Source organism: Janthinobacterium sp. SUN206 (genome assembly GCF_030587305.1).
Lineage (GTDB): Bacteria > Pseudomonadota > Gammaproteobacteria > Burkholderiales > Burkholderiaceae_D > Janthinobacterium > Janthinobacterium kumbetense.
Genome location: NZ_JAPWIB010000001.1, coordinates 56152 through 171494, shown reverse-complemented (window position 1 = coordinate 171494; position 115343 = coordinate 56152). Strand labels below are relative to the sequence as shown.

The following is a 115343-nucleotide window of genomic DNA, read 5'->3' as shown; positions in this document are numbered from 1 at the left end:
TTGGTGGAATCATTTTAGCTGATCTGGCGCAATGCCATCGAATACAGGCGTGCGCCGCATGGCAGGCATAAAAAAACCCGCTGCCGGGTGAGCGGCAGCGGGTTTTCAGAGGGCGGACAAGACGCTTACGCTTTCAGCGCAGCGAGCTTTTGCCAGGTATCGATCACCGAGTCCGGGTTCAGCGACATCGATTCGATGCCCTGTTCCATCAGCCAGACGGCGAAGTCCGGATGGTCGGAAGGCCCCTGGCCGCAAATGCCGATGTACTTGCCGCGTGCCAGGCAAGCCTTGATGGCCAGGGCCAGCAGGGCTTTCACGGCAGGATCGCGCTCGTCGAAGTCGGCGGCCAGCAATTCCATGCCGGAATCGCGGTCCAGGCCCAGGGTCAGCTGGGTCAGATCGTTCGAACCGATCGAGAAGCCGTCGAAATGGTCGAGGAACTGGTCGGCCAGGATGGCGTTCGACGGCACTTCGCACATCATGATGACGCGCAAGTCGTTCTCGCCGCGCTTCAAGCCATTCTTCGCCAGCAGGTCGATGACTTTCTCGGCCTGGCCCAGGGTGCGCACGAATGGCACCATGATTTCCACGTTCGTCAGGCCCATGTCGTTGCGCACGCGCTTCATCGCTTCGCATTCCATGTTGAACGCTTCGGAGAAGTCGGCCGACAGGTAGCGCGCCGCGCCGCGGAAGCCCAGCATCGGGTTTTCCTCGTCCGGCTCGTAGCGCGAACCGCCGATCAGCTTCTTGTACTCGTTCGACTTGAAGTCGGACAGGCGCACGATGACTTTTTTCGGCCAGAACGCGGCGGCGATGGTGGCGATGCCTTCGGCCAGCTTGTCGATGTAGAACGCTTTTGGCGAAGCGTGGCCGCGCGCCACCGATTCCACGGCCTTTTTCAGGTCGGCATCGATGTTCGGGTATTCCAGGATCGCGCGCGGGTGCACACCAATATTGTTATTGATGATGAATTCCAGGCGCGCCAGGCCCACGCCCGCATTCGGCACGGACTGGAAGTCGAACGCCAGCTGCGGATTGCCCACGTTGAGCATGATCTTGGTGTCGAGCTTCGGCAATTCGCCGCGCGACACTTCCGACACTTCCGTTTCCAGCAAGCCATCGTAGATCTTGCCTTCGTCGCCTTCGGAGCACACCACGGTGACGAAGGTGCCGTCTTTCAGCACGTCGGTGGCGTTACCGCAGCCGACGACGGCAGGCACGCCCAGCTCACGCGCAATAATTGCCGCGTGGCAAGTGCGACCGCCACGGTTGGTGACGATGGCCGAAGCGCGCTTCATGACCGGTTCCCAGTTCGGGTCCGTCATGTCGGCAACGAGCACGTCGCCTGGCTGCACGCGTTCCATGTCGGCCGGGTCGTGGATCACGCGCACGGGGCCGGCGCCGATCTTCTGGCCGATGGCGCGGCCGGAGGTCAGCACGGTGCCGGTGCTTTTCAGCTTGAAGCGCTCCTGCACGTCGGTCGCCTTTTGCTGCGACTTGACGGTTTCAGGACGCGCCTGCAGGATGTACAGCTTGCCGTCGCGGCCATCCTTGCCCCACTCGATGTCCATCGGACGGCCGTAGTGGTTTTCGATGATGACGGCGTATTTGGCCAGTTCCACCACTTCGCTGTCGTTCAGCGAGTAGCGGTTGCGCATTTCGACGGGCACATCGACGGTTTTCACGGAACGGCCGGCTTTCGCTTCATTCGTGAATTCCATCTTCAGCAGTTTCGAGCCGATATTGCGGCGGATCACAGGCGACTTGCCTTTTTCCAGCATCGGCTTGTGCACATAGAATTCGTCGGGATTGACGGCGCCCTGCACCACGGTTTCGCCCAGGCCATAGCTGGAAGTGACGAAGACCACGTCCTTGAAGCCCGATTCAGTGTCGATGGTAAACATCACGCCGGCCGCGCCCAGGTCGGAGCGTACCATGCGCTGCACGCCGGCCGACAGGGCCACTTCAGCGTGCGTAAAGCCCTTGTGCACGCGGTACGAGATGGCGCGATCGTTGTACAGCGACGCGAACACCTGCTTCATGGCCTCAAGCACGTTGTCGATGCCGACCACGTTCAGGAAGGTTTCTTGCTGACCAGCAAAAGACGCGTCCGGCAAGTCTTCCGCCGTGGCCGAGGAACGCACGGCAAACGACATTTCGGTATCGGAATCGGCCACCAGCTTGGCGTAGAACTGGTCGATTTCGGCGGCCAGGCGGGGCTGGAATGGCGTTTCCACGATCCATTGACGGATCTCGGCGCCGGCTTGCGCCAGCGAGCGCACGTCATCGATGTTCAGCCCTTCGAGGCGCTGAGCGATGCGTTCGGCCAGCGGCAAGCCGCCGTTGGCGCTATATGACAGGAAATCGCGGAATGCCTGCGCCGTGGTGGCAAAGCCACCGGGCACGCGCACGCCGGCTTCCGCCAGTTGGCTGATCATTTCGCCCAGGGAGGCGTTCTTGCCGCCGACGGATTCGACATCCGTCATGCGCAAATGCTCGAACGAGGCAACATACACCGCGTCCTTGTCTTCCTGCTGTTGCGATACTGCGTTGGTCATAATGACACCCTTACTGATGATAGAAATCTTTACGCGCGGCGCACAGACAGTCTTCTTGTTATTCTTGGCGTCGTGCAGCACAATCATACCGTTGCAGCCATTTTACCTTGTGCGGCGCAAATTGACGACGCACAATCTTGATCCGAAAACCCATGACACAAGAACCACGCCCTCCTCTGCCCTCCGCGGCCCGTACCGTCTTCTTCGTTTCCGACGGCACCGGCATCACCGCCGAGACGTTCGGCCACTCGGTGCTGACGCAGTTCGATCTGCGCTTCCGGCAGATCCGCCTGCCCTTCATCGATACCATGGACAAGGCCTACGAGGCGGCGCGCAAGATCAACGAAGCCTTCGCCACCGATGGGCAGCGCCCGATCATTTTCTCGACCCTGGTGAAGAACGACCTGTCGGCCGTGATCCGCAAGTCCAGCGGCATGCACATGGACCTGATCCAGACCTTTGTCGCCCCGCTGGAGCAGGAACTTGGCGTGATGTCGACCCATACCATCGGGCGTTCGCACAACATCGTCGACAGCGAGGAATACAAGAACCGCATCGAGGCGATCAACTATTCGCTGGCGCACGACGATGGCCAGTCGCACAAGAACCTGTCCTCGGCCGATGTCATTCTGGTGGGTGTTTCGCGCTCTGGCAAGACCCCGACCAGCCTGTACCTGGCCATGCAGTACGGCATCAAGGCGGCCAATTATCCGCTCATTCCCGACGATTTCGAGCGCGACAAGCTGCCATCGGCCTTACTGGAATTTAAGAATAAAATTTTCGGATTGAGCATTACGCCCGAACGTTTGTCGGAAATACGCAACGAAAGACGCGCTGGAAGCAAGTATGCGGCCATCGAAAACTGCCGTTACGAGGTCAACGAGGCGGAAAAAATGATGAAACGCGAGGGTATCCGCTGGCTGTCGTCGACCACCAAGTCGATCGAAGAGATCTCCACGACGATCCTGCAAGAGATTAAGCCGAACCGCCGCGAATACTGAGAACACCTGAGCAAACCTGCTGCGCGTCGGTTTTGTCAGGTGTCCGTTTCTCTGGATAGTGCCGTCAGCGCCGCCACCAGCCGGTCCAGTTCACCGGTGGTGGTGGTGATAGCCACCGTGGCGCGCACGACGTCGGTATCCCCGATATTGCGTTCCACCGTGAAGATGCCAAAGCGCTGTAGCAAGGCTTGCTGCAACTGGCGCGCGCTCATGCCGTCGACGGCAAACGCCACCAGTGCCGTGCCCCGTTTCGCATCGAGCGGCGACAACATGCGCACGCCGGGCAGCTGCGCGGCACGGCTGACCCAGTAATTGCGCAGCCAGGCCAGGCGCTCCATCTTGACCGGCGTGCCGCCCAGGCGCGCATGGAAATCCAATGCGGCAGGCGCGGCCAGGATGGCGCCGATCGGCGGCATGCCCATGTGCAGGCGGCTGCGGATATCATCCAACGGATAATCCTCGTCGCCAAAATGCGGCTCGATCTTGTGCAGCTGCGATGCGCGGATATACACGACACCCAGTCCCGCCGGCGCTCCCAGCCATTTGTGCAGATTGAAACCGGCGAAATCGATGCCCAGGGCCTGCACGTCCACGTCGACCTGCCCCAGCGCATGGGCGCTGTCGAGCAGCACGTCGATGCCGTGTTCGCGCGCCAGCGCCATGATCTCCCGCACCGGCAGTTGCTGGCCGTTGGCCGGTGTCACCTGCGACAGCAGCAGCAATTTGGGCTTGACGGCCTGGCGCATGGCTTGCGCGTAACTGGCGACGATCTCGTCATCGCTGATGGGCAAGCGCAATGTGACTTGCGTGCTGGTGACGCCACGGCGCTGCGCCAGCCAGCGCATGGCCGTGCGCATGGCCGGATAGTCGAGATTACTCCACAGCACTGTATCGCCGGGCGCCAGGCCTTGGTATTGCGTGATCAGCACCTGCATGGACTCGGTGCCGCTGCGGGTCAGCAGGATTTCGTGCGGTTCCGCATGGATCAGTTCAGCGACACGCCGGCGCAGGATATCCACATGCGTGCGCGTGAACTCGCCGCGCACGAAAGGACTCAGTTGCTCGTTGGTGTAGCGCACGGCCTGCTCGAAGGCCGCTTGCACGGGCGCGGCCATGGCGCCGAAATAGCCGTGTTCGAGATTGACGATGGCGTCCGGCGGCGCAGGATAAAACGCGGCCACCTGGCGCCACCAGGCTTCCTCCCGGGCCGCATCGTCGGCAAGCAGGGGGAAGGACATGGCTACCCTGTTCAGGCCTGGCCCTGGCGCAGCTGCTCGAAGAAGCAGACGGCGGCGCAGGCGGCCACATTCAGCGATTCGATCTGGCCCAGGTGGGGAATGACCACCTGGTGCGTGGCCATCGACAATAAATCGTCGGCGACGCCCTGCCCTTCATGGCCGAAGAGCCAGGCGACGGGCTGGCGCAGGTCGACGTCGTACAATCGCTGCGTGGCATAGCCGCTGGTGGCGAGCGTCGCCACCTTGGCACCGGAAACGAGCGCTGCCAGGTCGACGTTTTCAAAGATGTCGAGCACGAAGTGTGCGCCCATCGCCGCGCGCAGCACCTTCGGCGACCAGCAGAAGGCCGTGCCGGCGCTGCAATACACCTGCGTGATGCCGGCGGCCGCCGCGCTGCGCAGGATGGAACCCACGTTGCCCGGATCTTGCAGGTTATCGAGCAGCACGGCCGACACGCTCAGCGGCTGCGTGACGGCCCGTTCCGGCGTCTCGATGAGGAACATCACGCCCACGCCGTGCTCGACCTGGCTCACGGCGTGATACAGCGCGTCGGGCAAGCCCAGCACGTGCGCGCGCTGGCTTTCCAGCTGGCCGACGATGTCCGCCACTTCCGGGTTCTGCAAGGCGCTTTCGCTGACGATGCACTGCTCCGGCATGCCGCGCAGCTGCAGGTAGGACTGGCACAGGTGCACGCCGTCGAGCAGGGTGCGGCCCGACTTGCGGCGCGCCTGCGAACTGCCCGCCAGTTTCAGCAAATCCTTGTATTGCGCATTGTCGCGCGAAGTAATCGTCTTCATGCCACCACCTCCTGTCCGCCAAACAGGGCGATCACGTTGCGCACGGGCGCGAACGAACGGCGGTGCACGGGCGAGGCGCCGTGCAGGTGCAGGCGCTCCAGGTGCAATTTCGTGCCATAGCCCTTGTGCTGGTCGAAGCAGTATTCGGGATAGGCCGCATGCAGGTGCACCAGCGCCGCGTCGCGCGCCGTCTTGGCCAGGATCGAGGCGGCGGAAATCGAATCGACCTTGTCATCGCCGCCGATGATGGCCATGCCGCGTATCGGCATCACGGGGCAGCGGTTGCCGTCGATCAGGGCCAGGGTCGGCACGGTAGTCAACGCCTCGACGGCGCGGCGCATGGCCAGCATCGACGCCTGCAAAATGTTCAGGCGGTCGATTTCCTCTTCCGACGCTTCAGCGATGGCCCAGGCGAGGGCCTTGGCCTTGATCTGCGGCGCCAGCAGGTCGCGCCTGGCTTCGGTGAGCTTTTTCGAATCGCGCAAGCCGTCGATGGGCTGGTTCGGGTCGAGGATCACGGCGGCGGCGAACACGGGGCCGGCCAGCGGACCGCGCCCTGCCTCGTCGACGCCGCAGATGATTTCATCGAGCGAGAATGGCAAGTCGTCAAACAGGCCGGGATAGATATTTTTCACGTTGAATCTTTGGTTGGTACTGCGGTTGAAGCGATGATCGGGAGCTACTTGCGGTTGGCGGCGATGACTTGCATGACGGCGTTGGCGCTTTCGCGCGCGCTGTCGCGCAGCAGGCTGTGGTGCATGTCCGTGAAGCGCTGCACCAGGCGCAGGCGGCCTGGAACGTCGCTCAGCTGCTGCCACATGGCCTCGGCCAGCGCTTCCGGGCTGGCCGCGTTTTGCAGCAGCTCGGGCACCAGGTAGTCGCGCGCCAGGATGTTGGGCAAACCAATCCACGGCTGATAACCCATGTGGCGCATGATTTCCCACGAGGCGCGCATCATCTTGTAGGCGATGACCATGGGTTTCTTGTACAACGCCACTTCCAGCGAGGCCGTGCCCGACGCCACCAGCACCGCATCGGCGGCGCAGATGGCCGTGTGCGAGCCGCCATCCGTCAGCAGTATCTCGACGTCCTGCAGGCCCGCTTCGCGGATCAGCTGCAAAAAGTACTGGCGCTGTTTTTCGCCGGCCATGGGCGCGACGAAACGCAAGGAGCGGTCGCGCGCCAGCAGCAGCTTGCAGGCGGCCACGAACGCCACCGTATTGTATTTGAGCTCGCCCATGCGGCTGCCCGGCATCAGGGTCACGACGTTCGCGTCTTCCGGCAAGCCCAGGGTGCGGCGCGCGGCCGCTTCGTCGGGCTGCAACGGGATCATTTCGGCCAGCGGATGGCCGACATAGGTGACGGGCACGCCTGCCTTGCGGTAGATCTCTTCCTCGAACGGGAAGATCACCAGCATGTGCGAGACGGCCTTGATGATTTTCTTGATGCGGCCACCGCGCCAGGCCCAGATCTGCGGCCCGATGTAGTGCACGGTGGGGATGCCGCCTTCCTTGAGCTGCTGTTCCAGCCCCAGGTTGAAGCCGGGATAGTCGGCGCCGATGAAGACGGCGGGACGCTCGGCCAGCAACTGGTCGCGCAGCGCGTTCTGGATGCCCTTGATCTCGCGGTAGCGGGGAATGATTTCGAACAGGCCCCGTACCGTCAGCTTGTCGAGCGGCCAGTCGGAAATAAAGCCCTGTTTGGCCATGTGCTCGCCGCCGATGCCGTGGAAGCGGGTGCCGGGCAGCTGCGGCACGAGGCCGGACAGCAGCCGGCTGGCCAGCAGGTCGCCCGACACCTCGCCGGCGACGATGGCGACGTTGGCGACACCGAGGCCGCTGGCCTGGTCAGCGGACGATGCCACGCGAGGCCACGCCAAGGAATTCGCGCATGGCGCGAATGTGTTGCGCCACCTCTGGCGACGACGCCGCTTCTTCTTCGAACAGGGCTGCCTTCGATTCTTCCAGGGTCAGTCCCGAGCGGTAGATGAGTTTGTACGCGGTGCGGATGCCGTTGATCTGCTCGCGCGTAAAGCCGCGGCGTTTCAAGCCCTCGATATTGACGCCATGCGCCTGCGCCGGATTGCCGTTCAACAACACAAAAGGCGGCACGTCCTGCGTCAGGCTGGTGCTCATGCCGACAAAGGCGTGCGCGCCGATCTTGCAAAACTGGTGCACGTTGGCGAAGCCGCTCATGATGACCCAGTCGCCGATCTCCACGTGGCCCGCCAGCTGGGCGTTGTTCGAAAAAATCGTGTTATTACCCACCAGGCAATCGTGCGCCAGGTGCACGTATGCCGAAATCCAGTTGTCGTTGCCCAGGCGCGTCACGCTGCCGCCCTGCACGGTACCCGTGTTGAAGGTGCAGAATTCGCGGATGGTGTTGCGGTCGCCGATTTCCAGGCGCGTCGCCTCTCCTGCCCATTTTTTATCCTGCGGCTGCGCGCCGATGGAAGAAAACTGGAACAGGTGGTTGTCGCTGCCGATCGTCGTGTGGCCGTCGATGACCACGTGCGGGCCGACCTTGGTGCCGGCGCCGATGCGCACGTGCGGACCGATGATGGTGTACGGGCCCACCTCGACCGAGCTGTCGAGCTCGGCCTTCGGATCGATGACTGCCGTGGAGTGGATGGCCGCCATCTTACTGCCCCGCTGGCTGGCTCGCAGACTGGCTCGCATCCTGCGCGCTGCGGATGGTGCACATCAGTTCCGCTTCCAACGCCACTTTGCCGTCGACGGAACCGACTGCCTTGTATTTCCAGATGCCGCGCGAGACGCGCAGGATTTCCACATCCATCTTCAGCTGGTCGCCCGGTTCGACAGGACGCTTGAAGCGCGCATTGTCGATGCCGACAAAGTACACCACCGAATTTTCGTCCGGTTTCACGCCCATCGACAGGAACGACAGCAAGGCCGCCGTTTGCGCCAGCGCTTCGATCATCAGCACGCCCGGCATGACCGGCTTGTGCGGGAAATGGCCCTGGAAGAACTCTTCGTTGACCGTCACGTTCTTGATGGCGGTGATGGTTTTGTTCGCTTCCCAGTCCAGCACGCGGTCAACCAGCAGCAGCGGATAGCGGTGCGGCAGCAGCGATTTGATGGCCAGGATGTCGAGGGTCTTTTTTTCAGTAGTCATTTTTCGTCTTGCGTGGTCAGTGTTTTAATTGTTTTTTCAAGCGCGCGGATCTTCTCGCGCATGCTTGACAGGTTGCGCACGATGGCGGCGCTCTTTTCCCAGTCGGCGTTCTTGGCCAGCGGATAAAAACCCGTGTACTGCCCCGGCTCCGCGATCGAACGCGAGACCATGCTGCCCGAGCCCACGTGGACGCGGTCGGCAATGGTCAGGTGGCCCAGCACCATGGCGGCGCCGCCAAAGGTGCAGTACTTGCCGATGATGGCGCTGCCGGCCACGCCGACGCAGCCGGCCATGGCCGTGTGCGCGCCGATGCGGCAGTTGTGGCCGATCTGGATCTGGTTATCGAGCTTGACGCCATCTTCGATGATGGTGTCGGCCAGTGCGCCGCGGTCGATGGTGGTGTTGGCGCCGATATCGACATCGTCACCGATCACCACCCTGCCCGTCTGCGGAATCTTGATATACACGCCGCCTTCGTTGGCGAAGCCGAATCCGTCGGTGCCGATCACGGCACCCGAATGGATGATGCCGCGCTGGCCGATCACGCAGCGCGCATGGAAGGTCACGTTGGCCAGCAGCTGCGTGCCCGCGCCGATAACGGCGTCGCGCCCCACCACGCAGCCAGGCCCGATGACGCAGCCGGCACCGATCACGGCACCCGCTTCGATCACCGCATGCGCGCCGACGGAGGCGCTGGCGTCAACCTGCGCGCTGGCGTCGACAAAGGCGCCCGGGTGGATGCCGACCGGGGCCTTGATCTCGTGCAAGGCGGCGAAATACTGCGCCGCACGCGCGAAATACACATAGGGATTCGGTGTGACGATGCGCGCGCCCGCGTACTCGTCGCCGATCAGCGCGTCGTCGGCCGGCGTGAGGATCAGCGCCGCAGCGCCGCTCTGGGCCGCCTGTGCGCGGAATTTGGTATTGCTGAGAAAGCTGATGTGCGAAGCGCCGGCGTCGGCCAGCGGTGCGATGCCTGAGACTTCCAGGTTCGGATCGCCCGCCAATTGCCCGCCGAAGCGTTCGACCAATTCTCCTAGTCGAGTGCCCATCTGATTACCTTTATAAATACGCCTGCCAGTGCACGCAGAGCATGCACTGGCAGGCTTGAAACCGTTTCGATTACTTGTCCAGCGCCTTCAAGACCTTGTCGGTGATGTCGATGCGCGGGCTGGCCCACAGGGCTTCCTGCAGCACGATGTCATATCCTTCGATATGCGCCATCTGCTGGATGATGGTGTTGGCTTTTTCCGCGATGGCGCTGCGCTCTTCGTTCGTGCGCTGGCTCAGGTCTTCGCGGAACTCGCGCTGGCGGCGCTGCAGCTCCTTGTCCAGCTCGAAAAACTCGCGCTGGCGCTTGGCGCGCTCCGCCTCGCTCAGGGTCGGCATGTCCTTTTCCAGGGCTTCGTTGGCGACCTTGAAGCGGGCCGCCAGTTCCTGCACGGCTTTTTCACGCGAGCGGAACTCTTCGGCCAGCTTGGCGCTGGCCAGCTTGGCCAGCCTCGATTCGTTATAAATACGTTCGCTGCTGATCCAGGCGATCTTCGACTCCTGAGCCTGCGCCTGCACCGGCAACAGCGAACTCCAGCACAATGCAATCATGGCAAGGGACTTGGGCAGGGTGGCGGATGCGGTGTTCATGATACTCCATGGTCAAAAAGTAAAAGCTGTCGCCCCGTTTCAGATGGCCGGTTAGAAACCGGTGCCCATCTGGAACTGGAAGCGCTCCAGGCGGTCCGTCGGCTTGGCGTTCAGCGGCTTGGCATAGCTCAGCTTGAGCGGGCCCACCGGTGAAATCCAGCTGATGCCCAAGCCAGCAGAATAGCGCAATTGCGAAATCCGCATTTTTTCGCCTTCCTGGTAGACCTGGCCGCCGTCAAGGAAACCGAACCAGCGCAGGCTGCGGTCATTGCCCGAACCGGGGAATGGCATTTGCAGTTCCGCGTTACCGATCAAGCGCGAAGCGCCACCCAGGGCATCGTTGGTGCTCGGTTCAACCGCGCCCAGCGAGGAACTCAGATAGCCGCGCACCGAACCGATGCCGCCGCCGTAGAAGTTCTTGAAGACCGGATACACGTGCTTGCCGATACCGTGGCCGTAATCGATCTCGCCCTTCAGCGCCAGGGTGACCTTGCTGAACAGCGGACGGAAGTACTGGTGCTCATAGATGGCACGGAAGTACTTCTGGTCGCCGATCAGGTCAGCCTCCAGGTTGACGCGCTGGTAGCGGCCGATCGATGGCGTCAGGGCGCTGTCGCGGCTGTCGCGCTGCCATGCCGCCGTCAGCGGGATGGAATTGGTGGTGGCCGAACCGATACCGTCGGACGGGCCGCCATTGTCCACCACGTACTGCTTGAAGCGGATCGGGCTGGTGACGTCGGTCTCGATGCGCGAGCGCTCGCCGCCGATACCGAAGAAGACGGTGTCGACTTCCGAGAACGGCACGCCGAAACTGACGCGGCCACCGGTTTGCTTGATCTTGTAGCTGCCGATGTTCAGCGCTGGCGGTTCCGTCGTCCGCAGGTAGACTTCAAAGCTGCGCGAAATGCCGTCGTCCGTGAAGTACGGATTGGTTTGCGAAAACGCAATCGTGCGGCTGTAATGGCTGGTATTGAGTTCAATGCCGACCGTGTTGCCGCTACCGGCAAAGTTGGCCTGCGAAATCGACGCCGACAGGGTGAATTTCTCCGATTGCGAGAAAGCGCCGCCGATCAGGAAGTTACCCGTTGGTTTTTCCACCACCGTCACGTTGACGTCGACCTGGTCGGTCGTGCCCTGCGCTTCCGGCGTGTCGATGGTCACGTCCTTGAAGTAGCCCAGACGGTCGACACGGTCGCGCGACAGCTTGATCTTGTTGCTGTCATACCAGGACGATTCGAACTGGCGGAATTCGCGGCGGATGACTTCATCGCGCGTGGTGGTATTGCCGGCGATATTCATGTGGCGCACGTAGACGCGCTTGCCCGGATCGATGAAGAAGGTGAAACCGACTTCATGCTTTTCACGGTTGATTTCCGGATTGGCGTTGACGTTGGCAAACGCGTAGCCGAACGTGGCCAGGCGGTCCTGGATGCGCTTGTTCGTCGCCGTCAGGCGCGCGCCCGAATAGATTTCGCCTTCGCGCATCAGGTTCAGGGCTTTCAGCTCTTCTTCGCGACCGAACATCTCGCCTTCGAACTTGGTGCCGGCGATCTTGTATTTTTCACCTTCGGTGATATTGATCGTCAGGTAAATGTCTTTTTTATCGGGCGTGATCGACACTTGCGTCGAGTCGACCTGCATCTCGATATAGCCGCGGTCCAGGTAGTAGGACTTGAGCGACTCGATGTCGCCCGTCAGCTTGGTTTTCGAATATTGATCGGCCTTGGTGTACCAGCTGAACCAGCCGCCCGTGTTCAGGGCCAGCTGCTCGCGCAGTTCCTTGTCGGTGAAGGCCTTGTTGCCGACGATGTTGATCTGCTTGATGCGGGCCACGTCGCCCTCGTCGACGGCGAACACCACGTTGACGCGGTTGCGCTCGATCGGCGTGACGGTGGTGGTGATCTTCACGCCGTACAGGCCATGCGACAGGTACTGGCGCTTGAGTTCCTGTTCCGCGCGGTCAACGGATGCCTTGTCGAAAATCTTGGCTTCGCCCACGCCGATTTCCTTCAATGCCTTGACCAGCACATCCTTTTCAAATTCCTTGGTACCCGTAAATGCCACGGAAGCGATGGCCGGACGTTCCTCGACCAGCACCACCAGCACGTCGCCCTCGGCTTCCAGGCGCACATCCTTGAACATGCCCGTCGCATACAGGGCCTTGATGGCGGCAACGCTCTTCTCGTCGGAGAACGTTTCGCCGACCCGCACCGGCAGGTAGGCAAAGACGGTGCCCGCTTCGGTACGCTGGATCCCTTCGACCCGGATGTCCTTGACAGTAAATGGCTGGACGGCCAGCGCGTGGCCGGAACAGATGGCCATGACGGCGGCGCCGATCAGGCTGCGACGAAAGGAAGGCAAGGCAAAACGAGCAGAATGTAATTTCATTGGGGTTATTCAATGGTAAATCAATGGACAACATACACAAAAGATTGCTTGTGCGACTCACGCAATGGCATCAACCACCGCCCTAATTCAGCAATCGCAACACGTCATTAAAGACGGCAAGCACCATCAAGGTCAGCAACAAACCGATCCCCAGGCGCTGGGCAATCTCGCCTACGCGCTCCGGCAAGGGGCGTCCGGTCAAAACTTCCAGCGAATAATACAGCAAATGCCCGCCATCCAGAACAGGAATGGGTAGCAAATTCATCACGCCCAGACTGATACTGATGAAGGCAATGAAGCTCAGGTAGCTTACCAGGCCGATGCGCGCCGTCTGGCCCGCGTAATCGGCGATGGTAATGGGACCCGTCACATTCTTCAGCGAGACCTGGCCGGTGATCATTTTGCCCAGCATTTTCAGGCTCATGACACTGGTATCCCAGACCTTGGCGGACGCCTTGCCCACGGCGGAGAACGGTCCAGAGGCCACGGTGATCATATCCGGCACCTGTCCCAGCTTTGCCTGTATCTTACCAACTGTTACAGCTCCCTCTGCCCCGGCGCCCGGCACGGCGTCCGGCGTAATGGACAGGGTCAGGTCCTGGCCCTGGCGCAAGAGCTGTAATTGCAAGGTCCGGCCCGGCGCCTGGCTCAGGGTGGCGATGACGGCCGCCACGTCGTGCACGGGCTGTTCGTCGATGGCCAGGATCTGGTCGTTTTTCTGCAGGCCGGCGCGCGCGGCGGCGCCATCGGGCATGATTTCCATCAAGGTGGGCGCGGAACGGGCCAGGGTCAGGCCCAGCTTGCCCAGCACGTCGCCTTCCAGGTCCGCTTCCGTCAGGCTGGCCGTCGGCAAGGTCGCTTCCTGCTGGCCACGGTCGGGACGGCGCACTTCGATGCGCGCCGGCTGCTTGTCGAGGGTGGCCTGGATCAGTTCCCAGCGCAGCTCGGACCAGCTGGCCACGGCCTTGCCATTCACCGCTTCGACCGTATCGCCGCTGCGCAAGCCGGCCGCATAGGCGGCGGTCTGCTCGGCCACGGGACCGAGCTTGCTCGACGGCTCTTCGATGCCATGCATGAACAGGCCCGCGTACAGCACGATGGCGACGAGGAAATTGGCCAGCGGGCCGGCGGCCACGATGGCGATGCGGCGCCACACGCTCTGGCGCGTGAATTCGCGGCGCAATTCGCTTTCTGGCAAGTCGCTGAGGTCTTGCGCGCGGCTGTCGAGCATGCTGACATAGCCGCCCAGCGGCAGCGCGGAAATCGCCCACTCCGTCTGGTCCTTGCCAAACTTGCGCGAATACACCACTTTTCCCATGCCGATCGAGAAACGCAGCACTTTTACGCCGCACCAGCGCGCCACCAGGTAGTGGCCCAGCTCGTGCAAGGTGATCAGCGAGCCCAGCGCGACGATGAACGCCAGCAAGGTGGTAATCAGGGTCATGCGGCCAGCCTGTGGGCGATGTACGCGTGCGCGGCCGCTCTGGCCAGGCGGTCCTGCTCCATCACGGCCTCGATGCTCGAAGCGGCGCCGTGCGGCACCGTCTCGATCACGTGCGCGATGACGCGGTCGATCTGGCGGAAGCCGATCTGTTCATCGAGGAAGGCTTGCACGGCCACTTCATTGGCCGCGTTCAGCAAGGCCGGCGCCGTGCCGCCCGCGCGCAGGGCGTCGAAGGCCAGCGCCAGGCAGGGGAAGCGGCGGAAATCGGGACGTTCGAACTGCAAGGTGGCCACTTGCGCCAGGTCAAGCTGCGCCACGCCAGAGTTGATACGCTGTGGATACGCCAGCGCATGCGCGATCGGCGTGCGCATGTCCGGATTGCCCAGCTGGGCCAGCACGGAACCGTCGATGTACGAGACCATCGAATGGATCACGCTTTGCGGGTGGATCAGCACCTCGATCTGCTCCGCCGGCGCGCCGAACAGCCAGTGCGCCTCGATCACTTCCAGGCCCTTGTTCATCATGGTGGCCGAATCGACGGAAATCTTGCGCCCCATGGCCCAGGTCGGATGCTTGCAAGCCTGGTCCGGCGTGACCGTGTCGAGCGTCTCGACGTCGCGCGTGAGGAAGGGGCCGCCTGACGCCGTCAGCACGATTTTCGCCACGCCCGCAGCGCCCGGCGCTCGGCCATGGGCATGCGGCATGCATTGGAAGATGGCGTTATGTTCGCTGTCGATCGGCAGCAGTACGGCGCCGTTGTCATGCACGGCATCGATGAACAGCTGGCCGGACATGACCAGCGCTTCCTTGTTGGCCAGCAATACTTTCTTGCCAGCACGGGCCGCCGCCAGGGTCGGCGCCAGGCCGGCCGCGCCGACGATGGCCGCCATCACGCCCGTCACTTGCGGAGCGCTGGCGATGGCGCACAGGGCCTCCACGCCATACTCGACTTGCGTATCGACGCCCTGCCCACGCAGCAAACGCGTCAGCTCAAGGGCGGCGTCAGCCGTGCCGACGACGGCGCGCTGGGGACGGAATTGCAGGCATTGGGCGGCCAGTTCGGCGACACGGCTGTGCGCGCTCAACGCGTACACGCTGTATTGCTCCGGGTGACGCGCGAGCACGTCCAAGGTGGACACGCCGATCGAACCGGTCGCGCCAAGGATGGTGATGTATTGCATGAGTTTCCTTAAAGCCAGCTGGCCACGAGGGCGGCAAATGGCAGGACCGGGATCAACGCATCGATACGGTCGAGTACACCGCCATGGCCGGGCAGCAGGTTGCTGCTGTCCTTGATGCCGGCGCGGCGCTTCAATTGGGATTCGAACAGGTCGCCGACGATGCTGGCGGCGACGATCAGCAGCAGCACCAGCAAGGCTACCAGCCAGCCGCGGCGCAATTGCAGCTGCACGGCGAAGGTGTCTTGCAAGACCGGCAGCGCTGGCGCGGCGAAAATCGTGATGGCGGCGATGACGAGCACGGCAATGCCGCCGCCGATGGCGCCTTCCCAGGATTTACCAGGAGAAATACTTGGCGCCAGCTTGCGCTTGCCGAAAGCCTTGCCCGAGAAATAGGCGCCGATATCGGCGATCCACACGAGGGCCATGACGGACAGCAGGTACAAAGGGCTATGCAGGAACAGGGCGATGATGGCGACGAAGCAGCCGACGATGGTCACCGGATACACCAGACTGAGCAAGGTATTGCCCAGGCCTTCGGTGGGCGGCAAGCCCGTCGCCAGCGAAGGCACGAAGCGGATCAGCCAGATGGCCACGCACAGGGCGAACCAGAAATTGAGCTGCGCCATGCCGTTGCCGACAAAAAACGTATAAGCGAAGGCGGCAGTCCAGATGGCGGCAATCAGGAGCGCCTGGCGATTTTTGAAAATGCGGAAGCTTTCCCAGATGGCGGCGCCGAAGAACGCCGTGGCGATCACGGCGAAGGCGGGGAAGTAATTCAGATACAGAACCGGCAGCAAGACCGCCAACAAGACCAGGGCGGTGATTATCCGTGTTTTCAGCATCAGTTTGTCTTTTCAGTTAATTGCGCGCTGGTACGGCCAAAGCGCCGTTCGCGCTGCTGGTAAGACGCGATTGCCGCGTCGAGGCACTCGTCATTGAAGTCGGGCCAGAAAGTCTCGGTGAAAAACAACTCAGTGTACGCCAGTTGCCACAGGAGGAAATTGGAAATGCGCTGCTCGCCGCCCGTGCGGATGAACAGATCGGGCTCGGGCGCGTAAGCCATGGCCAGGTGCGGCGCCAGTTGCTCTTCCGTGTAGGCGTGCCCGGCGCTCTGGCCGTTGGCTGCCGCCTCGGCCGTCATTTTGTTGACTGCCTGCATGATATCCCAGCGGCCGCCGTAATTGGCGCAGATGGACACCGTCAGGCGCGTGTTGTTCGCCGTCTTGCGTTCCGCATTGGCGATCAGGGTTTGCAACTGCTCATTGAAGCGCGACAGGTCGCCCACGACCTTCAGGCGGATATCATTGGCGTGCATCTTGACCACTTCGCGTTCCAGCATGGTAACGAACAGGCGCATCAGCATCGACACCTCTTCTTCCGGGCGGCGCCAGTTTTCCGAACTGAAGGCAAACAGGGTCAGGTACTCGACACCGCGATCGAGGCAAGTCTCGACGATGCCGCGCACGGCGTCGGCGCCCTTGACGTGGCCAGCCACGCGGGGCAGGAAGCGCTTGGTTGCCCAGCGGCCATTGCCATCCATAATGATTGCCACATGGCGCGGCACCGTGCCCACCTCAGGTACTGCCGTTGTCGAACTCGAATAGATCATGAAAACACGAATACCAAAAATAAAAGATAGCTATTATGCGCCAAATAGCACTGCCCGGAAAAGCCATGCTTTCCCGGGCAGCGTCAAAAGAACTGAAAACTAGACCGTCAGCACTTCTTTTTCTTTGTCGACCACCATCTTGTCGATGTCGGCAATAAACTTGTCCGTCAGCTTCTGCACTTCTTCCGACGAGCGGCGCTCATCGTCCTCGGAGCAGGCTTTTTCCTTGACCAGTTTCTTCAGCGACTCGTTCGCATCGCGGCGAATGTTACGCACGGCAATCTTCGCGTCTTCCGCTTCGCTCTTGACCAGCTTGACCATTTCCTTGCGGCGCTCTTCCGTCAGCGGCGGCGTCGGAACGCGGATCAGGTCGCCCTGTGCCGACGGGTTCAGGCCCAGGTCGGCGTCGCGGATGGCTTTTTCGATGGTGTTGGCCATCTTCTTTTCGTACGGCTGCACACCGATGGTGCGCGCGTCGATCAGGGTCACGTTGGCGACCTGGGTCAGCGCCGTCGGCGAACCGTAGTAATCGACCATCACGTGGTCCAGGATACCCGTATGGGCGCGGCCGGTACGCACTTTGGCCAGGTCGGCCCGCAGTGTTTCCAGCGACTTCGTCATGCGTTCCTGGGTGTTCTTTTTAACGTCAGCTAAGGACATGCTGCTCTCCAATCTTGATAACAATGAATATTCTACTTTGCCGGATTCAGCAAACAAACCCGCGCAGTCGGGAGTACCGAAAACCGTTCAGGGCAAGGCGCAGCGCCGAAGACAGTACTAAATGTACGGCGAGGCGCTGCAACGCAGCCATGGACGGCTTCTCGGTGCTCCTTATTTCTATACGTGGACCAGCGTGCCTTCGTCTTCGCCCATGATGACGCGCATCAGCGCGCCCGGCTTGGTGATCGAAAACACCTTGATCGGCAGTTTCTGGTCGCGGCACAGGGCGAATGCGGTGGCATCCATCACTTGCAGGTGCTTGGCGATGGCGTCGTCGAACGTAATCGTGTGGAACAGGGTGGCGTTCGGATCCTTCTTCGGATCGGCCGTGTAGACGCCGTCGACCTTGGTGGCCTTCAGGACGATCTCGGCGCTGATCTCGGAACCGCGCAGGGCGGCTGCCGTGTCGGTGGTGAAGAACGGATTGCCGGTACCGGCGGCGAAGACGACCACTTTACCTTCTTCCAGGTATTGCAGGGCTTTCGGGCGGACGTACGGCTCGACCACTTGTTCGATGCCGATGGCCGACATGACGCGCGCGGTGATGCCCACGTGGCGCATGGCATCGGCCAGGGCCAGTGCATTCATCACCGTGGCAAGCATGCCCATGTAGTCGGCGGTGGCGCGGTCCATGCCTTGCGCACCAGGCGCGACGCCGCGGAAGATATTGCCGCCGCCAATCACGATTGCCAGTTCCACACCCAACTTTGCCACCTCGGCCACATCGGCCACCATGCGCTCGATCGTGGCGCGGTTGATGCCGTAGGGATCATCACCCATCAGGGCTTCGCCGGACAACTTGAGGAGGACGCGCTTGTAGGCTGGTTTTGACATGAGCTGGGGCTCCATAAATGAGGTTATTCGAGTATGACATGGCGCAGCGCCTTGCAGCGCCGGATAGGCGGGAGGAAGCTGCCCATGCCGCCGCCCGGCACGACAGGTGCGGGCGGGCCAAAAAAACGGGCCTCTCGGCCCGCTTTACTTACGCTCCCTGGGAGGCAGCCATCTGTGCTGCGACTTCTGCTGCGAAGTCGTCTTGCTTCTTCTCGATGCCCTCGCCCACTACGTACATGGCGAAACCTTTGACGCTGGTGTTAGCCGCCTTCAGCATTTGCTCAACCGACAGCTTGTCGTTTTTCACGAAAGCTTGGTTCAGCAGGGAAACTTCTTTCAAGAACTTCTGTACGGAACCTTCCAGGCGCTTGGCCAGGATTTCCGGCGATTGCGCTGGCTTGCCTTCGGCGGCCGCTTTGGCTGCGTCTTCTTCGGCTTTCAGTTGTGCAACCGAACGCTCTTTTTCGATCAGTTCCGCAGGAACTTCGTTCGACGACAGCGACACTGGCTTCATGGCAGCGATGTGCATGGCCACGTCTTTGCCGACTTGCTCATCGGCGCCGTCGAATTCGACGATCACGCCAATACGCGAACCGTGCAGGTACGAAGCCAGCTTGGCGCTGGTTTCGAAACGCTGGAAGCGGCGGATGGTCATGTTTTCGCCGATTTTGCCGATCAGGGCAGCGCGCACGTCTTCCAGGGTCTTGCCATCGAGTGGCAGGGCCAGCAGAGCAGCGACGTCAGCCGGGTTGTGTTCCGCTACCAGACGGGCAGCGTTGTTGGCCAGTGCCAGGAAATCGTCGTTTTTCGCAACAAAGTCGGTTTCCGAGTTCACTTCGACCAGGGCGCCTACGCCATTGGCGATGTAGGTTGCCACGACGCCTTCAGCGGTGATGCGTGCCGATGCTTTCGATGCCTTGCCGCCCAGCTTGACGCGCAGGATCTCTTCCGCACGCGCCATGTCGCCTTCGGCTTCGGTCAGTGCTTTTTTGCATTCCATCATTGGTGCGTCGGTTTTGCCGCGCAATTCGCCTACCATCGCTGCTGTAATCGCTGCCATGTGTTTCTCCTGATTCGGTGAGTCGATAGTCGCGGCCGGGCATGCATGCCTCGCCAGCGGTCACTATCGTTTTTTTGTTAAAAAAAAGGGGGAGCTGCTGCCACCCCTTTTCCCTTACTGCTGTGCTTACAAACGGCTATCCTGCGATAGCCTGGCCATTAAGCCTGTTCGTTTACTTCGACGAATTCGTCGCCAGCGGCTGCTTTAACCATTTCAACAACTTCGTTACCGGCAGCTGCACGGCCTTCGATGATTGCATCAGCAACACCGCGAGCGTACAACATGATGGCTTTCGAGGAGTCATCGTTACCTGGGATCACGAAGTTCACGCCTTCTGGGGAGTGGTTGGTATCGACAACGCCGATGACCGGGATACCCAGTTTAGCTGCTTCGGTGATCGCACCTTTGTGGTAGCCGACGTCGACGACGAAGATTGCGTCAGGAATGCCGCCCATGTCCTTGATGCCGCCGATCGATTTTTGCAGCTTGATCATTTCGCGGGAGAACATCAGCGCTTCTTTTTTCGACAGCTTCTCGATCGAACCGTCTTCGATCATCACTTCCATGTCTTTCAGACGCTTGATCGAGGTTTTGATCGTTTTGAAGTTGGTCAGCATGCCGCCCAACCAACGTTGATCAACGAAAGGCACGCCAGCGCGTTGTGCTTCAGCAGCGATGATTTCGCGAGCTTGACGCTTGGTGCCAACCATCAGGATGGTGCCACGGTTTGCAGCCAGTTGACGCACGTGCTTCATTGCGTCCTGGTACATCGCCATGGTTTTTTCCAGGTTGATGATGTGGATCTTGTTGCGATGGCCGAAGATGAACGGTGCCATTTTTGGATTCCAAAAACGGGTTTGGTGACCAAAGTGGACACCGGCTTCCAGCATTTCGCGCATTGTTACGGACATTATTAACTCCAGGGTTGGGTCTGGAATCCGATCAGTCACCATACAGGCACCCTTGTCGACCGGATTCGCGTGTTTATATAAATTAAAGACACTGTTTTACTACATTGCTTAAAAGAGAATTCAAGCAACCCGGGATTCTACACCGAAATGCCCATTTCATCAAGTCCACGGCGCAAATCGCGCGCGCAGCGACGGCAAGCGTTGCACCACGCTGGTGCAATGCGTATCCGCCATGGCCATTCCCGCAAAAAACGCCTGCCCGCCCTAGGATGGAGGCGGCGGATACAGGGCGCCTCGTTTATAATTTCGACATATTTGCAGACTTTTCCTCCTACGCTGAGATTCGTCTGTGCTTTTCACCCGAACAACTTGCAGATTGCGAATTACATCATGTCCACCATCCGTATCAATACCGCCGCCGACATCGAAGGCATGCGCGTTGCCGGCAAACTCGGCGCCGAAGTGCTCGACTACATCACTCCCTTCGTCAAGGTCGGCGTCACGACCGGCGAACTGGACCGCCTGTGCCACGAATACATGGTCAACGTGCAAGGCACCATCCCTGCCCCGCTGAACTATTGCCCGCCCGGCTACACGCCCTACCCGAAAGCCATCTGCACCTCCGTCAACGACGTCATCTGCCACGGCATCCCCGGCGACAAGGTCTTGAAAAGCGGCGACTCCGTCAACCTCGACATCACCGTCATCAAGGATGGCTACCACGGCGACAACAGCCGCATGTTCCTCGTCGGCACGCCCACCATCCTGGCCAAGCGCCTGTCGGAAATCACCTATGAATGCATGTGGCTGGGCATAGCCCAGATCAAGCCGGGTGCCCACCTGGGCGATATCGGCCACGCCATCCAGCAGCACGCGGAAAAGGCCGGCTACAGCGTGGTGCGCGAATTCTGCGGCCACGGCATCGGCAAGGTCTTCCATGAAGAACCGCAAGTGTTGCATTACGGCAAACCAGGCACCCTGGAACGCCTGGAAGCGGGCATGATCTTCACCGTCGAACCGATGATCAACTCGGGCCGCCGCGAAATCCGCGAAATGAACGATGGCTGGACCATCAAAACCAAGGACCGCAGCCTGTCGGCGCAATGGGAACACACGGTGCTGGTGACGGAAACGGGCTATGAAGTGCTGACCGTCTCGCCCGGCATGCCGCCGCCACCGACCTTGATCCTGAACAAAGCCTGATTCTCCACCCCACGCACCGCCACCCAGGGCCCAGATGAAAAAGCAAGTTCGGGAACAGCTGAAACAGCAACTGAAAGCCGACCGCCAGGTCGTCATTGCGGCCTTCCAGGCCGACGGCAAGCCTGAAAAACTGCTGCGCAGCCTGCGCCACAGCGTCGACGGCGTGCTGGCGCGCGCCTGGCAGGAAGCGGGCTTGCCACCAGGCACTTCCCTGGTGGGCGTGGGCGGCTATGGCCGCGGCGAACTGTTTCCGTATTCCGACGTCGACCTGCTGATCCTGCTGCAACAACCGCCCGATGGGGCCACGCAGGAAAAGCTCGAGGAACTGGTGCAGCTGCTGTGGGACCTGGGCCTGGAAATCGGCCACAGCATCCGCACGGTCGATGAATGCCTGGTCGAATCGAAGGCCGACATCACCGTGCAAACGAGCTTGCTCGAAGCGCGCCTCGTGTGCGGCAACGCGGACTTGTTCGCGCAATTGCAGCAACGCTATGACGCGGCCATGGACCCGCAGGCGTTTTTCCACGCGAAAACGGCGGAAATGCGCCAGCGCCATGCCAAATATGAAGACACGGCCTTCAGCCTGGAGCCGAATTGCAAGGAAAGCCCGGGCGGCTTGCGCGACTTGCAAGTCATCCTGTGGGTAGCCAAGGCGGCCGGCCTGGCGAACTCGTGGCGCACCCTGGCCACGGGCGGCCTGATCACCCTGACGGAAGCGCGCCAGCTGATGGAAAAGGAGCGCGCCTTCAAGGATATCCGCGTGCGCCTGCACCTGCATGCGGGGCGGCGCGAAGACCGCCTCGTGTTCGACGTGCAGACGGCCATCGCCGAATCGCTGGGCTTGCAGGCGACGGGCAGCGGGCCGCACATGCGCCGCGCCAGCGAATTCCTCATGCAGCGCTACTACTGGGCCGCCAAGACGGTGACCCAGCTCAACACGATCTTGCTGCAAAACATCGAAGCGCGATTGTTTCCGCAAGACAATGTGGCCGTGCCCATCAACGCACGCTTCAATGAAGTCAACAGCCTGATCGATATCAGCGCCGACGATACGTTCGAGCAATACCCATCGGCCATGCTGGAAGTCTTTGTGCTGATGACGGAACGCCCGGCCCTGAAGGGCATGACCTCGCGCGCCACGCGGGCCCTGTGGCACGCGCGCTTCAAGATCGACGCCGCCTTCCGCCACGACCCCGTCAACCGCGCCCTCTTCCTGCGCATCATGCAAGCGCCGGTCGGTATCATCCATGCGCTGCGGCGCATGAACGAGATGAGCATCCTGGGGCGCTACCTGCCGAATTTCCGCCGCATCGTGGGCCAGATGCAGCACGACCTGTTCCACGTGTACACGGTCGACCAGCACATTCTGATGGTGGTGCGCAACATGCGCCGCTTCACCATGAGCGAACACGCGCACGAATACCCGTTCTGCAGCCAGCTGATGGCCGATTTCTCGCAATCGTGGCTGCTGTACGTGGCGGCCCTGTTCCACGACATCGCCAAGGGCCGCGGCGGCGACCACTCGAAGCTGGGCGTGGCCGACGCCACCCAGTTCTGCCAGGAGCATGGCCTGTCGGAAGAAGACACGGAACTGGTGGCTTTCTTGGTGGAAAATCACCTGACCATGTCGCAAGTGGCGCAAAAGCAGGATTTGTCCGATCCCGACGTCATCGCCGCCTTTGCAAAGGTGGTCAAGGACGAGCGCCACCTGACGGGCCTGTACCTGCTGACGGTGGCCGACATCCGCGGCACCAGCCCGAAAGTGTGGAATGCATGGAAGGGCAAGCTGCTGGAAGACCTGTACAAGATCACCTTGCGCGTGCTGGGCGGCGAGCCGCACACGGCCGACCGCGAACTGAAGAACCGCCAGCAGGAAGCGCTGGCCACCCTGCGCCTGTACGGCTTGCCGCCGGACGCGCACCTGAAACTGTGGCAGCAGCTGGACGTGGCGTATTTCCTGCGCCACGACGCGTCCGACATCGCCTGGCAAACGCGCTCGCTGTATGACAAGCTCGACAGCAAGTTGCCGGTGGTAAAATGCCGGCTGGCGCCCATCGGCGAAGGCTTGCAGGTGGCCGTGTACATTCCCGACCAGCCCGACCTGTTCGCGCGCATCTGCAGCTATTTCGACCGCAAGAACTTCAGCATTCTCGACGCGAAGATCCACACGACCAAGAATGGCTATGCGCTCGACACGTTCCTTGTCACGGAGCAAAATTTCGCCAAGAGCTACCGCGACATCATCAGCCTGATCGAGCATGAGCTGGGCGAGCTGCTGCAGTCGCAAACGCCGCTGCCGCCGCCGGGCAAGGGACGGCTGTCGCGCCTGTCGCGCACCTTCCCCTTCCAGCCGACCGTGGATTTGCGGCCCGATGAAAAGGGCCAATACTATTTGCTGTCGGTGGCGGCCAACGACCGCACGGGGCTGCTGTACGCGATCGCCAACGTGCTGACCAAGTACCGCATCAACTTGCACACGGCCAAGATCATGACCCTGGGCGAGCGGGTCGAAGACGTTTTCCTCGTCGACGGTCCCGCGCTCAACAATGCCCGCAACCAGATATTGCTGGAAACCGATTTACTCGATGCGCTGAAAGTGTAGACTTTCCGCGCAGCGCCTACCTTACTGAAACTGAAACAACATGACCGAAGAATTATTACGCTTGTCCAAACGCATGTCCGAACTGGGCCTGTGCTCCCGCCGTGAAGCCGATGAATGGATCGCACGCGGCTGGGTCCGTGTGGATGGCAAGGTGGTGTCCGAGCTGGGCAGCAAGGTCTACCCGAGCCAGCGGGTCACCGTGGAACGCCAGGCGGCGGCCGAGCAATCGAAGCGGGTCACCGTGCTGATCAACAAACCCGTCGGCTATGTCAGCGGCCAGGCCGAAGACGGCTACACGCCAGCCGTGGCCCTGATCAAGGCGGAAAACCGCTGGGCGGAAGACCGCAGCCCGGAACAATTCCACCCCACCCAGCTGCGCAGCCTGGTGGCGGCCGGCCGCCTGGACATCGATTCCGTCGGCTTGCTCGTCCTGACGCAGGACGGCCGCGTGGCCAAGCAGCTGATCGGCCACGATACCGATATCGACAAGGAATACCTGGTGCGCGTGAGCTACACCAAGGGCGGCACCCTGCCCGACAGCGAACTGAAAAAACTCAACCACGGCCTGTGGCTCGACGGCAAGCCGCTGCTGCCGGCCAAGGTGCGCTGGCAAAACGAAGACCAGCTGAGCTTTACCTTGCGCGAAGGCAAGAAACGCCAGATCCGCCGCATGTGCGAAGCCGTCGGCCTGAAAGTACTGGGTTTGAAACGCGTGCGCATCGGCAAGGTCAAGCTGGGCGACCTGCCGACGGGCCAATGGCGTTACCTGAGCGCGGACGAACAGTTTTAAGCGACGGCATCAAGGTGGCATGCCGCGTGGCATGCCAAGCCATATAAGCAACAGGAATATAGTGATATAAAAACAATTATTGTGATTTACTTAGTAAATATTGCTTTAAACCTATACACTATTCCCCATCAGAACAAAAGAGATACGCTGTCGTGAACGATCCCATCCCCAATCCCCTGCGCAAAGGCGCGCCCAGCCTGGCTGACGTGGCCGAGCCGATGGCGCCAGGCACCAAGCCGCACCATATGAGCGATCCGTGGGATATCGGCGAAACCCTGTGCAGCCTGGCAGACAACGGCGACGCCATTTCCATCTACCCGGCGGGCGGCGAAGACGTCATCATGGCGCGCATCCTGTCCGTCGACGACGACTTGCCGCAATTCGTGCTGGAACTGAATGAAGGCGCCACCCTGCCCGAAGGCGGCGCCACGTTTGTGTCGTGGGTGCAAAGCGCCAAGTTGCAATTTACCATCAATGGCGAATGGGAAGCGTATCCCGAGCGGCCGAACGTGTATCTGACGAACTTCCCCAGCCATTGCCTGGTGCTGGAACGGCGCGAATCGGCACGCCTGGAAACGCCGCTGGGCGTGTACTACCTGGCCGCCTTCGTGCTCGAGGGTCGTCCGTATGAATTGCAGCTATATGATTTCTCGGCCGGCGGCATCGGCATGCGCGCCCATCCGCGCGACACGGTAGGCCTGTACGTGGGGCGCAAGCTGTCGCGCGTGCGCCTGGAGCTGGGACCGAACAAGGTCATGATCGCCGACCTGGAAATCCGCCTGTCGCGCACCTTCCGCTCCTTCCTGCTGGGCGAGCAGGTGCAGATCGGCTGCCGCTTCCTGAACCTGACGGAAGCCATGGAGGATGAATTGAAAGTGCTGCTCGATAATCTGGGCAGCAGCCGCAAGGTGCGCTAGTTTCGCTTCACGCATGAAAAATGGCCGCCCAGCTCATGCTGCGCGGCCATTTTTTGTTTAACAGCCAAAGTCACGAGGCGCCTGAAAAACGTTCAGGGCAAGACGCATTGCCGAAGACAGTACGAATAGTACGGCGAGGCAATGCAACGCCGCCATGGGCGTTTTCTCAGCCGCCGATCAGTCGTCGTCGTTTGGATCTAAATCCGGAAACATCACTTCCGTATAACCGAATTGCGTAAAATCAACGATGCGCATCGGATACAAAATGCCGTGCAAGTGGTCCACTTCATGCTGCACCACGCGCGCATGGAAACCGTCGCAGTCGCGGCTGATGGGCTGGCCGAACTGGTCCACGCCTTCGTAGTGCAGCTCGCTCCAGCGCGGCACGCTGCCGCGCAGGCCGGGCACGGACAGGCAGCCCTCGAAACCCTCTTCCTTGCGTTCCGACAAAGGCGTCAGCACAGGGTTGATCAGCACGGTTTCCGGCACTTGCGGCGCATCGGGGTAGCGCAGGTTCTGCTTGAAGCCGTAGATCACCAGCTGCAGGTTGACGCCGATCTGCGGCGCCGCCAGGCCCGCGCCATTGGCCGCATGCATGGTGTCGAACATGTCGGCAATCAAGGCGTGCAGTTCGGGCGTATCGAATTCACGCACGGGCTCGGCCATGCGCAGCAGGCGCGGATCGCCCATCTTGAGGATGTCACGTACCGTCATTTTGTTTCCAGTGTCGCTTGCAGTTGTTGCAGATAGCTACGGAAGGCGGCGCCCGTTTCCGGATGTTTCATGCCCATCGCCGTCGTTGCCTTCAGGTAACCAAGCTTGGAGCCGCAATCATAACGCTGCCCCTGGTAGCGGTAAGCCAGCACGCGCTCTTCGCGCATCAGGGCGGCGATGCCGTCCGTCAACTGGATTTCGCCGCCGGCACCCGTGCCGATATTTTCCAGATGGTTAAAGATACGGCTGGTCAGCACATAACGGCCCACCACGGCCAGGGTTGACGGCGCCTCTTCGGGCGCGGGCTTTTCCACGATGGCCGAGACCAGCTCCAGGTCGGGCTGATAATTCTTTGCCGACACAATACCGTACTGCTTGGTTTCCGCGCGCGGCACATCCTGCACGGCCAGCAGCGAGCAATTTTCATACTGGAAGACATCGGTCATCTGCGCCAGCACGGGGCGCACGCCCTCTTGCACATCCATGAAATCGTCGGCCAGCAAGACGGCAAACGGCTCGTCGCCGATCACGGGACGGGCGCACAGCACGGCATGCCCCAGCCCCAGCGGCGCGGACTGGCGAATGTAAATGCAATTGATATGCTTGGGAATGACGTTTTGCACCATGTCGAGCAACTGGCGCTTGCCGGCCGCTTCCAGCTCCGATTCCAGCTCGTAAGCCGTATCGAAATGGTCTTCGATGGCGCGCTTGTTGCGCCCCGTGATGAAGATCATTTCCGTGATACCGGCCGCCACGGCTTCTTCCACCGCGTACTGGATCAATGGTTTATCGACGATGGGCAACATTTCCTTCGGTTGTGCCTTGGTCGCTGGCAAGAAGCGGCTGCCCAGGCCGGCGACGGGAAAGACTGCTTTTCTGATTTTTTTCATGGGTCTTCTGTAATATTTTAAGAATTAATCCTGCGCGAGCAAGGCCAGCAAACCAGCCTCGTCGAGGATGGCCACGCCCAGTTCCTGGGCCTTGGCCAGCTTGCTGCCGGCGTCCGAGCCGGCCACGACATATCCTGTCTTCTTCGAAACAGAACCGCTGACCTTGCCACCGGCCGCTTCGATCAGTTCCGCCGCCTCGTCGCGGCTCATGTTGGGCAAGGTGCCCGTCAGGACGAAAGTCTTGCCGTCCAGCTTGCCGCCAGCGGCTGGCATTTCAGGCAATTGTGACAGTAATTCATGGCGCAGGGCGTCCAGTTGACCAAGCAGCTTGACATTGCCCTCATCGGCCAGCCACTGCGCCAGCGACTCGGCCACGGCGGCAGGCAAGCCCGCATGGAAGCTGGCGCCTTGCGCGGCCAGGCTGGCCAGGGTCACGCCCCGCTCCACCAGCTGCTTGCTGCGCGGCTCCGTCAGCTTCGGGATGCCGATGGCGGCCAGCAAGGTGGTTTGTTCGAGCTGCGTGCGCAGCTTGGCGCTGGGCGCATGTTCACCTTGCGGCGCGACGCCCGCGTCCAGCAACGCCTGCAGCGCCTGCTGGTTCTTTTCTTCGGCAAAGAAATCGGCAATCGACTCGGCGACCGTGCCGCCGATGTCGGGCAGCACGCGCAGCAAGGCTGCGGGCGCTTGCCGCACATACGCCAGGCTACCGAGCCACTCGGCCAGGGTCTTGGCCGTCGATTCGCCCACGTGGCGGATGCCCAGCGCGAACAGGAAGCGCTCAAGCGGCGGGCGCTTGCTCGCTTCTATACCGGCCAGCAGGTTTTCCGCCCACTTGGTGGGAATCTTGCCTTGTTGCACTGTTTCTGGCGTCGAACCGTCGCGCTCGTCGGCGCGCACTTTCATTTCCAGCAATTTATCCAAGGTCAGGCTGTACAAGTCGGCCAGGCCATGCACGTATTCCAGTTCGACCAGGGTATCGATATAACGTTCGCCCAGGCCTTCGATATCCATCATGCGCCGGCCCGCGAAATGGCGGAACGCTTCCTTGCGCTGCGCCGAGCAGAATAGGCCGCCCGAGCAGCGGGCAATCGCCTCGCCCTCTTCGCGCACCACGTGCGAGCCGCACACGGGGCACGTTTCCCGCATCTTGAACGGCAGCGGCGCCGGTTCCGGCCGCTTTTCCAGCACCACGGACAGCACTTCGGGAATCACGTCACCGGCGCGGCGCACGACGACCGTATCGCCCACGCGCACATCCTTGCGCAGCACCTCATCTTCATTGTGCAAGGTGGCGTTGGTGACCGTCACGCCGCCCACGGAGACGGGCGCCAGGCGCGCCACGGGCGTCATGGCGCCCGTGCGGCCCACCTGGATATCGATGCCCAGCACCTGCGTCAGCGCCTCTTCGGCGGGGAACTTGTGCGCCAGCGCAAAACGCGGTGCGCGCGACACAAAACCCAGCTCCTGCTGGTCTTCCGTCGCGTTCACCTTGTAGACGACGCCGTCGATTTCATACGGCAACGTGGGACGGCGCGCGCCGATGTCCGCGTAGTAATCGAGCAAGCCTTGCGCGCCCTGCACCACACGGCGCTCCTTCGATACGGGAATGCCCAGGGTTTCGTACCAGTCCAGCAAGGCAGAATGCGACACGGGCATGGCGGCGCCATCGAGGGCGCCGATGCCGTACGCATAGAAACGCAGCTTGCGCTGGGCCGTGATGCGCGAATCGAGCTGGCGCAGGCTGCCGGCCGCCGCATTGCGCGGGTTGGCAAATTCCTTCTGGCCCGCTTCGCGCTGGCGTTCGTTCAGGCGGGCAAAATCGGCCTTGAACATCATGACTTCGCCGCGCACGTCGAGCACGGCAGGAATCCGGTCGCCATGCAGGCGCAGCGGGATGCCGGCAATGGTGCGGATATTCGCCGTCACGTCCTCGCCCGTGGCGCCATCGCCGCGCGTGGCCGCCTGCACGAACAGGCCGTTTTCATAGCGCAGGTTGATCGCCAGGCCGTCGAATTTCACTTCGGCAGCGTAATCGACTTCGGCACCGTCAAGGTCCAGGCCTTCGCGCACGCGGCGGTCGAAGTTGACGATATCGTCATCGGTGAAACCATTGTTCAACGACAACATCGGCACCGTGTGCGTGACTTGCTCGAATTGCGGCAAGGGCGCCGCACCCACGCGCAAGGTGGGCGAATCGGGCGTGCGCAAGTCGGGATGGGCCGCTTCCAGCGCCTGCAGTTCGACGAACAGCTTGTCGTACTCGGCGTCGGGGATGGTGGGATTGTCGAGCACGTGGTAGGCGTGCAGATGCCGATTGAGTTCGGCCGTGAGTGCCAGGACGCGCTGAGCGGCATTCCGCTGGGCGGCGTCCTGGTTGATCGGATCAGTCATTGTTGCGGGATTCTTCAGCTAAATAAACGCAGGGCGCGGGTGGAACCGGCAGGAATGTCGGCCGCGTCCATTTCCTGGTAAAACTCTTGCACCTGGCCGGCGATCTCGGCCAGCGCCGCGTCCGACAAGGCCTGGTTGTAATCGTCGACGATGGTGGCGTCCAGGCGGCCCACCAGTGCCTTGGCGCAAGCGACCATGGCGCCGAAGCCGTCGCGCGCGGGCGCCACGCATGGCACGTCCAGCAGCAGGGTCAGGCGCGGCGTCGTTTCCTCGGCCAGGGTGACATTCGTCGACAGCGAGAACAGATAGCCGCCTTCGCCGTCGGGCATGACGAAACGGCCGTCCGGACGCACGTCGAAGCCCTGCTTTTCCAGCGCGAACAGCAAGGTGGAAATGGCCCATGGCGCGCCATTCGTGTGCAGGTTGACGCCCAGCTGGGCATCGTGACCGGCCACGAAGCGGTGCAGATTGCGCGCTTCGGCCATCACTTCCATCATGTCGGGCACTTCCGGCTCGGCGCCGATCTCGTCGGCCACGCCGCGCAGGCGCGTAACCAGTTCCGAGTATTCCAGTTCATTCAGGGCCGTGCTGCGGCTGGCCAGCTGCACGCCGCCCTGCATCTTGGTGTAGACACCGCCATGCGTGATCGGTTCCCAGTCGCCATTCACGTGCAAACCGATGAAGTGGACGGGCTTGTTGCCCACCAGGCGCAGGGTTTGCAGCACGGGCAGGATCTTGTCGCCACGCACGGGCGCTTCCAGCGACAAAGGCAGCAGGCAATCGATCAGCGGGTCGACCAGGCTGGTCGCCTGTTCGCTGGCGGCGCTGACTTCCGGCTGCGCCGGCGCGGCAGGAGCGGCGGGTGCAGGGTCGGCATCGGCCAGCGACGGTTCCGCATGCACGGGCGCGTCCGGCACCACGGCCGCTGGCGGCGCACCGAACGACGGTTCGGCCTTGGCGGCGGGCGCGGCGTCGAAGCGCGGTTCCTGGCGCAGCACGGGTTCCTGGGCTTCCACGGCAGGAGCGTCGCCCTCGCGCATCAGCACGTCGTCGTGGTCGGTGGAAAAAGCCCGTTCCACGCTTTTCTTGGCCTTGTATTCCTGCCATTTGTTGTACGAGAAAACACCGACGATAAAGACGCCGCCGGCGCCGAACAAGGTAATTTGAAGGTCTGTCATGCTGCTTGTGCCTCGGTTGCAAAATTTGCGGCGGACTCCATGTCCACCGCCACGATGCGCGATACGCCCTGCTCCTGCATCGTCACACCGATCAATTGATGGGCCATTTCCATCGCAATCTTGTTATGCGAAATGAAAAGGAATTGGGTCTGGTCGGACATGCGCTTGACCATGCGGCAGAAGCGTTCCGTGTTCGAATCGTCCAGCGGTGCATCGACTTCGTCGAGCAGGCAGAACGGCGCCGGATTCAGGCGGAACATGGAAAACACCAATGCGGTCGCGGTCAGCGCCTTCTCTCCACCCGATAACAGGTGGATGGTGGCATTTTTCTTGCCGGGAGGCTGCGCCATGACTTGTACACCGGAATCGAGAATCTCGTCGCCCGTCATGGTCAGCCTGGCCTGGCCGCCGCCGAACAGAATCGGGAACAGCTCGGAAAAGTGATGATTGACCTTGTCGAACGTGTCTTGCAGCAAGTCGCGCGTTTCCTTGTCGATCTTGTGGATCGCGTCTTCCAGGGTGTTGATCGCTTCCGTCAGGTCGGCATTCTGGGCGTCGAGGAAATTCTTGCGCTCGGATGCCTGCGCCAGTTCGTCCAGCGCGGCCAGGTTGACGGCGCCCAGGCCCGTGATGGCGTTCGTCAGGCGCGTCACTTCGCCCTGCAGATACGATGGACGCATATCCGGGTGCAATTTTTCCGTCAGCGCGGCCTCGTCGGCGCCCGCTTCCAGCAGTTGCTGGGCGAATTGCTCCTGGTTCAGGCGCGCAGCCTGTTCCTTGAGCTGCATTTCCATGATCTTGTCGCGCTGCGGCTGCAAGCTGCGTTCCGATTGCGTGCGCGCATCTTCGGACAGGCGCAACTGCTGCGTAATTTGATCGAGTTCGTGGCGCGCGTCCGCCAGCGCCCGCTCCTGCGTCGTGCGGCGTTCGAGCAAGTCCTGCAAGCCGTCGGCGGCCGCGCCGCTTTCCAGGTTGGCCAGTTCCAGTTCGCCCGCCTGCAGGCTTTCCGTCACTTGCTGCGCCTGCGTGCTGGCCGTGGCGATGTTGCGGCGCAATTCCTCGATCTTCGCGCGGTGGGCTTTTTCCGCGTATTCCGTATCCTTGGCGGCCCGCTCCAGGTCGCGCAAGGCTTCGCGCGCTTCGGCCAGACGCTGTTCCTTCTGCAGGAAATCCGTGTGGCCGTCTTCGTGCGCTTCCTGCAAGTTGCCCAGCTCCATGTCCAGCTGTTCGAATTTCTCTTCCGATTCCAGCTTGGTCTGCATCTGCTCCGCTTCCTGCGCGGCGATCTCGGCCAGGTCGGCGCCGATCTGCGTGCTGCGCTGGTTGAAGCGCGCTTCCACTTCCGACAGTTTCACCACGTCCAGTTGCAGAGTATGCACGGAAGACGTCAGTTGCTGTATGCGCAAGCGCAAGTCGGACAGATTGCGCGTCAGGGTGGCGACGGCCGCATCGGCCCGCACGGAACGGGCGCGCGCCTCTTCGGCCAGCAATTGCTGGGCACGCAACTGCTTGCCGATATTGTCGATTTCCTGCTGGCGGCCCAGCATGCCTTCCTGCTCCGAATCGGCCGCATAGAAGCGCACGCTGGTGGCCGTCACGACGTGACCGGCGCGCGTGACGAAATAGCCGCCCGGCGGCAATTTACTGCGTTCGGCCAGGGCTTCGGCCGCGTCTTCCACGGCATAGGCGTTGTACAGCCAATCCTGCAGCAAGCCGCGCAAGCCCGGATCGTTGAGTTTCAACAAGTTCAGGAACGGTTTCAGGCCGGCGATTTCCGGCAGCGGCAGCGGCGCCACCGTGGATGGCGCGTACAGGGCCAGCTTGGCCGGCGGCGCGTCGGCAAAGAAAGCCTTGGCCCAGTCGATATTCGACAGTTGCAAGGCCGACGTGCGCTCGCGCAAGATCGATTCCATGGCCGCTTCCCAGCCCGCTTCGATCTGCAGCTTTTGCCACAGACGCGGCAAGGTGTCGAGCTCGTGCTTTTTCAGCCAGGGCTGGACCTTGCCCTGCGTCTGCACCCGTTCCTGCAATTGTTTCAAAGCGGAAAGACGCGCTTCCAGCTGGGCATTCGCCGCCGTCTCGGCATTGACTTGCGCCTGCGCCTCGGCCCGTTCCTGCTCCAGCTTGGGCTGCTGCTCCAGCGCTTCTTCCAGGTAGAAACCCTGCTCTTCCAGGGTTTGCTGCTTTTCTTCCAATTGGAGCTTCAGGTTTTCCAGGTGGCTGCTGTCGGGCAGACTGAGGCTGTTCTTTTCCTGCTGCAGGCGCTCGCGGCGGCTCAAGAGGCTGGCCAGGATGTTCGAGGCGTTGCGCTGGTGCGCCGATTCCAGCTCCAGCTGCTGCTGGGCCTGCATGATGCGGGCGCGCGATTCCGTGCTCTTGTTTTGCGCGGCGCGCCAGGCGGCGTCCAGCTCGGGCAATTGCTCGCCCTTCTGTTCCGCCATCATTTGCGATTGCTCAACCTTCGCGGCCAGTTCTTCGAGGTGGAATTCCGCCTCTTCGATCTGTTCCTGGTATTCGCCGCCCTGGCTGGTCCACTGGTCGCGCTGGGCCGTCAGGGTGGCCAGCTGCGCCTGCAGGCGGGCGCGCGATTCGATGACGAACTTGATCTGCGCTTCCAGGCTGCCGATTTCCGCATTCGTCTGGTACAGATGGCCTTGCGCCGTATGCAAACGGTCGCCCACGGCAAAGTGCGCCTGGCGCATCTGCTCCAGGGTCAGCTCCACGTTGCGCAGCTTGGCCGTCTGCTCTTCCAGGTCCGTCTGCGCCTGTTCCACTTCGCGGAAATAGCGCGTCTGCTCGTTTTGCGCCTCGTTCTTGCGCAGCAGCCACAACAGCTTCTGCTTTTCTTCCTGGTCCGCCTGCAAGGCGTGGAAACGGGTGGCGACAGCGGCCTGCGCTTCCAGCTTTTCCAGGTTGGCATTGAGTTCGCGCAAGATGTCTTCCACGCGCAACAGGTTTTCGCGCGTGTCCTGCAAGCGGTTTTCCGTCTCGCGGCGGCGTTCCTTGTATTTCGATACACCGGCCGCTTCTTCGAGGAAGACGCGCAATTCTTCCGGGCGCGATTCGATGATGCGCGAAATCATGCCCTGGCCGATGATGGCGTAGGCGCGCGGACCGAGACCGGTGCCGAGGAAGATATCCTGGATGTCGCGCCGGCGCACGGGCTGGCCATTGATGTAATAGGTGGAGGTGCCGTCGCGCGTCAGGGTGCGCTTGACGGCGATCTCGGCGTACTGGCCCCACTGGCCGGACGCCTTGCCATCGTTATTGTCGAACACCAGTTCCACGGAAGCGCGCCCGGCCGGTTTGCGGTGGGTGGAGCCATTGAAAATGACGTCCTGCATCGATTCGCCGCGCAATTCCGACGCTTTCGATTCGCCCAGCACCCAGCGCACGGCGTCGATGATGTTCGACTTGCCGCAGCCATTCGGCCCGACCACGCCCACGAGCTGGCCTGGCACCTGAAAATTGGTGGGCTCGACGAAAGACTTAAATCCCGACAACTTGATGGAAGAGAGACGCACGTGTTTTAGAGTTCCTGGCCTATGCTGGCGGTTATATTTGGGTGAACCCGGTTCATATTCAGTTCATGGCCACCTTGGCCACCCTTGCGGCAACAGTCCGGCCACTCACCGCAGGGAGTGGTTCATCATACCATTTCCTGATGCTTTTCTGGCCAAAAAACCGCAGCGCCAGGCGCCGGCGTGCCCCGCCTTACGGGGCTGGGCGGCCATCCTGCGCCAGTTTCCAGTCTTCGCGGGAAAAAACACGCTCATGGCCGGACAGCGCCAGGGCCAGTTTTTGCAGCCATTGCTCGGTCGGCATGGGCTCCGCCTTGAAGCTGAGCACCACCATCAGCACGAGGCTGGCCAGGGCCAGCGCATGGCTGACGGCGATATTCACGGCGCCGCGGGCGCTCCACATGAAGCCCAGCGCCAGCGCCAGGCCCAGCACGCAGCCGCTGACGGCTTCCGACACGCTGTGCGCATGCACGACCACGCGCGAAATGGCCACCAGCACGGCAAAGGCCACGCCGACGAGCACGCCGGCATGGCGCCAGCGCGGTGCAGCCCGCTGCAGCAGCACATACATCAGCACGGGAAACACGGCGCCGGCGCGCATGGCGTGGCCGCTGAAGCCCGTAAAATCGAGCGCGCTGCTGCCCACGCCCCAGCTCATGAAGGCCAGCTTCGACAGCACCACGAGGGCCAGGCCGCCGCCGTACCACAGGCTCCAGCTGAGCACCAGGCGCCATTGGCGCGAGACGAGCAGCCACAGGGCAATCGCCACGCCAGCCGGCCCCATCACGGACATATCGGCCGCAAAAGAAATCCCATTCCACCAAGTCATCGCGCCTGCACTTATTTCATGATCAGCTTGCACTATGCCACGACTCTGCCCTGTTCCGCGCGGCTTTTGCTGTGCTGCAGCGAAGAATTACATTCGATTACAAACTTTCCACGCTGAAACCATCGGCCCGGCATGGCATGGCGGGGCGCGGCAGGCGTCAGATATTCGTCAGGCGCTTGCCCTTGGGCGGCGCAAAGTCGCGGATCGATTCGATCATGCCCACTTCCAGCGCCTGGTCGGCCGTCAGGTGCAGGTCGGAATACGCGTGCACCTGCCACTGCTCTTCCGTCAGGCTGACGTGGCCGCGCAGGATGCGCTCGGTACGCATGTCGTCGGCGCGCAAGCCCTCGACGATAATGCTGAGCGCGTCGGGGCGGGAACCGGGCGAGGCTGTCGCATGCGACTTGTGCACCATGAAGCGGGCCGTGTCGCTGGCATGGCGGTGCCGCCCCGCCAGGAACAGGGTGACGGCGATGGAGGCCACGGCGCCCCCGTTATAGGTGATGATGTCGAGCGGCAACTTGCTGAGGAAGTTGTACAGACAGATGCCGTCGCTGACATAGCCGCCGTTCGACTGGATCAGGATGTGCGCGGTGGTGAGCTTGTCTTCCGTGATGTCGGCCGCGGCGTTGAAGACGCGCCGCACCATATCGCTGTTGACGTCGCCCGAGAGGGTAAAGTAACCGTGCTGCTCGGTGTTGTTTTGCGTCTCGCTTTGTGTAGTGTTCATGGCAGGCACCCGCAAGAAAGCCAGAATTTCATCATAGCGCATTCCCGCGCGGCCGGGCGTCCTTTTGCGGCGTCTCCAGCCCCCTGACAGCCCCGCAAACCGGGGCTTCTGCTGCAATTTGACAATGTCTTTTCAGATTGACAGAAACACCCTGCTGGCATATATTCCTCCCACTTGATCGGGAGAGGGCAAACCAGCGTTGCCGCCGAAGGGGCACTACCCAAAAACTCTCAGGCAAAAGGACCGATCAGGCGGACTGAAGCTGTTGCTTTGGCGACACGTTTCAGCTCAACTCTGGAGAGCGGCCGCGGCTATTGCCGGCGGCCCACCGAAGGGGCGCACGGGGCAAGCCCCCGTAATCTCTCAGGTACAAAGGACAGGGGGGTCAGTGATCACGCTGGAAAGCCGTGTTTGGCTATTCTATGTTTTGTTAACTCCCCTTTTACCTTCGTCCCGAGGAATCCATGACGCTCAAAGCGACCCCACTCAATAACGCCCACCGTGCCCTCGGCGCCCGCATGGTCGATTTCGGCGGCTGGGACATGCCCGTCAACTACGGCTCGCAAATCGAAGAACACAACGCCGTGCGCGGCGATGCCGGCATGTTCGACGTGTCCCATATGTGCGTGGTCGATATCGAAGGTCCGAACGTGCGCGCCTTCCTGCGCGGCTTGCTGGCCAACAACGTTGACAAGCTGCAAGTGTCGGGCAAGGCGCTGTACTCGTGCATGCTCAATGCCGAAGGCACCGTCATCGATGACCTGATCGTCTACTTCTTCAACGAAAACTGGTTCCGCCTCGTCGTCAACGCGGGCACGGCTGAAAAAGACGTGGCGTGGATGCAGCAGCAAAACACCAACACCAACAGCGGCCTGACGATCACCGAGCGCCGCAATGCCAACAATCCGATGGCCTTGGTGGCCGTGCAAGGCCCGAACGCGCGCGCCAAGGTGTGGCAAGTGCTGCCGGAAACGCAAGCCGCGTCCGAAGCCATCAAGCCGTTCAATGTCGTCATCGTCAAGGACACGGCCTTCGGCGAAGTCATGCTGGCGCGCACCGGCTACACGGGCGAAGACGGCTTTGAAATCGGCGTGGCCGCGACCCAGGTGGAAGCGCTGTGGAACGCCCTGGCGGCGGCCGGCGTCAAGCCTGCCGGCCTGGGCGCGCGCGACACCCTGCGCCTGGAAGCGGGCATGAATCTGTACGGCCAGGACATGGATGAAACCGTCAACCCGCTCGACGCGGGCCTGGCGTGGACCATCGACCTCGTCAGCGAGCGCGACTTCATCGGCAAGGCGGCCCTGCTGGCCAAGGGCCAGAACGCGCAATTCGTGGGACTCATCCTGCGCGAAAAAGGCGGCGTGCTGCGCGCCCACCAGAAAGTCATCATCGCCGGCAGCGAAGCCACGGGCGAAATCACCAGCGGCACCTTCAGCCCGACGATGCAGGAAGCGATTGCGCTGGCGCGCGTGCCGAACGGCGTCGCCGTGGGCGACACCGTGCACGTGGAAATCCGCGGCAAGCAGCTGGCCGCTTCCGTCGTCAAGCTGCCTTTCGTGCGTAACGGTAAAATCCTGGCTGCGTAAGGTTTTATAGAGCCGCCCGCAAGACCGTACAACCATAATCAATAACGAACACTTACCATCTGGAGCCACACATGAACATTCCTGCAGACCTGAAGTACACCGCTTCCCACGAATGGGTACGCCTTGAAGGCGACGGCACGATCACCGTCGGCATCACCGAGTACGCGCAGGACGCACTGGGCGACATCGTCTTCGTCGAACTGCCAACCGTGGGCAACACCTACGGCGCCGGCGACGACGCCGCCGTGGTGGAATCGGTCAAGGCAGCGAGCGACATCTACGCGCCGATCGCCGGCGAAGTCGTGGCCGTCAACGACGACGTGGTCAACTCGCCCGAGTCGATCAACGCCGACGCCTACGCCAACTGGCTGTTCAAGATCAAGCCAGCCGACGTGTCGGCCCTGGACGGCTTGCTCGACGCTGCCGCCTATGGCGCCACCACCGGCGCGTAATAGCGTTTGACTCACGGGCCGCAATCGCGGCCCGTTTGCATTTTTTCTGCGCTGCGCCCGCGCGCCGCATCCCGGTTTTTCAGTCTTTTTTGGCCTCTATATCATGACCCGCACCAGCCTGACCCAACTCGAAGCACGCGATGCCTTCATCGCCCGCCACATCGGCCCTTCCCACACCGAACAAGCAGCCATGCTGGCGACCCTCGGCTATCCATCGCGCGCCGCGCTGATCGACGCCCTGGTACCGGCCAACATCCGCAACAAGGGCGCCCTGCCCCTGGGCGCGTACTCGCAGCCGATGCCGGAACAGGAAGCCCTGTCGCGCCTGAAAGCCATCGCCGGCAAGAACCAGGTTCTCAAATCCCTGATCGGCCAAGGCTACTACAACACATTCACGCCCGGTGTCGTTTTGCGCAACATCTTTGAAAATCCGGCCTGGTACACGGCGTACACGCCTTACCAGCCTGAGATTTCGCAAGGCCGCCTGGAAGCGATCCTGAACTTCCAGCAAGTGATCACTGACCTCACCGGCATGGGCATCTCGAACGCCTCGATGCTGGACGAAGGCACGGCCGCCGCCGAAGCGATGACCCTGATCCAGCGCGTGGGCAAGTCGAAGTCGAACGTGCTGTATGTGGCCAATGACGTGCTGCCGCAAACCCTGGAAGTGGTGCAGACGCGCGCCCAGCCGATCGGCATCGAAGTGCGCACGTTTGATCCGGCGGAAATCGAATCGCTGGACGCCTGCTTCGGCGTGCTGCTGCAATACCCTGGCGTGAACGGCGTCGTGCGCGATTACCGCGCCGGCGTGGAAAAACTGCACGCGAACGGCGCCATGGTCATCGTCGCGGCCGACCTGCTGGCCCTGACCATGCTCACGCCTCCTGGCGAATGGGGCGCCGACGTCGTCGTCGGCAACAGCCAGCGCTTCGGCGTGCCGCTCGGTTTCGGCGGCCCGCACGCGGGCTATCTGTCCACGCGCGATGAATTCAAGCGCAATATGTCGGGCCGCCTGGTCGGCGTGACCGTCGATGCGCAAGGCAACAAGGCGTACCGCCTGGCCCTGCAAACGCGCGAACAGCATATCCGCCGCGAAAAAGCGACGTCGAACATCTGCACGGCGCAAGTACTGCTGGCCGTGATGGCTTCGATGTACGCCGTCTACCACGGCCCGGCCGGCCTGCTGCAGATCGCCCGCCGCGTGCACCGCTTTACGGGCGTGCTGGCGGCCAACCTGAAGACCCTCGGCTATGGCGTCGTCAACGCGACTTACTTCGACACCCTGACCATCAACGTTGCCGATGCGGCGCAGCTGCACGCGACGGCCATGCACCACGGCGTCAACCTGCGCAAGATCGACAATACCCATGTGGGCGTGTCGCTCGACGAAACCACCACGCGCGACGATATCGCGCTGCTGTGGAAAGTGTTCGCGCACGGCCTGGCCAACGCGCCTGCCGCGCCGGACCTGGACAGCGTGGAAGCTGGCGTGACCAGCGCCCTGCCGGCGCAGCTGGCGCGCGAAAGCGCCTACCTGACCCACCCCGTCTTCAACAGCTACCATTCGGAACACGAAATGCTGCGCTACCTGCGCAGCCTGGCCGACAAGGACCTGGCGCTGGACCGCACCATGATCCCGCTCGGTTCGTGCACCATGAAGCTGAACGCGACGAGCGAAATGATCCCCGTCACCTGGCCGGAATTTTCGAACATCCATCCGTTCGCGCCCGATGCGCAAACCGTGGGCTACCGCGAGATGATTTCGCAGCTGGAAGAGATGCTGTGCGCCTTGACGGGCTACGCGGCCGTCTCGCTGCAGCCGAACGCCGGCTCGCAGGGCGAATACGCGGGTCTGCTGGTGATCAAGGCCTACCATGAATCGCGCGGCGAAGGCCACCGCAACATTTGCCTGATTCCCTCGTCGGCGCACGGCACCAACCCCGCCTCGGCCAATATGGTCGGCATGCAGGTGGTCGTCACCAGCTGCGACGCCAACGGCAACGTGGACCTGGCCGACCTGAAGGCGAAGGCGGAAAAGCACAGCGCCAACCTGGCTTGCGTGATGGTCACCTACCCATCCACGCACGGCGTGTTTGAAGAAGGCATCCAGGAACTGTGCGAAATCATCCACGCGCACGGCGGCCAGGTCTACATCGACGGCGCCAACATGAACGCGCTGGTCGGCGTGGCCGCTCCCGGCTCGTTTGGCGGCGACGTGTCGCACCTGAACCTGCACAAAACCTTCTGCATCCCGCACGGCGGCGGCGGACCAGGCGTCGGCCCGATCGGCGTCGGCGCCCACCTGGCGAAATTCCTACCGAACCAGCGTTCCTCGGGCTACCAGCGCGACGCGGCCGGCATCGGCGCCGTCAGCGCCGCGCCGTTCGGCTCGGCCAGCATCCTGCCGATTTCGTGGATGTACATCGCCATGATGGGCGCGGAAGGCTTGACGGCCGCCACCGAGACGGCGATTTTGGCGGCGAACTACATCGCGCGCCGCCTGGCGCCGCACTACCCGGTGCTGTACTCGGGCCACGACGGCCTGGTCGCGCACGAGTGCATCCTGGACCTGCGCCCGATCACGGACGCCACCGGCATCAGCAACGAAGACGTGGCCAAGCGTTTGATGGACTTCGGTTTCCATGCGCCGACCATGAGCTTCCCCGTGCCGGGCACCCTGATGATCGAACCGACGGAAAGCGAATCGAAAGTGGAAATCGACCGCTTCATCGACGCCATGATCGCCATCCGCGCGGAAATCGCCAAGGTCGCCAGCGGTGAATTCGACCACGACGACAACCCGTTGAAAAATGCGCCGCACACGGCACAGGTATTGATGTCGGACAACTGGGAACGCAAGTACAGCCGCGAAATCGCCGCCTACCCCGTCGCTTCCCTGCGCCAGCGCAAATACTGGCCGCCGGTCGGCCGCGCCGACAACGTGTACGGCGACCGCAACCTGTTCTGCGGCTGCGCACCGATCAGCTCATACGAAGAGGAATAACGCCAGACCAAACCTACTGCGCGTCGCGCTTTGCGGCCGGCGATGCTCACCGTACTGAAGTACGGTTGCGCTTCTCGGCCACAAGGGGGCGCCGAGCCTCACTGACGCTCGCTACGGTTTTGTCAGGCGTCGATACTCAGTAATCAGGAATTAAAATCCCGGCGAAAACCGGGAACATTAAACCAGAACGGCAGGCCGCAAGGTCTGCCGTTTTTTTATGCGCCGCGTTACAGCGCCAGCAAGGCCGCGCCCGGCAATCCCAGGGCGGTGCCCAGCATCGTCAGCAGCACGACATCGCGCCGCTCGCAGCGGGCGCGGTGCGAACTCCAGGCGGCAAACAGCAAGGCCACGGCCACGCCGCTGAGCGAAATACCCACTTCCGTCATGTCCGCTCTCCCCGCAGATGCGGCGCAGCCGCCATTGTTACGTTCATCATCGTCGTCATCCTTTGTCCCTATTGAGTTAACTACCTATCGGTAGGTAGCCAGTGTACAATAAAAAAGACGGCAGTGTCCATGCCGTGTTTTTTGACGATACAAAGGAAGCGCAATGCAGCAGCAAACCACTCTCCCCGCCGCCAGTCTCGGGCTGGCGGCTTCCCTGGCCCTGGTGGCCGTGCTCGGCCCGGCCGGCATCGACATGTACCTGGCCTCGATGCCCGCCATGGCGCGCGAGCTGCACACCTCGTATGCGAACGTGCAGCTGAGCCTGACGGTTTTCCTGCTCGCCCTGGGCGGCGGGCAATTGCTGTGCGGGCCGCTGACCGACATGCTAGGCCGGCGCCGTCCGCTGCTGGCCGGCATCGCCGTGTACATTCTTGCCGCCGTGTGGGCGTCGCAGGCGGATCAATTGAGCACCCTGCTGCTGGCGCGCTTGCTGCAAGGCCTGGGCGCCGCGCTGACCCTGGTCGTGGTGATGAGCATGGTGCGCGACGTGGCCGATGGCGTCAAAGCGGCGCAGCTGTTTGCCCTCTTGATGACCATCGTCGGCCTGGCGCCCGTGCTGGCGCCCGCCGTGGGCGGCTTGCTCGACGCGCATTACGGCTGGCGCGCCGTGATGCTGGCCCTGGCCGCGCTGGGTGTCTTGACCTTGCTCAATAGCGCGCTGTTCCTGCCGGAAACGCTGCCCCGCGCCCGCCGCGTCTCGCCGCGCGGCATGCACCGCACGTATGCGCGCATCGCGCTGGATCGCGCCTTCCTGCTGCCCGCGCTGGCCCTGTCCGCCACTTTCTTTTTCCTGTTTGCCTATATCGGCGGCGCGTCGCTCGTGTACCAGCGCGATTTCGGCCTGTCCGCTGGCAGCTTCGGCCTCGTGTTTGGCGCCACGGGCGTGGCCGTGCTGCTCGGTGCCATGGCCAGCGGCCGCCTGGTGGAAAAGCACGGCGTGGCGCGCCTTTGCGTGGCGGGCAGCGCGGCCATGCTGGGTGGCGCGGGGCTGGCCCTGCTCGGCGCCTGGGCGGGCGCGGGCATCGCCGCTGTCGTGCCGGGCATGTTCGTGGCCCTGTTTGGCCTGGGCATCGCGGAAGCGGCGCTGATGGCCATGGCCATGGGGTCGCAGCAGCGCGCGCTCGGTTCCACGGCCGCCCTGCTGGGCGCCATCCAGATGACCTTGTCGTCGCTGGCCACGCCGCTGGCGGCCAGCCTGTCCGAATGGGGGCCGCTGCCGTGGCTGCTGTTCTTGACCGTGGCCGGCCTGCTGGTATCATGGCTGACCCTGGCCACTGCGCGCGTCCATCCGGTCCATGCCAGCAGCCTGGGAGCGCACTGACGCCTCACCCCATATCACCCCCATGATGAAAAAACGCTCGGCCTCGGCCGATAATATCTGCGCCGTCGCCGTCGTCCACTTTTCGGAACACGGCTACGACGCTTCGTCCCTCAGCGACATCGCCGCGCAGGCGGGCATGCGCAAGGCTTCGCTGTATTCGCACTTCGCCGGCAAGGACGCCCTCTTCCTCGACGTGTTTGCCGACGCCCTGGCCGAAGAGCAAGCCTTCATGGACAGCTGCTTCGCCGACGAAGCGGCGCTGGCGGCGCCCGGCGGCCGGCAAGCCGGCGCCCTGTACTGCGACCGCATGGCGCAGCGCTATGCGGACTCGGCCCATTTGCGCTTTCTGCTGCGCACGGCGTATTTGCCGCCCGCGCCCCTGCGCGTGGAAGTGGGCACGGGCTACGAAGCCTTGCTGGCGCAGCTGCAGCGGTATTACGTGCAGAGCCTGGCCAGTCTCGCGCCCACGTTATCGCCGCAGCGCATCGACCTGTATGCGCAAGCCTACCTGGGCATCGTCGACAGCCTGCACGTGGAACTGATCTACGCGGGCGGCGCCGCGCTGCAGCAGCGCCACGCGGCGCTGTGGCAGATATTGTCCGATTCGCTGGCGATGGCCACGCAACATGGCTGAGCATGCGGCCTGCCACAGTCACATTACACTTTGGAAACCTAAGATTTCTTCAGTTGACACTCTTGCAGCATGTGCATAAGATGCCCCCATTATTCATTTACGGAGTCCCACGTGGGTACTTGTTCTAGTGACAGTAGCCGATCTTGTATCGGCGATTGCCTCGGCAACTAAACAGCAAGCAACGCGGAATTCCGTTTCCTCCGTGCCTTGCTGAGCAAGGTGCGGTGTCTCGCGCGGCCAGTACGGCCGCACGCCTCTCCCCCCTCTTTCCGATCGCGACCGGCTACTGACCCGGATTGCCCGCCAGCACTATCGTGCTTTGGCGGCACGCAAGTCTTGCCTGCGGCTGCGCCGCCCGTCAACACCTCGTCGTGAAAGGAAGAGCAATGAATCTCTTCACCCGCTTATTCGAATCGTTCCTGCGCAAGCGCCATACGGCAGGCAACTTCCGCCGCCGCGCCATGCCGCTGGAAAACAGCACGGCCCGCCCCGTGCCCGACCACCTGGCGCGCCAGTTGCTGGCCGCCGCCCATGAAGACCTCGATAGCGCCCTGAACCGCCTGCACACGCGCCTGGAAGGCTTGCGCGATGCCGAAGCACAAGTGATCAGCGCGCAAACGGGTCCGAACGAGGTCGAGCATGAAAAACCGCTGGCCTGGTACCAGCACCTGTGGCTGTGCTACAAGAATCCGTTCAACCTGCTGCTCACCGTGCTGGCCATCGTTTCCTACCTGACGGAAGACCCGAAGGCAACCATCGTCATCGGCACCATGGTGATCTTGTCGACCCTGCTGCGTTTCGTGCAGGAAGGCCGCTCGAACCGGGCCGCCGAGCGCCTGAAAGCCATGGTCAGCAATACCGCCACCGTGCTGCGCAATGGCCAGCAAGTCGAGCTGCCGATCCGCCAGCTGGTGCAGGGCGACCTCATCGTGCTGTCGGCAGGCGACATGATCCCCGCCGACTGCCGATTGCTGTCCGCGAAAGACCTGTTCGTCAGCCAGGCTGCCATGACGGGCGAATCCTTGCCGGTAGAAAAGATGGCCGAGCTGGCCGACGCCCATGGCAAAGATCCCATGGAACTGGCCAATCTGCTGTTCATGGGCACGAACGTGATCTCGGGCGCCGCCACGGCGCTGGTATTGGCCACGGGCAACCGCACCTATTTCGGCACCATCGCCACGCGCGTGACGGCCACCGAGCGCACGCCGACGGCGTTCGAGGCGGGCGTGAACAGCGTCAGCTGGCTCTTGATCCGCTTCGCCCTCGTGATGGCGCCGCTGGTCTTCCTGATCAACGGCTGGACCAAGGGCGACTGGATGGAAGCGTTCCTGTTCGCCCTGTCCGTGGCCGTCGGCCTGACGCCGGAAATGCTGCCCATGATCGTCACCAGCACCTTGGCCAAGGGCGCCGTGAAACTGTCCAAAAAGAAAGTCGTCGTCAAGCGCCTGGACGCCATCCAGAACTTCGGCGCCATGGACGTGTTGTGCACGGACAAGACGGGCACCTTGACGCAGGACAAGATCGTGCTCGAGCGCCATACCGACGTGTTCGGCCAGCAATCCGATGAAGTGCTGCAATTCGCCTATTTGAACAGCCACTACCAGACGGGCTTGAAAAACCTGCTGGATCGCGCCGTGCTCGACCACGTGGAATTGCAGACGGAAATGCAGCTGGCGCGCGACTATGTAAAGGTCGATGAAATCCCCTTCGATTTCGTGCGCCGCCGCATGTCCGTCGTCGTTTCCGAAAAGAATGATCACCATGAACTGATCTGCAAGGGCGCCGTCGAGGAAATCCTCGCCGCCTGCAGCCACCTGCGCCTGGGCGGCGTGAATATCCCCCTCGACGCGGCCCTGCTGGACAAGGTGCTGGAAACCACGCATGGCCTGAATGCGGAAGGTTTGCGCGTGGTGGCCGTGGCCGTCAAGGAAGTGCCGCCGCACAAAACCGTGTATGGCGTGGCCGATGAAACGGCGCTCACGCTGATCGGCTATGTCGCCTTCCTCGATCCGCCGAAGGAATCGACGGCGCCCGCCCTGCGCGCGCTGGCGGAACACGGCGTCACCGTGAAAGTGTTGACGGGGGACAACCACCTCGTGACGGCGAAGATTTGCCGCGAAGTGGGCCTGGCCGTGCATGGCGTGCTGCAAGGCCCGCAACTGGACGACATGGATGACGCCACCCTGGCGAAAGCGGCCGAGGACAACACGGTATTTGCCAAGCTCAGCCCGCTGCACAAGGAGCGCCTCGTGCGCGCCCTGCGCGGCAATGGCCACATCGTCGGTTTCATGGGCGACGGCATCAACGACGCGCCCGCCCTGCGCGCGGCCGATATCGGCATTTCCGTCGATTCCGCCGTCGATATCGCCAAGGAAGCGGCCGACATCATTTTGCTGGAAAAGAGCCTGATGGTGCTGGAAGAAGGCGTGCTGGAAGGCCGCCGCACCTTCAGCAACATGCTCAAATACATTCGCATGACGGCCAGCTCGAACTTCGGCAATGTGTTTTCCGTGCTGGTGGCCAGCGCCTTCCTGCCGTTCCTGCCCATGCTGCCGCTGCACTTGCTGGTGCAAAACCTGCTGTACGACGTGTCGCAGATCGCCATCCCGTTCGACAATGTCGACGCCGAACTGATCCAGCAGCCGCTGAGCTGGAACCCGCGCGACATCGGCCGCTTCATGGTGTTTTTCGGCCCCATCAGCTCGATCTTCGACATCAGCACGTTTATCCTGATGTGGCATGTATTTGGCGCGAATACCCCGGAACAGCAAACCCTGTTCCAGTCCGGCTGGTTCGTCGTGGGGCTGTTGACGCAAACCCTGATCGTGCACCTGATCCGCACGCCCAAGCTGCCCTTCATCGACAGTATCGCTTCCGTGCCCCTGCTGGTGGCCACGACCCTGATCATGGCCGTGGGCGTATTCCTGCCGATGGGACCGCTGGCGACCTACTTCAAGCTGCAAGCCTTGCCATTGGGCTACTTCCCCTGGCTGCTGGGCATCCTCATCTGCTACACCCTGCTGACGACGTTCATGAAACGCGTGTACCTGCGCAAATTCGGCTGGCAATAGTATGATGGGCCGCTCTTACCCCTACACAAGGCACGCATGAGCGGCTCCCCCTCACCTTCATCCCTATCCAAACGCACGCAGGCCCTGCTGCTGTCGGGCCTCGTGTTTCCCGGCAGCGGGCATTTCTTATTAAAACGCAAGGCGCGCGGCTGCCTGTTCCTCGTGCCCGCCCTCGTCGCGCTGGTGCTCGTATTACGCCAGATCATGGCACGATTGGATCAAGTTATGGCACAGATCGACAGCGGCGCCCTGCCCCTCGACGTGCAGCTGATCGTGGAAAAAGTCGATGCGCTGTCGGCCCATGACGGCCCCGCCATGACGGTGGCCGTGGGTGTGCTGGTGGCGTGCTGGATCGGCAGCCTCGTCGATACCATGCTATTGAAGCCGTAAGATCGCTGGCGTCAGACGGCATCGCCCTTGACGCGGCGCGGCTTCGGTCCGCGCACGGCGGCGATGCGCGCTTCGCTGCGCACCTGCACGCGGCCGCTGAACCAGCCCTGCAAATCCTCGCCAAAGCCGGCCGGCGCCGCACTGCCCACGCCTTGGGCCAGGTCGGCCAGGGTCGTCCTGGCCAGCTCGGCGCGCATACTTTTCTCGGCGCGCAGCATCAAGGCATGGATGCCGCACACGCCGCTGGTCATCCAGCCGGGCGGCTCGCCTTCGTACAGGGTGCAGCGGCTGCGGATCTGCTGGCAATCGAACAGCGGTTTCGGCCCCTCGATGGCGTCCACCACGTCGAGTACGCTGATCTCGGCAGCCGGACGCGCCAGCTGGTAGCCGCCGCGTATGCCTTCCGACGCCGTCACGATGCCCGCCTTTTCCAGCTTGGGGAAGATTTTTGCCAGGAAAGAGACGGAAATGCCCTGCAATTCCGCCAGGTCGCGGCTGCTGGCAGGCTCGGCAAGCGGCTGCGCCAGATACAGCAGGCAATGCAAGCCATACTCGGTGCCGCTTCCATAATGTGCCATGATGCCATTCCTCCGTTGCAAAACGGGGACTGTAGCACTCCCCGTTTGCAGCCGCAAGACTACAGCGCCAGCTCGAACGCGGGATCGGCGGCCGCCAGCGCCGCCGCGCTGTCGGCAGGCGGATAAATCACGCGGCCATTGATGGCCACCTTCAAGGCCTTGCCTTCGCTGCCCGTCATCCACACCTTGCGCTCCCAGCCCTGCGTGACGACCGCTCCCCACGCCCCCAGGTCCAGGCACGTCACATAATACGGCTGGCGGTAGGGCCGCGTGGCCAGGCCCAGCAGGTCTGCCACGGCATTGTCGCCCGAGGAACGTCCGAGGAACATGGCGTGCTGGCAACTCATCAGCGTGTGATTGCCAGCGTCGTCCGTGGCCGCGACGGCCGCGTCGCCCGTGGCAAAGACCTTGCCCGCGCCAGGCACGCGCAAGTCGTGCGCCACCCGCAGGCGGCCCGCCGCGTCCTTGTCGCCGGGAATCTGCGCCGTCAGCGCGCTGGCCCGCACGCCCGCCGTCCACACCACGGTGGCCGCCTCGATGCGCTCGCCATCGGCCGTCGTCAAGCCGTCCGCATCGATGGCGGCGACGGCCGAACCGAGCCGGCATTCCACGCCCAGCTCCGCCAGCGCCTGCTCGATCACGGGACGCGGTCCCGGTCCCAGGTCGGGACCGATGTCGGGCGCCCGCTCGACGATGATCACCTTGATCTCGGCATCCTGCCCCAGGATGGCGCGCAGGCGGGCCGGCAGTTCGGCCGCCAGTTCGATGCCCGTGAAACCGCCACCGGCCACGATGACCGTATTGCGCGCGGCCGATGCGGGCCGGGCGGCAAGACCATGCAGGTGCGCATCGAGCGCCACCGCGTCGTCGCGCTGGTCGGTGCTGAAGGCAAATTCTTGCAAACCCGGAATATCCGGCCGGAACAGGCTGCTGCCCGCCGCCAGCACCAGACGGTCATAGGCCAGGGTCGAACGGCTGCCGTCGGCGGCCACGATGTCGACCTCGTCGCTGGCGCTGCGGATGGCCTCGACCTTGCCCGCGATGAAGCGCACGCCCGTGTCGTCGAACAGTTGCTGCAACGGCGCCACCATGCCAGCAGGCGCCGGCTCGTACAGGCGCGGGCGCATCGTCAGCACCGCTTCCGGCGCCACCAGCGCCACTTCGATGTCGCCTCTCGCAACGTTTTCCAACCGCAGGCGGCGCACGGCGGCCAGGGCGCTCCACAAGCCGGCAAAGCCGGCACCAATGATCAATACGCGCTGTGTCATGTTTTTTCTCCTTGATTTGATAACGCAGACTATATCACTCCGCGTTATGCGGCGCAAGCGGACATGGCGAAAAAGGCGCAGGCTGTCTTGCGGTCCGCGCCGGACTCGCGTAGATTCGCGGCACAACGATCAGGGAAAGCCCCATGCAAGAGGAATTGGAAACATTGCTGGCAGCAGCGTTCAAGAGCGAGCGGATACAGGCGCGCCGGCTGGCGGCGCTGGAAGGCATCGCCGGCGACGCGGCGCTGCAGCGCATACTGGAACAGGCGGCAGGCACGCAGGGCCTGGCCGCCCTGCTGGCGGCGCGGACGCAGGCGCGCGCGGCCGACGCGCAGCGCAAGGCGCAAAAGATCAGCGACCGCCAGCAGGCGCAAGCGGCCAAGCGCCTGCCGGCTGGCCCCGCTTCGGCATGGCGCGGCTGGTTCGACGGCTCCGCCCACCCGAATCCGGGCAAGCTGGGCATCGGCGCCCTGCTGCTGGGGCCTAACGGCGAACGTATCGAAGTGAGCGAGGCGGCCGGTTATGGCAGCAGCAGCGATGCGGAATATGCGGCCCTGACGGCCGTGCTGCAGGCGGCACTCGGCGTGCGCCCGCCGCCCGCGCAACTGCTGCTGTACGGCGACAGCCAGGTGGTGATCAACGATGTGCTGGGAACGGCGGCGGCAGGCGCCAAGGGACTGGAAATACACAAGGCCACCGTAGTGGCCCTGCTGGAACAATTACACGATGTAACGCTGCGCTGGTTGCCGCGCCACCGCAATGGCGAGGCGGACCGGCTGTCGCAGCTGGCGATCGCCGGCTGGGTGGAGGACGCCCCTCCCCCCCTAGCCGTTTAGGCGGCGCGGCCGATCTGCAATGCCTCTTGCGTCGCCTTGGCCGCCGGGCGCTTGCCGCCGCCCACGGCCTTCAAGCCGCCGGCGCCGGCCTGCTGGCCATTGAGTTTAAAGACGCTGACGACTTGCGCCAGGTTGTGCGCCTGGTGCTGCATCGATTCGGCGGCGGCCGCCGACTCTTCCACCAGGGCCGCATTTTGTTGCGTCACAGCATCCATCTGGCCGATGGCGCGGTTGATCTCATCGATGCCCACGCTTTGCTCGCTGCTGGCCGCCGTAATTTCCGTGATGATGTCGCTCACGCGCTGCACGCTGTCGACGATATCGTTCATGGTTGAACCGGCTTGCGCCACCAGCATGCTGCCCGCGTTGACTTGCTCCACGGAAGCGCCGATCAGGGTCTTGATCTCTTTCGCCGCCGATGCCGAACGCTGGGCCAGATTGCGCACTTCGGACGCCACGACGGCAAAGCCGCGGCCCTGCTCGCCCGCGCGCGCCGCTTCCACGGCTGCGTTCAAGGCCAGGATGTTCGTCTGGAAGGCGATGCCGTCAATCACGCTGATGATATCGACAATCTTGTTCGACGAAGCATTGATCGATTCCATCGTGCCCACCACCTGCGCCACGACCGCGCCGCCCTTGACGGCCACTTGCGCGGCCGAGGCCGCCAACTGGTTCGCCTGGCGCGCATTGTCCGCATTCTGTTTCACGGTGCTGGTCAGTTCTTCCATCGACGAAGCTGTTTCTTCCAGGGAACCGGCCTGCTCTTCCGTGCGGGAAGACAGGTCCTGGTTGCCGGCGGCAATTTCCGTCGATGACGTCGCGATGCTGTCCGTACCTGCGCGCACTTCGCTGACGATGTTGAGCAAGCTCGTGTTCATGTCCTTCAGGGCCAGCAAAAGTTGCCCAGTTTCATCTTTGGCGCTGGCGTCGATCTGCGCCGTCAAGTCGCCATCGGCCACCTTGCGGGCGATGTCCACGGCCGTGCGCAGGGGGCGCACGATACCCGTCGTCAACAGCCAGGCGCAGACGACGCCAAAGCCCAGCGCCAGCACGGCCAGGGTCAGCAGCAAGTTGCGGCTCGTCTTGGCGACCTCGTCGATCTCGCGCGCCGTCGTGTCGATGCTGGCGCGCTGGTGCTGCAGCATGTCGTTGACCACTTTCAGGTATTTCGTCGAACCGGGCACGAAGATGCCCTGGAACGCCTTTTCTGCCTCGGCTTCCTGTCCATCCGCCTTCAGCTTCGACACTTGCGCGCGCGAATCGAGGTAGACCTTGCGCTGTTCGCTCACCAGCCGGAACAGTTCCTTTTCTTCCGGGCTGGAAATCAAGGCTTCGATTTTCTTTTGCAATTCGCCCGACACGACGGACGATTGCTTGGCCTCTTCCGCAAAATACGCGCCCAGTGACGTGTCGCTGCTGCGCGCGATGGCCGTGGTGCGGCGCACGCCGCTATCGATCTTTGCATACCAGTCGGAAATATAGCGTTCCTTCGCCAGCGGCAGCTCCATCATGGTGCGCGTGGCCATGGCCACGTCGTGCAAACGCCACACGCTGATGCCCGTAATGAGCATGGAAAACAGCAAAATCACGGCAAAACCCAGGCCGAGGCGCACACCAATACTGACGTTTCTTAACAAATTCATGTGAATATCCTAAAAAAGCGGAACCAGACTATATAAAAGGGGTTGCGGCTGCCTGGGGCAGCCGCGGCGGCATCAGCGCGTGCCGATGCGCAAAGTGGTTTGCGGTGCTGCCGGGCGTTTCTGCGCGTGTTGCACACCCTTCACGCCGCCGGCGCCGGCCTGCTGGCCATTGAGTTTAAACACGCTGACCACTTGCGCCAGGTTGTGCGCCTGGTGCTGCATCGATTCGGCGGCAGCCGCCGACTCTTCCACCAGGGCCGCATTTTGTTGCGTCACAGCATCCATCTGGCCGATGGCGCGGTTGATCTCGTCGATGCCCACGCTTTGCTCGCTGCTGGCCGCCGTGATTTCCGTGATGATGTCGCTCACGCGCTGCACGCTGTCGACGATGTCGTTCATGGTCGAACCGGCTTGCGCCACCAGCATGCTGCCCGCGTTGACTTGCTCCACGGAAGCACCGATCAGGGTCTTGATCTCTTTCGCCGCCGATGCCGAGCGCTGCGCCAGGTTGCGCACTTCGGACGCCACGACGGCAAAGCCGCGGCCCTGCTCGCCCGCACGCGCCGCTTCCACGGCCGCGTTCAAGGCCAGGATATTCGTCTGGAAGGCGATGCCGTCGATGACGCTGATGATATCGACGATTTTATTGGACGAAGCATTGATCGATTCCATCGTGCCCACCACCTGCGCCACGACTGCGCCGCCCTTGACGGCCACTTGCGCCGCCGACGCTGCCAACTGGTTCGCCTGGCGCGCATTGTCCGCATTCTGTTTCACGGTACTGGTCAGCTCTTCCATCGACGAGGCTGTTTCTTCCAGGGAACCGGCCTGCTCTTCCGTGCGGGAAGACAGGTCCTGGTTGCCGGCGGCAATTTGCGTCGACGACGTCGCGATGCTGTCCGTGCCGCTGCGCACTTCGCCCACGATATTGAGCAAGCTCGTGTTCATGTCCTTCAGGGCCAGCAGCAGTTGCCCGGTTTCATCTTTGGCGCTGGCGTCGATCTGCGCCGTCAAATCGCCATCGGCTACCTTGCGGGCGATGTCCACGGCCGTGCGCAGGGGGCGCACGATGCCCATCGTCAAGACCCAGGCGCACACGACGCCGAAAGCCAGCGCCAGCGCGGCCAGCACCAGCATCAGGTTGCGGCTGGTATTGGCAACGGCGTCGATCTCGCGCGCGGTGGCGTCGATCGTGGCGCGCTGGTGTTCCAGCAAGTCCGAGACCATCTTCTGGTACTTGGCGGCGGCCGGCACGAAGGTCTTTTCGAACACCTCATTGGCGGCATCGACCTGCGCTTCGCCCTTCAGCTTGTAGACCTGGTCGCGCGAACCGATATACACCTTGCGCTGTTCCAGCAAGCCCGCGAACATGGCTTTTTCCTCCGGCTTGTCGATCAGCGCCTCGATTTTCTTTTGCAGCTCGGCCGAGCTGGACGAGGAGACTTTCGATTCTTCGGCGAAATAGCCGCTCAGCGAGGTATCGCTGCTGCGGGCAATGGCGATGGTGCGACGCACGGCGCTGTCGATGCGGCCATACCAGTCGGAAATATAGCGCTCCTTGGCCAGCGGCTGCTCCATCATGACGCGCGTGGCGCTGGCTACGTCGTGCAAGCGCCAGACGCTGATGCCCGTAATGAGCATGGAAAACAGCAAAATCACGGCAAAACCGAGTCCCAGGCGGACACCGATGCTGACGTTGCGTAATAAATTCATGTGACTATCCTAAAGAGCCCTGATGCCATGGCTGGCAGTTTCGCGCTGCTGCGGGCTGGCTGCCATGGCGAAACGGGCGTAAAAAGTGAAACTCAAGTGAAACTGGCGCACGGTTCGGCTGAACCGTGCGCCAGGAAATGCGCTAGCGTGCGCCTTGCAGAAAAAGCAAACAATGCTTGGGGTCAATTGTTTCTAAAAAACCCTCTCGCACTAGGGTGTCAGGAAATGTTCAGGGCAAGGCGCGTTGCCGAAGACAGTACGAATGTACGGCGAGGCAATGCAACGCCGTCCTGGACTTTTCCTGGCGGCCTAGGCTGCCAATTTTTCGATCAAGCCCATATCGGCGCTGGACATCAACTGGTCGATATCGACCAGGATGAGCATGCGCTCGTCAATGGTGCCCAGGCCGATCACGTATTCCGTGTTGATCGAACGGCCCATGTCCGGCGCCGGCTTGATCTGTTCCGGCATCAGGGTGGTGACGTCGGAAACGCGGTCGACGACCATGCCGACGACGCGGTTGCCGATATTGAGGATGATGACGACGGTGAACTGGTCATAGCTGGGCGTGCCCAGGTTGAACTTGATGCGCATGTCGACGATCGGCACGATGATGCCGCGCAGGTTGACCACGCCTTTGACGAACTCGGGCGCGTTGGCGATGCGGGTCGGCGTTTCATAGCTGCGGATTTCGCTGACTTTCTGGATGTCGATGCCATATTCTTCCTGGCCCAGGGTAAAGGCCAGGTATTCGGCAGCCTTGGCAACGGTTGCGCCAGTGTCGCTGGAAATGGTGTTCATGATATTCCTTTCGTTAACTCGCCTGGGGCGCAGGCCAAGGCACGCTGCAAGCAAGCCTTGGACGTGGCAGAGTCACCCAACAGGGGATGGCCGCCACTTGTGTGTTTTTGCAAATATTTTCTAGCAATTAGCTTATGCCTCTAATTTCCGTGCGGCAATGTTACCCCATGTAAATTTTACATGCACTAAAAAAGAGCGACCGTCTGATTTTTTATTTTCAAAAATGCAATTTATGTGGCGATTACGGCACGCCGGCCCCCGCCACGCACTGCGCCGTTTTATGCCACACTGGCGGCCCCTGCTTTTTACGACTGTGAACATGCATTCTTTGCTTTCCCAATGGCAACCACGCCTGCTGGCGCTGGCTACGGCCGGCCTGGGCGATGACGGCGCCCACGACCTCAACCACCTGCACCGCGTCTGGCGCAATGCCAGTGTCCTGCTGCAAGACCATGCGGAGGCGGACGCCCTCACCGTGATGGCCGCCTGCTACCTGCACGACCTGGTCAACCTGCCAAAGAACCACCCCGAGCGTCACCTGGCCTCGCGCCAGGCCGCAACGCTGGCTTGCCGCCAGCTGGCGGAACTGGATTTCCCATCAGAAAAATTGGCCGGCGTGGCTCACGCCATCGAGACGCACAGTTTTTCCGCCGACTTGCCGCCGCACACGCTCGAAGCGCAAATCGTGCAGGATGCCGACCGCATCGATGCGCTGGGCGCCGTGGGACTGGCGCGGTTGTTCTATACGGCGGCGCGCATGGATAGCGCGCTGGCGCACGGCACGGACCCGCTGGCACAGCAGCGTCCGCTCGACGACAAGGCTTACGCGCTCGACCATATCGTCACCAAGCTCGACAAGCTGCCCGGCAAGATGCAGACGGCGGCGGGCCGCGCGCTGGCCGAACAGCGGCTGGCCGTGCTGACGGATTTCCGCGCCGCCTTTGCCGACGAATGGGGAATTGCCATCTAGCATGGGTGGCGATAGCCAGCATGGCCCACGCTGTCTATAATGCAAGGCTCAGCTATCGCGCCGCGCGCCAGCAGGAAGCTGCCACGCGCCGGCGCCACGCCAACAACTGAACTCCGCACGCCGCACGGCGGCGCGGGGTGCGCGCCGAAAGCATGCATGTCCGACAAAACCAGCCCCGACAGCCATTCACCGTCATCGCCCGCCGCGCCCGCGCGCGCCGGCAACCTCAATTTCATCCTCGTCTGCGTCTTCATCGACATGCTGGGCATCGGCCTGGTGGTGCCCGTGCTGCCCATCCTGATCGGCGACTTTGTCAACGGCAAGGATGAGCAGGCATTCTGGTACGGCATCATGGCGGCCGTCTTCGGCTTGCTGCAATTCATCTTCATGCCCATGCTGGGCGCCATCAGCGACCGCGTGGGACGCCGCCCCGTGCTGCTGTATTCGATGGCCGGCATGGGCATCAACTTTCTCGCCACGGGCTGGGCGCCGAACCTGGCCTGCCTGTTCATCGGCCGCATCATCGGCGGCGTCTCGTCGGCCAGCATGTCGGTCGCGTCCGCCTATGCGTCCGACGTCTCCACGCACGACAACCGCGCCAAGAGCTTCGGCAAGATCGGCGCCGCCTTCGGCCTGGGCTTCATTTGCGGCCCCATGCTGGGCGGCCTGCTGGGCGAAATCAACCTGCACCTGCCGTTTTACGTGGCGGCGGGCCTGTCGGCGGCCAATTTCATCTACGGCTATTTCTGCGTGCCCGAATCGCTGCAGCCTGGTCCGCGCGCACCGTTCACCCTGGCGCGCATCAACCCGTTTGCCGCCCTGCTCAAGCTGGTGCGCCGCGTGGAAATCCGCGGCCTGGTGCTGGCTTTCGGCCTGATGACGTTTGCGCAAATGATGCTCAACACCACCTGGGTGCTGTACACGCACTTCCGCTTTGACTGGACGCCGCGCCAGAACGGCATCGCCCTGTTCTGCGTGGGCCTGTGCGCGGCCGTCGTGCAGGCGGGCTTGCTGGGCATCCTCATCAAGCGTTTCGGCGAAGTGCGCCTGTCCCTGCTGGGCATGGCCTCGGGCGCCCTCACCTATCTGCTGTACGGCCTGGCGACGCAGGGCTGGATGATGTATGCGTTGATCCTGTGCAACCTGCTGGCCTTTGCCGCCGGACCGGCGCTGCAAGGCATCATCTCGAAATCGTCCAACGCCAGCGAACAGGGAGAGCTGATGGGCTCCTTGCAATCGATCAGCAGCCTGGGCATCATCTTCATGCCTTTGCTCGGCAGCATGATCCTCGGCGAAGTGAGCCACTTGCCGCCGCAAGACTGGCGCATCGGCAGCACCTTCTACCTGTGCGCCATCATGCAAACCCTGGGCATCCTGGTGGCTTGGCGCTACTTCAAGGCGCAGCGCCAGGCAAGACTTATGGTTTCCACCACAAAGTAGTCGGCGGGATAATATTGTATTTGGGAAATAAATAGGCGAGAATGGGATAATCAAGCGGGCGTTGCCGACGCCGGCGATACGATGGTGAGCAAGGATGGGTATGACTGACTTTTATTCCAGCGCCTGGCGCCGAACCGTGGCCATGCTGGCGCTGGCGCTGCCATCGCTGGCGGGCGCACAATGCTCGCGCGACATCCAGGTGCCCGTCTCGGCCATCGGCGCCAGCGTCGTGGTGAATGGCGCCACCATCAGCGGCATCTATCCCGACTTGCTGCGCGGCATGGGTGCCAAGCTCGGCTGCAATTTCATCTTCACGGCCGTGCCCCGCGCGCGCCTGGAAGCAATGTTCGAGGCGGGCAAGGCCGACTTGCTGATCCCGGCCAGCAGCACCTTGCGGCGCGACCAGCATGGCCTGTTCATCCCCATGCTGGGCAGCCGGCCCCTGCTGATTTCGCTCCAGGGCGCGCGACCGCCCATCAACACCATGCAGGAATTGATCGAGCGGCGCGAATTGCGCGTGGCGCTCGTGCGCGGCTACGACTATGGCGCACCGTACCAGGCGCTGGCGAAGGAGCTGAGCAGCCAGGGCCGCCTGTTCTACGAAGTCGACGCCCTGTCCGTGGCGCGCCTGATGCAAAGCGGCTTCATCGATGCCACCATCATGGCGCCCACCATCCTCGCCGGCGTGGCGCAAAACGATGCGCGCGTGTATGGCCTGGCCGACCGCCTGCGCCTGGAAGCGCTGCCGGAATTGCCGTGGGGCATGAGCGGCGTCTACCTGTCGCGCAAGTCGCTGACGGCGGAAGACCAGGCGACCCTGCGCGAACTGCTCGACAGGGCGGGCCGCTCCGGCGCCGTGATGGACGGCTTCCAGCGCCATCACCGCCAGGAACTGTTGTCGCTGAGCATACGCCCCCGCTAAGGCCTGCATGTCCGGTCTGGTCGTCGCCGTCGTCCTGTTTGCCGCCCTGCTGCACGCCAGCTGGAACGCCATCGTCAAGTCGGGCAAGGATACCTTCCTCAGCACGGTGCTCGTTTCCGTGGGCGCGGCCCTGATTTCGCTGGCCGCGTTGCCCTTCGTCAACACTCCCGCGCCCGCCAGCTGGCCCTACCTGGCCGCCTCGGCCGTGGCACAGCTGGCGTATTACTCGCTGCTGGCGGCTGCCTACAGGGCGGGCGACATGAGCCATGCCTACCCCTTGATGCGCGGCAGCGCGCCATTGCTCGTGGCGCTGGCCAGCTGGCCGCTGATCGGCGAACGCCTTTCCCCCATGCAAATGGGCGCCGTCGCCTGCATCTGCGCGGGCATCCTCGGCCTGTACGTTGCCGCGCGCACGGGCGCCATCGGCAGGATGCCGAAAAACACGGGCCGCGCCACCGCCTTTGCGCTCGGCAACGCCTGCGTCATCGCCAGCTATACCTTGATCGACGGCATCGGCGTGCGCCTGTCCGGCGCGCCGGCCGCCTACACCATGTGGATTTTTGTCTTGAACGGCGCAGGACTGCTGCTGTGGACGGCGTTGCGCCGCCCCGCCGACTTGCTTGCGTATGCGCAAACGCAATGGCGCCTGGCCGCCGTTGGCGGCTTCGGCACCCTCGCATCGTATGGCCTGGCCCTGTGGGCCATGACGCAGGCGCCCGTGGCCGCCATCGCGGCCCTGCGCGAAACGTCGATCCTGTTCGCCATCGCCATCGCGGCCCTGTTCCTGCGCGAAAAGATCAGCCCCCGCCGCTACCTGGCCATCGGCCTGATCGCGGCGGGCGCCATCCTCATGCGAATCGCTTAGCGGGCGTCGAGCGGCGCAATCGGCAACTCGATCGCGCTGGCCGCCCCTGCCGCGTGGTACACGCGCTGCGTCGCCTTTCTATAATGGCCCGGGTCGGCCAGGAAGATGTTCGGCACGTAGTTTTGCGGGTTGCGGTCGTACAGGGGGAACCAGCTCGACTGCACTTGCACGGCGATGCGGTGGCCGGGCAGGAAGACGTGATTCGCGTTCGGCAAGGCGAAGCGGTAGCGCTCCACTTTACCTGCCGGTATCGGCGTCGGGTGCTCGAAGCTGTCGCGGTAGCGGCCGCGGAAGATATCCATCGCCACGCCCAGCTGGTAGCCGCCCATGGCCGGCTGCGACGGCACTTCGTCCGGATACACATCGATCAGTTTTACCACCCAGTCCGCATCCGTGCCGCTGGTGGCGGCGAACAGGTTCACCATCGGCGCGCCGGCGATGCGCACGGCCGTCTTCAACGGTTCGGACACATAGCTGAGCACGTCCGTGCGGTCGGCATAGCCGCGCTGGTCGCTGACCAGCCATGGCTTCCACACATCCGGGTCCGTGAGGCGCACGGGACGGGGCACGAAAGGCACGGGCTTGGCGGGATCGGCCACGTATTCATCGAAGGCGCCTTCAGCCGCATCCGCAGCGCCCGATGGCGCCGCAAAACCCAGCCTGGAACCGTCCTGCAGGTAGATCGGCGTCAGCTTGGTGTCGCAGGTCTCGCAGGCCAGCGGCCACTGCTGCAGGCGCTGCCACTGGTTGGTGCCGGTCTGGTACGACACCACGGGCGCCGTGTTCGCTTCCGGCGCGCCATCCTTCAGGTATTGATTCAGGAATGGCTGCATGACTTTTTCGCGGAACTGGCGCGCCGTATCGCCGTCAAACTTCAGGGCACCCAGGCTGGAGCCGTCATAGTTGACGCCGCTATGGCGCCACGGGCCGATGGCCAGGTAATTGAGGTTGTTGCGCTTGTCGCGCCCCTCCATCGCCGTGTAGGTGGCGTACGGGCCATAGATATCTTCCTGGTCCCACTGCCCCACCACGTGCATGGTGGGCACGATCAGCGGGCGCTTGGCGAGGATCTTGTCGAGCGCCTGTTCCTGCCAGTAACTGTCATAGGCCGGGTGCTCGAACAGCTTTTTCGTGTAGGTCAGCTTGTCGATGCCGAACTTCTTCGCGTAATCGCCGGCCGAGCCGATGCGCAGATACGCATCGTATTCGTCATACACGCCCAGCGCCGGCGCCTCGCTACTGCCGCGCGCGCTCGTCTGCCACGCCAGGTAGGACAGGCTCGGCATGCGGAAGGCGCCGTTGTGGAACCAGTCGTCGCCGCGCCAGCCATCGACCATGGCGCTCATGGGAATGGCCACCTTCAGCGCCGGATGCGGGTCGACCAGGGCCATCAGCACCGTATGACCCTCGTACGAGGAACCCAGCATGCCCACCTTGCCATTCGTTTCCGGCACGTTTTTCACGAGCCAGTCGATGGTGTCCCACGCATCGGTCACGTTATCGACCTTGGTATGGTTCAGCGGTCCGCGCACGGGGCGCGTCATGACGTAATCGCCTTCCGAGCCATGCTTGCCGCGCACGTCCTGGAATACGCGGATGTAGCCGTTTTCCACCAGGGTATCGTCACCCTGCGGCAAGGCGGCCAGCATGCTGGGGCTGGCAGCGCGCTGGGCGCGGCGGGCCGCATTGTACGGCGTGCGCGTGAGCATGATCGGCGCTTTCTGGGCGCCTTTCGGCACGACGATCACCGTGTACAGCTTGACGCCGTCGCGCATGGGGATCATCACCACGCGCTTGACGTAATCATTCAGGTCGGGCATGGCCAGCTTGGCGCCGATATCGGGCGTCATGGGCGGCGTTTGCGCCATCGCGGGTGCTGCAAACAAGGAACTGATAACAAGAGCCAGGCCGGTGAGCCGGACGGGGGACGACATGCGCATACTGTTCTCCAATGATTCATGCCACGCAAAAGTGGCCGAACGGCAATAGTACTCGGAAAGCAAGTTTTACATAAGGCAAGCCTCTGACGCGGCGCAGCAGATAAATCCGGGCGCAAACTTGACAGAACGCGCCCGAACTGCAACCATAACGCCATGAAATTTATCCCTTCACAACACGCCTGCTTGAATTGGTGGTCCCGCTCACTTTCGCGCGGCCACTGCATAGTGATGTGAATTTGATCCACGCCGCCTCGATCGGTGGCGTAACAGGCTCAGCCTGGATCATCCCCGATGCAGGCGGCTCAAAAGGAAACTTGATGAGCTTGCCTAATACGCCCGATACCCCCGACACCCAGGACCAGAACGACGCCGCGCCGCTGTCCGCCGCCGCCATCGCTTCGCAATCCGTGATCCTGACGGGCGACCGCCCCACCGGCCCCTTGCACCTGGGCCATTACGTGGGCAGCCTGCGCGACCGCGTGCGCTACCAGAACAGCTACAAGCAATTCATCATGCTGGCCGACGCGCAAGCGCTGACGGACAATATGGACGACATCGACAAGGTGCACCGCAATGTCGTCGAAGTGGCGCTCGATTACCTGGCCGTCGGCATCGACCCGACGAAAACCACCGTGTTCATCCAGTCGCAGATTCCGGAACTGGCCGAACTGACCTTTTACTACCTGAACATCGTTACCGTGGCGCGCCTCGAGCGCAACCCCACCGTCAAGGAAGAAATCCGCCTGCGCGGCTTCGAGCGCGACATCCCGGCCGGCTTCCTGACCTACCCGGCCAGCCAGGCGGCCGACATCACGGCCTTCAAGGCGGGCGTGGTGCCCGTGGGCGAAGACCAGATCCCGATGATCGAGCAAACGAATGAAATCGTGCGCCGCTTCAACCGCATGTATAACCGCGAAGTATTGATGGAATGCAAGGCGCTGGTGCCGGACATCGGCCGCCTGCCCGGCATCGACGGCAAGGCGAAGATGAGCAAATCGCTGGGCAACACCATCAACCTGGGCGCCACCCCGGCCGAAATCACGGCCGCCGTGAAAAAAGTCTACACCGACCCGCTGCACCTGCGCGTGGAAGATCCGGGCCACCTGGAAGGCAACATCGCCTTTACGTACCTGGATGCGTTTGACCCGGAAAAAGCGGCGCTGGCCGAAATGAAAGCCCATTACGTGCGCGGCGGCCTGGGCGACAGCATCGTCAAGAAGCGCCTGGATCTGGTCTTGCAGGAAATGCTGGCGCCGATCCGCGCCCGCCGCGAAGAGTTCGCCAAGGACAAGGGACAAGTCATCCAGATGCTGAAAGAAGGCACTTTCAAAGCACGCGAAGTGGCGGCCCGCACGGCCGATGAAGTCAAGTCGGCGCTGGGCTTGAACTATTTCTGATCAGCAGCAATAGCAAACTGATATAGCAAACTGATGCGCTCAGGCGGAGTCGGGTAAAATCCCGCTTCCGCCTGGGCGCAATTCGTTTGTCACCGTGGCACCAGCAATCCGTAGAGAAAACAACGCGCCATGACCGATACCCCTGTCGAACAGCTGCTGCAGCAGCATTTTTCCATCGATGCATTGCAGCAGGCGCCCGCGCCCTTGCGCCAGGCGCTGGGCATGCTGGGCGGCTGGCTGGCCGCCGAGCGCGACACGGCCTATCCGCACACGCCGTATGCGGAGCTGCTGACGCAGCTGTCCGACACCAGCCTGCCCGCGCACGGCATGCCCGTGGCGGATTTCCTGCAAGAACTCGACACCACCGTGCTGGCCAATACGGCCCAGCTGAACCACCCGCAATACATCGGCCACATGACCCAGGCCCTGCCCTGGATCAGCGTGCTGGCCGAAGCGTTTACGGCCACCCTGAACCAGAACCAGGTCAAGATCGAGACGGCGTACGTGTCGACCCTGATCGAAAAACAGATCCTGGGCTGGCTGCACCGCCAGGTGTACCAGCAGCCCGAACATGTCTACACGCAAGCCATGGCCGCCACCAGCGGCGCACTGGGCAATGTCGTCAATGGCGGCACCATGGGCAACCTGACGGCCCTGGCCGTGGCACTGGAACAGCAACTGCCCGGCACGCGCAAGCGGGGCCTGTTTGCCGCCATGCAAGAATCCGGCTACGCGGGACTGGCCGTGATCGGCTCGGCCCGCAGCCACTATTCCGTCAAGAAGGCGCTGGCGACCCTGGGCCTCGGTGAAAACGCCTTGCACCTGGTCGCCGTCGACCGCGACAACCGCATCGACGTCCAGGCGCTGGAAGCGACGATTGCCGACTTGAAATTGCGCAATATCAAGGTCGTCGCCATGATCGGCATCGCCGGCACGACGGAAACGGGCGCCATCGACCCGCTGGCCGCCATGGCAGCCATTGCCTCGCGGGAAAGCATCTGGTTCCATGTGGATGCGGCCTGGGGCGGCGCGCTGCTGATCGCGGAACAGTACCGCGCGCTGTACCACGGCATCGCCCTGGCCGACTCCGTCGTCATCGACGGGCATAAATTGCTGTGGGTGCCGATGGCGCAAAGCATGGTGCTGTTCAAGGATAGCGCCAGCCTGAACTTGCTGAAGCACAACGCCAACTACATCTTGCGTGACAACTCGGGCGACCTGGGCCAGACTTCGCTGGAAGGCTCGCGCCGCTTCGATGCCTTGAAACTGTGGACCTCGTTCAAGGTGCTCGGTGTGTCCGGCTACACGACCTTGCTGCAGCAGGCGGCCACCTTGTCCGGCCAGTTGCAGGATTTATTGGCCGACCAGCAGGATTTCGAACTCGTCACGCGCTCCGACACCTTCATCCTGACCTACCGCTACGTGCCCGCGCATTTGCGCCAGCGCATGGACAGCTTGCTGGCCGGCGGCCAGGTGGACGCGGCGACCGAACTGAACAAGCAACTGAACACCTTGAACGCCAAGCTGCAAAACCGGCAAAAGGCGCAAGGCCACAGCTTTGTGTCGCGCACGGTACTCGAATCGACGCGCTACCCCGGCCCGACCAATGTGCTGCGCGTGGTCATGACGAATGTCAAGACGCGCCCCCACCACTTGCGCGCCATCCTGGCCGAACAGCGGGCCATCGGCCAGGCGCTGACGGCGGAACTGGGATTGTAAGAACGTTCCACCCATCAACCTTGACTGGATGCCCGATGCACCGCCTCAGCGCCCTCACCGATCTGTTAAAGCATCTGTTGAAATGGCTGCTGCTGGCGAGCGTCGTGGCCGTGCTGGCGGGGTCGGCCTCGGCCGCTTTCCTGTTCGCCCTGGACTGGGCCACGCGCACGCGCCTGGCGGACGCCTGGCTGATCTGGCTGCTGCCCGTGGCGGGCTTTGCCGTCGGCTGGCTGTATTTGCGCTACGGCAGCAGTGTCGAAGGCGGCGCGAATCTGCTCATCGATGAAATCCACGACCCGAAAAAAATCATCCCCTTGCGCATGGCGCCGCTGGTGCTGGGCGGCACCGTCGTCTCGCACCTGTTCGGCGCCTCCGTCGGACGCGAAGGCACGGCCGTGCAGATGGGTGGTGCACTGGCCGACCAGCTGACCCGCATGTTTCGTTTGAACAATGAAGACCGCCGCATCATCCTGATGGCCGGCATCAGCGCCGGCTTTGCCTCCGTCTTCGGCACGCCGCTGGCGGGCGCCCTCTTCGGCCTGGAAGTGCTGGCCATCGGCCGCCTGCGCTACGAAGCCATGCTGCCCTGCCTGGCTGCTGCCGTCATCGCCGACCAGGTGGTCTTGCTGTGGGGTCCGCTTTTGCACATTGCTCACACGCATTACGCCGTGCCTTTGATCCCCGCCATTTCCGCCTGGACCTTGTCCGCGATGGTCATCGCGGGCGTGCTGTTCGGCGTGACCGGCAAAGTGTTTGCGCAAGCCACGCACGGCTTGAGTGCCTTGATGAAACGCAAGATTGCCTACGCTCCGCTGCGCCCGCTGATAGGCGGACTCGTCGTCGCGCTCGCCGTGTGGCTGCTGGGCACGGATCGCTACATCGGCCTGGGCATTCCCACCATCGTCGATGCGCTCAAGGAACCGCTGCCCGCCTGGGATTTCCTCGGCAAGATGGCGTTTACCATCGTTTCGCTGGGCACGGGTTTCAAGGGCGGCGAAGTGACGCCATTGTTCTTCATCGGCACGACCCTGGGCAATGCGCTGGGGCCGCTGCTGCACCAGCCCGTCACCCTGCTGGCCGCCATCGGCTTCGTCGCCGTGTTTGCGGGCGCGGCCAACACGCCCATCGCCTCGACCCTGATGGCGATGGAACTATTCGGTGCGGAGATCGGCGTGTATGCGGCCATCGCCTGCGTCGTGGCCTACCTGTTTTCCGGCCACGCGGGCATTTACCGGGCGCAGCGGGGCGGCCACGCCAAGCGCACGCGCCGCGAGGATCTCGACCCATGACGCAGAACATCTACGACAACGACGCCTTCTTCACGGCTTACAGCCAGTTGCCCCGCTCCGTCGGCGGACTCGACAGCGCCCCCGAATGGCCAGCCTTGCGCGCCATGCTGCCCGCGCTGCAAGGAAAAAGCGTGCTGGACCTGGGTTGCGGCTATGGCTGGTTCTGCCGCTGGGCGGCCGAGGCCGGCGCGGCGCGGGTGCTGGGCGTGGACGTGTCGGAAAAGATGCTGGCGCAGGCAGCCGGCATGGGAGACCATGCGGCCGTCAGCTATGCCCGGCTTGATCTGGAACAACTGGCCTTGCCTCCGGCCAGCTACGACCTCGTCTACAGTTCGCTGGCCTTCCACTACGTCGAAGGCTACGCCACCTTGCTGGCCGCCATCCGCCAGGGTTTACAGCCGGGCGGCAAGCTGGTGTTTTCCATCGAGCATCCCATCTTCATGGCGCCGCGCCAGCCCGGCTGGCTGACGGATGCGCATGGCCGCAAGCGCTGGCCCGTCGACAGTTACCAGCAGCAAGGCCCGCGCGTGTCGGACTGGCTGGCGCCGGGCGTGATCAAGCAGCACCGCACGCTGGGCACGACCATCAATGCGCTGCTGCAAGCGGGTTTCCAGCTGGAACATGTGGAAGAATGGGGTCCCAGCGATGAGCAGGTCGCCCTGCAGCCGGCCCTGGCGAAAGAGCGCGAGCGGCCGATGCTGCTCCTCATCGGCTGCGGCCTGGCGTAGTCCCTCCTCAGCTGGCCACGTTGCGCGTAAAGCGCAAGGTGGATGAGCCAGCGTTGACATAGCTATACGCTTGCGCGCTGCTGAACACGAAGAAATCGCCCGTGGCCAGCGTTTTCGTTCCGGCCGCCAGCTCCAGCTGCAGCTCGCCTTCCAGCACGTACAGCATTTCACTGAAGCCGGCCGGGTCAGGCTGGGCATCGTAGCGTTCGCCCGGCGCCAGTATCCACGACCATAGCTCCACCTGGCGGCTGGCGGGCGCCGCCCCCAGCAGCACGGCCTGGCTGGCTTGCGATGCGCTTTGCCACATCAGCACGCGCAAGCTGTCGTGCGGCTGCCGCGGCGGCTGGACCAGGTCGACGAAGGCCACGTTCAAGGCGGCGGCCACGTGGTCGAGGTTGGCCAGGCTGATGTTGGTGCCGCCCGCCTCGACGCCGTTGACCATGCGCCGGCTCAGGCCCGACTTGCGCGCCAGCTCGTCCTGGCTGAGGCCGGCGGCCAGGCGCAAGCGCCGCAGATTTTTGGCCAGGTGTTCCAGCACGCCACCGGCCTCGACTTGACTACGCAATATATTGCTCCTATCATGATGGGAAATATTTTGCTCATAGCATAGCTCCCCATGAAAACACACGCAAGTCCCCCGCCCGCCCTCGGCATGCCCGAACTGGCCCTGATCGCCATCACCTTCATCTGGGGCGGCACTTTTCTCGTGGTGCAACATGCCATGACGGTCAGCGGGCCGCTGGCCTTTGTCGCCGCCCGCTTTGCCGTGGCCGCCAGCATCGGCGCCCTGATTTGCCGGGGCCAGCTGCGCCAGCTGACGAAAGCGGAGTTGCTGACGGGCATGGCCATTGGCGTGAGCATCTTTGGCGGCTATGCGCTGCAAACCTATGGCTTGATGTATATCACGAGCAGCAAGTCCGCTTTCATCACGGCCTTTTATGTGCCCATCGTGCCGCTGGTGCAATGGCTGGTCTTCAAGCAGCGGCCCCACCCTGCCGTGTGGGCGGCCGTCGTGCTGGCCTTCATCGGCTTGCTGTTATTGACGGGCACGGATGGCTTGAGCATGGGTTTTGGCACGGGTGAGCTGATCACTGCCGTGGGCGCCATCGCGATCGCCCTGGAAATCATCCTCATCAGCCGCGTGTCGCCGCAATTGAACATCCTGCGCGTGACCATTGTGCAACTGGCGACGGCATCCCTGATCGCCCTGCTGCTGATGCCCGTCATGGGCGAAGCGCCGCCCGTCCTCAGCAAGACCTTCATCTTCAGCGTGCTGGCGCTGGGCTGCGCCAGCGCGCTGATCCAGTATGTGATGAACTGGGCGCAAAAGCGCATTTCCGCCACCAAGGCCACCTTGATCTATGCGGGCGAACCCGTGTGGGCCGGCGTGATCGGACGCATCGCCGGCGAGCGCCTGCCGGCCCTGGCCATCGTGGGCGCGGTATTGATCATCGCCGCCGGCATCCTCAGCGAATGGCGGCCGAAGCGGGGCCGCGGCGCGGCCAAGGCCGTGCAGCCATAAGCTTCAGTCCCCGCGCCGCCGCAGCGCCGCATTGCCATGCAAGGCCAGCGGCACGGCCCTGGCCCAGCGGTTCGAGGACAGGGAAAACGTCAGCGCCCGCACCTGGTGGTACCAGCCGGCAGGCACGTACAGCATGTCGCCCGGCTCGACGAGGCATTCGATCATGGCAGCCTGGCGCGCGAGGGGAAAACGCTCGAAATCGGGCGCTTCCGGGTCGAAGGGCGAGCCGAACAGAATGGCGTTCGCCTCGCTCGGATACAGGAAGACATCGTGGTGCGGCGGCGATAACATGATGCGCTTGCGGCCCCACACTTGCGCGAAGATATTGTCGTCGTAATCGCAATGCAGGGGCGTGACCGTGCCGGCCGGCCCCACCCAGAAGCGCGGCGGACCCATCTTGTCGAAATACGTGGGCCAGTGGCACAAACGGTTCAGTTCGCGCAATTCCAGGTTGCCCAGGTAAGGCGGCAGCGCGTGCCTGCCCTCTGCCACCAGGTCCAGGTATTGCCCCATCGACATATCCTGCATGGCGCGGTCGGCCGCAAAAGCCGTGTTGATGTAATCGCCCACGCGCGCCCGCACGGGCACGTGGCTGAACTGTTCGCGCAAGACGTCGGGCCCCAGGGCCGACAGGGGCCAGCGCTGCACCAGCCCGCGCATCAGGAAAGGCAGGCCCAGCGCGGCCCGCGCGCGGAAGGCGGCGGCGTCCAGCATGGCCAGGCGCGGCACCTCGGTGATGCTGGGCAAGTCGCGCGCCGCCTGCTTGATGGCCTCGCGCATGGCGTCGATCGAGGTGACGCCCCGCACCTGCGCATCCTTGGCTTCGCGCGCTTGCTTATGCGCAAGGGCTGTTGCGGCAGAACTGAATTCTGCCGGCGGCCTGGGCGGCAGTGCGCGCGTCGAGATGGGGGCTGCCGCAAGCGGGAGCGGCTCTTTTTTTTCTGCAGACATAAATCTTCTTTGCGATCAGGCGCCGCGCGGCATGGCGCGACAGTGCGCTATTTTAAGCCAGCAAGGTCCGTTTCAGCACATCGGCCTGCTCGCCCGCCTGGCGCGCCTTGGCGGCATATTCGCTGGCCGTGCCCGGATGCAGCCAGGCCTGGGCCTTGGCGGCCAGGGTCAGGTAGAGCCTTTCTTTTTCCTGCAACGCCCTGACGGCGGCCCAGATGGCGTCTTCCGCCTTGTCATGCTGCAACTCGCCGAGCATCTGCGCCGTGAAACTGTGGCCCGTATGGCAGCGAAAACGCTGCGGCTGCTGGCCATGCAGCTCCCACAGCGTGCCCTGGCATTCGGGACAGGTGAAAGTCGATGGCGTGGCAATTTTTTCCAGTTGGTCCATATTTCCCACTCCCCGGGCAAAACGGTTTTCCACGGCAATCCATGGGGGCGCAGGCGGCAAGGGCTGCGCGGCGCGGGCCGGTGTGCCGCTGGCCAGCGCCAGCAGGGCCGGGCCGATCTCGGCGGCCGGCAGGCGCCAGTCCACCCCCGCATGCTCGATCGCGCTTTGCGGCATCGACGGCGCCACCGCGTCCTGCGGCTCCTGCACCAGCGCCTTGCCGCCGCAAGCCTTGATGGCTTGCAAGCCCGCCGTGCCATCGTCGAGATAGCCGCTGAGGATCACGCCCACCACCTTCGGCCCGAAAGCGGCGGCGGCACTGCGGAACAGCGGGTCGATGGCGGGACGCGTATGGTTTTCCTTGGGGCCCCGGCTCAGCCCGACCGTCGCCTGGCCGGCCAGGTTGGCAACGAGCATGTGCCGGTCCGGCGGCGCCAGCAGGATGCGCCCCGCGCGCACGGGTTCGCGCTCTTCGGCAAAGCGCACGGGCAAGGCGGAGGTTTTAGCGAGAATCTCGGGCAGCACGCTGCTGCGCCGCCCCACATGCGCGACCACCAGCACGGGTGCCGGCATATTGGCAGGCAAGGCGGAAAAGATGGCGGACAGCGCTTCCACGCCGCCCACCGAGGCGCCCATGACGATCAGCGTTTCCATGCCGGCCCCTTTCGCGCGCAGGTCCAGCAGTTATTCTGCGGCGCCTTGCATCGCGATTCCGTGCGCCGCCTAACACAGGGCCGCATGACGCCATGTCACCCTGGGACGGATCGGGGCCAGGCGTCCTCAGACGGGCGTCTTGAAAATCGGATCGACGATGAACTGCTGCGCCTTGATGCGTAAGGTGCGCTCTTCATCGAGCTCGGCGCGCGTTTCGCCCAGCTCTTCGCGTTCCGCTTCCAGTTCCAGGCGCGCGGCCGCCAGTTCCGTTTCCACGCGCGTCAGGCTTTCCAGCTTCAGCTGGGCCTGGATCAGTTCGGCGCGTGCCGCTTCGGCAGCCTCTTCCAGGCGCGGGATGCCTTCGAGCTTGAATTGCGCCTTGGCCAGGTCCATGCGCGCCTGCTCGGCCGCCTCTTCCAGGCGCGGCAAGCCTTCCAGGCGCAGCTGCGCCTTGGCCAGGTCCGTGCGGGCCTGGTTCGCCACTTGCCGCTCCCGTTCCAGCTCCTCGCGCAAGGTTTCCAGCTCGCCGGCCTGCAAGTCGAGCAACTCTTGCTGGCGCTCGTTCTCGCTGGCCAGGTCCATCAATTCCTGTTGATTGTCGTTCATCTCGGCTTCATGCGCGCTGTGGCTGGCGCTTAATTCCTGTCCTACATAATCGAGGATGGCTTGCTGCAGCACGGGCGACAGTTCGGCGGCGGCAGCGATCTGGCGTTGCGCACCCGCCTTGCGGCGCTGCAAGAGCTTGCTGATGGTGCCCAGGCAGGCGCCGTTGCCCAGCCGTTCGCGCAAGGCGCGCACCGTGATGGCCTGCCCTTCGCCCGCCATCGCTTCCATTGCCGCATTGATCTGTTCCGCGCTTACTTTTGCCATGTCGTCTACTCTTGAATATTGCTCAGGGCAATCTTGCCCAGGGGCATTATCTTATGCCAGCGGCGGCAAAGCGTAAAGTATTTCTCAATAGAAATTGCAATTGCACAACGGAAGCGTGTGCAAACATGCGGCTTCGGCTGATTTATTCTTCCAGCAAGCCATTCTCCGTCAGCATATCCTGCACCAGTTCCAGGCGCAGCACGGGATTGTCCTGGCTGAGCAGAAGCTGCTTCTGCATGGCGTTCAGCGACAGCAGCTCGCACCAGCGGTTCGCCACCCAGCCGCATTCGTCGAGCCGGTATGGCGGCTGCAGGGGCATTTGCTCAGGCGGGATCTTTTGCTCCTGCAAGGTGCGGATCAGGGCGCCGAGCGCGTCAGCCACGTTCTGCTGCTCTTGCGGGATGGGGATGGTCTTGTCGGGTGCCAAAATTTCGATCCGCGCCACCCACAAGCCGTGCTTCAGCTGCTCGCTGGACACGATGTGAAAGCGCTGCATGCCCATGCATTTGATTTGCAGCAAGCCCGACAGGGGCGCGGCCCAGTCGACGATGCGCGCCAGGGTGCCCACGGGCGCCAGGGTTTCCTGCTGGCCCGGCTTGCGCACTTCCGCGCCGTCCAGCAGCTGCACCACGCCGAACGGCTGCTCGCCCATGATGCACTGACGTATCATGTCCAGGTAGCGTACCTCGAATATCTGCAGGGGCAGATAGCCATCGGGATACAGCACCGTATTGAGCGGGAACAAAGGTATCGAGGTCATAGGCGCATGATGGCACGAATGGCATATCCGTGCTGCGCGCCTTGCCCTGCCCGGCCAACTTCCCCGCTTACTTGTAGAAGCGGCGTTTTTTCGCCCGCTCCGCCGCCTTCGGCGCCAGCACCTTCACGGCCTTTTTCTGTATCGCGCCGCCGGCGGAGGTGCCCGGCACGCGGTGTTCCGCCTCGAAACCGGCTTCCTCGTTGCGTTTCAGGGTTTGCCGGGTCAGCGCTTCCACGGCCGACAGCAATTCCACCTCGTCGGCGCAAACGAGCGAGACCGCTTCGCCCGAGGCGCCCGCGCGGCCCGTGCGGCCGATGCGGTGAATATAATCTTCCGCCACGGTGGGCAAGTCGAAATTGACGACGACGGGCAATTGATCGATATCGAGGCCACGAGCGGCCACGTCGGTGGCTACCAGCACCTGCACTTCGGCAGACTTGAAGCGGGCCAGCGCGCGCAGGCGGTTCGGCTGCGTCTTGTCGCCGTGAATCGAATCGGCGCGCACGCCCTGCTCCAGCAAGGTGTTCACCAGCAGCTCGACACCCTTGCGCGTCTTGACGAAGACCAATACCTGGCCCCAGCGCTTTTTCTTCAGCAAGTGCAGGAATAGTTCCGGCTTGCGTTTCTTGTCGCACACGATCACCGACTGTTTCACGGCCTTGACGGTGCTGTTGCGCGCGCTGACTTCCACCGAGACGGGATCCTTCAACATGGTTTTCGCCATGGCGCGGATGGCGTCCGAGAAGGTGGCCGAGAACAGCAGGGTCTGGCGCTGCTTGGGCATGGTCATCAGCAATATATCGAGTTCGCGCTCGAAGCCCAGGTCCAGCATGCGGTCCGCTTCGTCCAGCACCAGGGTTTGTACCTGCTCGAACTTGACGGCGCCCTGCGTCTGCAAGTCGAGCAAACGGCCCGGCGTGGCCACCAGCACGTCGAGGCCCTTGCGCAACTTGCTGATCTGCGGCTCGATGGGCACGCCGCCGTAGGCGACAAAGCTGCGCAGCGGCAAGTTGCCGCCATAGCTGCGGAAGCTCGCATACACTTGCTCGGCCAGTTCGCGCGTGGGCACCAGCACCAGCACGCGCACGCACTGGGGCGCCACCACGCCTTCCAGGGTCAGGCGCTGCAGCAGCGGCACGGCAAAGCCGGCCGTCTTGCCCGTGCCCGTCTGGGCAGCGGCCATCAGGTCGCGCCCGGCCAGCACGGCAGGAATCGCTTGCGCCTGCACGGGCGTGGGCTTGGCATAGCCGAGCTCGTCAAGTTTGCGGACCAGGGGATCGATCAGGCCGAGGGAGGAAAACGTCATGGGAAAAGCAATCTTGGCAAAGGAAAAGGTGGCGCGCACGGACGGGCCGTGCGCGCAATTGCCGAGATTATAGGCCAGCGGGGATGCCGGCCGGGGTTTCACAACTAAAACATCGCCATCAGAACTTCATTTCCATGGTCGCGCGCGCCTGCGGCGAACTCGGCGAAATGTTGTTGCGCACGATCGTGCCGCTGGCGTCCGCATACGTGGTGGTGCTTTCAAAATCCTGCGCCAGCAGGTTCGACACGGCCAGGCGCAACTGGTTCTTCGCATCGAATTTCCACAGCGCATAAATGTCGAGATCGCGCCGCGGCGACGTGTAGGCGCTCTGGCGCTCCGTGATGCGCACGGGGCCGCCATTGCGGAAATTGAAACTGCCGCCCGTGGTCAGCATGCCATCGGGCGTCTTGTAGTCGAGGCCAAAGTTGCCGCTGACGGGGGTTTGCTGGTCGAGCCGGTTGTCCGGTCCCGGCACGTGCTCCACCTGCGACCAGTTGCGGCTGACGCTGGCGCGCAAATCGATGGCCGGCACGGGCGCGGCCAGCACGGCACGCAGCGGGAACTTCGCCTCCAGTTCCAGTGTCTGCGTATTCGCGCGACCGTCGTTGACGGGCGTCGATACCCAGCGTTCATTGATATATAACAAACCCTGGCGCGTGTAGCCATCGATGCGGCGGGCCGAGGCGCGCGCGCTGAGCAAGGCGCCTTCGGCCCAGTAATGTTCGTAGGAAGCGTCGATGCCCAGCGCCAGCTCCGGCTTCAGGTTCGGATTGCCTTCGCGGTCAGGCTCGGTCTGGCTATTGTTCGTCGACATCATACGGCGTGGAATCAGGCTGGAAGTGGCCGGCGCCTTGTAGGTGCGCGTCAAGGCCAGACGCACCTGGTCGCCCTTGGTATCAGGCAATTTCCACAAGGTTTGCAGCAGCGGGCTCCAGACGCTGCTGCGCTGCTGCACCTCGTCATACGTATTGCCGATACTGCGCGTATCGATGCCTTCCCAGCGCACGCCCGCATACATGGACCAGCGCGGCGTGATCTCCCACTCATCCTGCGCATACAGCGCCAGGCGCTTGATGTCGGCATTGAAGTCTTCATCGACGTTGAATGGAGGGCGTCCGCCCGGCAAGGCCAGCTCGCGCTGCCAGCGCTCCTCGTCCCGCTTGCCGTAGCTGCCATCCCAGCCCATCGACAAGGCATGGCCCGGGATGAGCGGCGAAGAATACTTGCCGGTGGACGACACGCTCTTTTCCGACGCATCCACGCGCGCGCTACGGTCCAGCGCCAGTCCCACGCCATCGATATGGCCGAGCGGATGGTTATCGGATGAATTATTGCTCAGGCCTACGCGCAGTCCCAGCTCCAGCCTGGCGCCGCCATCGAGCTTGCGCACCCAGGTCAGGTCCGTACGGCCAAAGATATAATGGTTGCCGCCGTCGCTGTCATTCGTATCGTAGTCCGGCCGCAAGCCCATGAGCGTGTCGGTACGGCTGTGCGTACGGCTTTCGTTGCGTCCCACATTCAGGAAGAATTGCGCCGTCAGATTGTCGCCGCCGGCAAAAGCCCAGTTCAGGCGCGGCGACATATTGATGCCTTCCGAACGGCCATCGCCCGTGCCTTTGCTGCTGCGCAGCAGATTTTGCTGGCCTTCCGGCGCATAGCCCAGGTCCCGTGCCGGGTTTGCATAGTGATAGTCGTAGCGATAAAACGAGGCCGCCAGCGAATAGGAAAAAATGCCATCCTTGTCCGACAATTGCAGGTTTCCATTGCTGGAAAACGCATCGCGCCCGCCCCCCACGCCCAGCTTGACGTCGCGCTGCGCCGTCTTGACGGCCTTTTTCAGCACCACGTTGATGGTGCCGGCGATCGACTGCGTGCTGTATTCGGCGCTGGCCGCATGCAAGATCTCGATGCGCTCGATCACGTCGGGCGACAGGGTGTCGAGCGAAAAACCGGCCGGCGCCCGCTCGCCGTTGAGCAATATCTGCGTGTAGCCGCTGCCCAGTCCGCGCATGCGGATTTCGCCGCCCGAGCGTCCGGCCACGCCGGAAACGGTAATGCCGGGCAAGCGCTTGAGCACGTCGGTGACATTCGTGTCGCCATACTTGAGGATTTCCTCGCTGCCCATGATCATCTTGCTGGCCGTATCGTCGCGGCGCGGATCGTAGCCGCTGCCCTTCACTTCGACGGTCTGCATGGCGGGAGCGGCGGATTTCTCGGCCTTATCGGCCTTCAGCGGCGCAGCGGCGGCATCCGCGGCTGGTGTTTCGGATTGCTGGGCCTGGACATTCCAGGCAAGTAACGCGGAGGAACAAAGGACGGTAAGGCGAAGGCAACGGCGTGGCATCATGACCTGGCTAAAAAAGTTGGCTGAATAAAAATGGCTAAAAGCTAAAAAACAGGCCGCTGTATTGTGCTGTAATTTTTTCCGCGTGGCACAGTTTCCTGAAAATATTTCCTATGGCAAATTAAATTCGGCGGCCGGCTGCGCTACACCCCCTTGCATACGGTACATATCATTGCGCGCCACATCGCCGCTATAATGCGTTTTCATCATTGTTCCCATCACCCCGTCAAAGGCTTCCCATCGTGTCTGACCGTCTTGCCGTTTTGCCTCAATATCTGCTGCCCAAGGGAGCGTTGACCAATTTTGCCGGCCGGATCGCCGGCGCCAAGGGCGGCGCCATGACGACGCGCCTGATCCGCTGGTTCGTCGGCCGCTACAACGTCAACATGGATGAGGCGCTGGACCCGGACATCACGCACTACGCAAGCTTCAACGACTTTTTCACGCGCGCGCTGCGCCCGGACGCGCGTCCGCTGGCGCAAGCGGACTACGTCTGCCCCGTCGATGGCCGCATCAGCCAGTTCGGCACGATCGACAAGGACCAGATCTTCCAGGCCAAGGGCCACCATTTCAGCACGACGGCCCTGGTCGGCGGCGATGCGGCCCTGGCGGCCCAGTTCGAACACGGCAGCTTTGCCAATCTGTACCTGAGCCCGCGCGACTACCACCGCATCCACATGCCGTGCGATGGCCGCTTGACGCGCATGATTTATGTTCCCGGTGAACTGTTTTCCGTCAACCCGACCACGGCGCGCGGCATTCCCGGCCTGTTCGCCCGCAACGAGCGCGTCGTCTGCGTATTCGACACGGCCAACGGCCCCTTCGTCATGACCCTGGTGGGCGCCACCATCGTCGGCAGCATGGCTACCGTCTGGCACGGCGTCGTCAACCCGCCCCGCACGGGTGAAATTCGCGACTGGAGCTATGCGAACGACAATGTCGTGCTGAAACAAGGCGACGAGCTGGGCCGCTTCCTGCTCGGTTCCACCGTCGTCATGCTGTTCCCGAAAAACACGGTCGATTTCAACGCCAGCTGGCAGCCGGCCGGCCCCGTGCAGCTGGGCGAAGTCATGGGCAAGCTGCCCAAATAAGGCAACAAGACGCGCGCCTACACGGGCGCGTCGGTCCGGTACATTTCCTCCATCAAGTCCAGAAATGCGCGCGTCTTGGCCGGCATCAAGCGCCGGCCGGGAAACACGGCCCAGCCCGTGACGAGCGGAAAGCTCCATTCCGGCAAGACCCGCACCAGCTCCCCCGTCGCCACATACGCCTTGGCAAAGCGGTCCGTGCTGGCCGCGATGCCCACGCCCGTACACGCCATGCGCACCAGCAATTCCGGCGAGTTTGCCAGCAGGCGCACGGGCAAGTCCCGTTCCCACGTCGTCTTGCCGCGGATCAAAGTCCAGTGCACGAGGCCATGCACGGCGCGTGGCAAGCTCAATAAATCGTGGCCATACAGATCGTCGGGATGCTCGGGCAAGCCGTGCACGCTCGTGTATTGCGGCGAGGCATACAGCGCCAGGGTGCTGAAGGCCACGCGGCGTGCGGCCAGGCTGGCATCGTCGGGCAAGTTGCCCATGCGGATGGCCAGGTCGAAGTTCTCTTCCAGCAAATCCACGCGACGCGCCGACAAGTCCAGTTCCAGCGAAATGGCCGGATAGCGGCGCACGAACTCGGCCAGCACCTGGCGCATCAGGGTGTCGCCAAAGTCGGCCGGCATGGAAATGCGCAGCAAGCCGCTGGGGCCTGCCTGGCGGTGCTGGGCCAGCGCGCCGGCCGCCTCCGTTTCTTCCACCACCTTGCGCGCATGCTCGAGCAGGCTGGCGCCGAATTCCGTCAGCGCCAGCTTGCGCGTGGTGCGCAGCAGCAGCCGTTCGCCCAATTTCGCTTCCAGCAGCGAGATGCGTCGCGACAGGGTCGACTTGGGCAAGTCCACGCGCACGGCGGCGCGCGAGAAACTGCCGCATTCGACGACGCGGGCGAACAGCAGCAAATCTCCGGGATCGATCTCCATCACTGACCTTTACGTTCGATTGTTCCATTAGTGGATTAATGTTATCCATTTTAACGGCTTCCGCATCAATTTTGGAATTGCTATAGTTCATCCATCGCAAGACACCTCACAACGGAGAAACAAGATGAACATCCTGCAAATCAATTCCAGCGCCCGCAGCACCGGTTCCGCCTCGACCCGCCTGGCTGACGCCATCGTTACCCGCGTACAAGCGGCCAACCCCGGCGCCGCCCTGGTGCGCCGCGACCTGGCCGCCGCACCGCACCCCGTGCTCGACGAACCGACCCTGCAAGCGCTGTTCACGCCAGCGGACAAGCGTACGCCGGAGCAAGCGGCCCGCATCGCCCTGGACGACGCGCTGATTGCGCAAGTGCAAGCGGCTGACGTGATCGTCATCGGCGCGCCCATGTACAACTTCGGCATCACCGTGCAACTGAAAAGCTGGTTCGACGCGATTGCCCGCGCCAACGTCACCTTCAAGTACACGGAAAACGGCCCCGTGGGCCTGCTGACCGGCAAGAAAGTCTATGTGGGCCTGTCCCGCGGCGGCTTGCACCGCGACAGCGCCAACGATAGCCAGGTGCCTTACCTGAACACCATGTTCGGCTTCCTGGGCCTGACCGACGTGCAATACGTGTATTCGGAAGGCATGGGCATGGGCCCGGAAGCCGTGGCCAAGGCGCAAGCCCAGGCGGACGCCGAGATCAACGCGATCCTGGTGTAATTCCCAGCAGTGAAAGGGGCGGCGCACTGGCGCCGTCCTGGCCTAGAGGAGAGAACAATGAGCGATACCACCACCGTCAACAAGCCACGCGCCGTCGAGCGCGTGATCGCCGGCCAGGCCGTCATGGATGGCGCCGGCGTGAAGATCAACCGCGTGCTGACGCAGCAGCTGCAGCGCCGCCTCGACCCGTTCTTGATGCTCGACAACTTTGCCAGCGACAAGCCGAACGACTATATCGCCGGCTTCCCCGAGCATCCGCACCGCGGCTTCGAGACCGTGTCGTACATGATCACGGGACGCATGCGCCACAAGGACAGCGCGGGCCACGAAGGCTTGCTGACCTCGGGCGGCGTGCAATGGATGACGGCCGGCAGCGGCGTGATCCACTCGGAAATGCCGGAACAGGAAGAAGGCGTGATGGAAGGTTTTCAGCTGTGGTTGAACCTGCCCGCGCGCGACAAGATGCGCACGCCGTGGTACCGCGACTTCGACAGCAGCGAAATCCCCCGCTACACGACGGACGCGGGCGTGACCGTGCAAGTGATCGCCGGCGCAAGCCATGGCGTGACGGGCGCCGTACAGCGCGAGCTGACGGAACCGCTGTACCTCGACATCGACTTGCCGGCCGGCGCCAGCTTCGAGCAGCCCTTGCCGCCAGGCCATAATGCCTTCCTGTACTCCTTCCGTGGCGAAGTGCAAGTCGATGGCAAAGCCGTGCCCGCCCTGCGCATGGCGATCTTCGCCAACACGCCGGGCAGCGACGGCGTGCGCATCGAGGCGCCGCAAGGCGGCCGCGTGATCCTCGTCGCCGGCCAGCCCTTGAACGAACCGATCGCGCAATATGGCCCGTTCGTCATGAATACCCAGGCGGAAGTGTTCCAGGCCGTGCAGGATTTCCGTGAAGGGAAGTTTGGCGAGTAACAAGGAGAAACCCCAAGAATTTTTGGGGCTATTCTTTGGGGCTATTCAATAGTGAATAAATCGAAAGAGAGAACCAACGTGTACATGCGGGTCCTCTCTTTCAACGACGACGCTTAACAATACCATACGCTTCACTAGACGAACTACGCTGGAAAGTAAGTTCGTTTAAGTGGTACAAGGCGCTTAGTCTCGGAATCAGTTTGTTCGTAATTTTCGACCAGTGCGCGTACTAAATTATCCAACGTCCATAAAGTCAACGGCACATTCGCACGCTCTGCTTCGTAATAGGCCTCTTTTGAAAATCCGCCGGTACTAACATACAGGCCACGATCATCTTTGTGACGACCGCCCAGAAAGCTACGAATCTGCTGCGTGCCCATTTGTCCCTTCCGATGTTTTACCTCAACAATTATTCGAGGATTTTCAAAACCAAAACCATCCGGTGAGGCAATAATATCCTTTCCCCTATCTGGGCCAGCAGGCGAGACTTGCGTTTTGTAACCCATTGCTCGCAGCAAACCTGCGACCAAATCTTGCATCTCTTCCCAATCGAGTCGACTTATTAGGTCTTTAATACGTTCAATCGCGAGAATTTCCAATCCGGCAAGCGGATCTGCTTCCGGCTCCAGCTCTTCAGTGTCTGCAATCATGGACGAAGTCCCAAAGCCGCTCGATGCCTTGGAATCAGATAGCAACTCTTGCATGACCGTGTCAGGCAGCAAAAAGACCGTTAACGTAGCACCCAAGGTATTTTTGCTGCGCACGCTCAACATGTCTCGTTCAACTTCAATGGTTTTCCATTGAACTGGCCGGATCAGTGGCATATCATCTTCTGTCCATTCTGGGCGATATTGATATGGACCCGTCACCTTGCCGACCAAATAAGTACGATTTGCTGGCGAGTAAGTGACGACCCAATCCCCCTCCTGAATCTCGTTTATGAAACGCCATACTTGGGAGGCACCAGAAATGGCAGTACCGAGCTTTACATTCGGTTCTACTTGTTGATAGATTGCCGTTAACTCTTTCCTGCTCATTCCGGGCTTTGCTTTAGGAGCAAGTTCCGCCCAACCGATTGCAGCGGCCTTCCTTTCCCGAAAATCATCATACAAACGCCCGCCTTCACCTCGAATCATCCACATCTTTGCCATCGACGCTACCCTTTATTAAATATCTGCGCGGAAAGATAACATAAATGTCATTTACCCTGGCGATGTGCGTCGTATTGCCAACCAGCAAAGCCTGCCGCTTAGCCTATTAAGCAATTGATAAAATAGCCCTTCAAGCAACTTCGCGACATCTTGGCATCCGAACACCAGGATGCGCGTTAGCCGCCTTGTTACTTTTCAATTACACTGGCGGCAACATCATTCCACAAAGCATTCCATGCATCCGACGCACACCGAACACGACGCCACCCATTTGCACGCCCACCTGAAGGGCGACGCCAAACACACCCACTCGTTCGAGGGCCGCAGCCAGAGTATCCTCGCGTGGGCGCTGGGCTTGACCCTGTCATTTGCCGGCATCGAGGTGGCGGCCGGCTTCCTGTCCAATTCGCTGGCCCTGATTTCCGACGCGGGCCACATGGTCACGGATGCGGCCGCGCTGGGCCTGGCACTGCTGGCGCAACTGATCGCGCGCCGCCCTCCTTCGCCGCGCCACTCGTTCGGCTTTGGCCGCGCCGAAGCGCTGGCCGCCTTCGTCAACGGCCTGGCCATGCTGTGCGTGGTGGGCTGGATCTGCTACGAAGCGGCGCTGCGCTTTTCCTCCCCGCAACCCGTGAAGGGCGGCATGGTCTTCATCGTCGCCTTCATCGGCCTGGCGATCAATATCGTCGTGGCGTGGGTATTGTCGAAAGATAAGCAAAGCGTGAACACGCGCGCCGCCCTCGTGCACGTGATGGGCGATTTGCTGGGCTCGGTCGCCGCCATCGTCGCGGGCGCCGTGATTTACTTTACGGGCTGGATGCAGATCGACCCGCTGCTGTCCGTGCTGGTGTCGCTGCTGATTTTAAAGTCGACATTCGGCGTGCTGCGCGAGTCCTACCATTTCCTGATGGAAGGCGTGCCCATGCACATCGACTACATCCAGGTGGGCGCTGACGTGGAAGAAGTGGATGGCGTGATTGCCGTGCACGATTTACACGTGTGGGATATGTCGCCGGGCCAGCCGGCCCTGATCGGCCACGTGGAAATCGAGCACCTCGACCATTGGCCGAAGGTATTGCGGGCGATCAAGAAGATGTTACTCAGCAAGCATGGCATCGACCACATTACCCTGCAGCCGGAGACGGCCACGATGGCGGGGCTGCATGCGAGCGACAAGACGCATTAACACCAGGTTCAACAAGCGTCACAACGCCTGACAAAACCGTAGCGAGCGGAAGGTAGAGGTAGTCGAGAAGCGCAACCGTACTCTAGTACGGTGAGCATCGCAGGCCGCCTATACCGATGCGCAGTAGGTTTGGTCAGGCGTCAGCTACGACGTGCCTCAAGCACGCCACTGACATCCTTGATCACATTCAGCGCTTTTAATAACTGCGCCGTCGAACTGATCTCGGCCGTAAACGTCATGCGGGCTTGGCCCTTGGCGCTTTGGGTGTTGACGCCGATCACGTTGATCTTTTCGCGCGAAAAGATTTCGGAGATGTCGCGCAGCAAGCCCTGGCGGTCGCCGGCCAGGATGAAAATGTCCACCGGATACACGGTATCGTGCCCGCCCGTGCTGCCCCACTCCGTGAAGATCACGCGCTCGGGCGATTTGGCGCGCATTTCCTCGAAGTTCTTGCACGTGGCGCGGTGAATCGAGACGCCCTTGCCGCGCGTCACGAAACCGACGATGCTGTCCGGCGGCGCCGGCTTGCAGCACTTGGCCAGCACCGTCATCAAGCCCTCGGTCCCCACCACCAGCACGCCGGACTTGGCGCCCTGCTCCACGCTGGACGCGCGGCTTTTGCCGACCAGAACGGCGTCTTCCGGCACCACCACTTCGCCATTGTCGTGCAGCGCCTGCTCCACGTGGCGCAGGCTGAATTCATCCTTGCCGACCGACAGGAACAGTTCGTCGACTTTCGCAAAGCCCAGCTTTTGCGCCAGCGCTTCGAGGTTGACGGCCGTCTTGCCTTCGCGCTGCAAGGATTTTTCCACCAGCGCGCGGCCGTGGGCCAGGGTTTCCTGCATGTCGATGGCATGGAACCAGGCGCGGATCTTCGAGCGCGTGCGCGTGCTGACGGCGTATCCGGCGCTGAGCCAGTCGCGCGACGGCCCCGCCGTGCCCGGCGCGCCCTTGGCCGTGATGATTTCGCAGGTCTGGCCGTTCTTCAATTGCGTATTTAACGGCACCATGATGCCGTCGACCTTGGCGCCGCGGCAGCGGTGGCCCACGTCCGTATGCAAGTGATACGCAAAATCGACGGGCGTGGCGCCCACGGGCAATTCCAGCACCCGCGCCTGCGGCGTCATGACGAAGATGCGGTCGTCCAGGGTGGCCGATTTCAGCTTTTCCACCCATTCGCGCTGGATTTCTTCCTGGCCCACGACGGCGTCGGCCACCTCGGTTTTCCACGCCAGCAACTGGCGCAGCCAGGCGATCTTTTCGTCGTATTTCTGGCCGGCAAAGTTCGAGCCGCCCTCTTCCTTGTAGCGCCAGTGCGCGGCCACGCCGTACTCGGCAAAGCTGTGCATTTCATTGGTGCGGATTTGCACTTCCAGCGGACGGCCATCCTCGGCCGTCACCACCGTGTGCAGCGACTGGTAACCGTTGGGTTTCGGCCGCGAAATGTAATCGTCGAATTCTTTCGGGATGGGGGTCCAGATATTGTGGACCACGCCCAGCACCGTGTAGCAGGTTTTCACGTCGGCAACGATGACGCGGAAGGCGCGCACGTCGTACAGGGCCGTAAAGTCCAGCTCCTTGCCGCGCATCTTGTTCCAGATGCTGTAAATGTGTTTCGGGCGGCCAAATACTTCCGCCTGGATACCGGCCGAGGCCAGCTCCGTCTGCAGGCGCAGAATCGCCGAGGAAACAAAACCCTCGCGCATCATGCGCTTTTCTTCCAACATCTTGGCGATGCGTTTATACGCTTCCGGCTCGATGAAGCGGAACGACAAATCTTCCAGTTCCCACTTCAGCTGCCAGATACCGAGGCGGTTGGCCAGCGGCGCGTACAGGTCCAAGGTTTCCTTGCCATACTCGCGCGTCATTTCATTGAACAGTTTTAGTTCAGCAAAGTAACGCAAGGTGGTCACGCACGAAGCCAGGCGCACCAGCACGACGCGCATGTCGGACGCCATCGCCAGCAACATCTTGCGCAGGGTTTCCACCTGGGCCACGGCTTGCTGCGCCGCATTCTTGCCGCGCCCGCCAGCGCTGCCATGCTGCGCCTGGGTCAGCGCGCGCAAGCGGATCAGCTGGCGCACGCCTGTTGCCAGGTCGCACACCTGCTTGCCGAAGCGCGGCTCGATATCGGCTGCCGTGTCGGGTTCCAGCAGGGTCAGCTCGAACATCAGGCCGGCGATGCGCGTTTCCGCATCGCTGCGCAGGAAAGCGAGCGTGGTGGCCACGCCGAGGGCGAACTCCAGCGCGGAGCGGCCGGCAAAGGTCAGCTTGTCGCCATACGCTTCGGTGGCATACGCGAGCGCGTCCAGCACGCGCGCGCTGTCCGGCGCACTCAAGCCCTCTACCAGTTGTTCCGAGGTGACGCTATTCGGGGCCGAGATGGAAACCATGTAATACCTTTAAACTTAATAACTCAACAACTGAATAACTTAACGCTCTGCAGCGATGATGACGATTTCCACCAGGCAAGCCGGATTGGCCAGCTTCGCTTCCACCGTGGCGCGCGGCGGCGTGTGGCCGGAAGCCACCCAGTCATCCCACACTTCATTCATGCCGGGAAAATCTTTCATGTCGGCGATGTAGATCTGGCACGACAGGATGCAAGTCTTGTCGCTGCCCGCTTCCATCAGCAGACGGTCGACGTGGCCGAGCACTTCGCGCGTCTGGCCGACGATGCCCTGCGTGGTGTCTTCCGCGATCTGGCCAGCCAGGTAGATGGTGTTGTTGTGTATGGCTACTTCGGAGAGGCGTTTGCCTACGTGCAGTCGTGTAATTTCCATGCTTCTTCTTTCGGTTGTTTCAAAATCTGTACAGCGTTATTACTCGCCCAGCATTACTTGCCCAGCAAAAACTTGCGGGCGATGGCGATCTGGTCCTCGTGCACGAACGTGGGCGCATGGCCGACGCCGGCGATTTCCACCAGTTCCGCCTTCGGGCCGCGGCCCAGCATGAGCGTGGCCGTCTCGTGCGACAGCAGATCGGATTCCGAGCCGCGCACCAGCAAGGTGGGGCAGCGCACGGCATCATACGCGGCCCACAGCATGGCTTCGTCGCTGGCCGCCGATTCCGGCGTGGCCGAGCGGAACGGCATGGCCAGTCCCATATCATAGTGGCGGCGCCAGTGGCCATCCTTATCCTGGCGCAACACATCCACCGCCAGTTTATGCCATTCCGCGTCCGTGTGCGGACCGAAGCTGGCGGACACGTCGCGCACGAACCTGGCGCCTTGCTCGAATGTCTCGAAACGCAGGTCCTGGCCGATGTAGTCGCCGATGCGCTGCAAGGCTTCCGGCGCCAGTGTCGGGCCGATATCGTTCAAGACCAGCTTGCTGATCGGGCTGTCCGGCAACGATGCCAGGCCCAGGCCGATCAAGCCGCCCATCGACGTGCCGAACCAGTCCACCGTCTGGCGCTCGCCATTGGCCAGCACGCGCGCCAGCAGGGTCACCATGTCGCTCACATATTGCGGCACGCGGTAAAACTGCGGGTTGGCCAGCCAGCCCGAGCGCCCGCGTCCCACCACGTCGGGACAGATCACGCGGTAATCGCTGGCCATGGCGCGCGCCAGGTTGTCGAAGTCGTCCGCCACGCGCGTCACGCCATGGGCGCAGACGAGCACGTTCGGATTGTCCGCCGCGCCCCACTCTTTATACGACATGGTGTGCAAGCCTGCGGGGGAAATGCACTGGACGGTTTTGATGCTGGCTTCGATCATGCGATTCCTTATAACACCGGAGAAAACCTACTGCGCGTCGGTGGTTGCGGCCTGCGATGCTCACCGTACCAAAGTACGGTTGCGCTTCTCGGCCACAACTCCCTTCCGCTCGCTACGGTTTTGTCCGGCGTCGTTATTTGGTAGTAAAAAACAAAGAAACCGGCGATTTGCCGGTTGCCTCGCGCGCGACGCTACGGCAGTGTAGCGCAGCGCGGGCAATGCTCCAAGCGCGCGCCTGAAATGCTGCGCCGCAGCACAGCACTGGCACCTTCGCCATGGCGCAATACCCGATATAGCGAAAATGCATATCTGCGGTTATCCACAATTGAGCCTGCCTGGCAATGGGCGGATGATCGCAGCATCAACCCGCAAGAGGAGACCACTCGTGAAAAAACCATTCTATAAAATCCTGTACGTACAGGTGCTGTTCGCCATCGTGGCTGGCGTGCTGCTGGGGGTGTTCTACCCAACGAACGCCGTCGACATGAAACCGCTGGGCGACGGCTTTATCAAACTGATCAAGATGATCATCGCCCCGGTGATCTTCTGTACCGTGGTCTCCGGCATCGCCGGCATGCAGGATGTGAAGAAAATCGGCCGCGTGGGCGGCAAGGCGCTGCTGTACTTCGAAGTGGTCTCCACCTTCGCGCTGGCCATCGGCTTGCTGGTTGCTAACATCCTCAAACCGGGCGCCGGCTTCAACGCCGATCCGGCCCACCTGGACGCCAAGTCGATCGCGCAATACACGCACGCCGAAGGCATGAGCACCGTCGACTTCCTGATGAACATCATCCCGAAGACCTTCGTCGACGCCTTCGCCAAGGGCGACATCCTGCAAGTGCTGCTGATCGCCATCCTGTTCGGCTTTTCGCTGTCCCTGCTGGGCGAGCGCGGCCGTCCGGTCACCAAGCTGATCGACGAGCTGTCGCATGCCATCTTCGGCATGGTCAACATCATCATGAAAGTCGCTCCCATCGGCGCGTTCGGCGCGATGGCCTTTACCATCGGTAAATACGGCCTCGCTTCGCTGATCCCGCTGGCGAAACTGATGGGCTCGTTCTACCTGACCTGCTTCCTGTTCGTCTTCGTCGTGCTGGGCCTGATCGCCAAGTACACGGGCTTCTCCATCGGCCGCTTCCTGCTGTACATCAAGGAAGAACTGCTGATCGTGCTGGGCACGAGCTCGTCGGAATCGGCGCTGCCGGCCCTGATGAAGAAACTCGAGCGCCTCGGTTGCTCCAAGCCAGTCGTCGGCCTGGTCGTGCCTACCGGCTACTCGTTCAACTTGGACGGCACCAATATCTACATGACCATGGCCGCCCTGTTCGTGGCGCAAGCCACCAACACGGAACTGACCATCTGGCAGGAACTGACCATCCTGGGCGTGGCGATGCTAACCTCGAAAGGCGCGTCCGGCATCACGGGCGCCGGCTTCATCACCCTGGCCGCCACCCTGGCCGTGGTGCCGACGATTCCCGTGGCCGGCATGGCGCTAATCCTGGGCATCGACCGCTTCATGAGCGAATGCCGCGCGCTGACCAATTTCGTCGGCAACGGCGTGGCCACCATCGTCGTGTCGAAATGGGAAAAAGAACTGGACATGGACAAGCTGCATAGCGAGCTGGCCCATCCAACCCACCCGACCGACGATGCGTATGTCGCGCCCAGCGTGAATATCGTCAAGTAAGCTGTACGCTTCATTGAAAAGCCCCGCAGATCACTCTGCGGGGCTTTTTTCATGCGTGCAGGCTTTTGCCGGCATCATCAACAAACAGTAAATCATCCATCAATATTTCATTGAATGATCAATGAATGAAAAACCATTACAGTACGGTCACCTGTTCGCCACTTGGTTCCCGCATAATGACATTGCGTTAATGCAAGCCTGACACCGAACCATCCTCACCTTTGAATGGAGTACGTCATGTCCCTCTCGCCCGCCTTCTACGCCACCTGGAACCCACGCCTGCTGGGCCTGCTGCGCATCATCCTCGGCTTCCTCTTCCTGCAACACGGCACGGCCAAACTGTTCGGCGCGCCGCACGTGGCCATGTTCGACGGCTTGCAACTGTTGTCCGTGATGGGCGTGGCCGGCGTCATCGAGCTCGTCGGCGGCAGCTTGCTGCTGGTGGGCCTGTTCACGCGCCCCGTCGCCTTCATCCTGTCGGGCCAGATGGCGGCCGCCTACTTCATGGCGCATGCGCCTGCCGGTTTCCTGCCGATCCTGAACGGCGGCGAAATGGCCGTCATGTATTGCTTCACCTTCCTGTATTTCGCAGTGGCAGGCGCCGGCGCCTACAGCCTGGACAGCTTGCGCGGCAAGGCAGGCGCATAAAAAAAAGGGCGGACATCGCTGTCCGCCCTTTCATTGCCTTCGACGATCCGTTTTATACGGCGGAAACGTCCAATTCAGCGCCCGTGGCCGCCTGCACCTGTTCCTTGGTCACGCCCGGCGCCAGTTCCACCAGCTTCAAGCCGTTTTCCGTCACGTCGATCACGCCCAGGTCGCTGATGATGACGTCGACCACGCCCACGCCCGTCAGCGGCAAGTCGCACTGTTTCAGCAGCTTGTGCGACGTCGTGCCATCCTTGGCCGTGGCCACGTGTTCCATCAGCACGACGACGCGCTTGACGCCGGCGACGAGGTCCATCGCGCCACCCATGCCCTTGACCATCTTGCCTGGGATCATCCAGTTCGCCAGGTCGCCCTTTTCCGACACTTGCATGGCGCCCAGGATGGCCAGGTTGATCTTGCCGCCGCGGATCATGCCAAACGAGTCAGCCGAGCTGAAGTAGGCGGCGCCCGGCAAGGCCGTCACCGTCTGCTTGCCGGCATTGATCAGGTCGGCATCGACTTCATCGTCCGTGGGAAACGGGCCGATGCCCAGCAAGCCGTTTTCCGACTGCAGGAACACTTCGATATTTTCCGGCACATAGTTCGCCACCAGGGTCGGCAAGCCGATGCCCAGGTTCACATAAAAGCCATCCTGCAATTCCTTTGCCGCGCGCGCGGCCATTTCGTCACGTGTCCAAGCCATTATCATCTCCCTCAATTTTCGTGGAACGCCTGCCCAAACCTACTGCGCGGCGCGCTTTGCGGCCTGCGATGCTCACCGTACTAAAGTACGGTTGCGCTTCTTAGCCACAAATCACTGCCGCTCGCTACGGTTTTGCCATGCGTAAATTTTCTATTTATTAGTCGGTGCGCACAGTGCGCTGCTCGATGCGTTTTTCCGGGTTCGCATTGACCACGATGCGGTGCACGAAGATGCTGGGGGTATGCACCTGGTCCGGGTCGATCTCGCCCACTTCGACCAGTTTTTCCACTTCGACGATGGTGATCTTGCCCGCCATGGCCACGTTCGGGTTGAAATTGCGCGCCGTCTTGCGGTAGACCAAATTGCCCGCGCGGTCGGCCATGTAGGCTTTCACCAGCGACACATCGGCCACGAGGCTGCGTTCCATTACGTATTGTTCGCCGTCGAATTCGCGCAGTTCCTTGCCGTCGGCGACGATGGTGCCCACGCCCGTCTTGGTGAAGAAGGCGGGAATGCCGGCGCCGCCGGCGCGCAGCTTCTCGGCCAGGGTGCCTTGCGGCGTGAATTCCAGTTCCAGTTCGCCGGCCAGGTACTGGCGCGCGAATTCCTTGTTTTCGCCCACATAGGAGGCGATCATTTTCTTGATCTGGCGCGTGGTCAGCAACTGGCCCAGGCCGAAACCGTCGACGCCGGCATTGTTGGAAATGGCCGTCAGGCCCGTCACGCCCGAATCGCGCAAGGCGCCGATCAGGGCTTCGGGTATGCCGCACAGCCCGAAGCCGCCAACGGCGATGGTCTGGCCATCTTGGACGATACCGGCCAGCGCCGAGGCGGCGTCAGGATAAACTTTATTCATGGGTGTCCCTCTATCTTTTGTTAAGCTTTGGTCTTGAGTCCATGACTCAGGCAGCGTCTCAGCATAAAATACGCGAGTGGAAAGTACAATACCGTAGAACTACCGGCGCCGTGCCAGCAATCCCCCTGTGAGAGTGATACGTATCAGATGAACGCCGCGTCAGCCATCGATTATGAAAGTATCTTCCTGCACGCGCCCGTGGGCATGTGCATGTCGGAAAACCGCATCATGCGCAGCTGCAACGAAGCGCTGGCGGCCATGTTCGGCTATGCGCGCGCCCAGCTGGACGACCAGTCATTCGAAGTACTCTACCCCACGCACGACGAATTCCTGCGCACGGGTGACCGCATCATCCCCATCATGAACGCCAAGGGCCGCTATTCGGACGAACGCATCATGCGCCGCAGCAATGGAGAATTGTTCTGGTGCCACGTCACGGGCCACGCCATGCTGCCGCGGGAACCGCTGGGACCGGGCATCTGGACGTTCGAGGATGTCAGCGAAAAACGTCCCGTGACGGCGGAACTGACGCCGCGCGAGCGCGAAATCGCCGCGCTGCTGGTGGAAGGCAAGACGAGCAAGGTCATCGCCCGCCAGATCGACCTCAGCCCCCGCACGGTGGAAATGCACCGCGCCAAGCTGATGCGCAAGTTCGCCGCCTCGACCTCGTCCGAGCTGGTGCACAAGCTGGTGGGCTTGCAGCTGCAGCGCTAGGGCTGCAGCCAAGGTGACTATCGTTTAACGCCAAGTAAAACCGTCGCGAGCGGCAGCGATTTGTGGCCGAGAAGCGCAACGCGCAGCAGGTTGTATGGCGTTAAAAGGTGCTCATGCCGCCATCGGCGGAGATGATAGCGCCATTGATGAAATGCGAATCCTCGCCCGCCAGCAACAGCAGCAGGCCGTCGAGGTCTTCCGGCTTGCCCGGACGTTTATTCGGCAGCATTTCGATCAATTTCTTGCCCTGTTCGGTGGCAAAGTAATCTTCGTTGATTTCCGTGGAAATGTAGCCGGGACAGATGGCGTTCGTGTTGATGCCGTACTTGCCCCACTCCACGGCCATGGCGCGCGTCATGTGCACCATGCCCGCCTTGCTCATGCAATACACGCCGATCTGCGGCAGCACTTGCAAGCCCGCCATCGAGGCGATATTGATGATGCGGTGCTGCTTCTTCGGGTCGCCCTTGGCGCGCGCGATCATGCGCTTGGCCGTTTGCTGGGCCACGAAGAACGATCCCCGCAGGTTGGTATCCATCACGAACGAGTAATCCTCGGGCGTGACGTCGACTAGGCGTTGCGTGGTGGAGACACCGGAATTGTTGACGAGGATATCGATGGGGCCCGCTTCCGTTTCCGCGTGCGCGATGGCCGACTTGATGCTGGCGAAGTCGGTCACGTCGAGCGACACCACGTGCGCGGCGCCGCCATCGGCTTCGATTTCGGCGCGCAATTCCTTCAGGCGTTCGGTGCGGCGCGACGCCAGCACGACCTGCGCGCCGGCCTGGGCCAGCACTTTCGCAAAGCGCGCGCCGAGGCCGCTCGATGCGCCGGTAATCAGGGCAATCTTGCCCTCGAAATTGACTTCTATGCCCACGAGCTACTCCTGTTTTATTTTAGATAACACTTTACGCCGTGCCGATGGCGCAGGGGCAAAATACCCTGCGTCGCACTTGAGCAAAGGTAAACGCCATCATTACACAAAATGGCCGGATTTAGATTGCGGCGAGGGGCAATGTCACGCAAAATGGCGCCAAAGTTGCAATCCTCGTCAAAAACAAGCACACTCGTGCTTAAATTTCCCCGATGATGCTTTATTCCCTATCCTTGCTACCTAATTGAGTGACTATAAATCGAGACCATGACACAGCCTAATAACTTAGTTGAACAGTACGGACCGCGCGAAACCATGGAATATGACGTGGTGATCGTCGGCGGTGGCCCCGCAGGCTTGGCCGCGGCGATCCGCCTGAAGCAGCTGGCCGCTGAAAAGAGCCAGGAAGTGTCCGTCTGCGTGCTGGAAAAAGGCGGCGAACTGGGCGCGCATATCCTGTCGGGCGCCATCATGGACCCGAAAGCGCTGACGGAACTGATTCCGAACTGGAAAGAACTGGGCGCGCCCCTGAACACGGAAGTGACGGAAGACCGCATCCTGTTCCTGACGGAAACGAAAGCGTATAAGACGCCAGGCTTCGCCGTGCCGGCCTGCTTTGAAAACCACGGCAATTACATCGTCTCGCTGGGCAATGTGGTGCGCTGGATGGGCCAGCAGGCGGAAAACCTGGGCGTGGAAATCTTCCCCGGCTTCCCTGCCGCGGAAATCCTCTACAACGACGACGGTTCCGTCAAAGGCGTGGCGACTGGCAACATGGGCGTCAAGCGCGATGGCGAACCGGGCCCCGACTTCCAGCTGGGCATGGAATTGCACGCCAAGTACACCCTGTTCGCCGAAGGCGCGCGCGGCCACCTGGGCAAGCAATTGATGGCCAAGTATGACTTGAACGCCGGCAAGGACCCGCAGTCCTACGGCATCGGCATCAAGGAATTGTGGGAAATCGACCCCGCCCAGCACAAGCCGGGCCTGGTGATCCACTCGAGCGGCTGGCCGCTGGACACGAAAACCTACGGCGGCTCCTTCCTGTACCACCTGGAAAACAACCAGGTCATGGTGGGCTATGTGGTCGGCCTGAACTACGAAAACCCGTACCTGTCGCCGTATGAGGAATTCCAGCGCTACAAGACGCATCCGGAAATCCGCAAGTTCTTCGAAGGCGGCAAGCGCATCTCGTACGGCGCGCGGGCGATTGCGGCCGGCGGCCTGCAATCGTTGCCGAAACTGGTGTTTGCGGGCGGAGCACTGATCGGCTGCGATGCGGGCTTCCTGAACATGAGCCGCATCAAGGGCAGCCACGCGGCCATCAAGAGCGGCATGCTGGCGGCGGACGCGGCCTTCGGCGCGCTGGGCGAACAGCGCCAGCACGACGAACTGACGAGCTACCCTGTCGCCTTCGAACAATCGTGGCTGCATGAAGAGCTGCACGTGGCGCGCAACGTCAAGCCATGGCTGTCGAAAGGCCTGTACCTGGGCAGCCTGATGACGGGCATCGACCAGCTGATCTTCCGCGGCAAGGCGCCGTGGACCCTGCACCACTCGCATGGCGACCACGAATGCCTGAAACCGGCCGCCCAGTCGAAGAAGATCGTGTATCCGAAACCCGATGGCAAGTTGACCTTCGACAAGATGTCGTCCGTGTTCATTTCGAACACGAACCACGCGGAAGACCAGCCGATCCACCTGACGCTGAAGAACGCCAGCGTGCCGGTCGACGTCAACCTGGCCACGTATGCGGGTCCGGAAGCCCGTTACTGTCCCGCCGGCGTGTACGAGTTCGTGAAGAGCGACGACGGCGCCGAACGCCTGCAGATCAATGCACAGAACTGCGTGCACTGTAAAACCTGCGACATCAAGGATCCGACGCAAAACATCGTGTGGGTGACACCGGAAGGCGGCGGCGGGCCGAACTATCCGAATATGTAATCGCAAGGCCCCGCAGCACCGGCTGACAATCGGCCAGAACAGCGCACTCCCATCCGGCAGTGCGCTGTTTTTTTGTCGGAAGGATCAGAATTGCCCGCACTTTGGACCAACTGCAACAGCAAGTGCGCATTCGCGCGGCGTGCGTCAACAAATTCCCCTCGGAAAGTTTCTCACGGGCACTGTCACCAGTTACAATTCCCGTTGCTAAACATTTCTGCCAGCCTCAGCCCATGCACCCGACCCTCCCTCCCGCAGTCTCCCCCGACACCGAATTACAGCAAGCCATCGCTGAACACCAGGCAGGGCGTTTTGCCGAGGCGGAAGAGATTTACCTGTCGATCCTGCAGGCCCATCCCTACCATGCCATCGCCAACCACAACCTGGGCTTGCTGGCCGGACAAGTGGGCCAGCACGTGGCCGGCCTGCCGTATTTGCGCAAGGCGCTGTCCGTCGCCCCGGACGAAGGCCAGTTCTGGCTGTCCTATGCGCAGGGATTGCTGCAGGCGGGACAGCCCGACGAAGCGCTCGACATCGTCGACACCGCCATCGCCCGCGGACTGGACAACGATGCTTCGCAAGCGCTGCGCCGGCAGGCGCAGGAAGCCGTCGCGCTGGCGGCCCTGTCGCCGTCGCAGCCGGAAATGGACCACATCGTACAGCTGTACCAGGCAGGCCAGCATGCGCAGATGGAAGCGGCCTGCCGGCAATTGCTGGCAAGCTATCCCGACTCGCCATTCGGCTGGAGCGTGCTGGGCACGGCCCTGCAACTGCAAGGCAAGGATGCCCTCGCCACGCTGCAGCGGACGGTGGAACTGACGCCGCACGATGCGCAGGCGCATGGCCACCTGGGCAATGCCTGGCAAACGGCCGGCAAACTCGATGCAGCCCGCGACTGCTACCTGCGGGCGCTGGAAATCGAGCCGGCGTTCGCCGAGGCGCACTGCAACCTGGGCAACCTGCTCCAGGCGGAAAACCGGCTGGACGAGGCCGTGGCGAGCTACCGCCGCGCCCTTGCCTTGAAGCCGGACTACGCGCTGGCGGCATTTAACCTGGGCAATGCGCTGCTGCGCCAGAAACAGTTTGGCGCCGCTGCCGACAGTTTCCGCGCCGCCACCCTTGCATTGCCCGACGACGCCGAAGCGCACAACCGGCTCGGCCAGGCGCTGCACGAAAACAAAAATGTGCAGGACGCCGTGCGCAGCTTCCAGCGCGCGCTGCAGATCAAACCCGATTACCGGGCGGCACGGAACAATCTGGTCGCCGCCTACCTGGCGCTGAAACAGTATCAGGATGTATTGACGTGCCTCAACACGGCCATGGAATCCGAACCAGATGATGAAGAATTGCATTTTCATTTAGGTAATGTCATGCGCACCATGGGCAAAAGCAAGGAAGCGCTGGCCGCGTTCCAGCGCGCCCTGGAAATCAAGCCCGACTACGCAGCGGCGGAAATCAACCTGTGCTCGCTACTCCATGCCGAAGGCCACCTGGAGGAAGCCATCGCCAGCGGCTATCGCGCGCGGACGGTGGCGCCGCATATTCCGGAAAGCCACAGCGGCCTGCTGTTTTGCCTCAGCCATAGCATCGATATCGACGCCCAACGCCTGTTTGAGGAACATTGCCGCTTCGGCGACGCCTTCGACCACCCGTCCACGGCCGGGACGGCGGAAGGCCAAGGTTTCCACAACGACAACGATCCCGCGCGGCGCATCAGGGTCGGCTTTGTCTCGGGCGACTTCAATTCGCACGTGGTGTCCAATTTCGTCGTGCCCGTGATCGCGCACCTGAGCGCCAGCCCCGGCCTGAGCCTGTATGCCTATTACAACAATACGCTGGAAGACGCCGTCACGCAGCGCCTGCGCGGCTATTTCCCGCATTGGCAAAACATCATCGAGGTGAGCGACAGCAACTTGCAGGAAAAGATCCGCGAAGACGGCATCGACATCCTGGTCGACCTGTCCAGCCACACGGCCTTCAACCGCCTGACGGCCTTTGGCCGCAAACTGGCGCCGATTCAGGTCAGCTGGATCGCCTATCCCGGCACAACGGGCCTGAAAACCATGGATTACTACCTGACGGACCCGCAATTCGACGTCGACGAAAAGTACTTCACGGAAAAAGTCGTGCTGCTGCCCGCCAGCGTGCCCTTCCTGCCATCGTCGGACTCCCCGGAACTGGTCCGCGCGCCCGCGCTGGGCAACGGCTACCTGACCTTCGGCAGCTTCAATCGGCTCAGCAAGCTCAATCCCGGCGTCATCGCCCGCTGGGCAAAGCTGCTGCGGGCCCTGCCCGAAGCGAAAATGCATCTGGCAGCCATGCAAAAGGACAGCGACATCGCCACCTTGCAAGCCTGGTTCGCGCAGGAAGGCATCGCCGCCGACCGCCTGACCTTCCACGGCCGCACCCACCTGGGCGGCTATCTGGCCCTGCACCAGCAAATCGACCTTTGCCTCGACACCTTCCCGTACACGGGCGGCACCACCACGCTGCACGCGCTGTGGATGGGTGTGCCCACGCTGACGCTCAAGGGTACAAGCGTACCGAGCCATGCCGGCGCCTGCATCTTGCAGCATGTGGGTCTCGACGCCTTCATCGCGACCGACGACGACGATTTCGTCCGGAAAGGAATATTCTTGTCTAACAACATCATGCAACTGGCCGTCCTGCGCGCAGACTTGCGCAACCGCATGCAAGAGTCGGCGCTGGCCGACTCCCGGGCCATCGCCCACAATATGGAACAGGCTTTCCGCACCATGTGGCAGCGCTGGTGCGGCGGCTTGCCGCCCGCATCGTTCGCCATTGCGCCCGACGACGCCAGCAAGCAGGCGGTGCAGTCATGAGCCACAAGAAGCCGATTTACGTCACGCAGCCGCTCATGCCGGATTTGCAAGATTTCCTGCCGTATCTGGAAGAAATCTGGGAAAACAAGATCCTCACCAACGGCGGCCCGTTCCACCAGCAACTGGAACAGGCGCTGTGCGACTATCTGGGCGTCAAGCACATCTGCCTGTTTACCAATGGCACGCTGGCGCTGATCACGGCCCTGCAGGCGCTGCGCATCACCGGCGAAGTGATCACCACGCCCTATTCCTTCGTCGCCACCGCCCATTCGCTGCTGTGGAATGGCATCAAGCCCATTTTTGTCGATATCGACCCGCTGAGCCTGAATATGGATCCCGCCAGGATCGAGGCAGCCATCACGCCGCACACCACCGCCATCATGCCGGTGCACTGCTATGGCCGTCCCTGCGACGTGGAACGCATCGAAAAGATCGCCGACAACTATGGCTTGAAAGTCATCTACGACGCGGCGCATGCGTTCGGCGTGCGGCACAAGGGCAGCAGCGTGCTCAATTGCGGCGACCTGTCCGTGCTGAGTTTTCACGCCACCAAGATTTTCAATACCTTCGAAGGGGGCGCGATCGTCTGCCCCGACGCCAAGACCAAGCAACGCATCGACCATCTGAAAAATTTCGGCTTCGTCGACGAAGTGACGGTGGTGGCACCCGGCATCAACGGCAAGATGAGCGAGATCAACGCCGCATTCGGCCTCCTGCAATTGAAGGGCATCGACGCGGCTCGCCTGCAGCGGCGCGCCATCGATGGCCGCTACCGGGAACGGCTGGCGGCCATCGCCGGCATCGACTGCCTGCCGGCGGGAGAGGAAGAATCGGCCAACCATTCCTACTTCCCCATACTCGTCAAGGAAGCCTACGGCACCAGCCGCGACGCACTGTTCCAGCTGCTGCGGGACGAGAATATCTACGCGCGCCGCTATTTCTATCCACTCATCAGCGACTTCCCCATGTACCGCAGCATGCCGACCGCCGCCCACAGCAATCTGCCGAACGCGCTGCAGGCATCGCGGCAAATCATCTGCCTGCCCATCTATCCCGGCCTGGGCCTCGATCAGGTCGATGCCATCTGCGCCATCGTCGAGCGTCACGCACAGGCCGGCCTGACTCCATGAATATTTCCACAGACACCGACTTTTTCGGCACCATCGACGACCATCGCTGGGCGGCACAATTTACCGTGCTGTCCTATAAAAGTGGCGGACAGACCCTGATACCGCATGGCTTTTTCCGTAACTGGCTGGGCAATGAGCCGGACTTCGGGCAATTTACCATCGGCCGCTGTTCCGGCATCGGCATCGGTTCGCAAGCCAAATACGATTCGACCGCGCAGCACCTGCAAATCGGGCGCTACGTTTCCGGCGGCGCGAATCTGCGCTTCATCCTCAACGGCCAGCACGACATGCGCACCATTTCCACGTATCTTCTGGCATTGGGCGGCATGGGCCTGGAAAACAGCCCGATTCCCCAATATGCCGATACGGTCATCAAGAACGATGTGTGGATCGGCGACGAGGCGATGATATTGGGCGGCGCGGTCATCGAGAATGGCTGCGTCATCGGTGCGCGCACGCTGGTGCCGCCCAATTTCCGCAGCGAACCCTACGGCATTTACGCAGGGACGCCGGCGCGGCTGCTGCGCTTCCGCTTCAGCGAGGAAGTGCGCGCAGCCCTGCTGGCGCTGGCCTGGTGGGAACTGCCGCTGAGCTGGATACGCGAGAATAATGCGCATTTCCTGCAAAACATGACGGCCGACGACGGCGAGGCGCTGCGCGTCATAGCCGAACTGGCGGAAAGCAAGCGCCGCCACCTGGAAGCCGGCGCCGGCGCCGCACACCCGCACAAGGATGACCATGTCTGAACTTTTCAATCCCGGCTATTACACCGAAGAAGACTTGCACGGCGCGGGGTTTCGCAGCCTCGGCCACAACGTGCGCATCGCCAGGAACTGCGTCATCATCGGCATCGACAATATCGCCATCGGCAACAACGTGCGCATCGATGGCTACAGCACGCTGGTGGCGGCAGGTGGCCATATCCGCATCGGCAGCTACGTTCACATTGGCGGCGGCTGCTTTCTCTCCGGCGGCGCAGGCATCACGCTGGAAGACTACGCCGGCTTGTCGCAAGGCGTGCGCCTGTACAGCAAGACCGATGACTACAGCGGAGCGAGCATGACCAACCCCACCGTGCCGGCGGAATTTACAAACTGCAAGAGCGGTGCCGTCCACCTGGGCAGGCACGTCATCATCGGCTCGGGCAGCGTGGTGCTGCCCGGCGCGCAGCTTGGCGAAGGCGTCGCCGTGGGCGCGCTCAGCCTGGTCACCAAGTCCCTGCCGGCGTGGGGAATCTATGCGGGCACACCGGCGAAGCGTATCAACAGCCGCGACCAGGGGCTGTTAATTGCGGAAGAGCAATTGCGTGCGCGGGATGCCGTGAAAAATAGTTAAAAGTATATTTTTAATCATAATTTCCATGGCAATAAAAAATCAGCGCAGACCAGCGGCCAGCTAAAAAATATTTCCATGTAGCATTTAATACATAAGCGGAAATAGCCGCCTTGTGCTTGTGAGAGCAGAAAAATAGCGCGTCTCGCTGAATATATCCTACAGGAGCAATACAATGCTGAGCCTTCACACCAATAACGCATCGCTGTCCGCACAAAACTCGATCGCCAAGACCCAATCGCAACTGTCGACCTCGATGACCCGCCTGTCGACCGGCTACCGCATCAACTCGGCAATGGACGACGCTGCCGGCCTGCAGATCGCCACCCGCCTGAAAGCACAGACCAGCGGCATGACGGTCGCCATGAGCAACACGCAAAACAGCACCTCGATGCTGCAAACGGCTGAAGGCGCGTTCGGTGAAGTCACCAACATGCTGGTGCGCATGAAAGATCTGGCCACGCAAGCTGCCGATGCTTCGTCGAACACGGCCGACAAGGACGCCATGCAAGCCGAGTACGACGCACTGGGCCTGGAATTGTCCAACGTGATGAACAACACCACGTTCGGCGGCCAAGCTCTGCTGACCGGCGGCACCATCGCCAGCGCCATGACGTTCCAGATCGGCGCCGCGAAGTCGGAAACGATGACCATCAACCTGTCCACCTCGATGGGCAGCGTCGCCACCGCACTGGGTTCGGCCACCGCCAACTTCACCGGTACCGCCGGCGGCACCGAACTGAAAACCCTGGCCAACACGGCCATCGGCAGCCTGGTTTCGGCCATCGACAGCATCGGCGTGGTACGTTCGGCACTGGGTGCCGCCGCCAACCGCCTCGACCACGTCAACAGCAACCTGTCGAACATCTCGACCAACACCAAGGCCGCTACCGGCCGCATCATGGACGTCGACTTCGCCACCGAAAGCTCGAACATGACGTCGTCGCAGATGCTGCTGCAAGCCGGCACCGCGATGCTGAAACAAAGCAACAGCATGTCCTCGATGGTCATGTCCTTGCTGCAATAATCACCGGCGCCTCGCGCCACATGAAAGCCCCGGCAAGCGATTGCCGGGGCTTTTTTTCATGGCCGCGCGCCAGATAAAAAATTTCCATGTGGAATTTAATGAACGGCGCTCTCCTGTCGCCTTGTAGGGGTGAGGGCAAGAAATTACCTGCCGCTCGACGAATTCACTTACCAGGAGCAATACAATGCTGAGCCTTCACACCAACAACGCATCGCTGTCCGCACAAAACTCGATCGCCAAAACGCAATCGCAACTGTCGACCTCGATGACCCGCCTGTCGACCGGCTACCGCATCAACTCGGCAATGGACGACGCTGCCGGCCTGCAGATCGCCACCCGCCTGAAAGCACAGACCAGCGGCATGACGGTCGCCATGAGCAACACGCAAAACAGCACCTCGATGCTGCAAACGGCTGAAGGCGCGTTCGGTGAAGTCACCAACATGCTGGTGCGCATGAAAGACCTGGCCACGCAAGCTGCCGATGCTTCGTCGAACACGTCCGACAAAGACGCCATGCAAGCCGAATACGACGCACTGGGCCTGGAATTATCCAACGTGATGAAAAACACCACGTTCGGCGGCCAAGCTCTGCTGACCGGCGGCACCATCGCCAGCGCCATGACGTTCCAGATCGGCGCCGCGAAGTCGGAAACGATGAGCATCAACCTGTCCACCTCGATGGGCAGCGTCACCGCCGCACTGGGTTCGGCCAGCGCCAACTTCGGCGCCGCCGGCCTGGGCACCGAACTGACCGCCAGCGCCAACGCCGCCATCGGCAGCCTGGTTTCGGCCATCGACAGCATCGGCGTGGTACGTTCGGCACTGGGCGCCGCTGCCAACCGCCTCGACCACGTCAACAGCAACCTGTCGAACATCTCGACCAATACCAAGGCCGCTACCGGCCGCATCATGGACGTCGACTTCGCCACCGAAAGCTCGAACATGACGTCGTCGCAAATGCTGCTGCAAGCCGGCACCGCGATGCTGAAACAAAGCAACAGCATGTCCTCGATGGTCATGTCCTTGCTGCAATAATCACCGGCGCCTCGCGCCACCTGAAAGCCCCGGCAAGCGATTGCCGGGGCTTTTTTTCATGGCGGCGCGCCAGATAAAAAATTTCCATGTGGAATTTAATGAAAGACGCTCCCCTGTCGCCTTGTAGGGGTGAGGGCAAGAAATTACCTGCCGCTCGACGAATTCACTTACCAGGAGCAATACAATGCTGAGCCTTCACACCAACAACGCATCGCTGTCCGCACAGAACTCGATCGCCAAGACCCAATCGCAACTGTCGACCTCGATGACCCGCCTGTCGACCGGCTACCGCATCAACTCGGCAATGGACGACGCTGCCGGCCTGCAGATCGCTACCCGCCTGAAAGCACAGACCAGCGGCATGACGGTCGCCATGAGCAACACGCAAAACAGCACCTCGATGCTGCAAACGGCTGAAGGCGCGTTCGGCGAAGTCACCAACATGCTGGTGCGCATGAAAGATCTGGCCACGCAAGCTGCCGATGCTTCGTCGAACACGGCCGACAAGACCGCCATGCAAGCCGAATACGACGCACTGGGCCTGGAACTGTACAACGTGATGACCAATACCACGTTCGGCGGCCAGAATCTGCTGGGCGACGGCACGACCGGCAAGGGCACCCTGTCGGAAGCCAAGATGACCTTCCAGATCGGCGCCGCCAAGTCGGAAACCATGGATTTCACCGTGCAAGCAGGCATGGTCACGCTGGACGGCGCGCTGAAAGGCCTGTCCGCCAACAACTTCAAGGCAACCAGCGCCGGCGTCGGCACGGAACTGACCGGCACGGCAAACGCCACGATCGACCTGCTGAAAAATGCCATCGACAATGTCGGCACGATCCGCTCCTCCCTGGGCGCCGCCGCCAACCGCCTCGACCACGTCAACAGCAACCTGTCGAACATCGCCACCAACACCAAGGCCGCTACCGGCCGCATCATGGACGTTGACTTCGCCACCGAAAGCTCGAACATGACCTCGTCGCAAATGCTGCTGCAAGCCGGCACCGCGATGCTGAAACAAAGCAACAGCATGTCCTCGATGGTCATGTCCTTGCTGCAATAATCTTTGCCGGGCCGCTTGCGGCCAGCAACGCCAAGCCAGACTGCGGTCTGGCTTTTTTTATGCGCGAAACGTATTTATTTGACTATATTGCCTTTCGATTTAACAATGCGGACGGCGCAGTCGCCTATACAAGGTAGACCCGATTCACCCTCACCGCCCACCGGAGCCGCCTTGTGCTGAGCATTCACACCAATATCGCCGCAATGTACGCCCAAAGCGCCGCCGCCAGTGCGCAAAGCCGGCTGGCGACGTCGATGCAGCGCCTGTCCACCGGCTTTCGCATCAACTCGGCCATGGACGACGCCGCCGGCTTGCAGATCGCCACGCGCCTCAGCGCCCAGGTCAGCGGCATGACGGTGGCCATGCGCAACACGCAGAACAGCACCTCGATGCTGCAGACGGCCGAAGGCGCGTTTGGCGAAGTCACCGACATGCTGGTGCGCATGAAAGACCTGGCCACGCAGGCGGCCGACGCTTCGTCCAACCAGACCGACCGCGACGCCATGCAGTCCGAATACGATGCGCTGGGGCTCGAGCTGTACAACGTCATGACCAACACTTCCTACGGCGGCGGCTTGCTGCTGGGCAACGGCAGTGCCGGCAAGGGCACCCTGTCGGAGGCGATGACCTTCCAGATCGGCGCCAGCAGCAGCGAAACCATGCAGTTCGACGTGTCAGGCAAGATGGGCGGCCTGGACACCTTGCTGAAAGCCATTTCGGCCAACTTTGCCGCCAGCGGCACGGCCGGCAGCGAAATCGGCACGAATGGCAGCGCCAACAACATGATCGACCAGCTGGCGGCAGCGCTCGACCAGGTCGGCGGCGTGCGCTCGGCCCTGGGCGCGGCGGCCAACCGCCTCGACCACGTGCACAACAACCTGGCCAACATGGTCACCAATACCAAGGCCGCCATTGGCCGCATCATGGATGTCGATTACGCGGCGGAAAGCGCCAACATGGTCTCGGCGCAAATGTTGCTCCAGGCGAGCACGGCGATGCTCAAGCAAAGCCAGAGCATGCAGAAAATGATACTGTCCCTGTTGCAGCCATGATGGCTGATACCGCCTGATTCACCGGCTCTTATAGACTTTCATCTGGACACAGTGGCATGGCGATAGACCGCATTTCATCGGGCAACCCGGTTCCCCTGATTACCCAGCGCTTCGACGTCAGCCCCGCGACGCCGATGGTGCCGGGCGTGGTCCAGCCGCTGGTGCCCATCGGCCCCTACATGGCGCCCGCGCCCGACGCCGGCACCCTGCCCGCCCAGCTGCAACAGCAGGGACAGGACAGCCTGGCGTCCCTCATCAAGCCGAATGCCGACGGGGCGGGCGGCGCCATGCCGCGCGACAGCAGCGCCATGCAAGTCAATCAACTGTTCTTCACGCGCCAGCTGGTCTGGCAGCCGCCCGACGCGGCGCAGCTGGCCGCCTCGTGGCGCGTGATGGTCAAGACGTATGGCGAGCAATATGCTGCCTTGCAGGAACAGGCGCGCGGCCAGCACGTGCCGGGCAACCTGTTCATGGCCGAGCAGCAACCGGCCCTGCTGCGCGAAGGCGCCCGCCCGCCGTTGACGGTCGACAGCGAGGCGTGGCGCTTCGCCGTGTATGGCTGGGGTGGCCAGCGCCTGCTGCTGCGCGTGCTGGCCAGCGACGAGGAAGACGATGCAACGCCCAAGCGGCGCGGCAAGGTGGCGCTGCGCGTCGAACTGATCATCATCGGTATCGGCCGGGTCGTGATTCAGATGGAACCGTCCGGCGACGGCGTGCTGCTGGAGCTGGCCGCCGACGAGGAAGCCGCATTGCGCCATGTGCGCCTGGCCCTGCCCGAGATCGCCGACGCCGTGCGGCGCGCCGGCCTGCGCGTGGTGCGCTGCCGCCTGAACCGCCAGTTGCACGCGCAGCGCGTGCACGGCAATTACCCGATGCAGGCGGGCGCCGCCTCGCTGTCGCTGGCCCTGTTCCGCGCCATGGCCGAAGTGGCGCTGCTGCTGACGCAGCCGGAAGCGGAAGCGGCGGCCGATCCCGATGCGCCCGCAGCCCCCGCGGACGCGGCCGAAGAGGAAACCATCATCGTCTCGAAGGAAGTGGCGGCGCCGCTCGGTTACGACTATGGCGACGAAGAAGAAACGGCGCAAGGCCGCACCGTGCTGCTGCTGGCCGACGGGCAGGAGCACGACCTGCTGCCGCCCATCGACGAGCAGGATTGACGCAACAGAATTGATACAGCATAAGAAAACGGCACCCGCAGCGCCGTTTTTCTTTTCATTCCAACGTTTTATCCCACCGTGCCGATGATGCTCACTTCGCGGTTTTCCGGGATTTCGTTATACGACAGCACATGCAGGCCCGGCGCGAACAGGCGCGCATAGCGGGCCAGCAGCGGACGGATCTGCGGCAGCACCAGCAACAGCGGCGGCGTGGCCTGCTGCTTCATCTGCTCGCGCGCCACCGGCATGTTCACTTGCAGCTGCGACAGCAGGTGCGGATCGATCGGATAATTATCCAAAGTCACCTTGCCCGCCTGGCGCGCCTGGTTCAGCGAACCGAGCAACATGTTTTCCAGTTCGCCGCCCAGGTTAAACGCCTGCATTTCCATCTTCTGACCGAACAGGCCGCTGACGATCTGGCGCCGCAGCGCGCAACGCACCTCGGCCGCCAGCAAAATCGGGTCCTTGGTCGTTTCCGAACTGTCGAGCAAGGTGGTGGCGATGGGCACGATGTCCTTCAGTGACACATTTTCCGCCAGCAAGACGCGGAACACCCGCAACAGCTGCGTGTGCGTGAGCGCCTTGTCCAGCGCGCCGGCGAGCTTGGGCGACAGGGCCGTCAGGCGTTCCATCATGTTCGAGACGTCTTCGTGGCGGAACAGTTCCGGCAAGTATTCGCGCACCATTTTCGACAAGTGCGTGGCGATCACGCTGGGCGCCTCGATGACCTGGTAGCCGAGGCCCAGCGCATGCGCCTTCTCGCCCGGCTCGATCCACGTGACGGGCATGCCGTAGGCCGGCTCGATGCCGGGAATGCCGTCCAGCTGGCCATACACGTTCGGCGACGGGATCGCCATCAGGCGGTCGGCCTGCACTTCCGCCTGCGCCACCACGGTGCCAGACAGCACGATCGCGTATTGCGACGGCTTCAGGGCCAGATCGTCGCGCACGCCGATATTCGGCAACAGCAAGCCCATCGCTTCGGACAGGCTCTGGCGCACGCCCTTGACGCGCTTGTTCAACGGTTCGCCTTGCGTTTTATCAACCATGCCGACCAGTTTATAGCCTAGCATCACCATCATCGGCTGCACGGCAGGCAGTTGCTGCCACTCCAGCTCGGCCGGGCGCTCCTCGCGCAAGGCTGCCTCGATGGCCGCCATGCCGGCCGCGTCCGGTCCCTTCACGCGCTTGGTCAAACGCCAGGCCACGAAGGCCAGCACGGCCGCAAAGGTCATGAACATGAACCATGGCATGCCTGGAATCAGGGCCAGCGCCACCATCATGCCGGCCGCGCTGTAAATCACCGTCGGCGACGTCAGCACCTGGCCTGCCACCTGCTGTTCGAAGTCGCCCGAATCGCTGATGCGGGTGACCAGGATGGCGGCCGCGGCCGACAGCAGCAGCGCCGGAATCTGCGCCACCAAGCCATCTCCGATGGTCAGCAGTGCGTACTGGCGGAAAGCGTCGCCGAACGACAGGTCGTGCATCAGCGAGCCGATGGCCACGCCGCCCACCATGTTGATGATCAAAATCAAAATACTGGCAACGGCATCGCCGCGCACGAACTTCGACGCGCCGTCCATGGCGCCGTAGAAATCCGCTTCGGCGGCCACGTCCTTGCGGCGGATCTGGGCTTTTTCCTGGTTGATCAGGCCGGCGTTCAGGTCGGCATCGATGGCCATCTGCTTGCCCGGCAAGGCATCGAGGGTAAAGCGCGCGGACACTTCGGAAATACGCTCGGCGCCCTTGGTGACGACGGCGAAGTTGATAATCATCAAAATCACGAAGACCACGATACCGACGACGAAGTTGCCGCCGATCACGACGTTACCAAACGCCTCGATCACCTTACCGGCCGCATCCGCGCCCGTGTGGCCGTGCAGCAGCACCACGCGCGTGGACGCCACGTTCAGTGTCAGCCTGAGCATGGTGGTGGCCAGGATCACCGTCGGGAAGACGGAGAAATCGAGCGGCCGCTTGGCCGACACGCTGACGAGGATGACGATCAGTGCCAGCACGATATTGAAAGTGAACAAGATATCGAGCAGCACCGGCGGCAGCGGCAGGATGATCATTGCCAGGATCACCAGCAGGAACAGCGGCGTGGCGAACTTGTGGCGGCGCATTTCGGCAACCAACCGGTTCAGGAAATTCATGAAGGTACTACCTCGCTCAAATGAGATGGCACGACCACCTCGGTGGGAAATGGGGGCTGGGCAGCGCGCTGCCCAGAACGGAATGCTTTCAGCTGCAGGATGTAGTTGAGCACCTGCGACACGGCCTGGTACAGCTGCACGGGAATCTGCTGCTGCACCTGGCTGGTGTTGTAGATGGCGCGCGCCAGCGGCGGCAACTCCAGCGTTTCAATATCGTGTTCCTTCGCCACTTGCCGGATATACAGCGCCATCTCGTCGACGCCCTTGGCAACGACAAACGGCGCCTCGGCGCGGTCCTGGTCATACTTCAATGCCACGGCGTAATGCTCGGGATTGACGATCACCACGTCGGCGTCGGGCACGGTCTTGCGCACGCTGCGCCGGCCGATCTGCTGCTGCAGCTGGCGGATGCGCTGGCGCACTTCAGGACGCCCTTCGCTGCTTTTATGTTCTTCCTTGACATCCTGCTTGCTCATGCGCTGGTTGCGGGCAAAGAAGAACGCCTGCGCCGGCACATCGATGATGGCAAACAGGACAAAGACGGAAATGAGCGCCATCAAGCCGTCGAGCATCAGCGCCGAGCCGTCGAGCATGGCCTGCTGCAGGGGCCGGTGTTGCAAATCCACGTACTGCGTCAGGCTGGAGCGGCTCACATGCACGAGCACCATGCCCAGCACGGCGGCCTTGGCGATGGACAGGCCGAATTCAAAAGCATGCTTGGGCGCAAACAGACGGCCCAGGTTCTTGGCCGGGCTCAGGCGCTCCATCTTCGGCATCCAGTTCTTCGTGCTGATGACCCAGCCGCCAGGGATCAAGGAGCCGAGCACGACGAACAGGGGCACGCAAAACAGCGGCACGATCATCTTGATCAGCAAGCCCACCGACGTCGTAAACGCCATCGACATGGCATTTTCCAGCGCGCCCTTGCTGTCGAGCGGCATGAAAGCCATGGCGAACAGCTCGCGAAAGCTCAGCAGATAGCTTGGCAGCAGGTAAATGAAGACCTTCATGCTGATCAGGATGCCCAGCGCCGTCGACAGGTCGCGCGAACGCACCACCTGCCCTTCCTGGCGCGACTTCTTCAGCTTTTGCTGTGACGCCTTTTCTGTCTTGTCGCCCGTGCTGCTATCCGCCATGGACCACACCTTTCCGCACGCGCCCTACAAGCGTAGCGAGCAAGTTCAATGCCGGGTTGAGTAGCGCAGCTGTACGGATGTACAGCGAGCAACGGATGCCCGGAAGTGGACTGCGCAGCAGCTTGTTGGCACGTGCGCTATCCATGGGCCACCCGCATCTGTTCGGCGATCATTTCCAGCACGCGATTCGTCATGGCGATGTAGTGCTCGGGGATAAAGCGCACGATCTGCCCCAGCATCAGCAGGCCGAACACGGTGATCATGGAAAAACCCAGCGAAAACAGGTTCAGCGACGGCGCCACCCGGTTCAGGAAGCCAAAGCCCAGCTGCACCACCATGGTGGAAAAGACGATGGGCAAGGCCAGCAGCATGGCGGCGGCGAAAATCCACGCCACGTTATACGCCACCGTCTGCAGCAGCAGCGGCCCGTAGCCCTGCCCCACGGGCCAGGCCGTGAAACTGGCGCCGATCACGCCCGTCAGCACGAGGTGGCCGTCGATGGCGAAAAACACGATCATGCACATGATCGTGAGCATCCCCGTGATCACGTCCGACGAGGTGCCATTGAGCGGGTCGTTCATGACGGCCATGGAAAAGCCGACCTGGCTCGATACCAGGTAACCGAGCACCGACATGACGGACATGGCGAAGTGGAAGGCCAGGCCGAGGACGAAGCCGATGATGGCCTGCTCCAGGGTAGCGACGGCGGCGTGCAGGGAAAACGGATCAATCTTCAGCAAATCCTGCGAGATGCCCGACGCCTGCATCACGGGCAGCATCAGGATCGCCAGCACCAGCGACAGCAGCACCCGCACGGGGACGGGCACCATGGCGTCGCCGATCACGGGCGAGGCGCTGAGCATGGCCAGGATGCGGCAGAACGGCCACCACACGGCCAGCAGAAACGGCAGCACCTGATTGAAAATCTGATCCATGGCGCGCGGCGCTATCCGACCAGGGTGGCGGCGCGCTGAAAAATGGACACGCAATAATCCATCAGGTAACCGGCCATCCAGCGGCCGGCCAGGATCAGGGCCAGCAGGGTGACCAGCAGGCGCGGCAGGAAACTCATGGTCTGTTCATTGATCGAGGTGGCCGCCTGCACCAGCGCGACCAGCAAGCCCATGAGCAAACCGGGCACGACCAGGATCACCACCAGCAGCATCACGACGTGCAGCGCTTCGATGATCAGGTCGACGGCGACTTCAGGGGTAAACATGGATCAATAGCCCTGTATGCTGGTAACAAGCGTGTTGACGGTCAGGGTCCAGCCGTCGACGAGCACGAACAGCAGCAGCTTGAACGGCAGCGAAATCACCAGCGGCGAGAGCATCATCATGCCCATGGCCATCAGCACGGACGCCACCACCAGATCGATGATGAGGAACGGTATGAACAGCATGCACCCGATCTGGAACGCCGTCTTGAGTTCGGACAACACAAACGCGGCCAGCTTGACCGTGAAACTGTGGTCTTGCGGGCGCATGGTCGACGGTTCGCCGGCCAGGTGCGCGATCTGCGCCAGCGCGGCCTTGCTCGTCTGCGCCAGCATGAAGCGCGAAATCGGCACTTCGGCGATCTTCAGCGCTTCCTGCATGCCGATCTGGTCGCGGTCGTATGGCACGAACGCTTCCTTCCACACCTGGTCGCCGATGGGGCGCATGACCAGCAGGGTGAGGATCAGGGCGATGCCCGTGACGATGCGGTTGGGCAAGCCCTGCTGCAGGCCCAGGGCCTGGCGCAGCAGGGACAGCACGATGACGAAGCGGGTAAAGCTGGTCATCATCATGACCATCACGGGCAGCAGCCCGAGCAGGGTCATGACGACGAGGATTTGCATCTTCACCGACAGGTCGGTCTTCGCGCCCGGCACCACGCCGGACAGCAGGTCCTGCGCGCCAGCGGCGTTGCAGCACAGCATCAGAACGGGAACAGCCAGCGCGGCAGCCAGCGCGCCGCGGCGCCGGCTCAAGCCGGGTACCGCCAGCTTCATGCTGTCATCAGGTCGAGATTGAGGCCGTCGAGGTCGATGACTTTCAGGCCATAGTTCTCGCCGGCCACCACCACTTCGGCACGGCCGATCGGCGTGCCGTTGACCTTGATCACCAGCGGTTCGCCGGCCAGCATGTCGAGTTCGATCACGCTTTCCGGGCCGATGGCCATCAATTCTTCCAGCGAAATGCGGGCCGAGCCCACTTCCAGGGTCAGGGTGACGGGAATCTTGCGCATCATCTGCGGAATGTCGCGCCGCGCGCGGCCGCTGGCCACGTCGGACACGTCGCCCTGGTCGATGATCATGTCATCGCCCAGGTCTTCCAGCAGGGTTTCGCTCTGGTTGGTATCGGTCATATTCATATTATTCGACATCTTCAAAGGAGGTTAAACAGAGCTTGCCCTTGTGTTCGGAAACAGCAGCTGTAAAGAGACGGGAGTCGTCGAGCATGACGTCGGTGCGGCTGAGGCTAACGGGAATCACGTCGCCCACGCGCAAGTCGAACAAGGCGCCCAGCTGCACCTGTTTGCTGACGAGCCGGCCTTCCAGGGTCACTTGCAGGCGCGACGCGAGCGGACGCACGCTGCCGCGCAAGGCTTTCTTCGCCTGCGCGCGCTCGGGCAGCAAGCCGCGCAGCACGTCGGCCATCAGGCGCTTGTCCAGCGAGAACCAGAACTGGCCGCTCTGCCCCGCCTCGACGTCGCTGAGCGCCACCGTGACGATCCAGCTGCCGCGCGCCGGATGCACGCCCGACTGCGCGGCGACTTCGGCACTGGTGTCGATGTCGCTGCTTTTGCCCAGGGTTTGCAGGTTCTTGTGGACGCGGGAGAACAAACTGTTCACCAACTGTTGTCCAAGCACCACAGCGAGACGCTCTTCCGTGGCCGTCACGCGCACCTGCGCCGGATCGGGCAGCGCGCCCTTGGCGCCGGCACTACCATAGCGATAGTTCAGCACGCTCAAGAGTATCTGCCGTTCGAGGGCAAAGCCCGTCTGGCTGGCTGGCGTGGAGAAACTCAGCCAGCGGTTCACGCTGTCCTCGTTTTCCACGCGCGACAAGGTCACGGCATCGATCTGGAAATTCCCCCAGTAGCGGCGACTCATCGGCTGGCGCAGGGCCACGGCCAGGTCGTCGCGCAGCTGGGCGCCGAATACATGCAGCAAATGGACAGGACGTCCAAGCAGACAGGAATCGAGGACTTGATGGCGCACAGTTTGATCTGTCTTGGTAAGGATTGTCATGTAGTGGTCATGTCGGTATTGCGGTGGCAGAACAAATTATACGGATCGCCCGAAATTAAATACAGCATCATCTTGACCTGGCGTACCGGTCTGCAAGCAAACGATTGCGCATCGTATCGCATGCTGGATGACTACGGTGCTGAACAATACATGAAAAAGCTAAATATTGCCATGTATCAATATTCCTTGAGGCAATCCTCTCTTTACTTTATAGTTGCCGCGAGGTAAGCTTATAGCGACAAAATATAGATTTGCAGTGCGCCATTCCGCTTACCTGATTCCGGTTTTTATGGCAGTTTCCAGTCCCGCTTATTGCCACCAGAAGAAACTTTTATCAGATAATTATTAGTTGTCATGGCCATGTGAATCACGTCGGCGCAGGTCTGCCGGGTTTGTTTGAATCTGCTTGAGCGGATGGTGTGGCAACTGATAAAACTGATGGGCCCTGTAAGCGGGCCGGGCAAGATGGCGCGGGATGTCATGCCTGCCGGAATGGCAACACCAGTAATTTCTGATTGATACGTCACCGCATATTGAAAGTAGAGGGCACGATGAGCAACGAACTCGCAGGTCTGATCAAGGCCGATCTGGCAGCACTGAGCAATGACGCGCGCGCCCTGGGCGCCAGCATCGCGCCCGCCGCCCAGTTCGGCGCGCCGGAACAATCCGGCTTCTCCTTTGCGCAAAGCATGAAAGACGCCATCGGCAAGGTCAACGGCGATGACCGCATGGCGGCGCAGAAAATGAGCGACGTCGACAGCGGCAAGAGCGACGATATGGTCGGCGCCATGCTGGCCAGCCAGGAAGCGAGCCTGTCCTTCTCCATGTTGATGCAAGTGCGCAACAAGGTCATGGGCGCCGTCGACGAACTCATCAAACTGCCTCTGTAATCTTCACGTCCTGATCCACGCCCAGCCTCCCAGCGAAAGTTACCCCAAGTGATTACCCCCATGAAGTCCGCATTTGCGCGCTGGCGCCTTGGTGCCCAGCCCGCCATCCCGCCCGCCCTGCTGAAAAACCTGGTTCCCATCGTCGTGCTGGCCATCGGCATCACCGCCATGGTGACCATGTATGCCTGGCGCGACCAGGCCAACTACAAGCCGGTGTTTGGCGCGCGCGAAAAAGTGGCCGTGACGGACATGATGGCCACGCTGGACGCCGAACACATCCCCTACCGCCTGCATCCGGACAGCGGCCAGGTGCTGGTGCCCGACGCGATGCTGGGCAAGGTGCGCATGCTGCTCGCCTCGAAAGGCGTGACGGCGCAACTGCCGGCCGGCCTGGAGCTGATGGACAAGAATGACCCGCTGGGCGTATCGCAATTCGTGCAGGACGTGCGCTTCCGCCGCGGCCTGGAAGGCGAACTGGCGCAAAGCATCATGACGATGGACGCGATCGCTTCGGCGCGCGTCCATCTATCGATTGCGAAATCGACATCGTTCGTCGCCAGCGACGGCGACAAATCGTCCGCCTCGATCGTCGTGGCGCTGAAACCGGGCCGCACCCTGGCGCCGGAACAGATCGCCGCCGTCATCAACATGGTGGCCGGCAGCGTCGCCAGCCTGGCGCCAACGCGCGTGAGCCTGGTCGACCAGGGCGGCAACCTGCTGTCCGCGCACGTCGACCTGACGGACGGCTTCGACGCCTCGGCCGCCGGCAATGAAGGCGCGAAACGTTTCCAGGATGAAATCCGCCGCAACGTCACGGGCTTGCTGGGCCCCGTCATCGGCGAAGACAACTTCAAGCTCAGCGTGACGGCCGCCGTGAACAACGACCGCGTGGACGAAACGCTGGAAAAATACGGCGAAGCCCCGAAAGTGACGAGCGAAGCGATGCGCGAAGAGCAGGAACGCAACCGCACCGTGGCCGGCATTCCCGGCAGCCTGTCAAACCGTCCGCCGGCGGCTGCCGTGCCGGCACCGGCCGACGCCGCCGGCGCCGCACCCGCCGATGGCGCGCCGAAACCGTCCGACGACGGCACGGCCCGCAAGAACGCCACCACGCGCCAGTACGCCTACGACCGCAGCATCACGCAGATCAAGCGCAGCCGTGGCCGCCTGGAAAAACTCAGCGTCGCCGTGGTCCTCAACAGCGCCGCCGCACCGAACCCGAAAACGGGCTGGACTCCTGCCGAACTGGGCAATATTGAAAAAATGCTCAACAGCGGCCTGGGCATCAACGCCCAGCGCGGCGACAGCCTGAGCCTGACGGCGCTGGCCTTCCCCGCCAAGCCACCCGTGGCGCAGTGGTGGGAAGAGCGCGATACCGTCGTCGATTTCAGCAGCTGGCTGCTGTACGCACTGGGCGCCATCCTCGGCTACTTCCTGATCCTGCGTCCGCTGCTGCGCCTGCTGACCACGCGCCTGGCGCCGCCAGCACTGAAACAGCTCGACCCTGCCCTGGCGCTGGGTGGCAGCGCCGCCGCCGGCGCCAACGGCGCGGCCGTTGCCGGAGCGCCAGCCCTGGGCGTGAATGGCACACCGCTGGCGCTCGAAGGCGAAGCCGCCGGCGGCAGCATGCCGGTCGTGCCGCTGCTGGAAAACTATGACTTGCCGCCACCTGGCTCGGCGGTCGACGTGATGGTCGACCACCTGAAAGTGCTGGCTGAAAAAGAACCCGAGCGTGTCGCCGAAGTCGTCAAACAATGGATGCAGAAAAATGGCCGAACTCAACAACAATAATCCCTCCGACGGCGCCGAATACGAAAGCGCCAGCCTGAACCCCGTGGAACAGGCTGCCATCGTGCTGCTGAGCATAGGCGAAGAGCAGGCGGCCAACGTGCTGCGCTGCCTGTCGCGCGAAGAATTGCTGGAAGTCACGCAAGTGATGTCGCGCATGAGCGGCATCAAGGTCGAGTCCGTGAAAACGGCGATGCAGACCTTCTTCGACGACTACCGCCAGCAAAGCGGCGTGCACGGCGCCTCGCGCAGCTACCTGAAGCGTTCGCTGGACATGGCGCTGGGCAGCGATATCGCAAATAGCGTGCTGAACAACATTTACGGCGATGCGATCCGCCCCAAGATGGCGCGCCTGCAGTGGGCTTCGCCAAAATGGCTGGCCGAATACATCGTCAATGAACACGTGCAGATGCAAGCCGTGTTCCTGGCCTTCCTGCCGCCCGCGCTGGCCGGCCAGATCCTCGACGCCCTGCCCGTCGAAGGCCGCGATCTGGTCTTGCTGAACCTGGCGCGCCTGGACGAAATCGACCGCGATCTGCTGGTCGAGCTCGACGAACTGGTGGGCCGCTGCCTGGGCACGCTCGACACGCAAAGCACCAGCGTGGAAGGCATCCGCCAGGCGGCCGAGATTCTCAACCGCATGCCGGGCAACCGCGCCGCGCTGGTCGAACTGCTGCGCGCGCACGATCCGGAAGTGGTATCGGAAATCGAACTGAGCATGTACGACTTCCTGATCCTGGCCACGCAGAGCGATGTCACGCTCACGCGCATCCTGGAAGACGTGCCGATGGAACAGTGGGCCATCGCCCTCAAGGGCGCGGAACCGTCGATCCGCGACGCCGTGCTGAAAACCATGCCGCGTCGCCAGGCGCAGAGCTTCGAAGACATGATGCGCCGTTCCGGCCCCGTGCCTTTGAGCCGTATCGAACAAACGCGCCAGGAAATCATGGCCACCGTCAAGGGCCTCGCCGATGCGGGCGAGATCGAAGTGCAACTGTTTGCCGAAGCGGTGATCGAATGAAACACTTCCGCTCGTATCGTTTCCCGCCCCTGTCGCAATTCATCGCCGCCGGCCAACGTGCCTCCAACGAGGACACGGATGGGCAGTGGCAGGCGTCCGTCTCGGAAGGCTTCGAGCAGGGCCAGCGCGACGGCTACGAAGTGGGCCTGGTGCAAGGCCAGCAGGACGGCTACGACACCGGACGCAACGACGGCATGGCGCAGGGCCGCGAAGAAGGCCGCAATGAAACCCTGGTGGCGCTGGACCGCCTGGCGCGCCCCGTCGACGCCATCCTGCGCGACCTGAAAAAAGTACGCGCCGATTACCGCGAAGCGCAGCGCAAGGAAGTGGTCGACCTGGTGGCCAAGGTGGCGCGCCAGGTGATCCGCGCGGAACTGGCGCTGCAGCCGGTGCAATTGCTGGCCCTGGTCGACGAGACCCTGGCCTCGATGCCGCCCACGCGCGAGGAAATCGACGTCTTCCTCAATCCGGAAGAACTCAAACGCATCAGCGAACTCGATCCGAAGCGCGCCAAGCGCTGGAACCTGATCGCCGACGCGCGTCTGGACGCGGGCGAATGCCGCATCAAGGCGGGCGACAATGAAGTCGACGCGGGCTGCCATCAGCGCCTGTCGGCCTGCATGGAACAAGTCAGCAGCCACCTGGCGCTGGCCGCCGAACACGCGGACCAGGGCGCGCCTGCATGATCGCCGACACGCTGCGCAGCTTCGAGATCGGCGATATCCCGGTCGCGACACCCACCGGCCGCCTGGTCGGCGCCTCCGGCCTGCTGCTGGAAAGCGCCGGCTGCCGCCTGCACACGGGCCAGCGTTGTCAAATTGAAACTGTGAGCGGCGAGTGGCTCGATGCGCAAGTCGTGGGTTTTCGCGAAAAACTGTCCTACCTGATGCCGTTCAAGAAGGCCACGGGCCTGACCACCGGCGCCAGGGTTCTGCCCTTGCCCGACAAGGCCAGCCTGCAGATCGGCCCGTCGTGGCTGGGCCGCATGGTCAATGGCCTGGGTGAGCCGATCGACGACCTGGGCCGCCTCGGCGGCGAACACATCCTGGAAGTCACGCCGCCAAAAATTAATCCCCTGAAGAAACAACCGGTGGTCGAACCGCTGGACGTGGGCGTGCGGGCCATCAACAGCATGCTGACCCTGGGCAAGGGCCAGCGCGTGGGCCTGATGGCCGGTTCCGGCGTCGGCAAGAGCGTGCTGCTGGGCCTCATCACGCGCCAGACGGTGGCCGATGTCGTCGTCGTCGGCCTGATCGGCGAACGGGGCCGCGAAGTGCGCGAATTCGTCGAAAAGTCGCTCGGCGCCGAAGGCTTGAAAAAAGCCGTGCTGGTGATCGCCCCGGCCGATGAATCGCCGTTGATGCGCATCATGGCCACCGAGCTGTGCCATTCGATCGCCGCCCACTACCGCGACCAGGGCAAGCACGTGCTGCTGCTGGTCGACTCGCTGACGCGCTATGCGATGGCCTTGCGCGAAGTGGCGCTGGCCCTGGGCGAGCCGCCGGCCACGCGCGGCTATCCGCCGTCCGTGTTTTCGAACTTGCCGCAACTGGTGGAAAGCGCCGGCAATGGCGCCCACCCGGACGGCAGCATGAGCGCCATCTACACGGTGCTGGCCGAGGGCGACGACCAGCAGGACCCCGTGGTCGACACGGCGCGCGCGATTCTCGACGGCCACATCGTGCTCACGCGCGAACTGGCCGAGCGGGGCCATTACCCCGCCATCGACATCGCCGCCTCGATCAGCCGCTGCATGGCGCAGGTGATCACGCCCACCCACATGCAGGCGGCGCGCGCGCTGAAAGCGTCGATGGCGCGCCATGCGCGCGTGCGCGACCTGATCCCGCTGGGCGCCTACGTGCCCGGCGCCGACCCGATCACCGACCGCGCCGTCCAGCTGCACGCGCCCATCGAAGCCTTCCTGTGCCAGGGCACCAAGGAAGAGGCGCCGATGGGGCCGTGCATCGAACAACTTGAACAGATCATGGCCTAGGAGCATACGTGAGCGACGCGCATACCATCCGCAACCTGACCACCCTGGTCGGCCTGCGCAGCACCGAAGTGGAACGCCTGCAAGGCGAAATGGCGGCGCAGACGGCCGTGCGCGAGCGCTACCAGAAAAACCTGGAACGCCTGACGGGCCTGTACACGGATAGCGGCCCCAGCGGCGCCCTGCCCCTGGCCCTGTCCGTCAACTGCGGCAACTTCAAGCAAGCCGTCATGCAGATGGCCGACCAGCACCGTACCGATCTGCATTTGCACGAAGCCAACATGGCCGTTTCGCAACGCGCACTCAATACGGCCTGGGCCAAGCGCGAAGTGCTGGACCAGGTCCTCACGCAGAAACAAAAGTATGTTGCAAATGAGCAACAACGCGTCGATGCCAAGCGGCAAGACGAGCTGGCGACGCAATTCTGGTTCCGCGGGCAGGTAAAATGAGGTTTGTGTAAGTTTCTTTCAGGAAAACTTCACAAAACGGGAATGGGGGTCGCCTTGTACCGGTATATCCCTTTATTCAGGAGTCTGGCATGGCAAGCGTAATTACTGCACCGCAATACGATCCGATCCCAACGGCCGAAAAACTGGCTACCAAGGCTATCGCCGCGCAAAAGGCCGCCCTGCAGGCACAGAACACGCTGGCCAGCAACACCAGCACGGCGCTGGGCAACCTGAAGTCGGCCATCTCCGCCTTCCAGAGCGCCATGTCGTCCATGACCAGCAGCAAATCGGTGCTGAGCCAGTCCGCCACCTTCCCGGCCGCCGGTTACGGCACGGCCACGGCCGGCATCAATGCGACGCCGGGCACCTATTCCTTTTTTGTTGAAAAACTGGCCACGGCCAGCCAGATGTCGTATGGCGGCTTGAGCAACGTCAATACCGCCGATGGCACGGGTACGCTGAAAGTGAAAATCGGCGATGGCGTGGGCGACAACACGCTCAACATCGACCTGGCCGCCGCCGACAAGGATGGCAACGGCACACTGACACCGCAGGAAATCGCTGCCGCCATCAACGGCAACAGCAAGAACAATTCGCGCGTCACCGCCTCCATCGTGACCATCAATAACCAGGCGCAACTGGTACTGACGTCGAATGCGACGGGCATTGCCAACGCCGCCACGCTCGACGCCAGCGCTGTCGACAATATCGCGCTGAAAGGCGCGCTGATCGCTCCGGCCAACATCAAGGAAGTCGTCAAGGCTGACGACGCCATCGTCTGGCTGGGCGGCAAACCCGGCGGCACGGCCATCAC

Annotated in this window: 100 protein-coding genes and 2 riboswitches (1 of these 102 running past the window's edge); of the genes, 46 read left to right on the top strand and 54 right to left on the bottom strand. The window is 62.4% G+C overall.

Features of this window, described 5'->3' with window-relative positions:
- Positions 1 to 125 precede the first annotated feature (125 nt).
- Entirely contained in the window at positions 126 to 2558 is a 2433-nt protein-coding gene (gene ppsA / locus O3300_RS00770) for a phosphoenolpyruvate synthase (RefSeq protein WP_077409088.1), read from the bottom strand.
- A 152-nt stretch (positions 2559 to 2710) separates the two neighbouring features.
- Here ppsA and O3300_RS00765 point away from each other — a divergent pair, with 152 nt between their 5' ends.
- Positions 2711 to 3559, top strand: coding sequence for a pyruvate, water dikinase regulatory protein (locus tag O3300_RS00765; RefSeq protein ID WP_035818186.1), 849 nt, complete (start codon positions 2711 to 2713; stop codon positions 3557 to 3559).
- 35 nt (positions 3560 to 3594) lie between these two features.
- Here the strand turns inward: O3300_RS00765 and O3300_RS00760 are convergent, their stop codons facing one another.
- The 17 genes from O3300_RS00760 to rpsB form a co-directional block, all read right to left on the bottom strand.
- The gene (locus tag O3300_RS00760; RefSeq protein ID WP_305051660.1) at positions 3595 to 4797 is read right to left on the bottom strand and encodes an aminotransferase class V-fold PLP-dependent enzyme; all 1203 of its coding nucleotides are present in this window, start codon (positions 4795 to 4797) and stop codon (positions 3595 to 3597) included.
- An 11-nt stretch (positions 4798 to 4808) separates the two neighbouring features.
- Positions 4809 to 5594: an RNA methyltransferase gene (locus O3300_RS00755; RefSeq protein WP_251349116.1), complete on the bottom strand. Its 786-nt coding sequence runs from the start codon at positions 5592 to 5594 to the stop codon at positions 4809 to 4811.
- The gene (gene rnhB, locus O3300_RS00750) at positions 5591 to 6229 is read right to left on the bottom strand and encodes a ribonuclease HII (RefSeq protein ID WP_305051659.1); all 639 of its coding nucleotides are present in this window, start codon (positions 6227 to 6229) and stop codon (positions 5591 to 5593) included. Before rnhB ends, O3300_RS00755 begins: the two co-directional genes overlap by 4 nt.
- A 44-nt stretch (positions 6230 to 6273) precedes the next feature.
- Positions 6274 to 7458 carry a lipid-A-disaccharide synthase gene (lpxB, locus tag O3300_RS00745; protein WP_305051658.1) on the bottom strand — a complete coding sequence of 395 codons (1185 nt, stop codon included), beginning with the start codon at positions 7456 to 7458 and terminating at the stop codon, positions 6274 to 6276.
- Positions 7442 to 8233 (bottom strand): acyl-ACP--UDP-N-acetylglucosamine O-acyltransferase, encoded by a 792-nt coding sequence (gene lpxA, locus O3300_RS00740; RefSeq protein ID WP_305051657.1) that lies wholly within the window; start codon positions 8231 to 8233, stop codon positions 7442 to 7444. The genes lpxB and lpxA overlap by 17 nt, the downstream gene beginning before the upstream one ends.
- A 1-nt stretch (position 8234) precedes the next feature.
- On the bottom strand, positions 8235 to 8729 hold the full coding sequence (gene fabZ, locus O3300_RS00735) for a 3-hydroxyacyl-ACP dehydratase FabZ (RefSeq protein WP_071077748.1): 495 nt from the start codon (positions 8727 to 8729) through the stop codon (positions 8235 to 8237).
- Positions 8726 to 9781, bottom strand: coding sequence for a UDP-3-O-(3-hydroxymyristoyl)glucosamine N-acyltransferase (gene lpxD, locus O3300_RS00730; RefSeq protein ID WP_289898329.1), 1056 nt, complete (start codon positions 9779 to 9781; stop codon positions 8726 to 8728). Before lpxD ends, fabZ begins: the two co-directional genes overlap by 4 nt.
- Before the next feature lie 70 nt (positions 9782 to 9851).
- Positions 9852 to 10370, bottom strand: coding sequence for an OmpH family outer membrane protein (locus tag O3300_RS00725; protein WP_077403376.1), 519 nt, complete (start codon positions 10368 to 10370; stop codon positions 9852 to 9854).
- A 51-nt stretch (positions 10371 to 10421) separates the two neighbouring features.
- Positions 10422 to 12758, bottom strand: coding sequence for an outer membrane protein assembly factor BamA (bamA, locus tag O3300_RS00720; RefSeq protein ID WP_099664327.1), 2337 nt, complete (start codon positions 12756 to 12758; stop codon positions 10422 to 10424).
- An 82-nt stretch (positions 12759 to 12840) separates the two neighbouring features.
- Complete coding sequence (rseP, locus tag O3300_RS00715; protein WP_099664328.1) at positions 12841 to 14202, bottom strand: RIP metalloprotease RseP; 1362 nt, start codon at positions 14200 to 14202, stop codon at positions 12841 to 12843.
- Positions 14199 to 15383: a 1-deoxy-D-xylulose-5-phosphate reductoisomerase gene (gene ispC / locus O3300_RS00710; RefSeq protein WP_099664329.1), complete on the bottom strand. Its 1185-nt coding sequence runs from the start codon at positions 15381 to 15383 to the stop codon at positions 14199 to 14201. Before ispC ends, rseP begins: the two co-directional genes overlap by 4 nt.
- An 8-nt stretch (positions 15384 to 15391) precedes the next feature.
- Positions 15392 to 16225 (bottom strand): phosphatidate cytidylyltransferase, encoded by an 834-nt coding sequence (locus tag O3300_RS00705; RefSeq protein WP_251349122.1) that lies wholly within the window; start codon positions 16223 to 16225, stop codon positions 15392 to 15394.
- The gene (gene uppS, locus O3300_RS00700; RefSeq protein WP_099664331.1) at positions 16225 to 16992 is read right to left on the bottom strand and encodes a polyprenyl diphosphate synthase; all 768 of its coding nucleotides are present in this window, start codon (positions 16990 to 16992) and stop codon (positions 16225 to 16227) included. The genes O3300_RS00705 and uppS overlap by 1 nt, the downstream gene beginning before the upstream one ends.
- A gap of 99 nt (positions 16993 to 17091) precedes the next feature.
- The gene (frr, locus tag O3300_RS00695) at positions 17092 to 17652 is read right to left on the bottom strand and encodes a ribosome recycling factor (protein WP_034784152.1); all 561 of its coding nucleotides are present in this window, start codon (positions 17650 to 17652) and stop codon (positions 17092 to 17094) included.
- A gap of 177 nt (positions 17653 to 17829) precedes the next feature.
- The gene (pyrH, locus tag O3300_RS00690; protein WP_034752258.1) at positions 17830 to 18546 is read right to left on the bottom strand and encodes a UMP kinase; all 717 of its coding nucleotides are present in this window, start codon (positions 18544 to 18546) and stop codon (positions 17830 to 17832) included.
- 148 nt (positions 18547 to 18694) lie between these two features.
- Complete coding sequence (gene tsf / locus O3300_RS00685; RefSeq protein ID WP_034752260.1) at positions 18695 to 19606, bottom strand: translation elongation factor Ts; 912 nt, start codon at positions 19604 to 19606, stop codon at positions 18695 to 18697.
- A 158-nt stretch (positions 19607 to 19764) separates the two neighbouring features.
- The gene (gene rpsB / locus O3300_RS00680) at positions 19765 to 20517 is read right to left on the bottom strand and encodes a 30S ribosomal protein S2 (protein ID WP_010397614.1); all 753 of its coding nucleotides are present in this window, start codon (positions 20515 to 20517) and stop codon (positions 19765 to 19767) included.
- 390 nt (positions 20518 to 20907) lie between these two features.
- Between rpsB and map the strand changes: the two genes are divergently transcribed.
- The 4 genes from map to O3300_RS00660 all read left to right on the top strand — a co-directional run bounded on the left by map (position 20908) and on the right by O3300_RS00660 (position 26029).
- Positions 20908 to 21720 carry a type I methionyl aminopeptidase gene (map, locus tag O3300_RS00675; RefSeq protein WP_305051656.1) on the top strand — a complete coding sequence of 271 codons (813 nt, stop codon included), beginning with the start codon at positions 20908 to 20910 and terminating at the stop codon, positions 21718 to 21720.
- 34 nt (positions 21721 to 21754) lie between these two features.
- On the top strand, positions 21755 to 24322 hold the full coding sequence (locus tag O3300_RS00670) for a [protein-PII] uridylyltransferase (RefSeq protein ID WP_305051655.1): 2568 nt from the start codon (positions 21755 to 21757) through the stop codon (positions 24320 to 24322).
- A gap of 40 nt (positions 24323 to 24362) precedes the next feature.
- Complete coding sequence (locus tag O3300_RS00665) at positions 24363 to 25112, top strand: pseudouridine synthase (RefSeq protein ID WP_034752263.1); 750 nt, start codon at positions 24363 to 24365, stop codon at positions 25110 to 25112.
- Positions 25113 to 25264: 152 nt separating this feature from the next.
- Positions 25265 to 26029 (top strand): flagellar brake protein, encoded by a 765-nt coding sequence (locus O3300_RS00660; RefSeq protein WP_099664334.1) that lies wholly within the window; start codon positions 25265 to 25267, stop codon positions 26027 to 26029.
- Between the two features lie 177 nt (positions 26030 to 26206).
- On the opposite strand, the gene def is transcribed toward O3300_RS00660, so the two are convergent.
- The 7 genes from def to O3300_RS00625 all read right to left on the bottom strand — a co-directional run bounded on the left by def (position 26207) and on the right by O3300_RS00625 (position 36282).
- Positions 26207 to 26743 carry a peptide deformylase gene (def, locus tag O3300_RS00655; RefSeq protein WP_076569759.1) on the bottom strand — a complete coding sequence of 179 codons (537 nt, stop codon included), beginning with the start codon at positions 26741 to 26743 and terminating at the stop codon, positions 26207 to 26209.
- Positions 26740 to 27633: a UTP--glucose-1-phosphate uridylyltransferase GalU gene (gene galU / locus O3300_RS00650; RefSeq protein ID WP_077403348.1), complete on the bottom strand. Its 894-nt coding sequence runs from the start codon at positions 27631 to 27633 to the stop codon at positions 26740 to 26742. Before galU ends, def begins: the two co-directional genes overlap by 4 nt.
- 24 nt (positions 27634 to 27657) lie before the next feature.
- Positions 27658 to 30024 carry an NAD-dependent DNA ligase LigA gene (gene ligA / locus O3300_RS00645; protein ID WP_305051654.1) on the bottom strand — a complete coding sequence of 789 codons (2367 nt, stop codon included), beginning with the start codon at positions 30022 to 30024 and terminating at the stop codon, positions 27658 to 27660.
- 14 nt (positions 30025 to 30038) lie between these two features.
- Positions 30039 to 31202 carry a cell division protein ZipA C-terminal FtsZ-binding domain-containing protein gene (locus O3300_RS00640; protein WP_251349126.1) on the bottom strand — a complete coding sequence of 388 codons (1164 nt, stop codon included), beginning with the start codon at positions 31200 to 31202 and terminating at the stop codon, positions 30039 to 30041.
- A complete protein-coding gene (smc, locus tag O3300_RS00635; protein WP_305051653.1) occupies positions 31199 to 34726 on the bottom strand; it encodes a chromosome segregation protein SMC in 3528 nt (1175 codons plus the stop codon). The genes O3300_RS00640 and smc overlap by 4 nt, the downstream gene beginning before the upstream one ends.
- Before the next feature lie 190 nt (positions 34727 to 34916).
- A complete protein-coding gene (locus O3300_RS00630; protein ID WP_253192868.1) occupies positions 34917 to 35552 on the bottom strand; it encodes a phosphatase PAP2 family protein in 636 nt (211 codons plus the stop codon).
- 157 nt (positions 35553 to 35709) lie between these two features.
- Complete coding sequence (locus tag O3300_RS00625; RefSeq protein ID WP_257218643.1) at positions 35710 to 36282, bottom strand: ATP-dependent Clp protease proteolytic subunit; 573 nt, start codon at positions 36280 to 36282, stop codon at positions 35710 to 35712.
- A gap of 169 nt (positions 36283 to 36451) precedes the next feature.
- A riboswitch (glycine riboswitch) is annotated at positions 36452 to 36538 on the top strand.
- Between the two features lie 28 nt (positions 36539 to 36566).
- Positions 36567 to 36672, top strand: a riboswitch (glycine riboswitch).
- 74 nt (positions 36673 to 36746) lie between these two features.
- Here O3300_RS00625 and gcvT point away from each other — a divergent pair.
- The 3 genes from gcvT to gcvP all read left to right on the top strand — a co-directional run bounded on the left by gcvT (position 36747) and on the right by gcvP (position 41324).
- A complete protein-coding gene (gcvT, locus tag O3300_RS00620; RefSeq protein ID WP_251349130.1) occupies positions 36747 to 37868 on the top strand; it encodes a glycine cleavage system aminomethyltransferase GcvT in 1122 nt (373 codons plus the stop codon).
- Positions 37869 to 37939: 71 nt separating this feature from the next.
- Positions 37940 to 38320 (top strand): glycine cleavage system protein GcvH, encoded by a 381-nt coding sequence (gene gcvH / locus O3300_RS00615; RefSeq protein WP_077403327.1) that lies wholly within the window; start codon positions 37940 to 37942, stop codon positions 38318 to 38320.
- A 103-nt stretch (positions 38321 to 38423) separates the two neighbouring features.
- Complete coding sequence (gene gcvP / locus O3300_RS00610) at positions 38424 to 41324, top strand: aminomethyl-transferring glycine dehydrogenase (RefSeq protein WP_289898333.1); 2901 nt, start codon at positions 38424 to 38426, stop codon at positions 41322 to 41324.
- A 227-nt stretch (positions 41325 to 41551) separates the two neighbouring features.
- On the opposite strand, the gene O3300_RS00605 is transcribed toward gcvP, so the two are convergent.
- Positions 41552 to 41710: a hypothetical protein gene (locus O3300_RS00605; protein ID WP_171985004.1), complete on the bottom strand. Its 159-nt coding sequence runs from the start codon at positions 41708 to 41710 to the stop codon at positions 41552 to 41554.
- Between the two features lie 163 nt (positions 41711 to 41873).
- On the opposite strand from O3300_RS00605, the gene O3300_RS00600 reads away from it, so the two are divergent.
- The 4 genes from O3300_RS00600 (at position 41874) to O3300_RS00585 (ending at position 47186) form a co-directional block, all read left to right on the top strand.
- Positions 41874 to 43091: a Bcr/CflA family efflux MFS transporter gene (locus O3300_RS00600; RefSeq protein ID WP_305051652.1), complete on the top strand. Its 1218-nt coding sequence runs from the start codon at positions 41874 to 41876 to the stop codon at positions 43089 to 43091.
- Between the two features lie 22 nt (positions 43092 to 43113).
- Complete coding sequence (locus O3300_RS00595) at positions 43114 to 43725, top strand: TetR/AcrR family transcriptional regulator (RefSeq protein ID WP_305051651.1); 612 nt, start codon at positions 43114 to 43116, stop codon at positions 43723 to 43725.
- Between the two features lie 386 nt (positions 43726 to 44111).
- A complete protein-coding gene (gene mgtA / locus O3300_RS00590) occupies positions 44112 to 46796 on the top strand; it encodes a magnesium-translocating P-type ATPase (RefSeq protein ID WP_305051650.1) in 2685 nt (894 codons plus the stop codon).
- 36 nt (positions 46797 to 46832) lie between these two features.
- Positions 46833 to 47186, top strand: a complete 354-nt coding sequence (locus tag O3300_RS00585; protein WP_305051649.1) for a DUF6677 family protein — start codon at positions 46833 to 46835, stop codon at positions 47184 to 47186.
- An 11-nt stretch (positions 47187 to 47197) separates the two neighbouring features.
- On the opposite strand, the gene O3300_RS00580 is transcribed toward O3300_RS00585, so the two are convergent.
- Together O3300_RS00580 and O3300_RS00575 are read right to left on the bottom strand one after the other, a co-directional pair.
- Positions 47198 to 47764 carry an Rrf2 family transcriptional regulator gene (locus tag O3300_RS00580; RefSeq protein WP_289913835.1) on the bottom strand — a complete coding sequence of 189 codons (567 nt, stop codon included), beginning with the start codon at positions 47762 to 47764 and terminating at the stop codon, positions 47198 to 47200.
- A gap of 59 nt (positions 47765 to 47823) precedes the next feature.
- The gene (locus tag O3300_RS00575) at positions 47824 to 49032 is read right to left on the bottom strand and encodes an NAD(P)/FAD-dependent oxidoreductase (protein ID WP_305051648.1); all 1209 of its coding nucleotides are present in this window, start codon (positions 49030 to 49032) and stop codon (positions 47824 to 47826) included.
- A 143-nt stretch (positions 49033 to 49175) separates the two neighbouring features.
- Between O3300_RS00575 and O3300_RS00570 the strand changes: the two genes are divergently transcribed.
- The gene (locus O3300_RS00570) at positions 49176 to 49868 is read left to right on the top strand and encodes a ribonuclease HI family protein (RefSeq protein ID WP_305051647.1); all 693 of its coding nucleotides are present in this window, start codon (positions 49176 to 49178) and stop codon (positions 49866 to 49868) included.
- Here O3300_RS00570 and O3300_RS00565 read toward each other — a convergent pair.
- The 3 genes from O3300_RS00565 to O3300_RS00555 all read right to left on the bottom strand — a co-directional run bounded on the left by O3300_RS00565 (position 49865) and on the right by O3300_RS00555 (position 54025).
- Positions 49865 to 51511, bottom strand: a complete 1647-nt coding sequence (locus O3300_RS00565) for a methyl-accepting chemotaxis protein (protein ID WP_305051646.1) — start codon at positions 51509 to 51511, stop codon at positions 49865 to 49867. The genes O3300_RS00570 and O3300_RS00565 overlap by 4 nt on opposite strands.
- Before the next feature lie 72 nt (positions 51512 to 51583).
- Positions 51584 to 53224, bottom strand: a complete 1641-nt coding sequence (locus O3300_RS00560) for a methyl-accepting chemotaxis protein (RefSeq protein WP_305051645.1) — start codon at positions 53222 to 53224, stop codon at positions 51584 to 51586.
- A gap of 309 nt (positions 53225 to 53533) precedes the next feature.
- Positions 53534 to 54025 (bottom strand): chemotaxis protein CheW, encoded by a 492-nt coding sequence (locus O3300_RS00555; protein ID WP_035818113.1) that lies wholly within the window; start codon positions 54023 to 54025, stop codon positions 53534 to 53536.
- A 319-nt stretch (positions 54026 to 54344) separates the two neighbouring features.
- On the opposite strand from O3300_RS00555, the gene O3300_RS00550 reads away from it, so the two are divergent.
- The 4 genes from O3300_RS00550 to O3300_RS00535 all read left to right on the top strand — a co-directional run bounded on the left by O3300_RS00550 (position 54345) and on the right by O3300_RS00535 (position 58222).
- Entirely contained in the window at positions 54345 to 54995 is a 651-nt protein-coding gene (locus O3300_RS00550) for an HD domain-containing protein (RefSeq protein ID WP_305051644.1), read from the top strand.
- 156 nt (positions 54996 to 55151) lie between these two features.
- Positions 55152 to 56435, top strand: a complete 1284-nt coding sequence (locus tag O3300_RS00545) for a TCR/Tet family MFS transporter (protein WP_099664352.1) — start codon at positions 55152 to 55154, stop codon at positions 56433 to 56435.
- A gap of 100 nt (positions 56436 to 56535) precedes the next feature.
- Positions 56536 to 57357, top strand: a complete 822-nt coding sequence (locus O3300_RS00540) for an ABC transporter substrate-binding protein (RefSeq protein ID WP_099664353.1) — start codon at positions 56536 to 56538, stop codon at positions 57355 to 57357.
- Between the two features lie 7 nt (positions 57358 to 57364).
- The gene (locus O3300_RS00535; RefSeq protein ID WP_305051643.1) at positions 57365 to 58222 is read left to right on the top strand and encodes a DMT family transporter; all 858 of its coding nucleotides are present in this window, start codon (positions 57365 to 57367) and stop codon (positions 58220 to 58222) included.
- Here the strand turns inward: O3300_RS00535 and O3300_RS00530 are convergent.
- Entirely contained in the window at positions 58219 to 60108 is a 1890-nt protein-coding gene (locus O3300_RS00530; protein WP_305051642.1) for a CocE/NonD family hydrolase, read from the bottom strand. The two genes, O3300_RS00535 and O3300_RS00530, sit on opposite strands and share 4 nt — an antisense overlap.
- A gap of 371 nt (positions 60109 to 60479) precedes the next feature.
- Here O3300_RS00530 and trpS point away from each other — a divergent pair, with 371 nt between their 5' ends.
- The 4 genes from trpS (at position 60480) to O3300_RS00510 (ending at position 65295) form a co-directional block, all read left to right on the top strand.
- A complete protein-coding gene (gene trpS, locus O3300_RS00525) occupies positions 60480 to 61559 on the top strand; it encodes a tryptophan--tRNA ligase (protein WP_305051641.1) in 1080 nt (359 codons plus the stop codon).
- 129 nt (positions 61560 to 61688) lie between these two features.
- Positions 61689 to 63278, top strand: a complete 1590-nt coding sequence (locus O3300_RS00520) for a pyridoxal-dependent decarboxylase (protein ID WP_305051640.1) — start codon at positions 61689 to 61691, stop codon at positions 63276 to 63278.
- Positions 63279 to 63313: 35 nt separating this feature from the next.
- Positions 63314 to 64567, top strand: coding sequence for a voltage-gated chloride channel family protein (locus O3300_RS00515; protein ID WP_305051639.1), 1254 nt, complete (start codon positions 63314 to 63316; stop codon positions 64565 to 64567).
- A complete protein-coding gene (locus O3300_RS00510; protein ID WP_305051638.1) occupies positions 64564 to 65295 on the top strand; it encodes a bifunctional 2-polyprenyl-6-hydroxyphenol methylase/3-demethylubiquinol 3-O-methyltransferase UbiG in 732 nt (243 codons plus the stop codon). Before O3300_RS00515 ends, O3300_RS00510 begins: the two co-directional genes overlap by 4 nt.
- Before the next feature lie 7 nt (positions 65296 to 65302).
- Here O3300_RS00510 and O3300_RS00505 read toward each other — a convergent pair whose 3' ends face one another.
- Positions 65303 to 65860 (bottom strand): XRE family transcriptional regulator, encoded by a 558-nt coding sequence (locus O3300_RS00505; RefSeq protein ID WP_305051637.1) that lies wholly within the window; start codon positions 65858 to 65860, stop codon positions 65303 to 65305.
- A 51-nt stretch (positions 65861 to 65911) separates the two neighbouring features.
- Here O3300_RS00505 and O3300_RS00500 point away from each other — a divergent pair, with 51 nt between their 5' ends.
- Positions 65912 to 66817: a DMT family transporter gene (locus O3300_RS00500; RefSeq protein WP_305051636.1), complete on the top strand. Its 906-nt coding sequence runs from the start codon at positions 65912 to 65914 to the stop codon at positions 66815 to 66817.
- 3 nt (positions 66818 to 66820) lie between these two features.
- On the opposite strand, the gene O3300_RS00495 is transcribed toward O3300_RS00500, so the two are convergent.
- The 6 genes from O3300_RS00495 to O3300_RS00470 form a co-directional block, all read right to left on the bottom strand.
- Entirely contained in the window at positions 66821 to 67768 is a 948-nt protein-coding gene (locus O3300_RS00495; RefSeq protein ID WP_305051635.1) for a cupin-like domain-containing protein, read from the bottom strand.
- A 52-nt stretch (positions 67769 to 67820) separates the two neighbouring features.
- Positions 67821 to 68807, bottom strand: coding sequence for a chemotaxis protein CheB (locus tag O3300_RS00490; protein ID WP_305051634.1), 987 nt, complete (start codon positions 68805 to 68807; stop codon positions 67821 to 67823).
- A 126-nt stretch (positions 68808 to 68933) separates the two neighbouring features.
- On the bottom strand, positions 68934 to 69677 hold the full coding sequence (locus O3300_RS00485) for a DNA-binding protein (RefSeq protein WP_046684938.1): 744 nt from the start codon (positions 69675 to 69677) through the stop codon (positions 68934 to 68936).
- Between the two features lie 142 nt (positions 69678 to 69819).
- A complete protein-coding gene (locus tag O3300_RS00480) occupies positions 69820 to 70437 on the bottom strand; it encodes an LON peptidase substrate-binding domain-containing protein (RefSeq protein WP_099664363.1) in 618 nt (205 codons plus the stop codon).
- Between the two features lie 67 nt (positions 70438 to 70504).
- Positions 70505 to 71743 carry a DEAD/DEAH box helicase gene (locus tag O3300_RS00475; RefSeq protein ID WP_305051633.1) on the bottom strand — a complete coding sequence of 413 codons (1239 nt, stop codon included), beginning with the start codon at positions 71741 to 71743 and terminating at the stop codon, positions 70505 to 70507.
- A gap of 118 nt (positions 71744 to 71861) precedes the next feature.
- On the bottom strand, positions 71862 to 73937 hold the full coding sequence (locus tag O3300_RS00470; protein ID WP_305051632.1) for a TonB-dependent siderophore receptor: 2076 nt from the start codon (positions 73935 to 73937) through the stop codon (positions 71862 to 71864).
- A gap of 392 nt (positions 73938 to 74329) precedes the next feature.
- Between O3300_RS00470 and asd the strand changes: the two genes are divergently transcribed.
- A complete protein-coding gene (gene asd, locus O3300_RS00465; protein WP_251349155.1) occupies positions 74330 to 75178 on the top strand; it encodes an archaetidylserine decarboxylase in 849 nt (282 codons plus the stop codon).
- A 17-nt stretch (positions 75179 to 75195) separates the two neighbouring features.
- Here the strand turns inward: asd and O3300_RS00460 are convergent, their stop codons facing one another.
- Positions 75196 to 76101, bottom strand: a complete 906-nt coding sequence (locus tag O3300_RS00460; protein WP_305051631.1) for a LysR family transcriptional regulator — start codon at positions 76099 to 76101, stop codon at positions 75196 to 75198.
- Positions 76102 to 76225: 124 nt separating this feature from the next.
- Between O3300_RS00460 and O3300_RS00455 the strand changes: the two genes are divergently transcribed.
- Positions 76226 to 76825 carry an FMN-dependent NADH-azoreductase gene (locus O3300_RS00455; protein WP_099664366.1) on the top strand — a complete coding sequence of 200 codons (600 nt, stop codon included), beginning with the start codon at positions 76226 to 76228 and terminating at the stop codon, positions 76823 to 76825.
- Positions 76826 to 76882: 57 nt separating this feature from the next.
- Positions 76883 to 77746 carry a pirin family protein gene (locus O3300_RS00450; protein WP_305051630.1) on the top strand — a complete coding sequence of 288 codons (864 nt, stop codon included), beginning with the start codon at positions 76883 to 76885 and terminating at the stop codon, positions 77744 to 77746.
- 143 nt (positions 77747 to 77889) lie between these two features.
- Here the strand turns inward: O3300_RS00450 and O3300_RS00445 are convergent, their stop codons facing one another.
- Positions 77890 to 78897, bottom strand: a complete 1008-nt coding sequence (locus O3300_RS00445) for a restriction endonuclease (protein WP_305051629.1) — start codon at positions 78895 to 78897, stop codon at positions 77890 to 77892.
- 235 nt (positions 78898 to 79132) lie between these two features.
- Between O3300_RS00445 and O3300_RS00440 the strand changes: the two genes are divergently transcribed.
- Complete coding sequence (locus O3300_RS00440; protein WP_305051628.1) at positions 79133 to 80083, top strand: cation diffusion facilitator family transporter; 951 nt, start codon at positions 79133 to 79135, stop codon at positions 80081 to 80083.
- A 140-nt stretch (positions 80084 to 80223) separates the two neighbouring features.
- Here O3300_RS00440 and O3300_RS00435 read toward each other — a convergent pair whose 3' ends face one another.
- Genes O3300_RS00435 through O3300_RS00425 form a run of 3 tightly spaced genes read right to left on the bottom strand, consistent with a single transcriptional unit; the run spans position 80224 to position 83801 of the window.
- Positions 80224 to 82476: a bifunctional (p)ppGpp synthetase/guanosine-3',5'-bis(diphosphate) 3'-pyrophosphohydrolase gene (locus O3300_RS00435; protein ID WP_099664369.1), complete on the bottom strand. Its 2253-nt coding sequence runs from the start codon at positions 82474 to 82476 to the stop codon at positions 80224 to 80226.
- 39 nt (positions 82477 to 82515) lie between these two features.
- On the bottom strand, positions 82516 to 82866 hold the full coding sequence (locus O3300_RS00430) for a RidA family protein (protein WP_034784210.1): 351 nt from the start codon (positions 82864 to 82866) through the stop codon (positions 82516 to 82518).
- Positions 82867 to 82919: 53 nt separating this feature from the next.
- Positions 82920 to 83801, bottom strand: a complete 882-nt coding sequence (locus O3300_RS00425) for an alpha/beta fold hydrolase (RefSeq protein WP_305051627.1) — start codon at positions 83799 to 83801, stop codon at positions 82920 to 82922.
- A gap of 349 nt (positions 83802 to 84150) precedes the next feature.
- Between O3300_RS00425 and O3300_RS00420 the strand changes: the two genes are divergently transcribed.
- Together O3300_RS00420 and O3300_RS00415 are read left to right on the top strand one after the other, a co-directional pair.
- Entirely contained in the window at positions 84151 to 85488 is a 1338-nt protein-coding gene (locus O3300_RS00420; RefSeq protein ID WP_305051626.1) for a dicarboxylate/amino acid:cation symporter, read from the top strand.
- A gap of 237 nt (positions 85489 to 85725) precedes the next feature.
- On the top strand, positions 85726 to 86136 hold the full coding sequence (locus tag O3300_RS00415) for a DoxX family protein (protein WP_305051625.1): 411 nt from the start codon (positions 85726 to 85728) through the stop codon (positions 86134 to 86136).
- A 52-nt stretch (positions 86137 to 86188) separates the two neighbouring features.
- Here the strand turns inward: O3300_RS00415 and O3300_RS00410 are convergent, their stop codons facing one another.
- Positions 86189 to 86839, bottom strand: a complete 651-nt coding sequence (locus tag O3300_RS00410; RefSeq protein WP_077403229.1) for a CoA transferase subunit B — start codon at positions 86837 to 86839, stop codon at positions 86189 to 86191.
- 157 nt (positions 86840 to 86996) lie between these two features.
- Positions 86997 to 87695: a CoA transferase subunit A gene (locus tag O3300_RS00405; RefSeq protein ID WP_099664372.1), complete on the bottom strand. Its 699-nt coding sequence runs from the start codon at positions 87693 to 87695 to the stop codon at positions 86997 to 86999.
- A gap of 147 nt (positions 87696 to 87842) precedes the next feature.
- Between O3300_RS00405 and O3300_RS00400 the strand changes: the two genes are divergently transcribed.
- Positions 87843 to 88409 (top strand): LuxR C-terminal-related transcriptional regulator, encoded by a 567-nt coding sequence (locus O3300_RS00400; RefSeq protein ID WP_166450196.1) that lies wholly within the window; start codon positions 87843 to 87845, stop codon positions 88407 to 88409.
- A 100-nt stretch (positions 88410 to 88509) separates the two neighbouring features.
- Here O3300_RS00400 and O3300_RS00395 read toward each other — a convergent pair whose 3' ends face one another.
- Positions 88510 to 89286: an SDR family oxidoreductase gene (locus tag O3300_RS00395; protein ID WP_034752351.1), complete on the bottom strand. Its 777-nt coding sequence runs from the start codon at positions 89284 to 89286 to the stop codon at positions 88510 to 88512.
- A 264-nt stretch (positions 89287 to 89550) separates the two neighbouring features.
- On the opposite strand from O3300_RS00395, the gene O3300_RS00390 reads away from it, so the two are divergent.
- From O3300_RS00390 to O3300_RS00345, 10 genes are all read left to right on the top strand, one after another.
- Positions 89551 to 91227: an electron transfer flavoprotein-ubiquinone oxidoreductase gene (locus O3300_RS00390; protein ID WP_305051624.1), complete on the top strand. Its 1677-nt coding sequence runs from the start codon at positions 89551 to 89553 to the stop codon at positions 91225 to 91227.
- Positions 91228 to 91457: 230 nt separating this feature from the next.
- Positions 91458 to 94067, top strand: coding sequence for a tetratricopeptide repeat protein (locus tag O3300_RS00385; RefSeq protein ID WP_289898365.1), 2610 nt, complete (start codon positions 91458 to 91460; stop codon positions 94065 to 94067).
- On the top strand, positions 94064 to 95197 hold the full coding sequence (locus O3300_RS00380; RefSeq protein WP_305051623.1) for a DegT/DnrJ/EryC1/StrS aminotransferase family protein: 1134 nt from the start codon (positions 94064 to 94066) through the stop codon (positions 95195 to 95197). Before O3300_RS00385 ends, O3300_RS00380 begins: the two co-directional genes overlap by 4 nt.
- The gene (locus O3300_RS00375; protein WP_077403212.1) at positions 95194 to 95943 is read left to right on the top strand and encodes a CatB-related O-acetyltransferase; all 750 of its coding nucleotides are present in this window, start codon (positions 95194 to 95196) and stop codon (positions 95941 to 95943) included. The genes O3300_RS00380 and O3300_RS00375 overlap by 4 nt, the downstream gene beginning before the upstream one ends.
- On the top strand, positions 95936 to 96532 hold the full coding sequence (locus tag O3300_RS00370; protein ID WP_305051622.1) for an acyltransferase: 597 nt from the start codon (positions 95936 to 95938) through the stop codon (positions 96530 to 96532). The genes O3300_RS00375 and O3300_RS00370 overlap by 8 nt, the downstream gene beginning before the upstream one ends.
- A gap of 172 nt (positions 96533 to 96704) precedes the next feature.
- On the top strand, positions 96705 to 97556 hold the full coding sequence (locus tag O3300_RS00365) for a flagellin (RefSeq protein WP_099664377.1): 852 nt from the start codon (positions 96705 to 96707) through the stop codon (positions 97554 to 97556).
- 184 nt (positions 97557 to 97740) lie between these two features.
- A complete protein-coding gene (locus O3300_RS00360) occupies positions 97741 to 98592 on the top strand; it encodes a flagellin (protein ID WP_099664378.1) in 852 nt (283 codons plus the stop codon).
- Between the two features lie 184 nt (positions 98593 to 98776).
- A complete protein-coding gene (locus tag O3300_RS00355) occupies positions 98777 to 99655 on the top strand; it encodes a flagellin (protein WP_077403203.1) in 879 nt (292 codons plus the stop codon).
- A gap of 173 nt (positions 99656 to 99828) precedes the next feature.
- Complete coding sequence (locus O3300_RS00350; RefSeq protein ID WP_099664379.1) at positions 99829 to 100707, top strand: flagellin; 879 nt, start codon at positions 99829 to 99831, stop codon at positions 100705 to 100707.
- A 56-nt stretch (positions 100708 to 100763) separates the two neighbouring features.
- Positions 100764 to 101864 carry a hypothetical protein gene (locus O3300_RS00345; protein WP_305051621.1) on the top strand — a complete coding sequence of 367 codons (1101 nt, stop codon included), beginning with the start codon at positions 100764 to 100766 and terminating at the stop codon, positions 101862 to 101864.
- A gap of 68 nt (positions 101865 to 101932) precedes the next feature.
- Here the strand turns inward: O3300_RS00345 and O3300_RS00340 are convergent, their stop codons facing one another.
- The 7 genes from O3300_RS00340 to O3300_RS00310 form a co-directional block, all read right to left on the bottom strand.
- On the bottom strand, positions 101933 to 104020 hold the full coding sequence (locus O3300_RS00340) for a flagellar biosynthesis protein FlhA (RefSeq protein WP_289913888.1): 2088 nt from the start codon (positions 104018 to 104020) through the stop codon (positions 101933 to 101935).
- Positions 104017 to 105156, bottom strand: coding sequence for a flagellar biosynthesis protein FlhB (locus tag O3300_RS00335; protein WP_077403194.1), 1140 nt, complete (start codon positions 105154 to 105156; stop codon positions 104017 to 104019). Before O3300_RS00335 ends, O3300_RS00340 begins: the two co-directional genes overlap by 4 nt.
- 137 nt (positions 105157 to 105293) lie before the next feature.
- Positions 105294 to 106091 (bottom strand): flagellar biosynthetic protein FliR, encoded by a 798-nt coding sequence (locus O3300_RS00330; protein WP_077403190.1) that lies wholly within the window; start codon positions 106089 to 106091, stop codon positions 105294 to 105296.
- 11 nt (positions 106092 to 106102) lie between these two features.
- Positions 106103 to 106375, bottom strand: coding sequence for a flagellar biosynthetic protein FliQ (locus O3300_RS00325; protein WP_034757874.1), 273 nt, complete (start codon positions 106373 to 106375; stop codon positions 106103 to 106105).
- Between the two features lie 3 nt (positions 106376 to 106378).
- Entirely contained in the window at positions 106379 to 107149 is a 771-nt protein-coding gene (gene fliP / locus O3300_RS00320) for a flagellar type III secretion system pore protein FliP (RefSeq protein ID WP_251349167.1), read from the bottom strand.
- Positions 107146 to 107511 (bottom strand): FliM/FliN family flagellar motor switch protein, encoded by a 366-nt coding sequence (locus O3300_RS00315; protein ID WP_077403184.1) that lies wholly within the window; start codon positions 107509 to 107511, stop codon positions 107146 to 107148. The genes fliP and O3300_RS00315 overlap by 4 nt, the downstream gene beginning before the upstream one ends.
- A 1-nt stretch (position 107512) precedes the next feature.
- Positions 107513 to 108391 (bottom strand): FliM/FliN family flagellar motor switch protein, encoded by an 879-nt coding sequence (locus tag O3300_RS00310; RefSeq protein WP_257218649.1) that lies wholly within the window; start codon positions 108389 to 108391, stop codon positions 107513 to 107515.
- Positions 108392 to 108942: 551 nt separating this feature from the next.
- Between O3300_RS00310 and O3300_RS00305 the strand changes: the two genes are divergently transcribed.
- The 7 genes from O3300_RS00305 to fliD all read left to right on the top strand — a co-directional run.
- Positions 108943 to 109281, top strand: a complete 339-nt coding sequence (locus O3300_RS00305) for a flagellar hook-basal body complex protein FliE (protein ID WP_034787870.1) — start codon at positions 108943 to 108945, stop codon at positions 109279 to 109281.
- Between the two features lie 60 nt (positions 109282 to 109341).
- Entirely contained in the window at positions 109342 to 111072 is a 1731-nt protein-coding gene (gene fliF, locus O3300_RS00300) for a flagellar basal-body MS-ring/collar protein FliF (RefSeq protein WP_077403175.1), read from the top strand.
- A complete protein-coding gene (locus tag O3300_RS00295) occupies positions 111050 to 112090 on the top strand; it encodes a flagellar motor switch protein FliG (protein ID WP_077403172.1) in 1041 nt (346 codons plus the stop codon). Before fliF ends, O3300_RS00295 begins: the two co-directional genes overlap by 23 nt.
- Positions 112087 to 112776 carry a flagellar assembly protein FliH gene (fliH, locus tag O3300_RS00290; protein WP_034787861.1) on the top strand — a complete coding sequence of 230 codons (690 nt, stop codon included), beginning with the start codon at positions 112087 to 112089 and terminating at the stop codon, positions 112774 to 112776. The genes O3300_RS00295 and fliH overlap by 4 nt, the downstream gene beginning before the upstream one ends.
- Positions 112773 to 114083 carry a flagellar protein export ATPase FliI gene (gene fliI, locus O3300_RS00285; RefSeq protein WP_289898369.1) on the top strand — a complete coding sequence of 437 codons (1311 nt, stop codon included), beginning with the start codon at positions 112773 to 112775 and terminating at the stop codon, positions 114081 to 114083. The genes fliH and fliI overlap by 4 nt, the downstream gene beginning before the upstream one ends.
- Positions 114084 to 114091: 8 nt before the next feature.
- On the top strand, positions 114092 to 114529 hold the full coding sequence (locus O3300_RS00280) for a flagellar export protein FliJ (RefSeq protein ID WP_077403163.1): 438 nt from the start codon (positions 114092 to 114094) through the stop codon (positions 114527 to 114529).
- 89 nt (positions 114530 to 114618) lie between these two features.
- Positions 114619 to 115343, top strand: the 5' portion of a protein-coding gene (fliD, locus tag O3300_RS00275; RefSeq protein WP_099664384.1) for a flagellar filament capping protein FliD. It continues 685 nt past the right edge of the window; 725 of the gene's 1410 nt are visible here — the first part of the coding sequence; its start codon is at positions 114619 to 114621; the stop codon falls past the right edge of the window.

Bases quoted from the DNA above. Each gene is read 5' to 3' on its own strand.
- ppsA (WP_077409088.1), bottom strand. From the start codon at position 2,558: ATGACCAACGCAGTATCGCAACAGCAGGAAGACAAGGACGCGGTGTAT.
- O3300_RS00765 (WP_035818186.1), top strand. From the start codon at position 2,711: ATGACACAAGAACCACGCCCTCCTCTGCCCTCCGCGGCCCGTACCGTC.
- O3300_RS00760 (WP_305051660.1), bottom strand. From the start codon at position 4,797: ATGTCCTTCCCCCTGCTTGCCGACGATGCGGCCCGGGAGGAAGCCTGG.
- O3300_RS00755 (WP_251349116.1), bottom strand. From the start codon at position 5,594: ATGAAGACGATTACTTCGCGCGACAATGCGCAATACAAGGATTTGCTG.
- lpxA (WP_305051657.1), bottom strand. From the start codon at position 8,233: ATGGCGGCCATCCACTCCACGGCAGTCATCGATCCGAAGGCCGAGCTC.
- fabZ (WP_071077748.1), bottom strand. From the start codon at position 8,729: ATGACTACTGAAAAAAAGACCCTCGACATCCTGGCCATCAAATCGCTG.
- lpxD (WP_289898329.1), bottom strand. From the start codon at position 9,781: ATGGGCACTCGACTAGGAGAATTGGTCGAACGCTTCGGCGGGCAATTG.
- O3300_RS00725 (WP_077403376.1), bottom strand. From the start codon at position 10,370: ATGAACACCGCATCCGCCACCCTGCCCAAGTCCCTTGCCATGATTGCA.
- bamA (WP_099664327.1), bottom strand. From the start codon at position 12,758: ATGAAATTACATTCTGCTCGTTTTGCCTTGCCTTCCTTTCGTCGCAGC.
- rseP (WP_099664328.1), bottom strand. From the start codon at position 14,202: ATGACCCTGATTACCACCTTGCTGGCGTTCATCGTCGCGCTGGGCTCG.
- ispC (WP_099664329.1), bottom strand. From the start codon at position 15,383: ATGCAATACATCACCATCCTTGGCGCGACCGGTTCGATCGGCGTGTCC.
- O3300_RS00705 (WP_251349122.1), bottom strand. From the start codon at position 16,225: ATGCTGAAAACACGGATAATCACCGCCCTGGTCTTGTTGGCGGTCTTG.
- uppS (WP_099664331.1), bottom strand. From the start codon at position 16,992: ATGATCTATTCGAGTTCGACAACGGCAGTACCTGAGGTGGGCACGGTG.
- frr (WP_034784152.1), bottom strand. From the start codon at position 17,652: ATGTCCTTAGCTGACGTTAAAAAGAACACCCAGGAACGCATGACGAAG.
- pyrH (WP_034752258.1), bottom strand. From the start codon at position 18,546: ATGTCAAAACCAGCCTACAAGCGCGTCCTCCTCAAGTTGTCCGGCGAA.
- tsf (WP_034752260.1), bottom strand. From the start codon at position 19,606: ATGGCAGCGATTACAGCAGCGATGGTAGGCGAATTGCGCGGCAAAACC.
- rpsB (WP_010397614.1), bottom strand. From the start codon at position 20,517: ATGTCCGTAACAATGCGCGAAATGCTGGAAGCCGGTGTCCACTTTGGT.
- map (WP_305051656.1), top strand. From the start codon at position 20,908: ATGTCCACCATCCGTATCAATACCGCCGCCGACATCGAAGGCATGCGC.
- O3300_RS00670 (WP_305051655.1), top strand. From the start codon at position 21,755: ATGAAAAAGCAAGTTCGGGAACAGCTGAAACAGCAACTGAAAGCCGAC.
- O3300_RS00665 (WP_034752263.1), top strand. From the start codon at position 24,363: ATGACCGAAGAATTATTACGCTTGTCCAAACGCATGTCCGAACTGGGC.
- def (WP_076569759.1), bottom strand. From the start codon at position 26,743: ATGACGGTACGTGACATCCTCAAGATGGGCGATCCGCGCCTGCTGCGC.
- galU (WP_077403348.1), bottom strand. From the start codon at position 27,633: ATGAAAAAAATCAGAAAAGCAGTCTTTCCCGTCGCCGGCCTGGGCAGC.
- ligA (WP_305051654.1), bottom strand. From the start codon at position 30,024: ATGACTGATCCGATCAACCAGGACGCCGCCCAGCGGAATGCCGCTCAG.
- O3300_RS00640 (WP_251349126.1), bottom strand. From the start codon at position 31,202: ATGACAGACCTTCAAATTACCTTGTTCGGCGCCGGCGGCGTCTTTATC.
- O3300_RS00630 (WP_253192868.1), bottom strand. From the start codon at position 35,552: ATGACTTGGTGGAATGGGATTTCTTTTGCGGCCGATATGTCCGTGATG.
- O3300_RS00625 (WP_257218643.1), bottom strand. From the start codon at position 36,282: ATGAACACTACACAAAGCGAGACGCAAAACAACACCGAGCAGCACGGT.
- gcvT (WP_251349130.1), top strand. From the start codon at position 36,747: ATGACGCTCAAAGCGACCCCACTCAATAACGCCCACCGTGCCCTCGGC.
- gcvH (WP_077403327.1), top strand. From the start codon at position 37,940: ATGAACATTCCTGCAGACCTGAAGTACACCGCTTCCCACGAATGGGTA.
- gcvP (WP_289898333.1), top strand. From the start codon at position 38,424: ATGACCCGCACCAGCCTGACCCAACTCGAAGCACGCGATGCCTTCATC.
- O3300_RS00605 (WP_171985004.1), bottom strand. From the start codon at position 41,710: ATGACGGAAGTGGGTATTTCGCTCAGCGGCGTGGCCGTGGCCTTGCTG.
- O3300_RS00600 (WP_305051652.1), top strand. From the start codon at position 41,874: ATGCAGCAGCAAACCACTCTCCCCGCCGCCAGTCTCGGGCTGGCGGCT.
- O3300_RS00595 (WP_305051651.1), top strand. From the start codon at position 43,114: ATGATGAAAAAACGCTCGGCCTCGGCCGATAATATCTGCGCCGTCGCC.
- mgtA (WP_305051650.1), top strand. From the start codon at position 44,112: ATGAATCTCTTCACCCGCTTATTCGAATCGTTCCTGCGCAAGCGCCAT.
- O3300_RS00585 (WP_305051649.1), top strand. From the start codon at position 46,833: ATGAGCGGCTCCCCCTCACCTTCATCCCTATCCAAACGCACGCAGGCC.
- O3300_RS00580 (WP_289913835.1), bottom strand. From the start codon at position 47,764: ATGGCACATTATGGAAGCGGCACCGAGTATGGCTTGCATTGCCTGCTG.
- O3300_RS00575 (WP_305051648.1), bottom strand. From the start codon at position 49,032: ATGACACAGCGCGTATTGATCATTGGTGCCGGCTTTGCCGGCTTGTGG.
- O3300_RS00570 (WP_305051647.1), top strand. From the start codon at position 49,176: ATGCAAGAGGAATTGGAAACATTGCTGGCAGCAGCGTTCAAGAGCGAG.
- O3300_RS00565 (WP_305051646.1), bottom strand. From the start codon at position 51,511: ATGAATTTGTTAAGAAACGTCAGTATTGGTGTGCGCCTCGGCCTGGGT.
- O3300_RS00560 (WP_305051645.1), bottom strand. From the start codon at position 53,224: ATGAATTTATTACGCAACGTCAGCATCGGTGTCCGCCTGGGACTCGGT.
- O3300_RS00555 (WP_035818113.1), bottom strand. From the start codon at position 54,025: ATGAACACCATTTCCAGCGACACTGGCGCAACCGTTGCCAAGGCTGCC.
- O3300_RS00550 (WP_305051644.1), top strand. From the start codon at position 54,345: ATGCATTCTTTGCTTTCCCAATGGCAACCACGCCTGCTGGCGCTGGCT.
- O3300_RS00545 (WP_099664352.1), top strand. From the start codon at position 55,152: ATGTCCGACAAAACCAGCCCCGACAGCCATTCACCGTCATCGCCCGCC.
- O3300_RS00540 (WP_099664353.1), top strand. From the start codon at position 56,536: ATGACTGACTTTTATTCCAGCGCCTGGCGCCGAACCGTGGCCATGCTG.
- O3300_RS00535 (WP_305051643.1), top strand. From the start codon at position 57,365: ATGTCCGGTCTGGTCGTCGCCGTCGTCCTGTTTGCCGCCCTGCTGCAC.
- trpS (WP_305051641.1), top strand. From the start codon at position 60,480: ATGAGCTTGCCTAATACGCCCGATACCCCCGACACCCAGGACCAGAAC.
- O3300_RS00520 (WP_305051640.1), top strand. From the start codon at position 61,689: ATGACCGATACCCCTGTCGAACAGCTGCTGCAGCAGCATTTTTCCATC.
- O3300_RS00515 (WP_305051639.1), top strand. From the start codon at position 63,314: ATGCACCGCCTCAGCGCCCTCACCGATCTGTTAAAGCATCTGTTGAAA.
- O3300_RS00510 (WP_305051638.1), top strand. From the start codon at position 64,564: ATGACGCAGAACATCTACGACAACGACGCCTTCTTCACGGCTTACAGC.
- O3300_RS00500 (WP_305051636.1), top strand. From the start codon at position 65,912: ATGAAAACACACGCAAGTCCCCCGCCCGCCCTCGGCATGCCCGAACTG.
- O3300_RS00495 (WP_305051635.1), bottom strand. From the start codon at position 67,768: ATGTCTGCAGAAAAAAAAGAGCCGCTCCCGCTTGCGGCAGCCCCCATC.
- O3300_RS00490 (WP_305051634.1), bottom strand. From the start codon at position 68,807: ATGGAAACGCTGATCGTCATGGGCGCCTCGGTGGGCGGCGTGGAAGCG.
- O3300_RS00485 (WP_046684938.1), bottom strand. From the start codon at position 69,677: ATGGCAAAAGTAAGCGCGGAACAGATCAATGCGGCAATGGAAGCGATG.
- O3300_RS00480 (WP_099664363.1), bottom strand. From the start codon at position 70,437: ATGACCTCGATACCTTTGTTCCCGCTCAATACGGTGCTGTATCCCGAT.
- O3300_RS00475 (WP_305051633.1), bottom strand. From the start codon at position 71,743: ATGACGTTTTCCTCCCTCGGCCTGATCGATCCCCTGGTCCGCAAACTT.
- O3300_RS00470 (WP_305051632.1), bottom strand. From the start codon at position 73,937: ATGCAGACCGTCGAAGTGAAGGGCAGCGGCTACGATCCGCGCCGCGAC.
- O3300_RS00460 (WP_305051631.1), bottom strand. From the start codon at position 76,101: ATGGAGATCGATCCCGGAGATTTGCTGCTGTTCGCCCGCGTCGTCGAA.
- O3300_RS00455 (WP_099664366.1), top strand. From the start codon at position 76,226: ATGAACATCCTGCAAATCAATTCCAGCGCCCGCAGCACCGGTTCCGCC.
- O3300_RS00450 (WP_305051630.1), top strand. From the start codon at position 76,883: ATGAGCGATACCACCACCGTCAACAAGCCACGCGCCGTCGAGCGCGTG.
- O3300_RS00445 (WP_305051629.1), bottom strand. From the start codon at position 78,897: ATGGCAAAGATGTGGATGATTCGAGGTGAAGGCGGGCGTTTGTATGAT.
- O3300_RS00440 (WP_305051628.1), top strand. From the start codon at position 79,133: ATGCATCCGACGCACACCGAACACGACGCCACCCATTTGCACGCCCAC.
- O3300_RS00435 (WP_099664369.1), bottom strand. From the start codon at position 82,476: ATGGTTTCCATCTCGGCCCCGAATAGCGTCACCTCGGAACAACTGGTA.
- O3300_RS00430 (WP_034784210.1), bottom strand. From the start codon at position 82,866: ATGGAAATTACACGACTGCACGTAGGCAAACGCCTCTCCGAAGTAGCC.
- O3300_RS00425 (WP_305051627.1), bottom strand. From the start codon at position 83,801: ATGATCGAAGCCAGCATCAAAACCGTCCAGTGCATTTCCCCCGCAGGC.
- O3300_RS00420 (WP_305051626.1), top strand. From the start codon at position 84,151: ATGATCGCAGCATCAACCCGCAAGAGGAGACCACTCGTGAAAAAACCA.
- O3300_RS00415 (WP_305051625.1), top strand. From the start codon at position 85,726: ATGTCCCTCTCGCCCGCCTTCTACGCCACCTGGAACCCACGCCTGCTG.
- O3300_RS00410 (WP_077403229.1), bottom strand. From the start codon at position 86,839: ATGGCTTGGACACGTGACGAAATGGCCGCGCGCGCGGCAAAGGAATTG.
- O3300_RS00405 (WP_099664372.1), bottom strand. From the start codon at position 87,695: ATGAATAAAGTTTATCCTGACGCCGCCTCGGCGCTGGCCGGTATCGTC.
- O3300_RS00400 (WP_166450196.1), top strand. From the start codon at position 87,843: ATGAACGCCGCGTCAGCCATCGATTATGAAAGTATCTTCCTGCACGCG.
- O3300_RS00390 (WP_305051624.1), top strand. From the start codon at position 89,551: ATGACACAGCCTAATAACTTAGTTGAACAGTACGGACCGCGCGAAACC.
- O3300_RS00385 (WP_289898365.1), top strand. From the start codon at position 91,458: ATGCACCCGACCCTCCCTCCCGCAGTCTCCCCCGACACCGAATTACAG.
- O3300_RS00380 (WP_305051623.1), top strand. From the start codon at position 94,064: ATGAGCCACAAGAAGCCGATTTACGTCACGCAGCCGCTCATGCCGGAT.
- O3300_RS00375 (WP_077403212.1), top strand. From the start codon at position 95,194: ATGAATATTTCCACAGACACCGACTTTTTCGGCACCATCGACGACCAT.
- O3300_RS00370 (WP_305051622.1), top strand. From the start codon at position 95,936: ATGTCTGAACTTTTCAATCCCGGCTATTACACCGAAGAAGACTTGCAC.
- O3300_RS00365 (WP_099664377.1), top strand. From the start codon at position 96,705: ATGCTGAGCCTTCACACCAATAACGCATCGCTGTCCGCACAAAACTCG.
- O3300_RS00360 (WP_099664378.1), top strand. From the start codon at position 97,741: ATGCTGAGCCTTCACACCAACAACGCATCGCTGTCCGCACAAAACTCG.
- O3300_RS00355 (WP_077403203.1), top strand. From the start codon at position 98,777: ATGCTGAGCCTTCACACCAACAACGCATCGCTGTCCGCACAGAACTCG.
- O3300_RS00345 (WP_305051621.1), top strand. From the start codon at position 100,764: ATGGCGATAGACCGCATTTCATCGGGCAACCCGGTTCCCCTGATTACC.
- O3300_RS00340 (WP_289913888.1), bottom strand. From the start codon at position 104,020: ATGAATTTCCTGAACCGGTTGGTTGCCGAAATGCGCCGCCACAAGTTC.
- O3300_RS00335 (WP_077403194.1), bottom strand. From the start codon at position 105,156: ATGGCGGATAGCAGCACGGGCGACAAGACAGAAAAGGCGTCACAGCAA.
- O3300_RS00330 (WP_077403190.1), bottom strand. From the start codon at position 106,091: ATGGATCAGATTTTCAATCAGGTGCTGCCGTTTCTGCTGGCCGTGTGG.
- O3300_RS00325 (WP_034757874.1), bottom strand. From the start codon at position 106,375: ATGTTTACCCCTGAAGTCGCCGTCGACCTGATCATCGAAGCGCTGCAC.
- fliP (WP_251349167.1), bottom strand. From the start codon at position 107,149: ATGAAGCTGGCGGTACCCGGCTTGAGCCGGCGCCGCGGCGCGCTGGCT.
- O3300_RS00315 (WP_077403184.1), bottom strand. From the start codon at position 107,511: ATGAATATGACCGATACCAACCAGAGCGAAACCCTGCTGGAAGACCTG.
- O3300_RS00310 (WP_257218649.1), bottom strand. From the start codon at position 108,391: ATGACAATCCTTACCAAGACAGATCAAACTGTGCGCCATCAAGTCCTC.
- O3300_RS00305 (WP_034787870.1), top strand. From the start codon at position 108,943: ATGAGCAACGAACTCGCAGGTCTGATCAAGGCCGATCTGGCAGCACTG.
- fliF (WP_077403175.1), top strand. From the start codon at position 109,342: ATGAAGTCCGCATTTGCGCGCTGGCGCCTTGGTGCCCAGCCCGCCATC.
- O3300_RS00295 (WP_077403172.1), top strand. From the start codon at position 111,050: ATGGCCGAACTCAACAACAATAATCCCTCCGACGGCGCCGAATACGAA.
- fliH (WP_034787861.1), top strand. From the start codon at position 112,087: ATGAAACACTTCCGCTCGTATCGTTTCCCGCCCCTGTCGCAATTCATC.
- fliI (WP_289898369.1), top strand. From the start codon at position 112,773: ATGATCGCCGACACGCTGCGCAGCTTCGAGATCGGCGATATCCCGGTC.